This is a genomic window from Enterobacter sp. R4-368 (assembly GCF_000410515.1).
Classification (GTDB): domain Bacteria; phylum Pseudomonadota; class Gammaproteobacteria; order Enterobacterales; family Enterobacteriaceae; genus Kosakonia.
Genome location: NC_021500.1, coordinates 3,387,624 through 3,502,966, shown reverse-complemented (window position 1 = coordinate 3,502,966; position 115,343 = coordinate 3,387,624). Strand labels below are relative to the sequence as shown.

The 115,343-nt window shown below is 54.7% G+C and carries 103 protein-coding genes and 4 tRNA genes (2 of these 107 cut by a window edge); 52 read left to right on the top strand and 55 right to left on the bottom strand.

Annotated elements, in window-relative coordinates:
• The 11 genes from purA to nnr all read right to left on the bottom strand — a co-directional run.
• A protein-coding gene (purA, locus tag H650_RS16420; protein ID WP_017459166.1) for an adenylosuccinate synthase crosses the window boundary here: on the bottom strand, positions 1–1,144 show its 5' portion. 155 nt of this gene lie to the left of the window's left edge; 1,144 of the gene's 1,299 nt are visible here — the first part of the coding sequence; the start codon lies at positions 1,142–1,144; its stop codon lies beyond the left edge, outside the window.
• A 103-nt stretch (positions 1,145–1,247) separates the two neighbouring features.
• Positions 1,248–1,445: a DUF2065 domain-containing protein gene (locus tag H650_RS16415; protein ID WP_017459167.1), complete on the bottom strand. Its 198-nt coding sequence runs from the start codon at positions 1,443–1,445 to the stop codon at positions 1,248–1,250.
• A 72-nt stretch (positions 1,446–1,517) separates the two neighbouring features.
• Positions 1,518–2,522, bottom strand: coding sequence for a protease modulator HflC (gene hflC / locus H650_RS16410; RefSeq protein ID WP_020456232.1), 1,005 nt, complete (start codon positions 2,520–2,522; stop codon positions 1,518–1,520).
• A 2-nt stretch (positions 2,523–2,524) separates the two neighbouring features.
• The gene (hflK, locus tag H650_RS16405) at positions 2,525–3,784 is read right to left on the bottom strand and encodes an FtsH protease activity modulator HflK (protein ID WP_020456231.1); all 1,260 of its coding nucleotides are present in this window, start codon (positions 3,782–3,784) and stop codon (positions 2,525–2,527) included.
• Positions 3,785–3,865: 81 nt separating this feature from the next.
• A complete protein-coding gene (hflX, locus tag H650_RS16400) occupies positions 3,866–5,146 on the bottom strand; it encodes a ribosome rescue GTPase HflX (protein ID WP_020456230.1) in 1,281 nt (426 codons plus the stop codon).
• Between the two features lie 75 nt (positions 5,147–5,221).
• On the bottom strand, positions 5,222–5,527 hold the full coding sequence (gene hfq / locus H650_RS16395; protein ID WP_017459171.1) for an RNA chaperone Hfq: 306 nt from the start codon (positions 5,525–5,527) through the stop codon (positions 5,222–5,224).
• A 96-nt stretch (positions 5,528–5,623) separates the two neighbouring features.
• Positions 5,624–6,574, bottom strand: coding sequence for a tRNA (adenosine(37)-N6)-dimethylallyltransferase MiaA (gene miaA / locus H650_RS16390; RefSeq protein ID WP_020456229.1), 951 nt, complete (start codon positions 6,572–6,574; stop codon positions 5,624–5,626).
• Positions 6,567–8,423 carry a DNA mismatch repair endonuclease MutL gene (gene mutL, locus H650_RS16385; RefSeq protein ID WP_020456228.1) on the bottom strand — a complete coding sequence of 619 codons (1,857 nt, stop codon included), beginning with the start codon at positions 8,421–8,423 and terminating at the stop codon, positions 6,567–6,569. The genes miaA and mutL overlap by 8 nt, the downstream gene beginning before the upstream one ends.
• 11 nt (positions 8,424–8,434) lie before the next feature.
• The gene (amiB, locus tag H650_RS16380; RefSeq protein ID WP_020456227.1) at positions 8,435–9,763 is read right to left on the bottom strand and encodes an N-acetylmuramoyl-L-alanine amidase AmiB; all 1,329 of its coding nucleotides are present in this window, start codon (positions 9,761–9,763) and stop codon (positions 8,435–8,437) included.
• Positions 9,764–9,779: 16 nt separating this feature from the next.
• A complete protein-coding gene (gene tsaE, locus H650_RS16375; protein ID WP_017459175.1) occupies positions 9,780–10,241 on the bottom strand; it encodes a tRNA (adenosine(37)-N6)-threonylcarbamoyltransferase complex ATPase subunit type 1 TsaE in 462 nt (153 codons plus the stop codon).
• Entirely contained in the window at positions 10,234–11,760 is a 1,527-nt protein-coding gene (gene nnr / locus H650_RS16370; RefSeq protein WP_020456226.1) for a bifunctional ADP-dependent NAD(P)H-hydrate dehydratase/NAD(P)H-hydrate epimerase, read from the bottom strand. Before nnr ends, tsaE begins: the two co-directional genes overlap by 8 nt.
• On the opposite strand from nnr, the gene queG reads away from it, so the two are divergent.
• Positions 11,759–12,898: a tRNA epoxyqueuosine(34) reductase QueG gene (queG, locus tag H650_RS16365; protein WP_020456225.1), complete on the top strand. Its 1,140-nt coding sequence runs from the start codon at positions 11,759–11,761 to the stop codon at positions 12,896–12,898. The two genes, nnr and queG, sit on opposite strands and share 2 nt — an antisense overlap.
• Positions 12,899–13,167: 269 nt before the next feature.
• Here queG and H650_RS16360 read toward each other — a convergent pair.
• From H650_RS16360 to orn, 4 genes are all read right to left on the bottom strand, one after another.
• A tRNA-Gly gene (locus H650_RS16360) sits at positions 13,168–13,243 on the bottom strand.
• Between the two features lie 73 nt (positions 13,244–13,316).
• Positions 13,317–13,392, bottom strand: a tRNA-Gly gene (locus H650_RS16355).
• A 63-nt stretch (positions 13,393–13,455) separates the two neighbouring features.
• A tRNA-Gly gene (locus H650_RS16350) sits at positions 13,456–13,531 on the bottom strand.
• 255 nt (positions 13,532–13,786) lie between these two features.
• Positions 13,787–14,332 (bottom strand): oligoribonuclease, encoded by a 546-nt coding sequence (gene orn / locus H650_RS16345; RefSeq protein ID WP_020456224.1) that lies wholly within the window; start codon positions 14,330–14,332, stop codon positions 13,787–13,789.
• 94 nt (positions 14,333–14,426) lie between these two features.
• Here orn and rsgA point away from each other — a divergent pair, with 94 nt between their 5' ends.
• From rsgA to mscM, 3 genes are all read left to right on the top strand, one after another.
• Positions 14,427–15,482, top strand: coding sequence for a small ribosomal subunit biogenesis GTPase RsgA (gene rsgA, locus H650_RS16340; RefSeq protein WP_020456223.1), 1,056 nt, complete (start codon positions 14,427–14,429; stop codon positions 15,480–15,482).
• Positions 15,483–15,580: 98 nt separating this feature from the next.
• On the top strand, positions 15,581–16,549 hold the full coding sequence (gene asd / locus H650_RS16335) for an archaetidylserine decarboxylase (RefSeq protein WP_020456222.1): 969 nt from the start codon (positions 15,581–15,583) through the stop codon (positions 16,547–16,549).
• Positions 16,550–16,573: 24 nt separating this feature from the next.
• Positions 16,574–19,906, top strand: a complete 3,333-nt coding sequence (gene mscM, locus H650_RS16330; protein WP_020456221.1) for a miniconductance mechanosensitive channel MscM — start codon at positions 16,574–16,576, stop codon at positions 19,904–19,906.
• A 52-nt stretch (positions 19,907–19,958) separates the two neighbouring features.
• Here mscM and epmA read toward each other — a convergent pair whose 3' ends face one another.
• Positions 19,959–20,936, bottom strand: a complete 978-nt coding sequence (epmA, locus tag H650_RS16325) for an elongation factor P--(R)-beta-lysine ligase (protein WP_020456220.1) — start codon at positions 20,934–20,936, stop codon at positions 19,959–19,961.
• Between the two features lie 307 nt (positions 20,937–21,243).
• On the opposite strand from epmA, the gene frdA reads away from it, so the two are divergent.
• The 5 genes from frdA to blc all read left to right on the top strand — a co-directional run bounded on the left by frdA (position 21,244) and on the right by blc (position 25,153).
• Positions 21,244–23,034, top strand: a complete 1,791-nt coding sequence (gene frdA / locus H650_RS16320; RefSeq protein WP_020456219.1) for a fumarate reductase (quinol) flavoprotein subunit — start codon at positions 21,244–21,246, stop codon at positions 23,032–23,034.
• Positions 23,027–23,761 carry a succinate dehydrogenase/fumarate reductase iron-sulfur subunit gene (locus H650_RS16315; protein ID WP_020456218.1) on the top strand — a complete coding sequence of 245 codons (735 nt, stop codon included), beginning with the start codon at positions 23,027–23,029 and terminating at the stop codon, positions 23,759–23,761. Before frdA ends, H650_RS16315 begins: the two co-directional genes overlap by 8 nt.
• Positions 23,762–23,771: 10 nt before the next feature.
• Complete coding sequence (frdC, locus tag H650_RS16310) at positions 23,772–24,167, top strand: fumarate reductase subunit FrdC (protein ID WP_020456217.1); 396 nt, start codon at positions 23,772–23,774, stop codon at positions 24,165–24,167.
• A gap of 10 nt (positions 24,168–24,177) precedes the next feature.
• Complete coding sequence (gene frdD / locus H650_RS16305) at positions 24,178–24,537, top strand: fumarate reductase subunit FrdD (protein ID WP_017459187.1); 360 nt, start codon at positions 24,178–24,180, stop codon at positions 24,535–24,537.
• Positions 24,538–24,622: 85 nt separating this feature from the next.
• Positions 24,623–25,153 (top strand): outer membrane lipoprotein Blc, encoded by a 531-nt coding sequence (gene blc, locus H650_RS16300; RefSeq protein ID WP_020456216.1) that lies wholly within the window; start codon positions 24,623–24,625, stop codon positions 25,151–25,153.
• On the opposite strand, the gene sugE is transcribed toward blc, so the two are convergent.
• Positions 25,150–25,467, bottom strand: coding sequence for a quaternary ammonium compound efflux SMR transporter SugE (gene sugE, locus H650_RS16295; protein WP_020456215.1), 318 nt, complete (start codon positions 25,465–25,467; stop codon positions 25,150–25,152). The genes blc and sugE overlap by 4 nt on opposite strands.
• A gap of 265 nt (positions 25,468–25,732) precedes the next feature.
• Here sugE and H650_RS16290 point away from each other — a divergent pair, with 265 nt between their 5' ends.
• Positions 25,733–26,335: a helix-turn-helix transcriptional regulator gene (locus H650_RS16290; RefSeq protein ID WP_020456214.1), complete on the top strand. Its 603-nt coding sequence runs from the start codon at positions 25,733–25,735 to the stop codon at positions 26,333–26,335.
• A 29-nt stretch (positions 26,336–26,364) separates the two neighbouring features.
• Here H650_RS16290 and ecnB read toward each other — a convergent pair whose 3' ends face one another.
• From ecnB to efp, 3 genes are all read right to left on the bottom strand, one after another.
• Positions 26,365–26,511, bottom strand: coding sequence for a lipoprotein toxin entericidin B (gene ecnB, locus H650_RS16285; protein WP_020456213.1), 147 nt, complete (start codon positions 26,509–26,511; stop codon positions 26,365–26,367).
• 106 nt (positions 26,512–26,617) lie between these two features.
• A complete protein-coding gene (locus H650_RS24770) occupies positions 26,618–26,749 on the bottom strand; it encodes an entericidin A/B family lipoprotein (RefSeq protein ID WP_071925253.1) in 132 nt (43 codons plus the stop codon).
• Positions 26,750–26,808: 59 nt separating this feature from the next.
• Positions 26,809–27,375, bottom strand: coding sequence for an elongation factor P (gene efp / locus H650_RS16280; protein ID WP_017459193.1), 567 nt, complete (start codon positions 27,373–27,375; stop codon positions 26,809–26,811).
• A 40-nt stretch (positions 27,376–27,415) separates the two neighbouring features.
• Between efp and epmB the strand changes: the two genes are divergently transcribed.
• A complete protein-coding gene (gene epmB / locus H650_RS16275) occupies positions 27,416–28,444 on the top strand; it encodes an EF-P beta-lysylation protein EpmB (RefSeq protein ID WP_020456212.1) in 1,029 nt (342 codons plus the stop codon).
• Positions 28,445–28,517: 73 nt separating this feature from the next.
• Here the strand turns inward: epmB and H650_RS16270 are convergent, their stop codons facing one another.
• The 4 genes from H650_RS16270 to H650_RS16255 form a co-directional block, all read right to left on the bottom strand.
• The gene (locus H650_RS16270; RefSeq protein ID WP_020456211.1) at positions 28,518–30,155 is read right to left on the bottom strand and encodes a methyl-accepting chemotaxis protein; all 1,638 of its coding nucleotides are present in this window, start codon (positions 30,153–30,155) and stop codon (positions 28,518–28,520) included.
• 332 nt (positions 30,156–30,487) lie between these two features.
• Positions 30,488–30,841 (bottom strand): DUF4156 domain-containing protein, encoded by a 354-nt coding sequence (locus H650_RS16265; protein ID WP_020456210.1) that lies wholly within the window; start codon positions 30,839–30,841, stop codon positions 30,488–30,490.
• Between the two features lie 377 nt (positions 30,842–31,218).
• Positions 31,219–32,865: a chaperonin GroEL gene (gene groL / locus H650_RS16260; RefSeq protein ID WP_020456209.1), complete on the bottom strand. Its 1,647-nt coding sequence runs from the start codon at positions 32,863–32,865 to the stop codon at positions 31,219–31,221.
• Between the two features lie 44 nt (positions 32,866–32,909).
• Entirely contained in the window at positions 32,910–33,203 is a 294-nt protein-coding gene (locus tag H650_RS16255; protein ID WP_007372708.1) for a co-chaperone GroES, read from the bottom strand.
• A 241-nt stretch (positions 33,204–33,444) separates the two neighbouring features.
• Here H650_RS16255 and yjeH point away from each other — a divergent pair, with 241 nt between their 5' ends.
• Positions 33,445–34,701, top strand: coding sequence for an L-methionine/branched-chain amino acid transporter (gene yjeH / locus H650_RS16250; RefSeq protein WP_020456208.1), 1,257 nt, complete (start codon positions 33,445–33,447; stop codon positions 34,699–34,701).
• Positions 34,702–34,732: 31 nt separating this feature from the next.
• Here yjeH and H650_RS16245 read toward each other — a convergent pair whose 3' ends face one another.
• The gene (locus tag H650_RS16245) at positions 34,733–35,203 is read right to left on the bottom strand and encodes an FxsA family protein (RefSeq protein WP_020456207.1); all 471 of its coding nucleotides are present in this window, start codon (positions 35,201–35,203) and stop codon (positions 34,733–34,735) included.
• A 337-nt stretch (positions 35,204–35,540) separates the two neighbouring features.
• Between H650_RS16245 and aspA the strand changes: the two genes are divergently transcribed.
• The 5 genes from aspA (at position 35,541) to H650_RS16220 (ending at position 41,104) form a co-directional block, all read left to right on the top strand.
• A complete protein-coding gene (aspA, locus tag H650_RS16240; RefSeq protein ID WP_020456206.1) occupies positions 35,541–36,977 on the top strand; it encodes an aspartate ammonia-lyase in 1,437 nt (478 codons plus the stop codon).
• Between the two features lie 112 nt (positions 36,978–37,089).
• On the top strand, positions 37,090–38,391 hold the full coding sequence (locus H650_RS16235) for an anaerobic C4-dicarboxylate transporter (protein WP_020456205.1): 1,302 nt from the start codon (positions 37,090–37,092) through the stop codon (positions 38,389–38,391).
• A gap of 84 nt (positions 38,392–38,475) precedes the next feature.
• The gene (gene cutA, locus H650_RS16230; RefSeq protein WP_017459202.1) at positions 38,476–38,799 is read left to right on the top strand and encodes a divalent cation tolerance protein CutA; all 324 of its coding nucleotides are present in this window, start codon (positions 38,476–38,478) and stop codon (positions 38,797–38,799) included.
• Positions 38,775–40,481 carry a protein-disulfide reductase DsbD gene (locus tag H650_RS16225; RefSeq protein ID WP_020456204.1) on the top strand — a complete coding sequence of 569 codons (1,707 nt, stop codon included), beginning with the start codon at positions 38,775–38,777 and terminating at the stop codon, positions 40,479–40,481. Before cutA ends, H650_RS16225 begins: the two co-directional genes overlap by 25 nt.
• Before the next feature lie 47 nt (positions 40,482–40,528).
• A complete protein-coding gene (locus H650_RS16220; RefSeq protein ID WP_017459204.1) occupies positions 40,529–41,104 on the top strand; it encodes a transcriptional regulator in 576 nt (191 codons plus the stop codon).
• Here the strand turns inward: H650_RS16220 and H650_RS16215 are convergent.
• Both H650_RS16215 and H650_RS16210 read right to left on the bottom strand, forming a co-directional pair.
• Positions 41,101–41,706 (bottom strand): LysE family translocator, encoded by a 606-nt coding sequence (locus H650_RS16215; protein ID WP_020456202.1) that lies wholly within the window; start codon positions 41,704–41,706, stop codon positions 41,101–41,103. The two genes, H650_RS16220 and H650_RS16215, sit on opposite strands and share 4 nt — an antisense overlap.
• Before the next feature lie 37 nt (positions 41,707–41,743).
• A complete protein-coding gene (locus H650_RS16210) occupies positions 41,744–42,589 on the bottom strand; it encodes an AraC family transcriptional regulator (RefSeq protein ID WP_020456201.1) in 846 nt (281 codons plus the stop codon).
• Between the two features lie 183 nt (positions 42,590–42,772).
• Here H650_RS16210 and H650_RS16205 point away from each other — a divergent pair.
• From H650_RS16205 to H650_RS16195, 3 genes are all read left to right on the top strand, one after another.
• A tRNA-Phe gene (locus H650_RS16205) sits at positions 42,773–42,848 on the top strand.
• 428 nt (positions 42,849–43,276) lie between these two features.
• Entirely contained in the window at positions 43,277–43,888 is a 612-nt protein-coding gene (locus tag H650_RS16200; RefSeq protein ID WP_020456199.1) for a DUF2238 domain-containing protein, read from the top strand.
• 78 nt (positions 43,889–43,966) lie between these two features.
• Positions 43,967–44,920, top strand: a complete 954-nt coding sequence (locus tag H650_RS16195; RefSeq protein ID WP_020456198.1) for a nickel/cobalt transporter — start codon at positions 43,967–43,969, stop codon at positions 44,918–44,920.
• 34 nt (positions 44,921–44,954) lie between these two features.
• Here the strand turns inward: H650_RS16195 and proP are convergent, their stop codons facing one another.
• Positions 44,955–46,457, bottom strand: a complete 1,503-nt coding sequence (gene proP, locus H650_RS16190; RefSeq protein WP_020456197.1) for a glycine betaine/L-proline transporter ProP — start codon at positions 46,455–46,457, stop codon at positions 44,955–44,957.
• Between the two features lie 653 nt (positions 46,458–47,110).
• On the opposite strand from proP, the gene kdgT reads away from it, so the two are divergent.
• Entirely contained in the window at positions 47,111–48,109 is a 999-nt protein-coding gene (gene kdgT / locus H650_RS16185; RefSeq protein WP_020456196.1) for a 2-keto-3-deoxygluconate transporter, read from the top strand.
• A gap of 204 nt (positions 48,110–48,313) precedes the next feature.
• Here the strand turns inward: kdgT and H650_RS16180 are convergent, their stop codons facing one another.
• Both H650_RS16180 and crfC read right to left on the bottom strand, forming a co-directional pair.
• Positions 48,314–49,192 (bottom strand): diguanylate cyclase regulator RdcB family protein, encoded by an 879-nt coding sequence (locus H650_RS16180; protein WP_020456195.1) that lies wholly within the window; start codon positions 49,190–49,192, stop codon positions 48,314–48,316.
• A complete protein-coding gene (gene crfC / locus H650_RS16175) occupies positions 49,189–51,543 on the bottom strand; it encodes a clamp-binding protein CrfC (RefSeq protein WP_020456194.1) in 2,355 nt (784 codons plus the stop codon). The genes H650_RS16180 and crfC overlap by 4 nt, the downstream gene beginning before the upstream one ends.
• 601 nt (positions 51,544–52,144) lie before the next feature.
• Between crfC and H650_RS16170 the strand changes: the two genes are divergently transcribed.
• The 13 genes from H650_RS16170 to H650_RS16110 all read left to right on the top strand — a co-directional run bounded on the left by H650_RS16170 (position 52,145) and on the right by H650_RS16110 (position 61,368).
• Positions 52,145–52,480: a zinc ribbon domain-containing protein YjdM gene (locus tag H650_RS16170; protein WP_020456193.1), complete on the top strand. Its 336-nt coding sequence runs from the start codon at positions 52,145–52,147 to the stop codon at positions 52,478–52,480.
• Between the two features lie 93 nt (positions 52,481–52,573).
• Positions 52,574–53,020, top strand: coding sequence for a VOC family metalloprotein YjdN (gene yjdN / locus H650_RS16165; RefSeq protein WP_020456192.1), 447 nt, complete (start codon positions 52,574–52,576; stop codon positions 53,018–53,020).
• Positions 53,021–53,208: 188 nt separating this feature from the next.
• Positions 53,209–53,934: a phosphonate metabolism transcriptional regulator PhnF gene (phnF, locus tag H650_RS16160; protein WP_044489777.1), complete on the top strand. Its 726-nt coding sequence runs from the start codon at positions 53,209–53,211 to the stop codon at positions 53,932–53,934.
• Positions 53,935–54,387, top strand: coding sequence for a phosphonate C-P lyase system protein PhnG (phnG, locus tag H650_RS16155; protein ID WP_020456190.1), 453 nt, complete (start codon positions 53,935–53,937; stop codon positions 54,385–54,387).
• On the top strand, positions 54,384–54,968 hold the full coding sequence (phnH, locus tag H650_RS16150; protein WP_020456189.1) for a phosphonate C-P lyase system protein PhnH: 585 nt from the start codon (positions 54,384–54,386) through the stop codon (positions 54,966–54,968). Before phnG ends, phnH begins: the two co-directional genes overlap by 4 nt.
• Positions 54,968–56,032, top strand: a complete 1,065-nt coding sequence (locus tag H650_RS16145) for a carbon-phosphorus lyase complex subunit (RefSeq protein ID WP_020456188.1) — start codon at positions 54,968–54,970, stop codon at positions 56,030–56,032. Before phnH ends, H650_RS16145 begins: the two co-directional genes overlap by 1 nt.
• A complete protein-coding gene (locus H650_RS16140) occupies positions 56,025–56,873 on the top strand; it encodes an alpha-D-ribose 1-methylphosphonate 5-phosphate C-P-lyase PhnJ (RefSeq protein WP_020456187.1) in 849 nt (282 codons plus the stop codon). The genes H650_RS16145 and H650_RS16140 overlap by 8 nt, the downstream gene beginning before the upstream one ends.
• On the top strand, positions 56,870–57,628 hold the full coding sequence (phnK, locus tag H650_RS16135) for a phosphonate C-P lyase system protein PhnK (protein ID WP_020456186.1): 759 nt from the start codon (positions 56,870–56,872) through the stop codon (positions 57,626–57,628). The genes H650_RS16140 and phnK overlap by 4 nt, the downstream gene beginning before the upstream one ends.
• Positions 57,629–57,638: 10 nt before the next feature.
• On the top strand, positions 57,639–58,325 hold the full coding sequence (gene phnL / locus H650_RS16130) for a phosphonate C-P lyase system protein PhnL (protein WP_020456185.1): 687 nt from the start codon (positions 57,639–57,641) through the stop codon (positions 58,323–58,325).
• Positions 58,322–59,458, top strand: coding sequence for an alpha-D-ribose 1-methylphosphonate 5-triphosphate diphosphatase (gene phnM / locus H650_RS16125; protein ID WP_020456184.1), 1,137 nt, complete (start codon positions 58,322–58,324; stop codon positions 59,456–59,458). Before phnL ends, phnM begins: the two co-directional genes overlap by 4 nt.
• On the top strand, positions 59,455–60,006 hold the full coding sequence (gene phnN / locus H650_RS16120; protein ID WP_189660119.1) for a ribose 1,5-bisphosphokinase: 552 nt from the start codon (positions 59,455–59,457) through the stop codon (positions 60,004–60,006). Before phnM ends, phnN begins: the two co-directional genes overlap by 4 nt.
• Before the next feature lie 60 nt (positions 60,007–60,066).
• Positions 60,067–60,825 carry a phosphonate metabolism protein PhnP gene (gene phnP, locus H650_RS16115; protein ID WP_020456182.1) on the top strand — a complete coding sequence of 253 codons (759 nt, stop codon included), beginning with the start codon at positions 60,067–60,069 and terminating at the stop codon, positions 60,823–60,825.
• 207 nt (positions 60,826–61,032) lie between these two features.
• Positions 61,033–61,368, top strand: coding sequence for a low molecular weight protein tyrosine phosphatase family protein (locus H650_RS16110; RefSeq protein ID WP_020456181.1), 336 nt, complete (start codon positions 61,033–61,035; stop codon positions 61,366–61,368).
• A gap of 5 nt (positions 61,369–61,373) precedes the next feature.
• Here the strand turns inward: H650_RS16110 and yjdP are convergent, their stop codons facing one another.
• On the bottom strand, positions 61,374–61,685 hold the full coding sequence (gene yjdP, locus H650_RS16105) for a DDRRRQL repeat protein YjdP (RefSeq protein WP_020456180.1): 312 nt from the start codon (positions 61,683–61,685) through the stop codon (positions 61,374–61,376).
• Between the two features lie 80 nt (positions 61,686–61,765).
• The gene (locus tag H650_RS16100) at positions 61,766–64,330 is read right to left on the bottom strand and encodes an ATP-binding protein (protein WP_020456179.1); all 2,565 of its coding nucleotides are present in this window, start codon (positions 64,328–64,330) and stop codon (positions 61,766–61,768) included.
• 124 nt (positions 64,331–64,454) lie between these two features.
• On the opposite strand from H650_RS16100, the gene H650_RS16095 reads away from it, so the two are divergent.
• The 6 genes from H650_RS16095 to H650_RS16070 are packed head-to-tail and all read left to right on the top strand — an operon-like array spanning position 64,455 to position 70,556.
• Positions 64,455–65,978 carry a sugar ABC transporter ATP-binding protein gene (locus H650_RS16095; RefSeq protein WP_020456178.1) on the top strand — a complete coding sequence of 508 codons (1,524 nt, stop codon included), beginning with the start codon at positions 64,455–64,457 and terminating at the stop codon, positions 65,976–65,978.
• Complete coding sequence (locus H650_RS16090; RefSeq protein ID WP_020456177.1) at positions 65,971–66,972, top strand: ABC transporter permease subunit; 1,002 nt, start codon at positions 65,971–65,973, stop codon at positions 66,970–66,972. The genes H650_RS16095 and H650_RS16090 overlap by 8 nt, the downstream gene beginning before the upstream one ends.
• A 40-nt stretch (positions 66,973–67,012) precedes the next feature.
• Complete coding sequence (locus H650_RS16085; RefSeq protein ID WP_017459503.1) at positions 67,013–67,954, top strand: ABC transporter substrate-binding protein; 942 nt, start codon at positions 67,013–67,015, stop codon at positions 67,952–67,954.
• A gap of 51 nt (positions 67,955–68,005) precedes the next feature.
• Positions 68,006–68,692: a D-lyxose/D-mannose isomerase gene (locus H650_RS16080; RefSeq protein WP_020456176.1), complete on the top strand. Its 687-nt coding sequence runs from the start codon at positions 68,006–68,008 to the stop codon at positions 68,690–68,692.
• A gap of 11 nt (positions 68,693–68,703) precedes the next feature.
• Positions 68,704–69,564, top strand: coding sequence for a ketose 1,6-bisphosphate aldolase (locus H650_RS16075; protein WP_020456175.1), 861 nt, complete (start codon positions 68,704–68,706; stop codon positions 69,562–69,564).
• Positions 69,564–70,556, top strand: coding sequence for a carbohydrate kinase family protein (locus H650_RS16070; protein ID WP_020456174.1), 993 nt, complete (start codon positions 69,564–69,566; stop codon positions 70,554–70,556). Before H650_RS16075 ends, H650_RS16070 begins: the two co-directional genes overlap by 1 nt.
• 3 nt (positions 70,557–70,559) lie before the next feature.
• On the opposite strand, the gene H650_RS16065 is transcribed toward H650_RS16070, so the two are convergent.
• Complete coding sequence (locus tag H650_RS16065; protein WP_020456173.1) at positions 70,560–71,291, bottom strand: response regulator; 732 nt, start codon at positions 71,289–71,291, stop codon at positions 70,560–70,562.
• Positions 71,292–71,548: 257 nt separating this feature from the next.
• Between H650_RS16065 and fdhF the strand changes: the two genes are divergently transcribed.
• Positions 71,549–73,696, top strand: a complete 2,148-nt coding sequence (fdhF, locus tag H650_RS16055) for a formate dehydrogenase subunit alpha (RefSeq protein WP_082071791.1) — start codon at positions 71,549–71,551, stop codon at positions 73,694–73,696.
• 36 nt (positions 73,697–73,732) lie between these two features.
• Here the strand turns inward: fdhF and H650_RS16050 are convergent, their stop codons facing one another.
• From H650_RS16050 to H650_RS16035, 4 genes are read right to left on the bottom strand one after another with little or no spacing between them, the layout of a single operon-like run.
• The gene (locus H650_RS16050) at positions 73,733–74,467 is read right to left on the bottom strand and encodes a class I SAM-dependent methyltransferase (RefSeq protein ID WP_020456170.1); all 735 of its coding nucleotides are present in this window, start codon (positions 74,465–74,467) and stop codon (positions 73,733–73,735) included.
• Entirely contained in the window at positions 74,445–75,155 is a 711-nt protein-coding gene (locus H650_RS16045) for a methyltransferase domain-containing protein (protein ID WP_020456169.1), read from the bottom strand. Before H650_RS16045 ends, H650_RS16050 begins: the two co-directional genes overlap by 23 nt.
• A 1-nt stretch (position 75,156) precedes the next feature.
• Positions 75,157–76,050 carry a DMT family transporter gene (locus H650_RS16040; protein ID WP_233500388.1) on the bottom strand — a complete coding sequence of 298 codons (894 nt, stop codon included), beginning with the start codon at positions 76,048–76,050 and terminating at the stop codon, positions 75,157–75,159.
• Positions 76,047–77,027 (bottom strand): sulfite exporter TauE/SafE family protein, encoded by a 981-nt coding sequence (locus H650_RS16035; RefSeq protein WP_238328354.1) that lies wholly within the window; start codon positions 77,025–77,027, stop codon positions 76,047–76,049. Before H650_RS16035 ends, H650_RS16040 begins: the two co-directional genes overlap by 4 nt.
• Positions 77,028–77,112: 85 nt before the next feature.
• Here H650_RS16035 and H650_RS16030 point away from each other — a divergent pair, with 85 nt between their 5' ends.
• Positions 77,113–77,820, top strand: coding sequence for an ArsR/SmtB family transcription factor (locus tag H650_RS16030; protein ID WP_044489776.1), 708 nt, complete (start codon positions 77,113–77,115; stop codon positions 77,818–77,820).
• 307 nt (positions 77,821–78,127) lie between these two features.
• Here the strand turns inward: H650_RS16030 and gltP are convergent, their stop codons facing one another.
• The gene (gltP, locus tag H650_RS16025) at positions 78,128–79,441 is read right to left on the bottom strand and encodes a glutamate/aspartate:proton symporter GltP (protein WP_020456165.1); all 1,314 of its coding nucleotides are present in this window, start codon (positions 79,439–79,441) and stop codon (positions 78,128–78,130) included.
• 684 nt (positions 79,442–80,125) lie between these two features.
• On the opposite strand from gltP, the gene acs reads away from it, so the two are divergent.
• From acs to H650_RS16005, 4 genes are all read left to right on the top strand, one after another.
• On the top strand, positions 80,126–82,084 hold the full coding sequence (acs, locus tag H650_RS16020) for an acetate--CoA ligase (protein ID WP_020456164.1): 1,959 nt from the start codon (positions 80,126–80,128) through the stop codon (positions 82,082–82,084).
• A gap of 247 nt (positions 82,085–82,331) precedes the next feature.
• Positions 82,332–82,646, top strand: coding sequence for a DUF485 domain-containing protein (locus H650_RS16015; protein WP_170956342.1), 315 nt, complete (start codon positions 82,332–82,334; stop codon positions 82,644–82,646).
• The gene (gene actP / locus H650_RS16010) at positions 82,643–84,289 is read left to right on the top strand and encodes a cation/acetate symporter ActP (protein ID WP_020456161.1); all 1,647 of its coding nucleotides are present in this window, start codon (positions 82,643–82,645) and stop codon (positions 84,287–84,289) included. The genes H650_RS16015 and actP overlap by 4 nt, the downstream gene beginning before the upstream one ends.
• Positions 84,290–84,441: 152 nt before the next feature.
• Positions 84,442–85,737 carry a Gfo/Idh/MocA family protein gene (locus H650_RS16005; protein WP_044489775.1) on the top strand — a complete coding sequence of 432 codons (1,296 nt, stop codon included), beginning with the start codon at positions 84,442–84,444 and terminating at the stop codon, positions 85,735–85,737.
• 30 nt (positions 85,738–85,767) lie between these two features.
• On the opposite strand, the gene H650_RS16000 is transcribed toward H650_RS16005, so the two are convergent.
• Positions 85,768–86,457, bottom strand: coding sequence for an LrgB family protein (locus H650_RS16000; protein ID WP_020456159.1), 690 nt, complete (start codon positions 86,455–86,457; stop codon positions 85,768–85,770).
• Positions 86,454–86,861: a CidA/LrgA family protein gene (locus tag H650_RS15995; RefSeq protein ID WP_020456158.1), complete on the bottom strand. Its 408-nt coding sequence runs from the start codon at positions 86,859–86,861 to the stop codon at positions 86,454–86,456. The genes H650_RS16000 and H650_RS15995 overlap by 4 nt, the downstream gene beginning before the upstream one ends.
• A gap of 100 nt (positions 86,862–86,961) precedes the next feature.
• Between H650_RS15995 and H650_RS15990 the strand changes: the two genes are divergently transcribed.
• On the top strand, positions 86,962–87,855 hold the full coding sequence (locus H650_RS15990) for a LysR family transcriptional regulator (RefSeq protein WP_020456157.1): 894 nt from the start codon (positions 86,962–86,964) through the stop codon (positions 87,853–87,855).
• 48 nt (positions 87,856–87,903) lie between these two features.
• Here the strand turns inward: H650_RS15990 and H650_RS15985 are convergent, their stop codons facing one another.
• The 4 genes from H650_RS15985 to soxR all read right to left on the bottom strand — a co-directional run bounded on the left by H650_RS15985 (position 87,904) and on the right by soxR (position 92,764).
• Positions 87,904–89,550 carry a Na+/H+ antiporter gene (locus H650_RS15985; RefSeq protein WP_020456156.1) on the bottom strand — a complete coding sequence of 549 codons (1,647 nt, stop codon included), beginning with the start codon at positions 89,548–89,550 and terminating at the stop codon, positions 87,904–87,906.
• Between the two features lie 171 nt (positions 89,551–89,721).
• Positions 89,722–91,071, bottom strand: a complete 1,350-nt coding sequence (ghxP, locus tag H650_RS15980) for a guanine/hypoxanthine transporter GhxP (protein WP_017459481.1) — start codon at positions 91,069–91,071, stop codon at positions 89,722–89,724.
• A 299-nt stretch (positions 91,072–91,370) separates the two neighbouring features.
• A complete protein-coding gene (locus H650_RS15975) occupies positions 91,371–92,039 on the bottom strand; it encodes a glutathione S-transferase family protein (RefSeq protein WP_020456155.1) in 669 nt (222 codons plus the stop codon).
• Between the two features lie 266 nt (positions 92,040–92,305).
• Entirely contained in the window at positions 92,306–92,764 is a 459-nt protein-coding gene (soxR, locus tag H650_RS15970; protein WP_017459479.1) for a redox-sensitive transcriptional activator SoxR, read from the bottom strand.
• A gap of 81 nt (positions 92,765–92,845) precedes the next feature.
• Between soxR and soxS the strand changes: the two genes are divergently transcribed.
• Positions 92,846–93,169 carry a superoxide response transcriptional regulator SoxS gene (soxS, locus tag H650_RS15965; RefSeq protein ID WP_017459478.1) on the top strand — a complete coding sequence of 108 codons (324 nt, stop codon included), beginning with the start codon at positions 92,846–92,848 and terminating at the stop codon, positions 93,167–93,169.
• A gap of 7 nt (positions 93,170–93,176) precedes the next feature.
• Here soxS and pdeC read toward each other — a convergent pair whose 3' ends face one another.
• Together pdeC and H650_RS15955 are read right to left on the bottom strand one after the other, a co-directional pair.
• Complete coding sequence (pdeC, locus tag H650_RS15960) at positions 93,177–94,748, bottom strand: cyclic di-3',5'-guanosine monophosphate phosphodiesterase PdeC (RefSeq protein ID WP_020456154.1); 1,572 nt, start codon at positions 94,746–94,748, stop codon at positions 93,177–93,179.
• A 342-nt stretch (positions 94,749–95,090) separates the two neighbouring features.
• Positions 95,091–96,494 (bottom strand): GGDEF domain-containing protein, encoded by a 1,404-nt coding sequence (locus H650_RS15955; RefSeq protein ID WP_020456153.1) that lies wholly within the window; start codon positions 96,492–96,494, stop codon positions 95,091–95,093.
• A gap of 526 nt (positions 96,495–97,020) precedes the next feature.
• Between H650_RS15955 and H650_RS15950 the strand changes: the two genes are divergently transcribed.
• The gene (locus H650_RS15950; RefSeq protein ID WP_020456151.1) at positions 97,021–97,302 is read left to right on the top strand and encodes a YjcB family protein; all 282 of its coding nucleotides are present in this window, start codon (positions 97,021–97,023) and stop codon (positions 97,300–97,302) included.
• A 320-nt stretch (positions 97,303–97,622) separates the two neighbouring features.
• Here the strand turns inward: H650_RS15950 and H650_RS15945 are convergent, their stop codons facing one another.
• The 5 genes from H650_RS15945 to H650_RS15925 all read right to left on the bottom strand — a co-directional run bounded on the left by H650_RS15945 (position 97,623) and on the right by H650_RS15925 (position 102,729).
• Positions 97,623–98,750 carry a hypothetical protein gene (locus tag H650_RS15945; RefSeq protein ID WP_020456150.1) on the bottom strand — a complete coding sequence of 376 codons (1,128 nt, stop codon included), beginning with the start codon at positions 98,748–98,750 and terminating at the stop codon, positions 97,623–97,625.
• A 104-nt stretch (positions 98,751–98,854) separates the two neighbouring features.
• Positions 98,855–99,676 (bottom strand): ABC transporter permease, encoded by an 822-nt coding sequence (locus H650_RS15940; protein WP_020456149.1) that lies wholly within the window; start codon positions 99,674–99,676, stop codon positions 98,855–98,857.
• Positions 99,676–100,506, bottom strand: coding sequence for an ABC transporter permease (locus H650_RS15935; protein WP_020456148.1), 831 nt, complete (start codon positions 100,504–100,506; stop codon positions 99,676–99,678). The genes H650_RS15940 and H650_RS15935 overlap by 1 nt, the downstream gene beginning before the upstream one ends.
• Before the next feature lie 62 nt (positions 100,507–100,568).
• Positions 100,569–101,714, bottom strand: a complete 1,146-nt coding sequence (locus tag H650_RS15930; RefSeq protein WP_020456147.1) for an ABC transporter substrate-binding protein — start codon at positions 101,712–101,714, stop codon at positions 100,569–100,571.
• A gap of 31 nt (positions 101,715–101,745) precedes the next feature.
• On the bottom strand, positions 101,746–102,729 hold the full coding sequence (locus H650_RS15925) for an ABC transporter ATP-binding protein (RefSeq protein ID WP_020456146.1): 984 nt from the start codon (positions 102,727–102,729) through the stop codon (positions 101,746–101,748).
• 152 nt (positions 102,730–102,881) lie between these two features.
• Between H650_RS15925 and H650_RS15920 the strand changes: the two genes are divergently transcribed.
• The 3 genes from H650_RS15920 to H650_RS15910 are packed head-to-tail and all read left to right on the top strand — an operon-like array spanning position 102,882 to position 105,437.
• Positions 102,882–103,640 carry an MBL fold metallo-hydrolase gene (locus H650_RS15920; RefSeq protein ID WP_020456145.1) on the top strand — a complete coding sequence of 253 codons (759 nt, stop codon included), beginning with the start codon at positions 102,882–102,884 and terminating at the stop codon, positions 103,638–103,640.
• A complete protein-coding gene (locus tag H650_RS15915) occupies positions 103,637–104,659 on the top strand; it encodes a LacI family DNA-binding transcriptional regulator (protein ID WP_020456144.1) in 1,023 nt (340 codons plus the stop codon). Before H650_RS15920 ends, H650_RS15915 begins: the two co-directional genes overlap by 4 nt.
• 10 nt (positions 104,660–104,669) lie before the next feature.
• Entirely contained in the window at positions 104,670–105,437 is a 768-nt protein-coding gene (locus H650_RS15910; protein WP_020456143.1) for an inositol monophosphatase family protein, read from the top strand.
• Between the two features lie 23 nt (positions 105,438–105,460).
• Here the strand turns inward: H650_RS15910 and H650_RS15905 are convergent, their stop codons facing one another.
• The 4 genes from H650_RS15905 to H650_RS24255 form a co-directional block, all read right to left on the bottom strand.
• Positions 105,461–105,808 (bottom strand): cupin domain-containing protein, encoded by a 348-nt coding sequence (locus H650_RS15905; RefSeq protein WP_020456142.1) that lies wholly within the window; start codon positions 105,806–105,808, stop codon positions 105,461–105,463.
• Between the two features lie 144 nt (positions 105,809–105,952).
• Positions 105,953–111,418 (bottom strand): SpvB/TcaC N-terminal domain-containing protein, encoded by a 5,466-nt coding sequence (locus H650_RS15900; protein WP_020456141.1) that lies wholly within the window; start codon positions 111,416–111,418, stop codon positions 105,953–105,955.
• A gap of 51 nt (positions 111,419–111,469) precedes the next feature.
• Positions 111,470–112,150 (bottom strand): Tc toxin subunit A-related protein, encoded by a 681-nt coding sequence (locus tag H650_RS26080; protein WP_286141485.1) that lies wholly within the window; start codon positions 112,148–112,150, stop codon positions 111,470–111,472.
• A gap of 32 nt (positions 112,151–112,182) precedes the next feature.
• Positions 112,183–115,343, bottom strand: partial view of a neuraminidase-like domain-containing protein gene (locus H650_RS24255; RefSeq protein ID WP_052332813.1) — the 3' end only. 3,709 nt of this gene lie beyond the right edge of the window; the window shows 3,161 of its 6,870 coding nt (coding positions 3,710–6,870); its start codon lies beyond the right edge, outside the window; its stop codon occupies positions 112,183–112,185.

Below are 115,343 nucleotides of genomic sequence, written 5' to 3'. Positions count from 1 at the left end.
ATTCAGACCAGCCAGGCATGGTTTCGTAAATCGGCTCGATACCTTCCCAGTTGTCAGCCGCCAGCGGCGTAGTGGTGACTTCGCGGCCATCCGGCATGCGGTAAGCGACGCAGATTTTCACCTCTTTCAGACCATCCAGCACGTCCAGCTTGGTCAGGCAGAAGCCAGACAGGGAGTTGATCTGCACTGCGCGACGTACAGCAACCGCGTCCAGCCAGCCGGTACGACGACGGCGACCCGTAGTGGCGCCATATTCGTTACCCTGCTTGCAGAGGAACTCACCGATATCGTCGAACAGCTCGGTCGGGAACGGACCCGCGCCTACACGCGTGGAGTAAGCTTTAATGATGCCGAGCACGTAATCCACGTAACGCGGGCCAAGGCCGGAACCCGTCGCTACACCACCAGCGGTGGTATTGGAGGAGGTCACGTACGGATAGGTGCCGTGATCGATATCCAGCAACGTCCCCTGCGCGCCTTCGAACATCACGAAGTCGCCGCGTTTACGCGCCTGATCCAGCAGATCGGAAACGTCCACCACCATTGCGGTCAGGATGTCGGCAATTGCCATCACATCGTCCAGCACTTTCTGGTAGTCAACCGCTTCCACTTTGTAGAAATTCACCAGCTGGAAGTTGTGATACTCCATCACTTCTTTCAGTTTGTCGGCGAAAGTGGCTTTATCGAACAGATCGCCAACGCGCAGACCGCGACGAGCGACTTTATCTTCGTACGCCGGGCCGATACCGCGACCGGTAGTACCGATAGCTTTCGCGCCGCGCGCTTTTTCACGCGCCACGTCCAGCGCCACATGATAATCAAGGATTAACGGACATGCTTCAGAGAGCAGCAGACGTTCGCGAACCGGGATACCACGGTCTTCCAGTTCTTTCATCTCTTTCATCAGCGCAGCGGGAGACAGCACAACGCCGTTACCGATGATGCTGGTGACGTTTTCGCGAAGAATGCCTGATGGAATAAGATGGAGGACGGTTTTTTCACCGTTGATTACGAGAGTATGGCCTGCGTTGTGACCGCCCTGGTAGCGTACAACATATTTAGCCCGTTCAGTCAGAAGATCAACAATCTTCCCTTTACCTTCGTCACCCCATTGGGTGCCCAGTACGACGACGTTGTTACCCATTTTTTCAAAATCACCGTTTGCTTAAAAATGGATTCTACCACCGCTTTTTTTCAGATTCAGCACTTTTTCTGTGCAAAAATGCCCAAAGAACGCCTCAATTTCGTCAGCCAATCGTTTTCCTCAACATGTAGTAGATAACCACACCCGCGACCACAAGCCCACCGCCAAATCGACGCAAAAGATGGTCCGGCAACAGACTCAGAGAAGCAATCATACGCCGCCATGCTCGCGGATAAAGCATCGGCCCAAGCCCTTCCAGTACCAACACCAGCGCCAGAGCGAGCCAGATTGTCGAATTCATTGCTGATCCTTATAAACACAAAACCACCGCCGGAGAAGGCGGTGGTTTTTACGATGAAAATCGCAGGTTATCTTAACGAGTCGCGGAAGTCGGCGTCTTCATATAACGGAAGAAATCGCTATCCGGGCTAAGCACCATCACATCCTGGTTGCTCTGGAAGCTGCTTTCATAGGCACGCAGGCTACGGATAAAGGCATAGAAGTCCGGATCCTGACTGAACGCATCAGCAAACAGCTTCGCCGCTTCTGCATCACCCTCACCGCGCAGGATACGCCCCTGACGCTCAGATTCTGCCAGCGTTTTGGTCACTTCGTAATCCGCTGCGGCACGCAGTTTTTCCGCTTCTTCCTGACCCTGTGAACGATGACGACGGGCAACCGCTTCACGCTCGGCGCGCATACGGTTGTAAATCGCATCCGACACTTCAGTCGGCAGGTTGATTTGCTTAATACGCACATCAACCACTTCAATACCTAACGCCGCCATACTGTTCGGGTTGATAACCGGTACTTTGCCATTGGTTTCAGCCTGAACGCGCTCAGCCGCTTTCGCGATGGCATCATCGGCAGCAGGCGTCGACACTTCGTCTTCTGTACCGGCAGAACCCGAGTTCAGCGCATCGCGCACTTCGAGCGTCAAACGGCCACGAGAATCGGTAACGATGTCTTTCACGTCCAGACGACCGATTTCAGAACGCAGACGGTCAGAGAACTTACGTTTCAGCAGCACCTCTGCCTGGGAGACGTCACCGCCGCCGGTCGCCAGATAGTAACGGCTGAAATCGCTGATACGCCACTTGATGTAGGAGTCGACGATCAGATCTTTTTTCTCTTTGGTCACAAAGCGATCTGCCTGGTTATCCATGGTCTGGATACGTGCATCAAGCAGCTTAACCGACTCAATAAACGGCAGTTTGAAATGCAGGCCCGGCGCATAAACCAACGGCTTGTTTTCATCATCACGCAGCACTTTACCAAAGCGCAGCGAGATACCACGCTCGCCTTCTTTCACTACAAAGATAGAGGTGTAGAGCACTACCAGCACGATGATGATGATCGCGATAACTGACTTACGCATCGTTATTCCCCCTGACGCTGGTAGTCGTTACGCTGCGCGTTAACGCGGCGTTGGTCCATGATATCTCCCGCAGACGTTGCGGGGGCGCTGTTGGCGCTGCTACTGGAGCTTGACGCTGGCGGCAGACGCAGCAAGTTGTTCGCGCCACTGTTGTCACTCTTTGCTGCAGGAGCGGCGTTACCCCCTTTCAGCATCTGATCCAGCGGCAGCACCATCAGGTTGCCGCCTTTATCGTTAACCAGCACTTTACGGGTATGGCTCAGCACTTTTTCCATGGTTTCGATATACAGACGCTCGCGCGTAATTTCCGGCGCGGCTTTATATTCCGGCAGGATCTTAGCAAAGCGCGCCACTTCACCCTGTGCTTCCAGGATGGTTTGCGTTTTATACGCGCGCGCCTCTTCGAGGATACGCTGCGCCTGACCGTTCGCACGCGGCTGAACTTCGTTGGTGTAAGCTTCGGCTTCACGGATGTACTGCTGCTCGTTTTCACGGGCGGCAATGGCATCATCAAACGCGGCTTTCACCTCTTCCGGCGGACGAGCGGCCTGGAAGTTAACGTCCAGCAGGGTAATCCCCATGTTATACGGGCGAATGGTTTCTTCCAGTTCGCGCTGGGTATCGCTACGAATAACGGTACGGCCTTCGGTCAGAATACGATCCATGGTGTATTTACCGATGACGCCACGCAGCGCGCTGTCCGTTGCCTGACGCAGGCTGTCATCGGCGCTGGTAACGCTAAACAGATAGCGCTCAGGATCGGTAATGCGATACTGCACGTTCATTTCAACGCGCACGACGTTTTCATCAGACGTCAGCATCACGCCAGATGCCGCCAGTTCACGCACGGATTCCACGTTTACTGGCGTCACTTCATCGATAAAGTTCGGTTTCCAGTTCAAACCCGGTTCAACCAAATGGCTGAACTTGCCCAAACGGGTCACAACGCCACGTTCGGCTTCTTTAATGGTGTAGAACCCGGTTGCAGCCCAGATAATAACGACCGCTGCGGCAACGATACCCACAATACGCCCGCTCGCCTGACCGCGTGGGCCAGAAGAACCCGGATTACCGCCGCCGGTGCTTTTACCACCGCCCAGGCCACCGAGTTTTTTACTCAGTTTACGGAAAATATCATCCAGATCAGGTGGTCCCTGATCGCGACCGCCTTTGTTTCCATTTCCCTCAGAGTTGCCGCCTGGTTTGCTGCTTCCCCACGGGTCGCGGTCTTGTCCGTTGTTACCGGGCTGATTCCACGCCATGTATGTGCTCCATATTTATTTGCGGTGTATACCCGGCCTTTGGCGGGCACCCCCAAAGGGGAAAAATCTTCAGGCTGCCGGTCAAACGACGTACTCTTCGAGTGCCGGTTCTTGTTTACAGAGTCGACGCCAGTCGACGATCGGCATACGCACCTGCATACCTACGCTGCCATCGTCTTCCATCCACTCTTTTTCTATTGCCTGAAGCTGGTGAAACCGACTTCTCAGACGCCCTTCCTGCGGCGGTAATCGCAGCGTGTGCTGCGCCACTTCACCCGCAAGACGCTCAGTCAAAGCCTGGAATAACAGTGGTACGCCAACCCCTGTCTGCGCGGAGAGCCAGACACGGATCGGTTTGTTCTCTTCATCCCGGTCAATACGCGGTTCGAAATCGTCCAGCATATCGATTTTGTTCATCACCAGCAGCGTCGGGATATCGTGTGCCTCAATCTCTTCCAGCACGGTGTTCACTGCATCGATGTTTTCCTGTACTCGCACATCGGCGGCGTCAATCACATGCAGTAACAACGTCGCCTGGCGTGTCTCCTGCAAGGTTGCTTTAAACGCGGCAACCAAATCGTGCGGCAAGTGGCGAATAAACCCTACCGTGTCTGCCAGCACCGTTTCACCGACATCCGCGACATCAATACGACGCAACGTCGGATCGAGGGTGGCGAATAGCTGATCGGCCGCATAGACCTGCGCTTCCGTTATCTGATTAAACAGCGTGGATTTACCGGCGTTGGTATACCCCACCAGCGAGACCGTTGGAATATCGGCTTTCGTGCGGGAACGACGCCCCTGTTCACGCTGCTTTTCAACCTTTTCAAGGCGCGAGAGGATCTGAGTAATGCGATTACGCAACAAACGACGGTCGGTTTCGAGCTGGGTTTCACCCGGACCGCGCAAACCAATGCCGCCCTTTTGTCGTTCAAGGTGGGTCCAGCCACGCACAAGGCGTGTCGCCAGATGGCGCAACTGTGCCAGCTCAACTTGCAATTTCCCCTCATGCGTACGCGCACGCTGGGCAAAAATATCTAATATCAGACCGGTGCGATCGATGACTCGACATTCGCACAGTCTCTCCAGGTTACGTTCCTGGGCTGGGGTTAGCGCATGATCAAAGAGCACAACAGAAGCGCCCGCAGATTTTACGGCATCCGCAATTTCAACTGCTTTACCTTCACCAACAAAATATTTTGGATGCGGTGCTTTACGGCTACCGGTAATCACCTGCATTGCTTCGACACCGGCGGAAGAGACCAGAGATTCAAACTCCTGGAGGTCTTCCATATCTTTGTCTTGCGAAAAATAGATGTGTACCAGTACCGCCTGCTCACCGGCGTCATAACGGTCAAACAAGCGTAAACCCTCATAAAATACCAGCGGGGAACACAGCTTTACTGGCTCCCCGATCTGGAAAATCAGCCGTCAACCTTATTCGGTCTCTTCGCCTTCCTGCTGTGCAGAGCCCTGCGCGTTGCTACCGTGATGGTAGTTACTGCTGGTACCGCCGCCGGCATTGTTGCTGTGATGAGAAACCGGACGAGATGGAACAACAGTTGAAATCGCGTGCTTATAGACCATCTGACTGACCGTGTTTTTCAACAGGATCACGAACTGATCGAAAGACTCAATTTGCCCTTGCAGCTTAATACCATTCACCAAATAAATTGAAACTGGAACACGTTCCCGACGCAGTGCGTTCAGGAACGGATCTTGTAAAGATTGCCCCTTAGCCATTCTATCTTTTCCTTATATGCTTGTTTTGTACTTAGAACTCGTAAGTTCTGAAAACTGCGTAAAAATTTGCGCGCCATACGACTTAATTGTACACATTCACCCTGCGATAGCACTAACAACCTGTAGCACGTCACGGTAAGACTTTTCCGGCTTTTCACTCTCTAACCAGTGAACGCCATCCCAGCCCCGCAACCAGGTTATCTGCCGCTTGGCTAACTGCCTCGTCGCGCAAATACCTCGATAAACCATTTCATCGTATGAAATTTCGCCTTCAATGTATGACCACATCTGGCGGTATCCCACACAACGAACGGAAGGCATATCCGTATGCAAATCACCACGAGCAAAAAGCGCCCGCACTTCTGCTTCAAAACCTGAAGCCAACATCTGATGAAAACGCTGCTCGATTCGTTGATGGAGCAGTTCACGGCTCGCCGGGGCGATGGCGAACTGATGCACCTGGTAAGGCAGAGCGTCTCCTGACGTTTGCGTCAGATCCGTTAAAGTTTTACCCGAAATGAAAAAAACTTCCAGTGCCCGGGAAAGCCTTTGCGGATCATTTGGATGAATCCGCGCTGCTGCAACGGGATCGATCTCCCGCAACTGCTGATGCAACGCTTCCCATCCACGCTCTGCCGCCTGTTTTTCTATGTCTGCTCGCACTTGCGCGTCTGCCGACGGAAGAGGCGATAACCCTTCCAGCAACGCCTTAAAGTAGAGCATCGTACCGCCCACCAGCAGAGGAATTCGCCCTGCATCGGTTATCTCTTTCATCTCCGCCAGCGCATCGCGGCGAAAATCAGCGGCGGAATAGGCTACCGCCGGATCGAGAATATCCAACAACCGGTGCGGCGCAGCCTGTAACTCTTCCGCGCTCGGCTTGGCGGTACCAATATCCATTCCCCGATAGATAAGGGCTGAATCTACGCTTATCAACTCTACTGGCAAAACTTTACGAAGCTCAATGGCTAATGCGGTTTTGCCGGAGGCCGTGGGCCCCATCAAAAAAATAGCCTTCGGCAGGCCAGCCTTACTCACTTCACTCATTTTTCAGGGCGTTCATCGCCTTTTCTAAATCAACAGGTTGTAATAAACCATCCGGCGGGGTCTTCACCAGATGCGGACAAAGCCGTTCAACGTCGGCAAGCAGGGTTATCGCCTGCGCCACACTCCATTGTGGATGCTCACTCGCCAGCTGGCGCGCCAGCCAGTGAGCAATATTCACCGCATCAATGCTTGTCTGCTGCGCCAGGTAGCCTATCAGAGCGGGAATCAAGATTTGTAAATTTTGTTGGCGCAAGGGTAAAGGCACTGCGCGAATGGTCACGTGTTGTCCATCGGGAATAAATTCGATGCCCATTTCCGCAAGCACTGCCTGGGCACGCTTCAATACGGCGCTCTCTTGCGCAGAGATTTTTAAACGCACCGGAATCAATAACGGTTGACCGCAGGCAGGCGCGTGGTCTGGCGACAGTTGTGCATGGCGCAGCCAGCGTTCAGCAACCGGCAGCGCCAGTAGTGCCAGTTTTCCGTCCCGCTCAAGTAGCGCAAAATGCGGCGCAATAAGCGTTAATACGCGACCAAAACTCTGGCTGTGCCCGTCAAGTGCCGGAGCGACAGGCGCCGCGTTTTCATTTTTACGTTCGACAACCGGGGTTTCCAGCAATTGCCGATAGAGCGCCCCCTGCTGTTTCTGATAACCCGGCTGAGCGTTAGGCCACGGTTGAGCACCTGCGGTATTGCTACGCGCTCCCCCAGAAGAAGGAGTGGAAACACGCGGTGCTGGCGGCTCGCGAGCGATCAGCGGTTCAGCAAACTGGTTACGCCCTGCCGCGACCCGGTTTTCCGGCAGCGCTCTTGGCGCGGGTTCTTCAGAAAGCGGTAACGGTGTTTCTATCTGCTGTTGCAGCACACTTAACACGCCCTGGTAGATAAAATCATGTACCAGGCGCGACTGATGAAAGCGCACTTCATGTTTTGCCGGATGGACATTCACATCCACTTGATGCGGATCGATTTCCAGATAAAGCACAAACGCAGGCTGCTGATCCGCGCCCAGCTTATCTTCACATGCCTGGCGAATGGCGTGGTTTATCAGCCGGTCGCGCATCATGCGGCCATTTACATAGCAATACTGGATTTCAGCGAAAGCGCTGGAGGTACTTTTGGGATCGGCCACCCAGCCGCGCAGGGCTAGGTCACCATGCTGCCATTCAATGGCCAGCGCCTGCTCTAAAAATGCCGTGCCGCAAATCGCGCCAAGGCGGCGCTCTTTCTGCCCCCCTTCAGCAACCGCGCGGTACTGACGCACCAGTTTACCGTTGTGATTGAGGTTAATGGTGACATCAAAACGCGCCAGTGCGATACGGCGGATCACTTCATCGATATGGCCGAACTCGGTTTTTTCCGTGCGCATAAATTTGCGCCGCGCCGGCGTGTTGTAAAACAGATCCAGCACTTCGAGCGTCGTGCCCACCGGGTGCGCAGCGGGTTTCACCGTCACCGCCATCTCGCGCCCTTCGGCGTAAGCCTGCCAGGCTTCTTGCTGTTCGGCTGTACGGGAAGTCAACGTTAAACGGGAAACCGAGCTGATACTCGCCAGCGCTTCGCCGCGAAAACCAAGACTGATAATCGCTTCCAGGTCATCCAGAGAGGCAATTTTACTGGTGGCATGACGTGCCAGCGCCAGCGCCAGCTCCTCTTTTTTAATGCCGACACCGTTATCACGGATACGAATTAACTTCGCGCCGCCGCGCTCGATATCAATATCAATACGCGTTGCGCCAGCATCAAGGCTGTTTTCCACTAACTCTTTCACCACCGACGCAGGGCGTTCAACCACTTCGCCCGCGGCGATCTGGTTCGCAAGCTGTGGCGGTAGAACCTGTATCGGCATGAAATAAATCCTTAGTTGAGCAGCCCGTTAGCAGATGAGCCCGCACTGGCGGTTTGCCCGCCACTCTGCGGCGAGGATTGCAACGGATGTGCGAGGAAATAGTTACGCAGCCCACCGTAAATCGCTTCGGCAATTTGTTGCTGGTAGGCATCGCTTCCCAGTAGCCGCTCTTCGCTGCTGTTACTGATAAAGCCCGTTTCGACCAGCACCGACGGAATATCCGGTGAGCGCAGAACGCCAAGGCTGGCGTGTTCCGGGCGGCGTTTATGTAATGCACCGATACGCTGAAGCTGGCTGAGCATACTGGTGGCGACATCATAGCCTACGCGCTGCGAATGGCCGAACTGTAAATCCAGCACCGCCTGGCTCAAATAAGGGTCAGACTGGCTATTTGCCAGCACATCGCCCGCGCCGCCAAGCAGCTCGGATTGTTTCTCATGCTGCTCCAGCCAGCCCGCCATTTCACTGTTTGCACGGCGGTTAGACAGCACCCATACCGAAGCGCCGGTTGCATCGCGGTTAGGCGCGGCATCGGCATGGATCGAAACCAGAAAGTTTGCATTCTGTTTACGCGCCACGTCGGAGCGGCCCATCACCGAAATAAAGTAATCGCCATCGCGAGTCATCACCGGTTTGAACATGGGGTCACCATTCAGTAACGTCCGCAGCTTCCGCGCGATAGAGATAGTGACATTTTTCTCCTGCGTTCCCCCTGCGCCAATCGCGCCGGGGTCCTGACCGCCGTGCCCGGCATCGATGGCAATCACTACTTTATCGCCAGAAACCGCGCGCGACTGCATCGCAGGCCGCGTGATGGTATTACTGCTGGTGACGCTGGTGATGCGATCGTTTTCGCCTTTAAACGGGTTGCGTCCCGGTGCCGTTTGTTGCGGCATAACCGCCGGGGTTTCTGCGCGTTTCACTACCACTTTTGGCGGCGGTGGCGGCGGAGGAACATCAGCATCAATGGTAAAGACGACAGTGTAGCCCGCTCCGCTTTGCTGTTTCACCGCGCGGGTTTTGCCGTTCTGCGTCAGATCCACCACCAGCCGAATCGACTGGTTGTCCTGTGCGGTACCGGCACGAATGCTTCTCACCAGATTATTGCCACTGAACTGCAGCGGCAGCCCCTGAATCACGCCGGTCTGCTTGATGTCCAGCGCAACGCTGCGCTTGCCCTGCTGCGAAAACGAATAGTCAGGATCGCCCATAAAACTGAAGGTAATACGCGCCTGGCTATCGCCATTCGACACCTGAATATCCGCTAAACTCGCCGCACTCACCTGCGTACACAGCAGTAACAACGCGAGCGCCAACCAACTTTTCACGCGACAGATCATTCCGTCATCCTTCCGGTTAACCGGCCATACGTGCCAGTAACGAATCGCCAGATGAGGATACAGCGCTAATGCGCGCCTCACGCCCCTGCGCCTGGTAATCTAAATGGATTTCGACATCCGGGTCAGGCAGTACACCCGCACCTTGTTGCGGCCACTCGACCAGACAAATCGCATCGTTGGCAAAATAATCACGGATCCCCATAAATTCCAGCTCCTCCGGGTCCGCAAGGCGGTACAAATCGAAGTGATACACCATTAATTTATCGAGGGTGTAAGGTTCAACCAGTGTGTAAGTCGGGCTTTTGACATTGCCGTTATGGCCTAAAGCCTGCAGAAATCCCCGGCTAAAGGTGGTTTTACCTGCACCAAGATCGCCATATAAATAAATCACTGTCGCGCCGTCGCAGGCCTGCGCCACACGCTTGCCGAGATCCAGTGTTGATTGCTCGTCAGGTAAAGGAATAACTCGATTAATCATCTTCTATTTCAATTACATCCGGGTTAACAACACGCAACAGCGTGCTAAAAAGATCGGTTGCCAGCATGCCTCGCTGGCCGTACTGCACCGCCAGGCGATCCGCCGCCGCGCCGTGCGCGACACAGCCGGCGCAGGCCGCGTCATACAGGCTCAATTTTTGCCCCAGTAGCGAACCGATAATGCCCGACAGCACATCGCCCATTCCGCCACTTGCCATCCCGGCGTTACCGGCATCAATAATGCCCGTTTCGCCATCGTCGCTCGCGATAACCGTCCCCGCACCTTTCAGCACGACAACACCTGCGTAACGTTTTACCAGACGCCGCGCGGAAAGTAAGCGGTCGCTTTCAATTTCTGCCACGCTACAGTTAAGCAAGCGAGCGGCTTCGCCGGGGTGCGGCGTCAGAACGCGATTGTGACGTTTATCGGGATTGATTGCCAGAAGGTTCAGCGCATCCGCATCCCATAACATCGGTTTGCGAAAATTTTCCACTTTCTGGAGCGCCTTTTTACCCCACTCCAGTTGCCCAAGACCGGGGCCAATGACCACCACATCTGCCCATTCAAGGCTCTCATCCAGCGACTCGGCGGTGAGTTCGTGCACCATCAATTCCGGACGCGCGGTAATAATGGGCGCAATATTCTCGCTACGTGTCAGAATCCGCACCAGGCCAGCGCCTGTGCGCAACGCAGCTTCTCCCGCCATGCGCACCGCGCCAGCCGTTCCGTGATCGCCACCGATAATCACCAGCCGCCCGAAATCACCTTTATGCGAAGTGGGTCGCCGTGGCGTAAACCATTGGGTAAGCAGGGTGGCATCAAAACGGGAAAGAGATGTTTGCTGGCCTGAAAGCCAGGCGTCAAGCCCCAACGCATGGTGATGTAATTGACCAACCACATCGCGCGCTTTGCCCGTTAGCAAACCGGGTTTAAGGGCGATAAACGTCACCGTATGACGCGCCTGCATCACCGCACCAGTGGCCGCGCCGGTTTGCGCATTCAGGCCAGAGGGAATATCCAGCGCCAGCACGGGAGCCCGGTGCGCATTGGCATGATCAATCAGCGCCGCCACATCATCGCGCGGCGCACTGGTAAGGCCGGTGCCAAGCAGCCCATCAATTATGAGATCAACCTGTTCCGGCCACAGAACGTCAGCCGCATGGATCTCGCCACCCGCGTTGAGCCACGCCTCGCGCGCCTGCGCGGCCTCTTCCGGCAGCGGTTTGTTGCTTTCCAGCGCCAGCAGCGTCACGGAAAGCCCCGCCGCTGCGGCTAAACGCGCCACCACATAGCCGTCACCACCGTTATTACCGTGGCCGCAAAGCACAAGCCAGCAGCGCGCATCAGGAAAGTGTTCCCGCGCAATGTTGAACGCCGCTTCTCCCGCGCGCTGCATCAGTTCATAAAGCGTAATGCCAAGGCTATCCGCCGCCTCTTTTTCAGCGCGTCTGAGGTCCTCAGCAGGCCAGACAGAGTGTGGTATACTTGCTGCGATTTTCTTCATTGTATGGTCCGTCATGTCAGAACCCCTCGATCTCAATCACTTAGCGCAACAAATCAAACAGTGGGGCACTGAACTGGGTTTTCAGCAGGTCGGTATTACCGATACCGATCTCAGCGCCAGCGAACCTGCGTTACAGGCATGGCTGGATAAACAATATCACGGCGAGATGGAGTGGATGGCGCGTCACGGCATGATGCGCGCCCGTCCCCACGAGCTTCTCCCCGGCACGCTACGCGTAATCAGCGTGCGAATGAACTACCTTCCCGCACAAGCGGCCTTCGCCAGCACGTTGAAAAACCCGACGCTTGGCTATGTCAGCCGTTATGCGCTGGGCCGCGATTACCATAAGCTGCTGCGCAACCGGTTAAAAAAGCTCGGCGAGCTGATCCAGCAGCAATGTGCTTCGCTGAATTTTAGACCTTTTGTCGATTCTGCGCCCATTCTCGAGCGCCCGCTGGCGGAAAAAGCCGGGCTTGGCTGGACAGGTAAGCACTCACTTATCTTAAGCCGTGACGCTGGCTCGTTCTTTTTCCTTGGCGAGTTATTGATCGATTTACCGCTTCCCGTCGACCAACCGGTGGAAGAAGGCTGTGGCCGCTGTGTGGCCTGCATGACCATCTGCCCGACCGGCGCAATTGTCGAACCCTATACGGTCGATGCCCGGCGCTGCATTTCTTACCTCACCATTGAGCTGGAAGGGGCTATCCCAGAAGAATTTCGTCCGCTGATAGGTAACCGTATCTACGGCTGTGATGATTGTCAGTTGATCTGCCCGTGGAACCGTTTCTCTCAGTTAACCGAAGAAGAGGATTTCAGCCCGCGTAAAGCGCTGCACGCTCCAGAGTTGGTTGAACTGTTCGGCTGGACCGAGGCGTATTTTTTGAAAATCACTGAGGGTTCGGCCATACGCCGTATTGGTCATCTGCGCTGGCTGCGGAATATTGCCGTCGCGCTGGGGAATGCGCCGTGGGACGTTGCCAATATTCAGGCACTGGAACAACGTCTGGGTGAGCACCCACTTCTCGACGAACACATACAGTGGGCGATTGCGCAGCAAATTGAGAAGCGTAACGCCTGCGTGGTGGAAGTCCAGACGTCGAAAAAACAACGGCTGGTTCGGGTGGTTGAAAAAGGGTTACCACGCGATGCCTGAGCCATCCACAGCTTGTGAATAAAATTAAAAACACATTACGATTCAACGTTCACAAAATCGTCAAGCGATCGCGTTAACAGTTTGAAATGTTATTTTCTTATTTATTTTCAACGCATTAAAAGAAAATCGTTTGCTTATCGAAGTAATCGTTGTGTTGCGAATGAAAGGCTCGCCTGTGGATAAGTCTGTTCACAAACGTTTAGCGAAGACAATAAAAAACGTCCCCAACGAGGAAACCCGCTGTGGATAATTTATTGGATTTGAAAATTTGGAGCGGGAAACGAGACTCGAACTCGCGACCCCGACCTTGGCAAGGTCGTGCTCTACCAACTGAGCTATTCCCGCATACTTATCTGGTTTGGCTTGCTTGCCGTCACCAGTAAATCTGGATGGTGCGTGCCTTTCGGCATTTCAAATTTGGAGCGGGAAACGAGACTCGAACTCGCGACCCCGACCTTGGCAAGGTCGTGCTCTACCAACTGAGCTATTCCCGCATATTTATCTGGATTCAACGTCAATGCCGAAGCCAGTAAATCTGGATGGTGCATTTCAAATTTTGGAGCGGGAAACGAGACTCGAACTCGCGACCCCGACCTTGGCAAGGTCGTGCTCTACCAACTGAGCTATTCCCGCTTATCATCGATTTTTCAGTAAGTTGCTTACGCTTTTCACTAAAATTTCGTGATGCCGTGTTGCACATTTCTGTGTCTTCACGGGAGGCGCATTATACGAGAAATCCTTCCTGCTGCAAGCCCCCGAAAGCAAATTTTCGCTTTTTTTGTTCAAGTGCCGATTTAATCAACAAAACGCGCATTTTTCCAGCAAAGTCGCGCGGTTAGTGGCTTACAGAGCCGAAGCTAAAATTTCCGGCTCCGCGCCGCTTTTGTATTACAGCTTAATAAAATGCTCGCGATAGTAAGCAAGTTCCGCCACCGATTCGCGAATATCATCCAGCGCCTGATGCGTGTTCTGCTTTTTCAGCCCTTCAAGCACTTCCGGTTTCCAGCGGCGCGCCAGCTCTTTCAACGTGCTGACATCCAGGTAGCGATAGTGGAAATAGGCTTCGAGCTCCGGCATGTACTTAAACAGAAAGCGGCGATCCTGGCCAATACTGTTACCGCAAATCGGCGATTTCCCCGCAGGTACCCACTCTTTCAGGAACGCTATAGTCGCCAGTTCTGCCGCACGGTCATCCAGTTGGCTGGCCTTGACGCGATCCACCAGGCCGCTACCGGTGTGCGTACGTACGTTCCAGTCATCCATCAGCGCTAATTGCGCGTCGGATTGGTGAACGGCAATTACCGGACCTTCCGCCAGAATGTTGAGGTTTGCATCGGTCACCAGCGTCGCGATTTCAATAATGCGATCGCGCTCGGGATCTAATCCCGTCATTTCAAGATCGATCCAAATGAGGTTGTTTTCATTTGCGCTCATGCTATTTTCCACCCTTCTCGCGTAACTATATTCATCTAAAATTGCGTGTATCATAGTCGTTTTGCCCATCCGGGGCGACCAGGAGCCAGCACGATTGAGTAAAAATAAACTCTCCAAAGGGCAGCAGCGCCGCGTCAATGCGAACCATCAGCGCCGACTAAAAACGTCTGCGGAGAAAGCTGACTACGATGACAACCTGTTCGGCGATCCGTCCGAAGGGGTGGTGATCAGCCGCTTTGGCATGCACGCCGATGTGGAATCCGCCGATGGCGAAGTGCATCGCTGCAACATACGTCGCACTATCCGCTCGCTGGTGACCGGCGATCGCGTGGTGTGGCGTCCGGGTAAAGAGGCGGCAGAAGGCGTTAGCGTGAAAGGCATCGTAGAAGCGGTCCATGAACGCACCTCGGTGCTGACGCGCCCTGACTTTTACGATGGCGTCAAACCGATCGCGGCAAACATCGACCAGATCGTCGTGGTTTCCGCCATCTTGCCGGAGTTATCGCTCAATATCATCGACCGCTATCTGGTGGCGTGTGAAACCCTGCAGGTTGAGCCGTTAATTGTGCTGAACAAAATTGATCTGCTGGATGACGACAGCTTGCGCTTCGTTAACGAGCAGATGGATATCTATCGTGGGATTGGCTACAAGGTGCTGATGGTTTCAAGCCATACGCAAGACGGGCTGGCACCGCTTGTTGAAGCCTTGACCGACCGCATAAGCATTTTTGCGGGTCAGTCCGGGGTGGGGAAATCGAGCCTGCTCAATGCGTTGCTCGATTTTCAGGAAGATCAAATCCTCACCAACGACGTTTCCGACGTCTCTGGTCTTGGCCAGCACACCACGACTGCGGCGCGGCTGTATCATTTCCCACATGGCGGCGATGTGATTGATTCGCCGGGCGTTCGCGAGTTTGGTCTCTGGCATCTCGAACCGGAACAAATCACCAACGGCTTTGTCGAATTCCATGACTATCTTGGTCATTGCAAATACCGCGACTGCAAGCACGATACCGACCCAGGTTGCGCCATCCGCGAAGCGGTAGAGAAAGGCGAAATCGCCGAAAGTCGGTTTGAAAACTACCACCGCATTCTTGAGAGCATGTCGCAAGTAAAAACGCGTAAAAGCTTTTCTGAATCTGATGACTGACAACTACGCTTAGCGTCGCTAAAATCGTCCCCTTTTTAAAGGCTTCGGCGCTTACGCGCCGGGTCAGGAACGACAAAAACAATAGCCTGGAGGCTACCTTGTTAAACTCATTTAAACTTTCGCTTCAATATATTCTGCCTAAACTGTGGCTCACTCGCCTGGCGGGCTGGGGCGCGAGCAAACGTGCAGGCTGGCTGACCAAACTGGTTATCGATCTGTTCGTGAAATACTACAAGGTCGATATGAAAGAAGCGCAGAAGCCGGACACCGCCAGCTACCGCACTTTTAACGACTTTTTCGTCCGCCCACTGCGTGACGAAGTGCGCCCGCTCGATACTGACCCGAACGTGCTGGTGATGCCTGCGGACGGTGTGATTAGCCAACTTGGCGCTATCGATAACGACAAAATTCTGCAGGCCAAAGGGCACAACTACACCCTGGAAGCGCTGCTGGCGGGCAACTACCTGATGGCGGATCTGTTCCGTAACGGTAGCTTTGTCACCACCTATCTCTCGCCGCGCGACTATCACCGCGTGCACATGCCGTGCAACGGCATCCTGCGCGAGATGATTTACGTGCCGGGCGATCTTTTCTCCGTGAACCATTTGACGGCGCAGAACGTGCCGAACCTGTTTGCCCGTAACGAACGCGTGATCTGCCTGTTTGATACCGAGTTTGGTCCGATGGCGCAAATCCTTGTCGGTGCGACGATTGTCGGCAGCATCGAAACCGTATGGGCGGGCACCATCACTCCACCGCGCGAAGGCATCATCAAACGCTGGACCTGGCCTGCCGGTGAAAGCGAAGGCGCAGTTGCCCTGCTGAAAGGCCAGGAGATGGGCCGTTTCAAACTCGGTTCTACCGTAATTAACCTGTTTGCGCCGGGCAAAGTGAATTTAGTCGAGCAGTTACAGAGCCTGTCAGTGACCAAAATTGGCCAGCCGCTGGCGATTTCCGCCGAAACCTTCGCGCCTGTTGATGCACAACCGGCACCGCTTCCGGAAGCGGAAATCAAAGCAGAGCATGACGCCAGCCCGCTGGTAGACGACAAGCAAGACGAAAGCTAAGCCTTAACCATTCTGGAGACTGATGTGCGCCTGATTATCGTTTTTCTGATGGCCTGGTGCCTCAGCCTGGGGGCTATCGCCGCAACGGCCCCCGATGCCCGGCAAATCGCCCAGGAGCTGGAGCAAGCCAAAGCGGCGAAAAATACGCCGGATCAGGCCGAAACCGTCGAGGTGCTCCAGGCCGCGCTAAACGCGCTCGAAGAACGTAAAGGTTCACTCGAGCGCGCCAAACAATATCAAGAAGTCATTGATAACTTCCCCAAACTCTCCAGAACGTTGCGCGCGCAGCTCGATAACCTGCGTGATGAACCGAAACCCGTTCCGGCGGGCATGAGCAGCGACGCGCTGAATCAGGAGATCCTGCAAGTCAGCAGCCAGTTGCTGGAGAAAACCCGTTTAGCGCAGCAGGAGCAGGAGCGCGCGCGGGAAATTAGCGATTCGCTAAGTCAGCTACCGCAGCAGCAAACCGACGCACGCCGCCAGGTCACCGAAGTTGAACGCCGCCTCGGCGCGCAAAACAGCAATACCCCGCTGGCACAAGCACAAAACTTTGGCGCGCAGGCGGAATCCGCGAAGCTGAAAGCACTGGTTGACGAACTGGAGCTGGCACAGCTATCAGCAAATAACCGCCAGGAGCTGGCGCGCATGCGCTCCGAGCTGGCACAAAAACAGAGCCAGCAATTAGACGCGTATTTACAAGCGTTGCGTAATCAACTCAACAGTCAGCGCCAGCGCGAAGCGGAACAGGCGCTGGAAAGCACCGAATTACTGGCCGAAAACAGCGCCAACTTACCGGCGGGAATTGTCGAGCAGTTCCGCATTAACCGCGAGTTGTCACAGGCGCTGAACCAGCAGGCGCAGCGTATGGATCTGGTGGCCTCACAGCAGCGCCAGGCCACCGGGCAGACATTGCAGGTTCGTCAGGCGCTGAATACCCTGCGTGAACAATCGCAATGGCTTGGCGCGTCCAATATGCTCGGTGAAGCGCTACGCGCACAGGTCGCTCGTCTGCCAGAGATGCCAAAACCGCAGCAGCTTGATACCGAAATGGCGCAGTTGCGTGTGCATCGCATGCGCTATGAAGATCTGCTGAACAAGCAGCCGCAACTGCGACAAATCCGCCAGGCGGATGGTCAGGCGCTGACGGCTGAGCAAAACCGCATTCTGGAAGCACAACTGCGCACCCAGCGCGAACTGCTGAATTCGCTATTGCAGGGCGGCGATACGCTAATCCTTGAACTCACCAAGCTCAAAGTTTCCAATAGCCAGTTGGAAGACGCGCTAAAAGAAGTGAATGAAGCTACGCACCGCTATCTGTTCTGGACGGCGGATGTCAGCCCTATCTCCTTCGCCTGGCCGATTGAGATCGTACAGGATCTGCGTCGCTTGCTTTCGCTCGATACCATCAACCAGTTGGGCAAAGCCAGCGCCATGATGCTCACCAGCAAAGAGACGTTATTTCCGCTGTTTGGCGCGTTGCTGCTGGTGGGCTTTAGCATTTACTCCCGTCGTCACTTTACGCGCTTTCTGGAGCGTTCCAGCGCGCGCGTGGGCAAAGTGACGCAGGATCACTTCTGGCTCACCATGCGTACGGTGTTCTGGTCGATTCTGGTTGCATCGCCGCTGCCAGTATTGTGGAAAACGCTCGGCTACGGTTTGCAGGAAGCGTGGCCCTACCCGCTGGCAGTGGCGATTGGCGACGGCGTAACCGCCACCGTGCCGCTGCTGTGGGTGGTGATGATCTGCGCCACATTCGCCCGCCCGACCGGCTTATTTGTCGCCCACTTCGGCTGGCCGCGTAACCGTGTGGCAAGAGGGATGCGTTATTACCTGATGAGCATCGGTTTTATTGTGCCGCTGATCATGGCGCTGATCATGTTTGATAACCTTAACGATCGTGAGTTTTCGGCGTCGCTGGGGCGGCTCTGTTTTATTCTGATTTGCGGGGCGCTGGCGATTGTGACGCTAAGCCTGAAGCGTGCCGGGATCCCGTTGTATGTTGATAAAGCTGGCAGCAGTGAAAATATGCCCAACCACCTGCTGTGGAACCTGTTGCTCAGCGCGCCTCTGGCGGCGATTCTGGCTGCCTGCGTGGGTTATCTGGCTACGGCGCAGGCGCTGCTGGCGCGTCTGGAAACCTCGGTCGCCATCTGGTTCCTGTTGCTGGTGGTCTATCACATCATCCGCCGCTGGATGCTGATCCAGCGTCGCCGTCTGGCCTTTGAACGCGCCCGCCACCGCCGCGCGGAGATCCTCGCCCAACGCGCCCGTGGTGAAGAAGATGTTCCCCATCACACCAGTACCGAAGGCACTGCCGAGGTGGATGAGCCGGAAGTCGATCTTGATGCCATCAGCGTACAGTCATTGCGCCTGGTGCGTTCGATCCTGATGCTGATCGCCCTGCTGTCGGTGATTGTGCTGTGGTCCGAAATCCATTCCGCCTTTGGCTTTCTGGAAAATATCCCGCTATGGGATGTCACCTCAACGGTACAAGGCGTGGAAAGCCTGGAGCCCATCACCCTCGGCGCGGTGCTGATCGCCATCCTGGTGTTTATTATCACCACCCAACTGGTGCGCAACCTCCCCGCCTTGCTGGAGCTGGCGCTACTGCAACATCTGGATCTGGCACCGGGCACGGGTTATGCCATCACCACGATCACCAAATATCTGTTAATGCTGTTTGGCGGATTGGTAGGCTTCTCGATGATCGGTATTGAGTGGGCCAAATTACAGTGGCTGGTCGCGGCACTCGGCGTTGGGCTGGGTTTTGGCTTGCAGGAGATTTTCGCCAACTTTATCTCTGGCCTGATTATCCTGTTTGAAAAACCAATCCGCATTGGCGATACGGTGACGATCCGCGATCTGACCGGTAGCGTCACCAAGATCAATACGCGCGCGACGACTATCAGCGACTGGGATCGCAAAGAGATCATCGTGCCGAACAAGGCGTTTATCACCGAACAGTTTATTAACTGGTCGTTGTCGGATTCGGTCACGCGCGTGGTGCTGACGGTGCCGGCACCCGCCGATGCCAATAGCGAAGAGGTGACGCAAATTCTTTACACTGCGGCCGAACGCTGTTCGCTGGTGATTGATAACCCGGCGCCGGAAGTGTTCCTCGTCGATTTGCAGCAAGGTTTGCAACTGTTTGAGCTACGCATTTATGCGGCGGAAATGGGGCATCGCATGCCGCTGCGCCACGAAATCCACCAGCTGATTCTGGCGGGCTTCCGCGAACACGGTATCGATTTGCCGTTCCCGCCGTTCCAGATGCGTCTGGAGAGTCTCGACGGCAAACGCACGGCAAGAACGCTGACGTCCTCCGGCAAAAGCAGCCGCCCGGCGGGCAGTTTGTAAGCCAACAAAAAAGGCGCCTCAGGCGCCTTTTTACTGTTCATTCATCGGGTCATCAGGCCCGGTCGACGGTAAATGCAATCACATCCGCCAGGCTTTCAGCCTGCAGCGCCAGCATCACCAGACGGTCCACGCCCAGCGCAACACCGGAGCAATCCGGCAGACCGGCTTTGAGTGCTTCCAGCAGGTTTACATCCACCGGTTGCTGCGGCAAACCGCGCGCGGCACGTTTGCGATTATCCTGCTCGAAACGCTGCTGCTGTTCGCGGGCATCGGTCAGCTCATGGAAACCGTTCGCCAGCTCAATGCCTTTGAAATAAACCTCAAAACGTTCAGCAACGCGGTGATCTTCGGTACTGATCTGCGCCAGCGCCGCCTGGCTTGCCGGAAAGTGATACACAAAAGCCGGACGATCTTTACCGATCTGCGGTTCCACGCCCATGGAGAACAGCAGTTGCAGCAACGTGTCCCGATCTTCTTCTGTATCGGCGATATTACTCAGATCAAGTTTCGCCGCCGCTTCACGCAGCTGGGTTTTATCAGCGGAGAGTGGGTCGATTTCCAGATAACGCTGGAAAGCCTGCTGGTAAGAGAGCGACTCCGCCGCCGGGCACTCCAGCACCTGTTGCAGCAAATCATCCACTTCATTCATCAGACGATACATGTCGTAGTGCGGGCGATACCACTCGAGCATGGTGAATTCAGGGTTGTGATGACGGCCCATCTCTTCGTTACGAAAACTTCTGCACAGCTGGAATACCGGGCCACATCCCGCAGCCAGCAGGCGTTTCATGTGATATTCCGGGCTGGTCATCAGATAAAGATTGAGCCCCTGAGAGTGGCCTGGGCCAACAAAACGGGTTTCGAACGGGAACAGGTGAATATCTGTCACCGTCGCCTGGCTCATACAGGGCGTTTCCACCTCAAGCACGCCGCGATCGGCAAAGAAACGGCGAATTTCCGCCATAATTGCCGCGCGTTTCAACAGGTTGGGGATGGATGCGCTCGGCTGCCAGGTTGCCGTCTCGCTCATGGTACTTTCTCCGATTTCAGACAAGGGCACGAAGTCTACCCGCATCGATCCGCAGAGACAAATTTTGCGCAAAATAATTTCATTAATGTCGTCTATAACTAGATGGATAAACATTTAATGGTGATATCAATCAAGATCGATGACATATCACCGCATAGAACAGCAAAAAAATCGAACGCATCAAATTTCCCCCGAATCTCTACGGTTATACTGCCCTTACCCAAAAAGGAGCAGTGGAACATATCCGCAACTACCTTGAGCGCTTCAGGCTTATCGTTGCGGAACAACAATAATCTGGAGGAATGTCGTGCATACCTTTCAAGCCGATATCGCTGTGATTGGCGCAGGCGGAGCGGGATTACGCACCGCGATCGCTGCGGCGCAAGCCCACCCCAACGCCAAAATCGCACTGATTTCAAAAGTCTATCCCATGCGCAGCCACACCGTTGCTGCGGAAGGCGGCTCTGCCGCCGTCGCCCAGGATCATGACAGCTTCGAGTACCATTTCCACGATACCGTTGCTGGCGGTGACTGGCTCTGCGAACAGGATGTCGTTGACTATTTTGTGCATCATTGCCCGACAGAGATGACCCAGCTTGAACAGTGGGGCTGTCCGTGGAGCCGCCGTCCTGATGGAACGGTCAATGTGCGCCGCTTCGGCGGGATGAAAATCGAACGTACCTGGTTCGCCGCCGATAAAACCGGCTTCCACATGCTGCATACCCTGTTCCAGACATCCCTTCAGTTCCCACAAATCCAACGTTTCGACGAGCATTTCGTACTGGATATCCTGGTCGATGACAACCATGCCCGCGGGCTGGTGGCCATGAATATGATGGAAGGTACGCTGGTGCAGATCCGCGCCAATGCGGTGGTGATGGCAACGGGCGGCGCGGGTCGCGTTTACCGTTACAACACCAACGGCGGCATTGTCACCGGCGACGGTATGGGCATGGCGCTGGCACACGGCGTGCCGCTGCGCGACATGGAGTTTGTGCAGTACCACCCGACCGGCCTGCCCGGCTCCGGCATTCTGATGACTGAAGGTTGCCGCGGTGAAGGTGGGATCCTCGTCAACAAGAACGGCTACCGCTATTTGCAGGATTACGGCATGGGCCCGGAAACCCCGCTCGGCGAGCCGAAAAACAAATATATGGAGCTTGGCCCGCGCGACAAAGTGTCGCAGGCGTTCTGGCACGAGTGGCGCAAAGGCAACACCATCTCCACACCGCGTGGCGATGTGGTACACCTCGATTTACGCCATCTCGGCGCGAAGAAAATCAACGAACGTTTGCCGTTTATCTGCGAGCTGGCGAAAGCCTATGTTGGCGTCGATCCGGTCAAAGAGCCGATTCCGGTACGTCCAACCGCGCACTACACCATGGGCGGTATCGAAACCGATCAAAACTGCGAATCCCGAATCAAGGGTCTGTTTGCCGTGGGTGAGTGCTCGTCTGTCGGCCTGCATGGCGCAAACCGTCTTGGCTCGAACTCGCTGGCGGAGCTGGTGGTGTTTGGTCGCCTTGCCGGTGAACGCGCTATGGAACGCGCCGCAACCGCAACCGAGGCCAATGACAGTGCGCTGAACGCACAAGCCGCCGACGTGGAAAAACGCCTGAAAGCGCTGGTGAACCAGGACGGCACTGAAAGCTGGGCGAAAATCCGCGATGAAATGGGTGAATCCATGGAAGAAGGTTGCGGCATCTACCGTACGCCGGAACTGATGCAGAAAACCGTGGATAAGCTGGCGGAGTTGCAGGAACGCTTTAAACGCGTGCGCATCACCGACACGTCCAGCGTCTTTAATACCGATGTCCTTTACACCATTGAACTTGGCCACGGCCTGAATGTCGCCGAATGTATGGCGCACTCCGCGCTGGCACGTAAAGAGTCTCGCGGTGCGCATCAGCGTCTGGATGAAGGCTGTACCGAGCGCGATGACGTTAACTTCCTCAAGCACACGCTGGCTTTCCGTGATGCCGATGGCGCAACCCGTCTGGAGTACAGCGACGTGAAGATCACCACGCTGCCGCCAGCAAAACGCGTCTACGGTGCTGAAGCTGAAGCGACCGAGAAGAAGGAGACGAACAATGGCTGAGATGAAGAATCTGAAAATCGAGATTGTCCGTTACAACCCGGAAGTAGACAACGCGCCGCACAGCGCTTTTTACGATGTGCCCTACGATGAAGCCACTTCGCTGCTCGATGCGCTGAACTATATCAAAGATAACCTCGCGCCGGACCTGAGCTATCGCTGGTCGTGCCGTATGGCGATTTGCGGCTCCTGCGGCATGATGGTTAACAAAGTGCCGAAACTCGCCTGCAAAACCTTTCTGCGCGATTACGAGAAAGGGCTGAAAGTCGAAGCGCTGGCTAACTTCCCGATCGAGCGCGATTTGGTGGTCGATATGACCCACTTTATCGAAAGCCTTGAAGCGATTAAGCCCTACATTATTGGTAACGCGCGCACGCCGGATCAGGGGCCTAACAAGCAAACCCCGGCGCAGATGGCGAAGTATCACCAGTTCTCCGGCTGTATCAACTGTGGTTTGTGTTATGCCGCTTGCCCGCAATTCGGTCTGAATCCGGAATTTATCGGCCCGGCAGCGATCACGCTGGCGCATCGCTATAACCTCGATAGCCGCGACAACGGTAAGAAAGAGCGCATGGGGCAACTCAACAGCCAGAACGGCGTGTGGAGCTGTACGTTTGTCGGTTACTGCTCGGAAGTCTGTCCGAAGCATGTCGATCCGGCCGCCGCTATTCAGCAGGGCAAGGTAGAAAGCTCGAAAGACTTTCTTATCGCCACCCTGAAACCACGCTAAGGAGTGCATTATGACGACTAAACGCAAAGCCTGGGTTCGTCCCATGCCATCAACCTGGTGGAAAACCCTGCCGTTTTATCGCTTCTATATGCTGCGTGAAGGAACGGCGGTCGCGGCGGTCTGGTTCAGCCTCGAACTGATCTTCGGTCTTTTTTCGCTGAAACATGGGCCGGAAAGCTGGGCAGGGTTTGTACATTTTCTTCAAAACCCGATTGTGCTGATCCTCAACCTGATCGCGCTGGCGGCGGCACTGCTGCACACCAAAACCTGGTTTGATCTGGCACCGAAAGCCCAGCTCATTATTGTTAAGGGCGAAAAAATGGGTCCAGAGCCGGTTATTAAAGGGCTTTGGGTGGTAACGGCAGTGGTCACCGTGGTGATCCTGTTTGTCGCACTGTTCTGGTAAGGAGGCCAACGTGATTAACCCGAATCCAAAACGTTCTGACGAACCCGTTTTCTGGGGATTATTTGGCGCTGGCGGTATGTGGGGCGCGATTGTCACACCGGTTATCGTGCTGTTGATTGGCGTGCTGTTGCCGCTGGGGTTCTACCCCGGCGACGCGCTCGGTTACGATCGCGTGCTGGCGTTTGCGCAAAGCTTTATTGGCCGCGTCTTTATCTTTTTGATGATTGTATTGCCGGTGTGGTGCGGTCTGCATCGTATCCACCACATGATGCATGATTTAAAAATCCATGTTCCCAGCGGTAAATGGGTGTTTTATGGTCTTGCGGCCATCCTCACCGTCGTTACCCTGATCGGTGTTTTATTTCTTTGATAGCAGTCGCTCTCCTGCGTAAGCAGGAGAGCAAATTTCCCGCCAGCGTCTATACCCTAAAGAAAAGATCTGGAAGGAAAATCTCATGCGCCTGATGCTTCTCATCATGACTGTTATCGCTGCGCTGTTCATCTCCGGCTGTAGTTCTCCCACTCCTCCTGACGGCGTGACCGTCGTGCAAGATTTCAATACGCAACGCTATCTGGGTAAATGGTACGAAATTGCCCGCTTTGACCACGCATTTGAACGCGGGCTGGAAAGGGTCACCGCCACGTATAGCCTGCGCGACGATGGCGGTTTGACGGTAGTGAATCGCGGTTACAACACGGAACGCGCCATGTGGCAGCAAGCCACCGGCACCGCGTATTTTACCGGTGACCCACGCACCGCTGCGCTGAAAGTCTCCTTTTTCGGCCCCTTCTATGGCGGCTATAACATCCTTGCACTGGACAAAGATTACCGCTACGCGCTGGTTTGCGGGCCGGACCGCGACTATCTCTGGATATTGTCCCGCACGCCCACCCTGCCGGCAGACGTAAAACAGCAGATGCTGGACATCGCGGCCCGACAGGGGTTTGCCGTGGACAAACTGCTATGGATTAACCAGCCCCATTAATGGGCGCTCAGTTTCAATCCGATAATCCCGGCGACAATCAGACAGAGGCTGAGGATCCGCGCCACGCTTGCCGATTCGCCGAGCAGCACAATGCCGGCGACGGCGGCGCCGACTGCACCAATACCGGTCCAGATGGCGTATGCCGTTCCCACCGGCAATGTTTTCATTGCCCATGACAGCAGCACGACGCTTGCGACCATCGCCGTCACGGTAATCAGGCTTGGCATTAACCGGGTAAAACCGTGGGTATATTTCAGGCCGATAGCCCAAACCACTTCAAGAAGACCGGCAATAAGAAGAATTAACCAGGACATTTTTGGCTCCAGTGTGGGGCCGTCCCCATTGTGAATGAGCGCAAACGGGTCGTCCCGTTTGGCGTGTTAGAGAGGGAAATTTTGACGTTTTAGGCTCGTTATTTCAATATTTTTGTTCTTGCTCAATTTTAGGCGTTTTAAAGCGAGAAATAGCCACTGTTCGCAGCGGAATTCCGGCATTTATTCACCATATCTACCCCCTATGATAAATCCGCTCTCCTGAATTCAGGACGTTGTGCGACATTCTCTGACTGCGAAGAAAAATATGTTCAAGATTCTCGTGATTGACCGCTGTTACTTCACCCGCACAGGGATGGAATCCTGGCTCAATCAACCCGATTTGTTCCCCGCCTCCTTCCTGGTAACCGCGTTGCATAACTTGATGCTCGCCAAAGAACATATTGTGCAGTGGCAACCTGACCTGGTGATTGCCGACCTTCACGGATTCAAGAATGAAATACATCATATTCAACAGCTTGCGTCGTTTTTCTCTGTTTGTAGCGACCCCACGCAGGTGATGTTGTTAGAGTCTGGTGAAGATGCGCAACTGTCAGAATTTTGCGCGCAGTTTGCTATTCAGGCGACGCTGTTGAAAACAGAACCGCTGGAAAAACTGGCGAAAATTATCGACGCAATGGTGCTGGCGCGCCCGATCCGTGCGATACCGAAAATCGCCACTCCGCTGCTGACAAAGCAGGAAGAGAAAGTGCTGACGCTGTGGATGGAAGGGAATAATAACCAGGCGATTGCCAGTAATCTCAGCATTAACGGTAAGACCGTTTACACCTACAAGCGCAATATCAGAATGAAGCTGGGGATGGGAAACCGTTTTACACCGTTCTTATCACTGCCGGAAAACTCAAACTAACGGTACGGCAAGCGCCGTACCGACAGTGATTACTGTTGCGCTTTTGACGCCGCGCCAGAAATCGCGTTACCGCCATCGGAGATATCCTCTCCCACACCACGCGTGGTGTTACAGGCCGTCAGGACTGAGGAAAGAACCAGAACAGAAAAGATCGCAGCAATTGTCTTCTTAACCATAATATCTTCCTTTTGTAGCCAATATTGTTTGTGTATAGCCACTTAAGCATAGACAAAATCCGGGAAGGTTAGCGGAACGGAAGCATTTTTAGGAAGAGAGGAAGTTTTAGTTCGCTGCACGGGAAATGACATGGCCCAGACTTTGGATGTCTTCGCCAACGCCACGGGCGGTATTGCAACCGGAAAGCAGTGCGCAACTGATAAGAAGTAGAGAGAAGAATTTCGTCAGACGTTTCATATCATCCCTGCCTGCAAAGTTCGACGGCGTAGCACGGCGCTACGCCGACGTCGTGAGGATTATTTCACGCGAGATACGTATTCGCCAGAGCGAGTATCTACTTTAATCACTTCACCAATCTGCACGAACAGCGGAACTTTAACCACTGCGCCAGTGCTCAGGGTAGCCGGTTTGCCGCCGGTACCTGCGGTGTCACCTTTCAGACCTGGATCGGTTTCAATAACTTCCAGCTCAACGAAGTTCGGCGGGGTAACGGCGATCGGTTGGCCGTTCCACAGCGTTACAATGCACTCAGCCTGATCCAGCAGCCATTTTTCGCTGTCGCCAATCGCTTTTGCGTCAGCGGAAAGCTGTTCGAAGGTTTCGTTGTTCATGAAGTGCCAGAACTCACCGTCGTTGTACAGGTAAGTCAGGTTCATATCGACAACGTCCGCGCCTTCTGCGGAATCAGTAGATTTGAAAGTTTTTTCTACACGCGTACCGGTCAGCAGACGACGCAGTTTAACGCGTGCGAAAGCCTGGCCTTTGCCTGGTTTAACGAATTCGCTGGCTTCAACCGCATAAGGTTCGCCGTCCATCATGATTTTAAGACCGGCACGAAAATCGTTGCTATAGTAAGTCGCCATAAGGCCCTCTGAAATTGTTAACTGGTAGCTAAGCCACAAAATGGCGCATATTGTAACCCTAAAAACCCCATCCAGAGAAGATTGGTTAATACAACTTGCCGATGTAATCACCGATCCGGATGAACTGTTACGTCTTCTAAAGATAGACACTGATGAAAATTTAATCGCTGGCGGGGCGGCAAAGCGCTTGTTCCCGCTACGCGTTCCCCGCGCATTCGCAGCGCGCATGCAGCCGGGAAATCCGCATGATCCTCTTCTGCGTCAGGTACTTACTTCACAGGAAGAGTTTATTGCCGCGCCAGGTTTCAGCACCGATCCGCTGGACGAACAGAGCAGTGTGGTACCCGGTTTATTGCACAAATATCGCAACCGAGCGCTGCTGCTGGTTAAAGGCGGCTGCGCGGTAAATTGTCGTTATTGCTTCCGTCGCCACTTTCCTTATGCCGATAACCAGGGCAACAAACGCAACTGGCAAGGCGCGCTGGACTATATCGCGGTGCACCCGGAACTGGATGAGATCATTTTTTCCGGCGGCGATCCGCTAATGGCAAAAGATCATGAGCTGGACTGGCTGCTTGCCCAACTGGAAGCAATCCCGCATATCAAACGCCTGCGCATTCACAGCCGTCTGCCGATTGTGATTCCGGCGCGGATCACCGATACGCTAAGCGCGCGTTTTGCCCGCTCATCGCTGCAAATTTTGCTGGTGAACCACATCAACCACGCCCAGGAAATCGGTGATGATTTTCGCCATGCCATGGCGCAACTGCGTCAGGCCAATGTCACGCTGCTGAACCAGAGCGTGTTGCTGCGCGGCGTGAATGATAATGCGCAAACGCTGGCGGATTTAAGTAATGCGTTATTCGATGCGGGTGTAATGCCTTATTACCTGCATGTGCTGGATAAAGTGCAGGGTGCGGCGCACTTTATGGTCAGTGATGACGAGGCGCGCACGATTATGCGCGAACTGCTGACGCTGGTATCGGGTTATATGGTGCCGAAACTGGCGCGTGAGATTGGTGGGGAACCCAGTAAAACGCCGCTGGATTTGCAGCTTCGTCAGAGTTAAAAAAAAACGGCTACGCGATGAGAGCAAACGTAGCCGCGAAACAGACGAGCCTACAGCGGCTCGTCGCTAAAACTTAAAAGGTTTCCCATCCATCATCTCCGCCACCCACCACTGCCGGGCGCGGCTGTCTGACTGGCAACACGGAAGACCTCACGACAGCCGGTTGTTGACCAGGCAAACGGAAGACATCAACCAGCTGTTGCAGTTTGGTGGCTTGATCTTCGAGGCTACCGGCCGCCGCAGACGATTCCTGAACTAGCGCGGCGTTCTGCTGAGTGGTGGTATCCATCTCGGACATCGCCTGGGCAATCTGCGAAATGCCGCGGTTTTGTTCGTCGGACGCAGCGGCAATTTCCTGCATCAAATCTTTCACCTGCAGCACCGAGTTGACGATACCGCTCATGGTTTCACCCGCCAGGTCAACCTGCCGTGAACCCTCTTCAACAAACGTGACCGATTCGCTGATCAACGCTTCAATCTCTTTTGCCGCCTGAGCACTACGCTGAGCTAATGAGCGCACCTCACCGGCCACCACGGCGAAACCTCGCCCTTGATCCCCGGCTCTTGCGGCTTCAACGGCCGCATTGAGCGCCAGAATGTTAGTCTGAAAAGCGATGCCGTTGATAACCGACGTAATTTCCGAAATACGTTTGGAACTATCCATAATATCTTTCATGCGGCTGACCGCAGCTCCGACGACGCTCCCGCCCTGAGAAGCGGTATCAGAGGCGGTAAGGGCTAGCTGGCTGGCCTGATGCGCGTTCTCTGCGTTCTGTTTTACCGTGGAGCTTAGCTCTTCCATACTGGCGGCGGTTTCAACCACAGCGGCGGATTGCTGCTCAGTACGGGCAGAGAGTTCGTTGTTGCCCAGCGCTATCTCATTCGCGGCAGTGTTCACCGAACCGGAAGCGGCACGCACCATGGCCAGCGATTCAGCCACTCGCTCAACAAGATTATTAAAGGCACTTACTGCCTGGCCGATTTCGTCCAGACGTCCGGTCGGTAACGCATGGCTGAGATCCAGTTTTTCGCTAATTGTGACCATGCCGTCTTTCATGCCGTTCAGGCGACGTTTGATATTCAGCACGGTGAACAATCCGAACAAACCCAGAATGAGGGTTGCGGCAATCGTCGCCGTTAAGGAGAGAATCATTGCCCGGGAAATTAAATTGTCGCTGTCCTGAACAGCCTTGGTCACTAATGATGAGTTGTACGCCACTTGCTCAGCAAAATCATTAATTAACAGCGCAATATTATCGGCGACAAACCCACCTTTCTGCATTGACTTAATAATGGCAACGCGGTCATTACTTTCTGAGACTTTAAAATACTGATCCATTACAGAACGGAATTTTTCTAAATCACTTAATGTTTTATTAGATAAATCCTGATCATGTTGGTCAGAAACAAGATCTTTAAGGTAACCCTGGTGCATGGCGTAGAGTTCGTCATACAATTTTGTTGCATTCTGTTTTATTTCGGCCATCCCGGCGGGATCGTCCGTCAGACCATGTAAAAAGAGCTGCCCGCGAACTTTTAAGATCTGCAGTGTCTCTTTATTCATTGCATCCAGGCTGGGTAAGGTGTTTTCCTGAAAGTAATTTTGTGACTCACCAATTTTAGACAGTGAAATTATAGCGATAACATTAGTGCCGATGAGGCTTAAGATCAATAATGAGAAAGCAAGTAACAATCTCTTTGTAATATTCATTCGTAACTCCCGACACCATCATGCATAAAATATATTGTTAGATTATACAGTCCCTCGTTTTTTGTCCTGAGGTAGGTATCGGCAAGTCGTAATATTACTTTAGTCGCCAACGCATTTCTTAGAGAAAAATTTATCCAAAGCTGTGAATATAATCACACTAGATAAATCTTAAGAAAACTTAATATTCAGGAAGATAGCAAGGTTAATTAGCAGAGGAATTATATTCACGCTTATTCATACTTAAATAATTAGAAGCAACCTGTTAAAAATAAAAGAGAGGTTATTTTAAATAGTTGCGCCCCGCCATTACTGGCGGGGCGCTATTAAATATCTCAGTTCGGGCATTTATACACTTGCGCATTCATTTCGCTGGCGGTCGGCACGAAGCTGGATAAGAAGCCTTGCGTCGGGCTTGAGACGCTGTACAACACGTTACCGCCCATGGCTGCAGCCTGGTTACGCAATGCATTCGCTGCGCCGCGCAGCGAGCCGCCTTCCTCACCATGCTGACCTGAGAGCCAGTTGCTCTGCGAACCCGTGGCGGTACCGAGGTACTGGCAGGTTGCCGCCGGTTTCTCCTCGACAAAGCGAACGTTCTGCCCGCCGGCGGTCAATTCATTATTGCTGCTACACCCTGCCAGCAACAGCGAGGCGCCAATAATCCCTGCTAAATGTTTTACGTACATGTTATTCCCCATAATCAATGAGCTGGACGCATGTCGCCCGTGTGTAAACCTTATACTAAAAAGATGACCAAAAGAAAAATGCCGCCATCTCAGGCCGCACAAATTGGGGAAAATAATGAAAAAAGATACGGTGCGAAGTATAAAAATCCGACGTCATAGAAAGCGGCAGTGATTACGCTGCGAAAAGGCGTACCAACGTCTTAAAAAGATGCCGCCGCCAGTCGCGTTTAACGCCAAAACAATAAGACAGAGCCACGACCTGATAATGAGCGCCCCCGCAGAACATGGTGTTCAGTTAACAAAAAAAGAGCGGGCCGAAGCCCGCTCTTTTTCGTTGAACTCGCGCCAGGTCGCCCTGAACGCGCGTCCGGCAGCGATTACATCATGCCGCCCATACCGCCCATGCCGCCCATACCACCAGCAGCACCTAAGTCCGGCGCATCGCCTTTCGGCAGGTCAGTTACCATGCACTCGGTGGTGATCATCAGGCCAGCTACAGAGGCCGCGTACTGCAGAGCAGAACGGGTCACTTTAGTCGGATCCAGGATACCCATGTCGATCATGTTGCCGTACTCTTCGGTAGCCGCGTTGTAACCGTAGTTACCGTCGCCTGCTTTCACAGAGTTAGCCACAACAGACGGCTCTTCACCGCAGTTCAGCACGATCTGACGCAGCGGAGCTTCCATTGCGCGCAGCGCAACTTTGATACCCACGTTCTGGTCTTCGTTCTGGCCTTTCAGCTCGGCAAGTTTGCTTGCTACGCGGATCAGCGCAACGCCGCCGCCAGCCACAACGCCTTCTTCAACGGCAGCACGGGTCGCGTGCAGCGCATCTTCAACGCGGGCTTTTTTCTCTTTCATTTCAACTTCAGTTGCTGCGCCAACTTTGATAACGGCAACGCCGCCAGCCAGTTTCGCTACGCGCTCCTGCAGTTTTTCACGGTCGTAATCGGAAGTGGCTTCTTCGATCTGCTGACGAATCTGAGTCACACGACCCTGAATTGCCGCTTCTTCGCCCACGCCATCGATGATGGTAGTGGTGTCTTTGTTGATCACAACACGTTTAGCCTGGCCCAGATCTTCCAGGGTCGCTTTTTCCAGTTCCATACCGATTTCTTCAGAAATCACGGTACCCCCGGTCAGGGTAGCGATGTCCTGCAGCATGGCTTTACGACGGTCGCCGAAGCCAGGTGCTTTAACCGCAGCCACTTTCACGATGCCGCGCATGGTGTTCACCACCAGCGTTGCCAGCGCTTCGCCTTCAACGTCTTCAGCGATGATCAGCAGCGGTTTGCCTGCTTTCGCAACGGCTTCCAGAACCGGCAGCATTTCGCGGATGTTGGAAACTTTTTTATCAGCCAGCAGGATGAACGGGCTTTCCAGTTCTACTGCACCAGTTTCCGGCTTGTTGATGAAATAAGGAGAGAGGTAGCCGCGGTCAAACTGCATACCTTCAACCACGTCCAGTTCGTCCTGCAGACCGGTACCGTCTTCAACGGTGATCACGCCTTCTTTACCGACTTTATCCATCGCTTCAGCGATCAGTTTACCTACGGTTTCGTCGGAGTTAGCGGAGATAGTACCAACCTGCGCAATCGCTTTAGAGTCAGAACACGGTACAGACAGGGCTTTCAGCTCTTCGACCGCAGCAGAGACAGCTTTGTCGATACCACGTTTCAGATCCATCGGGTTCATGCCCGCAGCAACAGCTTTCAGGCCTTCAGTGATGATGGACTGCGCCAGTACGGTTGCAGTGGTGGTACCGTCGCCCGCAGCGTCGTTCGCTTTGGAAGCCACTTCTTTCACCATCTGCGCGCCCATGTTTTCGAACTTATCTTCCAGTTCGATTTCACGTGCTACGGAAACACCATCTTTGGTGATGGTCGGTGCACCGAAAGATTTATCCAGAACCACATTACGGCCTTTCGGACCGAGGGTAACTTTCACTGCATCTGCCAGAACATTCACGCCGCGCAGCATTTTTACACGAGCGTCATTACCGAATTTTACGTCTTTAGCTGCCATTTTCTTTATTCCTTAAATTCGTTCAGGTTCGTTCGCGCGCGCTGTTACGCTTCCACAATTGCCAGAATGTCGCTTTCGGACATGATCAACACTTCTTCGTTGTCGATCTTCTCAGCTTTCACACCGTAACCATCGTTGAAAATCACGATATCACCCACTTTCACGTCCAGCGGTTGCACAGTACCGTTTTCCAGGATGCGGCCCTTACCGACAGCGATGATTTCGCCACGAGTTGATTTGCCTGCCGCAGAACCGGTCAGAACGATACCGCCAGCAGATTTAGACTCAACTTCTTTACGTTTGACGATCACACGATCATGTAACGGACGAATACTCATTGATAGCTCTCCTTTGAGAAAGTCTTTATCAGTTATGGATGACGCCGGGCCACAAACGGTTATCCGGCTGGTGACCTGAGAGATGGGGTTGGCTTTTTCCCCCTTCAAGGGGGAACAGCAAAAAAAATTTGCGAAAATTTATCCGTAGATAAACCACCATTGCTGGCAGGGGCTGCGGCAGCCATCAGCAAAACTGATTGTGATAACATCGACGCTCCTGACGATAAGCAGACAAAAGACAATGAGCGGATTAAAACAAGAGCTGGGGTTGGCTCAGGGCATTGGGTTACTTTCCACCTCTTTACTGGGCACCGGCGTGTTCGCCGTTCCGGCGCTGGCCGCACTGGCGGCGGGTAACAGCAGCCTGTGGGCATGGCCATTACTGATCGTGCTCGTCTTCCCGGTCGCCATTGTTTTTGCCGCGCTGGGCCGCCACTTTCCCAGCGCGGGCGGCGTAGCGTATTTCGTCGGTATGGCCTTCGGCCCGCGTCTTGAACGCGTAACGGGCTGGTTGTTTCTCTCTGTTATCCCGGTTGGATTGCCCGCCGCGCTGCACATTGCTGCGGGTTTCTGGCAAGGCATGTTTGGCTGGCAGGGGCCGCAATTGTTGATGACTGAGTTGGGTACGCTGGCGCTGATTTGGCTGCTGGGTACTCGAGGCGCGGGTTCCAGCGCGAACCTGCAATCGATTATCGCCGGGCTGATTGTGGCGTTAATTGTGGCGATCTGGTGGCGCGGCGGCATAAGTTTCAGCGACATCCCTTTTCCGCCAATCTCAGAAGTGCACGTTTCGGCGATGTCGGCTTCGCTGGCGGTGATGTTCTGGTGTTTCGTCGGGCTTGAAGCCTTCGCCCATCTGGCCTCTGAATTCAAAAACCCCGAGCGGGATTTCCCGCGCGCGCTGATGATTGGCCTGCTGCTGGCGGGCTCGGTTTACTGGGCCTGTACCGTTGTGGTACTGCACTTCGATGTCTGGCGAACTCAGGGCGCTGCGGCGTCGCTGCCGGTGATTGTCGTTGAGCTGTTTGGTAAACACGCGCTGTGGATTGCCTGCATTATTGGTTATCTGGCCTGTTTCGCCAGCCTGAATATCTATATCCAGAGTTTTGCCCGGCTGGTATGGTCGCAGGCGGCATACAAGCCGGATAGCGCACTGGCGAAGCTCTCCAGACGCCAGTTGCCCTTAAATGCGCTGAACGCGGTAATTATCTGCTGCATGTTCTGCACCCTCGCGATTTACGCCTTCAGCGTGAATCTTGATACGCTGATCATCTACGCGAACGGCATTTTCATCATGATTTATCTACTGTGCATGCTGGCGGGCTGTCGCTTGTTGAAAGGACGCTTTAAGGCGCTGGCGGTACTCGGCAGCGCGCTATGTTTGCTGCTGTTGGTGATCCCCGGCTGGAAGAGTCTTTACGCGGTGTTCATGCTGTTCGCATTGTGGTTGCTGCTGCCAAAGCGCCGCACAACCTCCATTCATTCCACTCAGTCATAAAAAGAAGCCCGGCATTGCCGGGCGTCAAAAATTAGCGATCGTCTTTGTTATCGAGACGATCGCGCGGATTGTCTTTGCGCTGATATTCGCCCTCAAATGTCTGCCCGTCAGCACCGCCCGCGCCAAACCCGCCGCCCGGCATCCGCGAAAAACGTAAATGCGGCATCAGTTTCAGCGTCAGGTGTTTTTGCACCGGCGGCAACAGCAACAGCAGGCCAAGGAAGTCGGTAAAGAATCCCGGCAGTACCAGCAACAAGCCAGCGATAATCAGCGAAACGCTTTTGATCATCTCCGCCGCCGGGCTTTCGCCCGCCGCCATCTTCTGCTGCATCAGCAAAAAGTTCTTAAATCCCTGGTTGCGCACCAGCGACATGCCAATCACCGAAGTGAAGATCACCAGAATCAGTGTCATCAGCACGCCAAAAACATGCGCGACCTGAATAAAGATCGAGATCTCGATGTAAACGTATAAAAAGACTGCAATAAACGGTATCCAGCGCACTGGCTTCTCCTGTCAATGAACAGCCGCGTCAGAGCGTCTGTCGAAATGGGTTTGCAAATCGCATCCTGATCAAATGGTGGCAAATGCGGAAAATTCAATTTCGCGGCGGTTGTAAATTTTTGTCTGTTACGAAGCGGTGACTTATTTCACATATTATTAATTATGATGCATTGACGGGGATAATAAGTGATCCCGATTACGGCATTTCCTTTCCTTCAGCATATAATTTCAGTCATCCGGCCGATTAAGGGGATAATCGTCGGTCGAAAAAGACACATAACCACATTAATTTTGTGTGTTTGGTGTATTCATTCGTAGCTTGAAAAAGAAGGTTCACATGTTAAACAACATTCGTATCGAAGAAGACTTGTTAGGTACCAGGGAAGTGCCAGCGGATGCCTACTACGGCGTGCATACTCTGAGAGCGATTGAAAACTTTTATATCAGCAACAGCAAAATCAGCGACATTCCTGAGTTTGTCCGTGGCATGGTGATGGTGAAAAAGGCGGCAGCGCTGGCGAACAAAGAGCTGCAAACCATCCCGAAAAGTATCGCCAACGCTATCGTTGCCGCATGTGATGAGGTCCTCAACAATGGCAAATGCATGGACCAGTTCCCGGTAGACGTCTATCAGGGCGGTGCGGGCACCTCCGTGAACATGAACACCAACGAAGTGCTGGCGAACATCGGTCTTGAGCTGATGGGCCATCAGAAAGGTGAATACCAGTTCCTCAACCCGAACGATCATGTTAACAAATGCCAGTCCACCAACGACGCCTACCCGACCGGGTTCCGCATCGCGGTGTACGCCTCCATCGTCAAACTGGTTGATGCCATCAAACAGCTCGGCGAAGGCTTCGAAAACAAAGCCGTGGAGTTCAAGGATATCCTGAAAATGGGCCGCACCCAGTTGCAGGACGCGGTGCCGATGACCCTCGGTCAGGAGTTCCACGCTTTCAACGTGCTGCTGAATGAAGAAACCAAAAACCTGCTGCGTACCGCCGAACTGCTGCTGGAAGTGAACCTTGGTGCAACGGCAATCGGTACGCGCCTCAACACCCCGGACGGCTATCAACAACTGGCCGTGCAAAAACTGGCGGAAGTGAGCAATCTGCCGGTGGTTCCGGCGGAAGACCTGATTGAAGCGACCTCCGACTGCGGCGCCTACGTGATGGTGCACAGCTCGCTGAAACGCCTGGCGGTAAAACTCTCTAAAATCTGTAACGACTTGCGCCTGCTCTCCTCCGGGCCGCGCGCCGGGCTGAATGAGATCAACCTGCCGGAGTTGCAGGCGGGCTCATCCATCATGCCAGCAAAAGTGAACCCGGTTGTGCCGGAAGTGGTGAACCAGGTGTGCTTTAAAGTGATCGGCAACGACACCACCGTCACCATGGCTTCCGAAGCGGGCCAGTTGCAGTTGAACGTGATGGAACCGGTGATTGGCCAGGCCATGTTTGAGTCGGTGCATATTCTGACCAACGCCTGCTACAACCTGCTGGAAAAATGCATCAACGGCATTACCGCCAACAAAGCAGTGTGCGAAGGCTATGTCTATAACTCCATCGGCATCGTCACTTACCTCAACCCTTTCATTGGCCACCACAACGGCGACATCGTTGGCAAGATTTGCGCCGAAACCGGTAAGAGCGTGCGTGAAGTGGTGCTGGAGCGCGGCCTGCTGACGGAAGCGGAGCTGGACGACATCTTCTCGGCGCAAAACCTGATGCACCCGGCTTATAAAGCGAAGCGTTATACCGATGAAAGCGAACAGTAATTCCGACGGTTAGAAAGACAAAAGGCACGTCCTGAGCGACGTGCCTTTTTCTTTTGGATGGTTACTAAACTATAACAATTCGATATCACTTAGTTAAACAAGGAAGCCAACTATGTTTGCTGCAGAGCTTGTCCTCGTCCTGATTGCTATCTACCTTGGCGCCAGATTAGGCAGCATCGGCATTGGTTTTGCCGGTGGCCTTGGTGTACTGGTTCTCACCCTGTTCTTTCAAATCAAACCCGGGGCAATTCCCTTTGATGTCATAGAAATTATTATGGCGGTCATCGCCGCTATCGCCGCCATGCAGGTAGCGGGCGGGATGGATTATCTGGTGAGCCTGGCGGAAAAAATGCTGCGCCGCCATCCGAAGTACATCACCTTTCTCGCGCCGCTGGTCACCTGGTTTATGACCATTCTCGCCGGTACCGGGCACACCGCGTTTTCCACGCTGCCGGTAATTACCGAAGTGGCGAAAGAGCAAGGTATTCGCCCGTCGCGTCCGCTGTCGATTGCTGTCGTCGCCTCGCAAATTGCGATTACCGCGTCGCCCATCTCTGCGGCAGTAGTCTTTTTTGCTGGCATCCTTGAACCACTTGGCGTGAGCTATCTAACGCTGTTGGCAATTTGTATTCCGGTGACGCTGATTGCGGTCATGTTGACGGCGGTGGTCTGTAACTTCCTCGGTTGCGAGCTGAAAGATGATCCGGTCTATCAGGAACGTCTGGCGAAAGGCGAAGTGAAGCTGCGCGGCAGCCAGGTTTTTGCCATGAAGCCGCATGCCAAACGCTCGGTATTGCTGTTCCTGATTGGTATTGTCGCCGTGATGCTCTACGCCACCGCCATCAGCCCGACCGTTGGCTTAATCACCAACCCGGTGCTGCCGCGTAACGAAGCGATCGTGGTGTTTATGCTGACCATCGCCACGCTGATTTGCCTGACCTGCGAAATCGACACCGGCGAAATCCTGAATGCCAGCACTTTTAAATCTGGTATGAGCGCCTGTATTTGTGTGCTCGGCGTGGCGTGGCTCGGCGATACCTTCGTGAAACACCATATTGAAGATATCCAGACGGTGGCGGGCGATCTGCTGCACAGCTACCCGTGGCTGCTGGCGGTGGTACTGTTCTTCGCCGCAACGCTGCTCTATTCGCAAGCCGCGACCACCAAAGCGCTGATGCCTGCTGCGCTGCTGCTCGGTGTCACCCCGCTGACGGCAATTGCGTCGTTTGCCGCCGTTTCCGCGCTGTTTGTGCTGCCAACGTACCCAACTCTGCTGGCGGCGGTCGAAATGGATGACACCGGCTCAACGCGCATCGGCAAGTTTGTTTTTAACCACGCGTTCCTCGTTCCCGGCGTGATCGCCATTGCCCTGTGCGTCATGCTGGGCTTTATCTTCGGCGGTATCTTGTTGTAAAGGTCTTAAAATCGGGTCGCCCGGCGGCCCGATCCTCTCACTTCGCGTGGTATAGTCGTGGCTTTCGCGCTTACGAGGTTGACGATGAACACGCCTGACGCCGTTGTTGTACTCTGCACCGCCCCGGATGAAGCCACCGCCCAGGATCTGGCGGCCAAAGTGCTGGCAGATAAGCTCGCTGCCTGTGTCACCATTTTGCCGGGCGCGACCTCGCTCTATTACTGGGAAGGCAAACTCGAACAAGAGTATGAAGTGCAACTGCTGCTCAAAACCGATGTCGCACATCTGGAAGACCTCTTCGCCAGCATCAAAGCGCACCATCCATACCAAACCCCGGAATTACTGGCTTTACCCGTCACCCACGGAGATTACGATTACCTCTCATGGCTCAACGCATCTTTACGCTGATCCTGCTGCTGTGCAGCACAACCGCTTTTGCGGGCTTATTCGACGCGCCCGGTCGCTCCAGTTTTGTGCCCGCCGACCAGGCGTTTATCTTTGATTTTCAGCAGCATCAGCATGACTTAACGCTCAACTGGCAGGTTAAAGAGGGTTACTACCTTTATCGCCAGCAAATTCACGTCACCCCGGCGCAAGCAACTATTGGCAAATTAACGCTGCCAAAAGGGGAGATGCATGAAGATGAGTTCTACGGCAAAACGGAAATCTACCGCCAGCGCCTGAACCTGCCGCTCGATATCAACGCGGCGGCAAAAGGCGCAACGCTGACCGTCACTTACCAGGGCTGCGCCGATGCCGGCTTCTGTTACCCGCCGGAAACCAAAGTGGTGCCGTTGATGGAAGTCGCGGCGGCAACGACACCGGCACCGGCACCGGTAAATGCACCGCCAGCCGCAACGCAGGACACCACGGAAAATCAGCTTCCCTTCTCTGCACTGTGGGCGCTGTTGATCGGTATTGGTATCGCCTTTACGCCCTGTGTGCTGCCAATGTACCCGCTGATTTCCGGCATTGTACTTGGCGGGAGACAGCGCCTTGCCACGCCGCGCGCGCTGCTGCTGGCGTTTATCTACGTGCAAGGAATGGCGCTCACCTATACGGCGCTGGGGCTGGTAGTCGCAGCGGCAGGGTTATCATTCCAGGCGGCGCTGCAACACCCATATGTGCTGATTGGCTTGTCGGTGCTGTTCACGCTGCTGGCGCTGTCGATGTTCGGCCTGTTTACCTTACAGCTTCCTTCTGCACTGCAGACCCGCTTAACCCTGTGGAGCAACCGCCAGCAGGGCGGCTCCGTGGGCGGGGTGTTTGCCATGGGCGCGATAGCCGGGCTGATTTGTTCGCCCTGCACTACCGCGCCGTTAAGCGCCATCCTGCTCTATATTGCGCAAAGCGGTAACCTGTGGCTCGGCGGCGGTACGCTCTATCTTTACGCGCTGGGCATGGGCCTGCCGCTGATCCTCGTGACGGTGTTCGGTAACCGGCTGCTGCCCAAAAGCGGGCCGTGGATGGAGCAGGTCAAAACCGCTTTTGGCTTTGTGATCCTCGCCCTGCCGATCTTTCTGCTGGAGCGCGTGCTCGGTGAAACCTGGGGGCTGCGGCTGTGGTCGCTGCTCGGCGTGGCGTTTTTCGGCTGGGCATTTATCACCAGTCTGGGTGCGAAGCGTGCGTTTGTCCGCGTGCTGCAAATCGCCCTGCTCGGCGCGGCGCTGGTCTGTGCGCGTCCGTTACAGGATTGGGCGTTTGGCACCCCCGCCGCGCAGACACACTCGCCGCTGGCCTTCACGCCCATTTCCACCGTCGACGATCTGAACCAGGCGCTGGCGCAGGCCAACGGCCGCCCGGTGATGCTGGATCTCTATGCCGACTGGTGCGTGGCGTGCAAAGAGTTTGAGAAGTACACCTTTAGCGACGCCCGCGTACAGGCGGCGCTGAAGGATACCGTGTTATTGCAGGCCAACGTAACGGCCAACAACGCGCAGGACGCTGCGCTGCTGCGCCAGCTCAATGTGCTGGGTCTGCCGACGATCCTGTTTTTCGACGCGCAAGGCCGTGAGCAACCGGCAGCCCGGGTGACCGGGTTTATGGACGCCGCCGCGTTCGCCGCGCATTTGCGCAATCGCGCCCCGTAAACAACACTGTGTGGGGGAACTCGCTTCAGATAACGGAGGATATCACCGTGCAACGCGAAGACGTTTTGAGTCAAACTTTGCAATTACTTGAATTAAGAGGGATTGCGGACACCACTCTTGAAATGGTTGCCGAGCGCATCGACTATCCCATCGATGAGTTCCGCCGTTTCTGGCCCGACAAAGAGGCGCTGCTGTATGACGCACTGCGTTATCTCAGCCAGCAGGTAGATGTCTGGCGCAGGCAACTGCTGCTGGACGAAACGCTCAGCAATGAGCAAAAACTGCTGGCGCGCTACGGCGCGCTCACCGAATGTGTGAGCAATAACCGCTATCCGGGTTGCTTGTTTATTGCCGCCTGCACCTTCTTCCCTGATCCGGCGCACCCGATCCACCAGCTTGCGGACCAGCAAAAGCGCGACGCGCATGATTTCACCCATCAGCTGCTGACGCAGTTAGAAGTGGACGATCCGGCGATGGTGGCGAAGCAGATGGAGCTGGTGCTGGAGGGCTGTCTGAGCCGGATGCTGGTTAACCGCAGCCAGGCCGATGTCGATACGGCCCAGCGGCTGGCGGAAGATATTCTGCGTTTTGCCCGCTGCCGCCAGGGCGGCGCGCTGACCTAAGCGCCCAGAAATCCCGCCCAGGCGGAAAGCAACAGGCACAGTGCCATCACACGCTGAAACCAAAGTAGCGATGTGGTGGTGCGAAACAGCCGGTTGACCGCCTTGCCGAGCAGCGTCCACGCGCTCAGGCACAGCAGAGAGATCAACAAAAACCACAGTGACAGTAACGACACCTCGCGCAAAGGATGCGCGCCGTGCGGGGCAAACAGGCTTACCACCGCCAGCGCCATCATCCAGGTTTTCGGGTTAATCAGTTGCAGCATCGCCGCCGCACGGCCGCTAAACGGTCGCTGCGCTTCGCCCTGCAAATCGGTCGCGGGCGCGGTAAATAATTGCCAGCTCAGCCAGCTTAACCACAACGCCCCCGCCCAGCTCATCACCTCACGTACCAGCGGATAGCTGCGTAGCACTTCACCCGCGCCAGCGCCGGAGATAAAGACAATCAGGCTGGCCGCCACGCAGGCGCTCACCACCGCAGGCAACGTCGCTTTGATGCCAAAGCGCTGGCTGCTGGTCAGGATCAAAATGTTGGTTGGGCCAGGAGTAATCGATGCCACAAACGCGAAAAGTAAAAACGGCAGATAGCTATAAATCAGGTTCACAGGCAGGCTCCTTATTAATGAGCCTTAGACTGTCGCGTTATTTGCTGTCGTCGTCTGGAAGATTTGTGCACAGCCTGCGGTAGTGCGCGGGCGAGAGGCGATATGCGCGCTGAAACCAGCGCCCAAGATGGCTTTGATCGGCAAATCCCAGCGCGGCAGCAACGCTTGCTGGCGTCTCCCCTTTCGCCAGCTGCGAACGTGCGGTGGCGAGCCGCAGTTGGATCAGCCAGGCGTGCGGGCTTAAATGGAACTCGCGTTTAAAACAGCGCGTCAGTGTAAAGCGATCGGTTCCCGTTTCGCGCGCCAGATCCGAAAGGCCAACGTTATCGCCAATGTGCGCATGCAGATAATCACGCGCACGGTGGGCAATGGCTGTGCTTTGCAATTGCGACGGCAGCCGTTTGCGCCACTGGCAATGGTGCGTAAGCTGGCTGAGCAGCCCATCCATGGCGCTTTGCTGGATGATGCGCATCTCTTCGCTGTGCAGTGCGTAAAAGGTCCTGGCAATCGCGCGGATCAATTGCGGTTCCCTGGCAATAGTGTGGGAAAAATGCAGTGAATAGCTGGACGGCACCGATTCATACAGGCCGCGTAATGTGTCGCTGAGCCAGCGATCATCAAGGTAAAAGGTCAGATAGGTAAACCCGCCTTCTACCGGGGCATCCCCATCGTGGATCTCACCCGGCTCCAGTAGAAAGGCATCGCCCGGCGTGCTGCGGTGGCGCTCCCGCCGACAGTGAAACTGCTGCGTACCGGAAAGCGTAATGCCCACCAGGTAGCTATCGTGCCAGTGCGGATCGTAAGCGTGCCCTTCAAAATGCGCGCGGATGGTTTCAATTCCCGTGTCCGCATGTTGCCGCAGTTCCAGCCAGTCTTTCGCCATATCGCCTCCAACGTGCCACCGGAAGTTAGCATTCATATCTTTAAGGTAAAAGTCTGGAAGATTTGTGCAATGGTCGATTTGTGCCGCGCAATTGCTCAGATTGCCGCAAAGTTGAGCAACTGGATAGAATTGAAGGAAATAAAGTTGACGCCTTAAGACGATTAAGGTTTAATGCGCCCCGTTGCCCGGATAGCTCAGTCGGTAGAGCAGGGGATTGAAAATCCCCGTGTCCTTGGTTCGATTCCGAGTCCGGGCACCACTTATTCAGAGAACCCAGCCTATGGCTGGGTTTTTGCTTTTGGAGATACGGACTTATCATCGAACTGCGTTCGATTATTCGCCGCAAGCGGCTCCCCCCTTCGGGGCCAGCGCGACAAGCGCGCTGTTCAACGCCTGACGGCGTTAGTCCGGGTCCAGGCACCATTATTTTAAAGAACTCGCCCAAAAGGCGGGTTTTTGTTTCGGAAATGCAGACCCTTCATCAAACTGCGTTCGATTATTCGCCGTGCATGTTCGTTAACCGACCCTGCACCATGCGGCTCTTCGCCACGCTGGAATGATTTTCAGCGCACCCGATCTTCCATTGCTCTCTCCTTTCCCGCCACATTGTTCTACTGAAAATCGCAGCACCTTGTTTTTCCATGCGATCGCGTCAATAGTGTCGTTTTTCCTGAAACGGATATTCCTATGGTTAAGAGCGTGAATCGCGCCTCGCTGTCTGCGGCGGCGCTGGTGCTGTTAGTGATCCTTATCTATACCGGCTGGTTTGCCAAAGACCGTGTGACCTGGCTGATGGAAGTGGTTCCGGTAATGGTTGTCGTGCCATTGTTGCTCGTCACCTGGCGCCGTTATCCGCTGACATCGCTGCTGTATGTGCTGATCTTTTTCCACGCCATTATTCTGATGGTCGGCGGCATGTATACCTACGCGAAAGTCCCGGTTGGTTTTGATGTGCAACATCTTTTGGGGCTGAGCCGTAACCCGTATGATAAACTCGGCCACTTCTTTCAGGGGCTGGTGCCGGCGCTTGCTGCCAGAGAAATACTGCTTCGCGGGCAATATGTGCGGGGCGGGAAGATGCTCGACTTTATCGTTTGCTGCATTGCGCTGGCGATTAGCGCCACCTATGAATTAATTGAATGGTGGGCGGCGCTGGCTATGGGCCAGGGCGCGGATGAGTTTCTCGGCACCCAGGGCGATCCGTGGGATACCCAGTCGGATATGTTCTGCGCCCTGCTTGGCGCGCTGACTACGGTGCTGGTTCTGGGGCGCTGGCACAAACGCCAGCTCAACGTGTAAGACAAAGCGCGGCGAAGACTGGAGCCAATGGTATTCGCCGCCTATACTCCGGAGATTCCCCCCAACGCCCGCACACCTATGACCACGCAACTTCTCACCCGTGACTGGCGCTTACCCGCCGCTGTTGCCCTGCTGGCGGTGGTGCTGGCAGCGGCCTTCGTTTTACATGCACACTGGGCGGCCTTTTTGCAATGGTGTCTGGCAACGCAAATCACCCTGCACCGCTATCTGGTGATGTATTTACTGCAACTGAACAACCACCAGTACAGCGGCGGCTTATGGCTGCTGACCGGCGCGTTCTTTTATGGCGTGCTGCACGCGATTGGCCCAGGCCACGGCAAATTTATCGTTACCACCTGGCTTAGCACCAACAACGAAAGCCAGATTGCGGCGCGCGTCGTTCCCGTGCTGGGCAGCCTGATGCAAGGCGTCAGCGCCATTCTGTTCGTCTTTATTCTGGCGGTCGGTTTCAACCTTGCCGCAGGCGATCTCAGTGAAAGCCGCTGGTACGTTGAGAAAATAAGCGCGGTGATGGTTGGCGGTTTCGGTGCGTATGTCGTCTGGAATGCACTCAAAACCCTGCAGCCACGAAAACTGGTAATCCGCTCACTGGCTCCCGCACATCAGCACGACGATCATTGCGGCTGCGGTCATCACGGCGTTGGCATGAGCACGCAAGGCGACTGGAAAACGCGTCTTGGTGTGATCCTCGCTATTGGCGCACGCCCGTGCAGCGGTGCGATCATGATTTTGCTTTTCGCCAATGCGCTCGGCATCGTGAGTTGGGGCATTGCGGCGGTGATGACCATGGCGGTCGGCACGGCACTGTCGATCGCCGGATTGTCGCTGGCGGTGCGCTATGCGCGTAACAGCACGGCGGCGTTTTTTGGCGGTGAGGCAAGCACATTACACAAGTTCGTTCCGGTGCTGAAAATCGCCGGTGGCGTGGCGCTGATCCTGTTCGCGCTGGTGCTGTTTTTAACGGTTATTCCGGTGAGTGCAAACGGAGATTATATTGCGGCGGGATGCTAAAAATCCCGGATGACCGCGCCATCCGGGATTGGCATTACTCGTTGATTTTTGGATGTTGCTGCACCAGGCGCGCACGTTTTTCCTGCAACTGAGCGATCTCCTCATCGATATCTTCGATTTTCTGCTCAATATTATCGTGATGTTCCTGCAAGATTTCCCGCGCTTCCTGCAGATCCGACGCCGCCGGGGTCGCTCCTTTGAGCGGTAGATTCGCTGTCTCTTTCATCGTCAGGCCGGTAATCAGGCCAATCACCGCAACCACCATCAGGTAATAGGCAGGCATCAGCAGATTGGCTGAACTTTCCACCAGCCAGGCCGTCAGCGTCGGCGTCAGACCGGCAATCAGGATAGAGATGTTGAACGCGCTCGCCAGCGCGCTGTAGCGAATGTGCGTCGGGAACATCGCTGGCAACGTTGACGCCATCACGCCGGTAAAGCAGTTCAGCACCACCGCCAGCATCAGCAGACCCGCGAAGATCAGGCCAATAATGTTGCTGTTAATCATGATGAAGGCCGGGATCGCCAGCACAAACAGCGCAATGCTGCCCAGAATAACAAACGGACGGCGGCCAAAGCGGTCGCTCAACAGCCCCATTACCGGCTGCACAAACAGCATACCAATCATGATAGCAATGATGATCAGCACGCCGTGGTCTTCGGAATAGTGCAGGTTATGCGACAGGTAACTTGGCATATACGTCAGCAGCATGTAGTAGGTCACGTTGGTGGAAATCACCAGACCAATACAGGCCAGCAGGCTGCGCCAGTGTTTGGTCGCAATCTCTTTAAATGAGACTTTCGGCCCATCCTGCAACCCCTGGCGATCGCCCTGCTCCAGTTTGTCGACGTGCTGCTGGAAGGCAGGCGTCTCTTCCAGTGCGTGGCGCAGATAGAGACCGATTAACCCCAGCGGGAGCGCCAGGAAGAACGGGATACGCCAGCCCCAGTCGAGGAAGTTCTCCTCACCGACAATGGTAGAGAGCAGAACGACTACGCCCGCGCCGAGCACAAAACCGGCGATGGAACCAAAATCCAGCCAGCTGCCCATAAAGCCGCGTTTTCGGTCCGGCGAGTATTCGGCGACAAAGATGGATGCCCCGGTATATTCGCCGCCCACCGAAAAGCCCTGCGCCATCTTACACAGCAGCAGTAAAATCGGCGCCCAGATACCAATGGTGGCATACGACGGGATCAGACCAATACAGAAGGTACTGACGGACATGATCACTATCGTTATTGCGAGGATTTTTTGTCGACCATATTTATCGCCCAACATGCCGAAGAACAGGCCGCCTAACGGACGAATCAAAAACGGAACGGAGAAGGTCCCAAGCGCAGCAATCATCTGCACGCTGGGGTTTGCATCGGGGAAGAACACCTTACCAAGGGCGTAGGCGACAAAGCCGTAAACGCCGAAATCAAACCACTCCATGGCGTTACCCAACGATGCGGCGGTAATCGCTTTACGCAATTTGCCATCATCGATAATGGTTACATCACGCAAGGTGATGGGTTTAATTTTTTTCCTTTTTAGCATGCATCTATTCCTCTTTAGACTTTCGCCCTGAACCGCCCGGCGTACTCTCCCTGCCGGGCGTTTTAAATGGCTTTTCAGCCTTCCTGTTCAAGCGTAGCAGGTTTACTTACACGGACTGTTTAAAGCCTGTACAACCGAACCTGTTGACGCCTGCCGGGCAGTGAATGACCTTTTTACCCTAACAGGGTTTAAAAATGTGATCAAATTCACATAGTTTTACCACGCAATAATCCTCCTCACAGTTTTAACGCTTTTTCTTTCATCGGGAATAAGAAACATCTAATGCGCAGCAGGCTAAAAACATGCCGGTAATCACCTTCGTGATTATTATCTTCCTTGTCATCTCCCCCATATATTTCTTCACAACTCATTTACAGCAAAAATAAATAAACAAATATCAGATTATCTTTACGCAAAATATGTGATCGGCGTAACTAAAACATTGTTTCATTCTTATTGAATAGATATTCCATTGATCGGATGATAACGACATAACCCCGCAGAGTGGCGCAACACAGCGTTTTTAAATGCGGCGACCAGCGGCAATCGATAGCGAGTGCCCTGCCTGAGAAATTCTTTAATGAATTGAAAATATTCACTATTAACTTTTAGCTTTCCTCGTTCATGGCAATGACGAGCAGTGAGGATTTATTATGAAAATCAAGGCCACGATAGAACGCATTCCTGGTGGGATGATGCTGGTTCCGCTGCTGTTAGGCGCAATGTTGAATACGCTGGCACCGGATACCGGTGCTTATTTTGGCTCATTCACTAAAGGGATGATTACCGGCACAGTACCCATTCTTGCGGTGTGGTTTTTCTGTATTGGCGCATCCATTGATTTACGCGCTACCGGCACCGTTTTACGTAAATCCGGCACGCTGGTGCTGACAAAAATTGCCGTCGCCTGGGTAGTGGCGATGATCGCCGCATCGTTTATTCCGGACACCGGCATCCAGACCGGGTTCTTCGCCGGGCTTTCCGTGCTGGCACTGGTTTCAGCCATGGATATGACCAACGGCGGTCTGTACGCGAGCCTGATGAACCAGTACGGCAGCAAAGAGGAGTCTGGCGCGTTTGTGTTGATGTCGTTGGAATCCGGCCCGTTGATGACCATGGTGATCCTCGGCTCCGCCGGTCTGGCTTCGTTTGAACCGCACCATTTTGTCGGCGCCGTGCTGCCGTTCCTGATTGGTTTCGCGCTCGGTAACCTCGATCATGATTTGCGCGCTTTCTTCAGTAAAGCAACGCCGGTGCTGATCCCGTTCTTCGGCTTCGCGCTGGGTAACACCATCAACCTGAGCGTTATCATGCAAACCGGCCTGCTGGGCATCTTCCTCGGCGTTGCGGTGATTATCATCACCGGTATTCCGCTGATTATCGCCGACCGTGTAATCGGTGGCGGCAACGGAACGGCAGGTGTGGCAGCCTCTTCTGCGGCAGGCGCGGCGGTGGCGAACCCGGTGATTATCGCGCAGATTAACCCGGCATTTGAACCGGTTGCCGCATCCGCAACCGCGCTGGTCGCCGCAAGTGTGATAGTGACGGCCATTCTGGTGCCGATTATCACCGCGCTGTATGCGAAACGCTTCGGTCATGTGCCGCACGCGAAAGAGGAAGCAGAGAACCCGATCGAGTCGACAGGACACTAAAGATGCTCGATCAAAAAAGCCCCTGATGGGGCTTTTTTAATGCCAGTTGAAAAGCGCATCCGGCGGGCGTGGTCAGCAAGAGTTGGCTTTGCCATGCTCGCGCGCATGACCGGGAGAAAATGCCCGTTGCGGGTTTTGATTACCCCTCTCACCGTTACTCACCGCTGTCTTTATATGAGGGATGTTTACGGGTATGAAAGCGGGTTACTCACCAAACACTTCGTCGACCATCGCCGTCGCGATGCGTGTCGCGGAACAGAGCCGCGGCATGCCGAGCGCCACCGTTTGCCAACTCTGGGTGACAGACCAGCAGATCGGATGGCGTTCAGCATCACACCAGTCGCCAAGCCAGCCGAGTAAATCTTTATAGTCCATCAATCCTGGCGTCGAAGGTGTCGCCAGCCATTGGTGGTAGAAATGTCGGGTTGCCGGCGAAGCATTAATCCCCTGCGCCAGAAAATCGGCAGCCATCGCGCGCAGATTATCTTTCAGCATCGTCGCCACACCTTCATTCGCCAGGCGGCAGGCATCTCCAAACGCCCCCCAGCGCAACTCTTCCAGCGCGATGTAGCAGCGTCCGGCCATCGACCAGCCGTTGTAATTCCCGGCGCGCCAGTGGGCAAAAACTTGCTCGCTATGGTTGCCCGCCTGTACGGCCAGTCCGCGCTGGGTCAGCGCTTTCTCTTTCCACGCCGCACGTTGACTGAAATGCTCAACCAGCTCGTCATATTGCTGCTGCACGCCAGGCGTCGCGTTGGCAGGACGGCGCTCCGCTTGTTGCAATGCCGCCAGCCGCTCGGTAATGCGGGTTAATGCCAGATATCCCGGATCAAGCATGCTGGCCAGTTTTTCCGCCAGCCCCAGACGCAGCGCGTCGTTCTCATTTAATACGCCAGACATTGCCCACGGGCGCAGCTGCGTTTGCGCCATGATCTCCTGCGTCAGCCGCTCACGAAACAACTGCTGTTGAGGCACAATCGGCGTCTGGCGCGGCGCATCAACGCCCTGCACCAAATCCACGATAAATTTCGGGTGAATACACTCAAGTACGCGCCCCGGGCCGTCCAGTAGTCGATTTTTCATGGTAGATCTGCCGCGAAGAGGGTTTGTATATCATCGCGTAACAGGCGTGCGTCCTCATGGATCCAATTGGCCGTCCTGATGCTCTGCTGCAACTGCTGGCGCAACGCCAACACTGACGACTCGTTCTGCTGTCGTATCGCCAGGCTGTCACGCAAACTTTCCTGTAGTCCCGCGAGACTTAACGAGAACTCGGCAAAAAATGTCGCCATTCCCGCCGTAACAGAAACATCGACCTGCGCGCTTAAAGCTTTACGAATTTGTTCACAAAAATGAGCAACATGGTCGATGAGTTTCTTATTTAACGCCGTAAGGTCGATCACGTAGCGGGTACGCGTGGCGACATAATCGTCCCAGCCCCAGCTGGGGTTGTTGAGCCAGCGCGACACAGTTTCCCGCATGCTGCCAGCGCGCGGCGCCTGCCCGGCAGGCAAATCTTGCGGCGCGATCACATTGGTAAACAACGAACGGGCGTTAAAGTTGAGCGCGCTCGCCTGGAACGCCGGGAAACTGATACGTGCGCGAAAACCAGCGTGCGTGAGTTCCTCTTTAATACGGGTTTCGATGGGGCGCATCGCATCGTTCAACGAGCGCGCCAGCGTATTTTCCAGTTCGTCGAAACGCTGTGCCAGCTCACGGCTGATGCGCTCCTGCGCCGCGACTAAAATCGTCTCGCACACCGAGCGGATTTTACTGAGCGCGACCTGCGCCTGGCCTTCATTTTCCAGCACCAGTTGCCCCGGCGCGAAATGTTCATCGAAACGCAGGTCGGCATGGCTGTCTCTGACCATTGTCATTAACTGACCATCATGGAACCAGGCATCAATGGCTTCGACAATTTCAAATTGCTGGCCATGAATATAAATTTCGGCTGCGGCGAGCGCCTCTTCCACTTCATGTTCAATTTCATCGCTAACGCCTTCCTGGCAGCTACGCAGCAGCGCCATGTCCTCTTCCAGCCGGGAGATGTTTTGCTCCAGCTTTTCATAGGCCACGGTTAATCCCTGATAGCGAAAATCAAGGTACTCGCGGGCGCTTTGGGTGTAGTTCAGCAGCTTATGCGACGCCGAACGCAGCGCATAAAGCGAGGCGTTCGCGTGTGCGGCATGCAGCAGCGTGCGAATCGGTTTTTCAAACAGCGAATCTTCCCACAGCAGATCGGCGGCATGGCGGATATGCTCAATATCCTCTAAATCGGCGTTGCGCCAGCGGCGTCCGAGCGCGGCTTCGGCAAAGTCCTGCACCCAGCGCTGCTCTTGCGGATCCGGCAAACGCCCCTGGTGCTGCAACTCATGGCGGGCGCGGTTCGCCAGATAGCCCCACATTGAAGAGACCGGGAAAATCTGGGTCGGGTTAATGTTTCCTTTCATTAACGTACCGGAAATCAGCGCCTTCACCTGATCTTCATCGTCGCTGTTGCGATCTTTTTGATCGAATTTATTCACCAGTGCGTACAGCGGCACCGAGCGGCCGACCGAGGAGATCGCGCGGCGCACTTCCTCATCAGAGATGGATTTAAGCTGTGTGTAGTCCATCACCGCCAGCACCGCCGAAGCGCGCGCCAGTTGCTCGCTGAGCATTTTTTGCAGATGTGGCTGCCCGGCTTCATTCGGCCCGGGGGTATCCAGCAGTGTCAGTTGGCCCAGTTGATTATCGAGCCCGGCCAGATGCACAAACTCCACCTCAATCACCGGAATGTGTTCAATCGCCGCATACGCGGAAAAGGGGAAGTCCACATCCAGCGCTTTGGAGAGCCGCACCAGATCATTGAGGCTTTTCAGGCAGTGGAAGATCGGCTGTGCGCCCAGATAGTGCTTATCAAAAGCATCGCCTTGCGCAATACGATCCAGCAGCGCGGCCATGTCTTTATCGATTTCAATTTTTTGCGCCAGCTTTTCACGGTTGTAATTAAAAAGCCGCGTCTGAAGCTGTTGTGCAAGCGCGTCGATAGGCCCGACGTGAGAAAAATGCAGCACCGGCTCTTTTTGACCAGGCGTGTGGCGAATAAGGGTGGGCAGCGCGGTCATCGGCCGGTTGCGGTTGGGCAGCACTTCCGTGCCGACAATCGCGTTGATGGTGGTCGACTTTCCTGCCTTCATGGTACCGACAATCGCCAGCACCATTTCCAGCCGGGTAATTTTCCGTAATTCGTTATGCAGCGTCGCCTGCTGCGCTTCAACGCCGCGCGCGCTGAAATGCAACGGCAAAACATTGGCGTTTTCCGCCTTACCGGTGGCGTTCGTCTCATCAAACGTCGCCGTCGGTATTTTTTTTAAAGCCTGGAGATTGTGCAAGGAAAGTTGCAACAATCTTTCTGCTTCCTGGCTTAATTCAAAAATTGTTTGTGTGTGCATGTCAAAAGTCTTTCCTTAACGCAAATTTTCTTACTTTTATTTAGCCGGAATGTTTTATTAGTGAAGTTTCGGCTTTTATAATTACGTGTGGAAAATATCTTCGAAAAGATAAACGCCTGATGATACTCAGGAAAATATATATTTTTTTTCTCAAAAAATGACAGCGGCGCAACTCCGGTGATAAAAACCAGAGAGTTTGAGCTTAGCTCATTTTCAGGAACAACCAGGATATATCATCATTTATTTACCCACCCAATTTGAGAGGTAATAACCACCATTGCTGGCAGCGTAGCAGGCATGACAGTTCGGGTTCGAATTACACCAGATACTACACGCCACCTTATATGAATTAGTAAATGCTGGCAATTTCCACCAGAAAATAATCTAAATAACTGGTGTAAGAATTTACTCATCATGTTTCTGGGATAAGCATCGCTTAACCGAATGACAGGTTGTGTCACTACTTTCATCTTTTTATGTTTTTTCTGAAAAAAATAATAACAACGGCAACTGTACGGTTTTGCTGTATAATCGCAGCCTTTCTGGCGCTGAGCCTTTGTGCGGTTTACCCCGCTCTGTATGTACTTTTGAGGAACTCCCTATGCAACTCCCCCACTGCCCAAAATGTAATTCCGAATACACCTATGAAGATAATGGCATGTTCATTTGCCCGGAATGCGCCCACGAGTGGAACGATGCGGAACCTGCTCACGATGCAGATGAATTAATCGTCAAAGATGCTAACGGCAATCTTTTAGCCGATGGTGATACCGTCACCATAATTAAAGACTTGAAAGTAAAAGGCAGTTCTTCAATGCTGAAGATTGGCACCAGGGTAAAAAATATTCGTCTGGTGGAAGGCGATCATAATATCGATTGTAAAATCGACGGTTTTGGTCCAATGAAACTCAAATCTGAATTTGTTAAAAAGAATTGATGTTTTGACGGGAAGCATTCGCTTCCCGTCTGGTTTACTTTTTCCCGCAGCGACTACACTTTATGGCAGATTTCGTTACCCGAGGTAATGATTATGCCGCTCAGTCCCTACATCTCTTTTTCTGGCCAGTGCCAGCAGGCCATCGAGTTTTACCAACAGGCACTCCATGCCGAATTAACCTACAAGATAACATTTGGTGAAATGCCTAAATCTCCGCAAGAGAGCAATAGCGATGAAAGCTGCGCTGCGGGTCAGGCTTTTGCCGATAACGATATTGCCCATGCGAATTTACGCATTGCCGGTAGCGAAATCATGATGAGCGACGGCAGGCAAAACAGCGGGGATTACAGCGGTTTTACCTTAAGTCTCGCCACACAGGATGTCGATCAAGGCAAAGCCTGGTTCGACGCGCTTGCCGCCGACGGGCGCGTCACCATGCCGTGGCAGGAGACATTCTGGGCGCACGGTTTTGGCATGGTGACTGATAAATTCGGCATTCCCTGGATGGTGAATGTCGCCAAAGCACCGCCCGCCGCTTAATCTCTTCATGTAACTTGATATCTTTATTGAAAAAGGAGCCAGCGGCTCCTTTTTCATTTTCATACCGCCATACGGCTTCTCCCCGTTTGCCAAGATTCATCCCCGCGCAATCACCGCATAACCAAAATGCAACATTTGCACTTCACGATAAGACCACTTTTTACCTGGCCCGCGGAGCTACTATGAGCATGCACTTGTCCAGACATCCGACCAGCTACCCCACGCGCTATCAGGAAATCGCCGCAAGGTTAGAGCAGGAACTGCGCAGCAACTATCGCTGCGGTGACTGGCTGCCTGCAGAACAACAACTGGCCACGCGCTTTGAGGTTAACCGCCACACACTGCGCCGCGCGATCGATCAACTGGTGGAAAAAGGCTGGGTACAGCGCCGCCAGGGCGTTGGCGTGATGGTGCTAATGCGCCCGTTCGACTACCCCCTCAATGCACAGGCGCGCTTTAGCCAAAACCTGCTCGATCAAGGCAGCCATCCCACCAGCGAACGCCTGCTGGCGGTGCTGCGTCCGGCGTCGCAACACGTCGCCGATGCATTAGGCATCCAGGAGGGCGACAACGTGATTCACCTGCGCACTCGCCGTCGGGTGAATGGCGTGGCGCTGTGCCTTATCGATCACTATTTCTCCGATCTGCAGTTATGGCCGCTGCTGCAACAGTTTGACAGCGGTTCGCTGCATGACTTTTTACGTGAACAGGCCGGGGTCAGCCTGAAACGCACCCAGACGCGCATCAGCGCCCGTCGCGCACAAGTTAAAGAGAGCCGCTGGCTGGAGATCCCCAATATGGCGCCGCTGCTCTGCGTGCGCACCCTCAACCATCGTGAAGGCGAGGTCAACGCCACGGAATACTCCGTCAGCCTGACGCGCGCCGACATGATCGAATTCACCATGGAGCACTGAATGCATTTTGATACGCCAACCCGACAGCGCTGGATGGCCGCACTCGCGCACGCCACGCCGGAGATGCTGCGCGGCCGAATGCGCACGCTCGGACTCACCCCGGAATATGAACAGGTGCGCGCCCCGCAGACAGGCCTGGTGCAGATCCAGGCACGCATGGGCGCGACCGGCGATCGTTTCTTTCCCGGCGATGCAACATTAACGCGCGCGGTTATTCGCCTGGAATGCGGCACGCTCGGTTTCAGCTGGGTGCTCGGGCGCGATAAAGGCCACGCCGAACGTTGCGCCGTGTGTGATGCGCTGTTGCAGGACCCTTCCTATTTCCAGACGTTGATGGAAACCCTTATTACCCCGCTGGAAACGGACCGCGCCGCGCGACTTACTGCGCGTCAGGCCGAAATCAACGCCAGCCGGGTCGACTTCTTTACGCTGGTTCGCGGAGATAACGCATGACCTTACAACCCGCTTTCGCGTCGGCGGTTCACGATGCCCAACACTGTTTTCGCCGTCTGTTAAAAGCCATGAGCGAGCCGGGTGTGATTGTCTCGCTGCCGCAGTTAAAACATGGCTGGCCGCCGCTCAACCCGGCCACCACCAGCGTATTGCTGACGCTTGCCGATAACGACACACCGATTTGGCTTTCCGCCGCCGTGGATAACGACCTCGTGCGTCAGAACCTGCGCTTTCACACCAACGCGCCGCTGGTCGATCAACCGCAACACTCGCTGTTCGCCATTGCCGATCACACCCTCAGCGCCGAGCAACTGAGCGCCCTGCCAGGCGGCACGTATATCAGCCCGGAAAGCAGCGCGACCCTGATTTTACAGCTCCCGGCACTGAGCGGCGGGCGCATGCTGCGCCTGACCGGGCCTGGCATTCTGGAAGAACGCATGGTTGCCCCGCAGTTGCCGGAGTGCATTACCGATGAGTTTACCGACCGCCCGCACTCGTTTCCGACAGGCATCGACGTGATCCTGACCTGCGGCGAACGCGCGCTGGCGATACCGAGAACCACGCTGGTGGAGGTGTACTGATGTACGTTGCTGTCAAGGGGGGCGAAAAGGCCATCGCCGCAGCCCACGCACTGCAGGAGCATAAACGCCGTGGCGACGCGGAGCTTTCGGAGCTGAGCGTTGCACAAATCGCCGACCAGTTGCACCTCGCGGTCGACCGCGTGATGACCGAAGGCGGCATTGCCGATCGGGAACTGGCGGCGCTGGCGTTAAAACAGGCGAGCGGCGATAACGTCGAAGCCATTTTTCTGCTGCGCGCTTACCGCACCACGCTGCCGCGCCTGGCGGTGAGCGAACCCATCGACAGCGCGAAAATGCGTTTAGAACGCCGTATCTCGGCGGTTTACAAAGATATTCCCGGCGGCCAGTTGCTTGGCCCCACGCACGATTACACCCACCGCCTGCTCGATTTCACCCTGCTCGCCGAAGGCGAAACGCCGACGCTCACCACGCGCGAAGCGCAGCAGGACGCCGCACCGCACGTTTTCAGTTTGCTGGTCAACGAAGGGCTGGCAAAAGCCGAAGAAGATAGCGGCGCAACCCCGGACGACATTACCCGCAATCCCCCGGTTTACCCCTGTTCGCGCGCTTCACGTTTGCAGCAACTGGCGCGCGGCGATGAGGGTTACTTGCTGGCGCTCGCCTATTCCACTCAGCGCGGTTACGGGCGCAATCACCCGTTCGCCGGTGAGATCCGCAGCGGGTATATCGATGTGGAAATTGTGCCGGAAGAGCTGGGTTTTGCGGTCAACATCGGCGAACTGCTGATAACCGAATGCGAAATAGTCAATGGCTTTGTCGCACCGCATGATGAGCCGCCACACTTTACCCGCGGCTACGGGCTGGTGTTCGGCATGAGCGAACGCAAAGCGATGGCGATGGCGCTGGTCGACCGCGCCCTGCAAGCCGCCGACTACGGCGAGCCGATTAAAAGCCCGGCGCAGGACGAAGAGTTTGTGCTGGCGCACGCGGATAACGTCGAAGCCGCAGGTTTTGTCTCGCATCTGAAACTCCCCCACTACGTTGATTTCCAGGCCGAACTGGATTTGCTCAGACAGCTGCAAAAGGAGAAACATCGTGGCTAACGCGCTAACCGGTTACAACTTTGCTTTCCTTGATGAGCAAACCAAACGCATGATCCGCCGCGCGCTGCTGAAAGCAGTGGCGATCCCCGGTTATCAGGTGCCGTTTGGCGGGCGCGAAATGCCGATGCCCTATGGCTGGGGCACCGGCGGCATCCAGATCACCGCCAGCGTGATCGGCGAAGATGACGTGCTGAAAGTGATCGACCAGGGCGCGGACGATACCACCAACGCCGTCTCCATCCGCCAGTTCTTTACCCGCGTTACCGGCGTGGAAACCACCGAACGCACCGCCGACGCCACGCTGATTCAGACGCGTCATCGCATTCCCGAAACGCCGCTCAAAGAAGATCAAATTCTGATTTACCAGGTGCCGATCCCGGAACCGCTGCGCTTTATCGAGCCACGCGAGACGGAAACCCGCACCATGCACGCACTGGAAGAGTACGGCGTGATGCAGGTGAAGTTGTACGAAGATATTGCCCGTTTTGGCAACTTCACTACCCGCTACGCATGGCCGGTAAAAGTGAACGCCCGCTACGTGATGGACCCGTCGCCAATCCCGGCGTTCGATAACCCGAAAATGCACATGATGCCCGCCCTGCAACTGTTTGGCGCCGGGCGTGAAAAACGCATCTACGCCGTGCCGCCCTATACGCAGGTGGTGAGCCTCGATTTTGAGGATTACCCCTTCGCGCCGCAAAAGTGGGATCAGCCGTGTGCCATTTGTGGTTCCACCCATAGTTACCTGGATGAAGTGGTGCTGGATGATACCGGCACGCGCATGTTCGTTTGCTCCGACACCGATTTCTGCCGCCAACAGAGCGAGGCTTTACGCAAATGACCCAACCGCTGCTTTCGGTGACTCACCTTTCCCATCTTTATGCGCCAGGCAAGGGCTTTCAGGACGTCTCTTTCGATTTGTGGCCGGGCGAAGTGCTGGGCATTGTCGGTGAATCTGGCTCTGGCAAAACCACGCTGCTGAATGCCATTTCGGCGCGCCTGGTGCCTCAGCACGGCACCATTACGTACCAGGCGCGCGACCTCTACGCAATGAGCGAAGCCGAACGCCGTCGCCTGCTGCGCACCGAGTGGGGCGTGGTCCATCAGCATCCGCTCGATGGCCTGCGCCGCCAGGTTTCCGCTGGCGGCAATATCGGCGAACGTCTGATGGCAACCGGGGCGCGGCATTACGGCGATATCCGTGCCCGCGCTGAGCAGTGGCTCAGCGATGTCGAGATCCCGCCGTCACGCATCGACGATTTGCCTACCACTTTTTCCGGCGGCATGCAGCAGCGGCTGCAAATTGCCCGTAACCTAGTCACCCGCCCGAAACTGGTGTTTATGGATGAGCCTACCGGCGGGCTGGATGTTTCCGTACAGGCGCGTTTGCTCGACCTGCTGCGCGGCCTGGTGGTGGAGATGAACCTTGCCGTGGTGATGGTGACCCATGATTTGGGCGTTGCGCGGCTGCTGGCGAACCGCTTGCTGGTGATGAAACAAGGTCAGGTGGTGGAAAGTGGGTTAACCGATCGGGTGCTCGACGATCCGCACCACCCTTACACCCAATTGCTGGTCTCCTCGGTATTGCAAAATTAAGGAGTGGATGATGACTGTTTTGCGTGTGGAAAATGTCAGCAAGACCTTCGTTCTGCATCACCAAAACGGCGTGCGCCTGCCGGTGCTGCGCGAAACATCGCTCAGTGTCGGGGCCGGTGAATGTGTGGTGCTGCATGGCCATTCCGGCAGCGGGAAATCGACCCTGCTGCGTTCGCTGTACGCCAACTACCTGCCCGACGCCGGACATATTCATGTCAAACACGGCGATGAATGGGTGGATCTGGTGCAGGCTCCGGCGCGTAAAGTGCTGGAAGTGCGCCGCCACACCATTGGCTGGGTGAGCCAGTTTTTACGCGTTATTCCCCGCGTTAGCGCGCTGGATGTGGTAATGCAACCGCTGCTGGAACAGGGCATTGCCCGCGAACAGTGCGCGCAAAAAGCGGGTGAACTGCTCACCCGGCTGAATGTACCGGAACGCTTGTGGCATCTCGCTCCCGCCACCTTTTCCGGCGGTGAACAGCAGCGCGTTAATATCGCGCGCGGGTTTATTGTCGACTACCCGATTTTGCTGCTCGATGAACCTACCGCTTCGCTGGATGAGAAAAACAGCGCCGCTGTCGTTGAACTGATCGCGCAGGCGAAAGCGCGCGGCGCAGCGATTGTCGGCATCTTTCACGATGGCGCCGTGCGCGAACATGTCGCCGACCGCCTCTACCCGATGGGGATCTCCGCATGATAATCAACAATGTAAAACTGATCCTCGAAGATGAGGTGATCAGCGGCTCGCTGGAAGTTCGTGACGGCGTAATTCGTGCTTTTGCCGAAACCCAAAGCCGCCAGCCCGGCGCGCATGATGGCGACGGCGGCTGGCTGATGCCTGGGCTTATTGAACTGCATACGGATAACCTGGATAAGTTCTTCACCCCGCGGCCGAAAGTGGACTGGCCCGCCCATTCCGCGATGAGCAGCCACGACGCGCTGATGGTCGCCAGCGGGATAACAACGGTGCTGGACGCGGTAGCGATTGGCGATGTGCGCGATGGCGGCGACCGGCTGGAGAATCTGGAAAAGATGATCAACGCCGTGGAAGATTCGCAAAAGCGCGGGTTGAACCGCGCCGAGCACCGCCTGCATCTACGCTGCGAACTGCCGCATCACACCACTCTGCCGCTGTTTGAAAAACTGGTTAGCCGCGAGCCGGTCGCGCTGGTGTCGCTGATGGATCATTCGCCAGGACAGCGCCAGTACGCCAGCTATGAGAAGTATCGTGAATATTATCAGGGTAAATATCACCTCACCGATGAGCAGATGGATCAGTTCGAGCAGGAGCAACTGGCACTCGCCGCACAATGGTCGCAGCCCAACCGGTTAGCCATCGCCGCGATATGCAATGCGCGTAATCTGCCGCTAGCCAGCCACGATGACGCAACGCACGAGCATGTTGTCGAATCGCACCAGCTAGGCAGCGTGATTGCTGAATTCCCGACCACTTTCGCGGCGGCGGAAGCCTCACGAGACCATGGATTAAGCGTGCTGATGGGCGCGCCCAATATCGTGCGCGGCGGTTCCCACTCCGGCAACGTGGCGGCACATAAGCTGGCGCAACTTGGCATGCTGGATATTTTGTCGTCCGACTACTACCCCGCCAGCCTGCTGGATGCGGTGTTTCGCGTAGCCAGCGATGAAGAGAATGATTTCAGCCTGGAGAAAGCGGTTCACCTGGTAACCAAAAACCCGGCACAGGCGCTGAATCTTAACGATCGCGGCGTGATCGCCGAAGGGAAGCGGGCGGATCTGGTGCTGGCGCACCACAAAGGCGACCACGTACGCATTGATCATGTCTGGCGCGAGGGGAAAAGGGTGTTCTGATGGGCAGACTGATCTGGTTAATGGGGCCGTCCGGAGCGGGCAAAGACTCGCTACTGGCGGCGCTGCGCCAGCGAGAGCATCCGCAATTACTGGTCGCGCACCGTTACATTACCCGCCCGGCCAGCGCCGGGAGCGAAAACCATATCGCGTTGAGTGAAAAAGAGTTTTTCACCCGTGCTGAGCAGCATCTGTTTACGCTGAGCTGGCATGCCAACGACTTTTATTACGGCATTGGCGCAGAGATAGACCTCTGGCTACAGGCCGGGTTTGATGTGGTGGTAAACGGTTCGCGCGGGCATCTGCAACAGGCGCAAGCGCAATATGGCGACACGCTGATGCCGGTGTACGTGCAGGTATCGCCCGACATTTTGCGCCAACGCCTGGAAAAACGCGGGCGGGAGAGCCCCGCAGAGATTGAAGCGCGGCTGGAGCGCGCGGCGCGTTACCAGCCAGGCAATTGCCTGACACTGAATAACGATGGCAGTTTGCTACAGTCAGTAGAAGGACTGGTCATGCTGATTCGTGCGCAACAAGGGAAAAGCGCGTAATGATGTCGGCGTAGCGTTGCTGCGCCGGTTACGTTGACTCAACCGTTAAAGCGAGGCGCTATGAGCCTGACAATCACCCTCACCGGCACCGGCGGCGCACAACTGGTGCCGGTTTTTGGTTGCGACTGTGCAGCCTGCCGCCGTGCCCGTCAGAATGAAACCCATCGCCGTAAACCCTGTAGCGCCGTGGTGAAGTTTAACGACGCAGTGACCTTACTCGACGCCGGTATCCCCGATCTGATGGATACCTTTCCCGCCGGTCACTTTCAGCAGTTCCTGCTTACTCACTATCACATGGATCATGTACAAGGGCTGTTTCCGTTGCGCTGGGGCGTGGGCGAGAAAATCCCGGTCTATGGCCCACCGGATGAACAGGGTTGCGACGATCTGTTTAAGCACCCCGGCCTGCTTGATTTCAGCCATACCGTTGAACCGTTTGTGGTGTTTGACCTGCAAGGTTTACAGGTGACGCCACTGCCGCTTAACCATTCGAAACTCACCTTTGGCTATTTGTTCGAATCGGCGCACAGCCGGGTGGCATGGCTGTCTGATACCGCCGGGTTACCGGACAAGACGTTAAAGTTTCTGCTCAATAATCATCCACAAGTGGTGGTGATAGATTGTTCTTATGAACCGCGTGCGCAAACGCCGAAAAATCACAGCGATTTGAACACGGTTATCGCCCTGAATGAGGTGATTGGCTGTCCAAGAGTTATCCTAACGCATATCAGTCATGTCTTTGATCAATGGATGATGAAAAACCCGCTGCCGACGGGGGTTGAAGCAGGGTATGATGGCATGCGGATTGTGCTGGATTAGACCGCATAATACCGATATATTCGTCGCATCTTTTCCGGTGGAAGCGGAATAAGCAGACGCAGCCTGTAAAGAGGTCGTTTGAGGGATTAAGCGTACAGACTCGAAGCAAAAAAAGTTGTTGCGCATAACGCAACGGGGTCTTACTTACCCGCGTGTGACCTGGCAGTTATTAGCACATCGCGGCTTTGACAGAGTATTGAGCTTGCCATGAATGTGCTTTTTATTTGTAGCCGAAACCAGTGGCGCAGCCCCACGGCTGAGCAGGTTTTTCGCCGCTACCCGGGGCTAAATGCCCGTTCCGCTGGCACGCAGCGCCAGGCGAGAAAAACCGTCTCCCCCGCCATTCTCTCCTGGGCGGATGTTATCTGCGTCATGGAAGAACATCACAAGAGCCGGATTCTGGAAGACTTCAGCCGCCTGGTGCAGCATAAACCGGTTTACGTGCTGGATATTCCTGACCATTACCACTTTATGGATCCGCAACTGATCGCGTTGCTGGAAGATGTTGTTCCGGCGCGTTTAGGTTTGCGCATCCCTGCGTAGCCGCGTTAGCGATAATCATCGTCTTCCAGCCTGCGCTGTTCATCTTCCAGCTGGCGCCGCTCGCGATCGAGCTGGCGCTGGCGGTCATCCAGTTGACGACGCCGATCCTCAAGCTGCTGATAACGGTCGTCGTACTGCCTGCGCTGATCGCGGCTTTGGTAGTCGTCATCGCGCCTGTCATCGCGGCTATCTGTGTTATACGCCTCGCCAATCGCCCGCTGGATATTACCAATCGCATCATCAATCACATCCGCGTGGGCAACCTGACCACTGAGTAAGAGAGCGCCGAGCACCAGCGCGTTCGCGTAACGTTTCATAAAGGCCAGCCTCAAATAGGGACGAGGCTTACGTTAATTCAGCCACGCGCGCGCCGGGTAGCGGAGGAATCTCAAATCCACTACGCCGCAATGCGGCGCAGCGCCTGGGCGAGTTGTACGCGGGTAAACGGTTTGCGCAACAGCTCGACATCCGGCAGCGCAGGGTTATGCGCCGGACGCAGATCCTGGCCGCTTATCAGCAACAGCGGCAGTTGCGGATAGTGCTGACGCGCAAGGTTAATCACTTCCGCCCCGCTTAACGTACCGGGCAACATCAGGTCACTAATCAGCGCGCCAATCTCCGGCGATGCGCTCAGTAGTTGCAACGCCTGCTCGCCGCTTTCGGCCTCCAGCGTTAGATACCCCAGCTCATGCAGCTGTTCACACAGCGTCTGGCGCACATCCGCTTCATCTTCCAGCACCAGAATCAGCGTGTCGCGGGTATCACGCGTTTGCGCCAAATCGGGTTCGGGATGATTGACCACCTGCACCGCCGCGCGTGGCAGTTGCAAACGCACCGTGGTGCCCTGCCCTGGCGCGCTTTCGATCTCTACCCGCCCGCCGGACTGACGGACAAAACCGTAAACCATCGACAGCCCTAACCCGCTGCCGCTGCCGGTCTGCTTGGTAGTGAAGAACGGTTCAAATACCTGTGCTTTGACCTCTTGCGACATCCCGCAGCCGTGATCCACCACTTCCAGCGCCACCATATCCTGCTTGCGCCCGTCGCTGCGGGTCACGCGCTGGTTCCAGGTGCGCACTTTGATAACGCCGCTCTCTCCTTCCATGGCATCGCGGGCGTTCATCACCAGGTTGATGATGGCGTTTTCCAGTTGTCCGACATCGATCCACGCGGGCCACGCCGGGTTCTGCGCCTCAATCTCCAGCGTCAATGTCGCCGGCAGGGAATGGCGCATCAGCTCGCCGAGGTTTTCCAGCAGCGGCTGCATCTCTACCGCGTGCGGATGCAGCGACTGCTTACGTGAAAACGCCAGCAGGCGCTGCGTGAGTAACGCCCCGCGCTCGGCGGCTTTCAGCGCCCGCGAAATACGTGGCGCATCCGGCGAACCGGGCGCGACCAGTTCGAGGCTGCCGATGATCACCGCCAGCAGGTTGTTAAAGTCGTGCGCCAGCCCACCGGTCAGTTGCCCGACCGCTTTCATCTTCTGGCTGTGCAGCAATGCGGCTTCCAGCCCTTTACGTTCGGTTCGGTCCAGCACTACGTTAACCATTCCGCGCCCAGGCACCGGGCTGAAGCGCAGCTCAATGGTACGGTCATCCGCCAGCCGCAATTCTTGCGGTTTTGGCAGCGCCCGGGCGAGATTCTCCTGCACATGGTTGGGTAAATCACTCACCTGGTGCAGCAAACGCTGGTAATGCTGGCCGCGCTGAAGCGCATCGGCAGTTAACCCCAGCAGCAGCGGATATTGCGGGTTCCACACGACCAGACAGCCCTGGTTATCAAACAGGGCAAAGCCGTCGCGCATGGCGTGAAACGTGGTTTCCAGTTGCGTACTTTTCTCTTTCAGTAGCTTTGAGGTGTGCTCAAGCGAAGCAGTATTACGGGCGAAGACGTTAAACGCCCGAGCCAGTTCGCCCAGCTCATCACGCCGCTGCAAACCCGGTACGGAAACGTCCTTTTCACCGTGCGCCAGCCGTGACATCGCGCGCGAAATCGCGGTCAAATTAGACCCCAGGTTACGGTAGATATACCAACCGGCAAAGCCAGTGATCACCAGCGCCAGCAGGGCGAAAACGCTGATAAACGCAATGATGGATCGCATCTCCTGATGGCTCTGGGTGGTGCGCAGCTCAGAGGCGTTCGCCACTTCCGAGACATACTGGTTAATGTCGCTGTTGAGCAGCGCCACCAGCGCTTTGATGTGAAACATCGACCAGCTAATCGCCAGATCGCTCTCTTCCAGTTGCAGCGACAGCGGCTCCAGTTTGCGCAACTCGGCGCTGAAATCGGGCAGGATAAACGCCACCGTTGGGCTGGCGCTTTGCAGCGGTAATGTCTCCATCACTTCAGACAGTTGCTTGATGGTCGGGCGCGGGGAAGGCGTTTGAATAGCGGCGATGATGAGCCGGTCCATCTCTTCCAGCAGGCGGCTGTCGGGGATATTTCCCCCTTCCCGCATATTTATCTCCTGTAAATGACGCAAATAACTTTGGCTCTGGTAGAGCGAGCTGAGCAGCGCATTACGCTCCAGGTGGCGGCGCTGTCCGCGTTGCAGCATCTCGGTGACGCTTTGCTGCAACTCATGACTGCGCCGTGTGATCTGCGCCACCAGTTGCGGCTCCAGTTGCGCAAGCGGCGCGTTCGCCAGCTGGTTTAGCGAGTGTTGTAGCGCACTTTGCGTTGCTTTCAGCCGCTCGGCTTCACCTTTGTACTCCAGCGCGCCGACCACCTGCGATAAACGCACCGCCGCCGTGGCAACGTTGGCGGTATCGCGCGCCAGGTTCATGCTGCCGGTCATATCGTCCAGCGTCTGCTGTTGCACCTGTTCCTGGATCTGGCTGGCATGGCGAAAGCCAAGTACCGCCACGCCACACACCATTAAGGTCACGGCCACCACTAACACATTGAAAAACAGCAACCGCCCACGGGCGCTGGAAAAGAACGGGTTCGCGCGATACGGCATAGTGGCTCCATAAGAGGCTCAACGCGGGTATGGGCGTCACTATGACAAATATGAACAGCTTCTGACATTGTGCATTTACGAACGTGTGATGAAGTGCGGATATCGTCCTTCCGGGGAGCCTGACATGAGCACAACGCCCGTTCTGGAGATGCGCAACATTGCCAAAGCGTTTGGCAAGTTTTACGCGCTCAAAGGGGTGGACCTGACGGTCTGGCCCGGCGAGATCCACGCGCTAATGGGGGAAAACGGCGCGGGGAAAAGCACGTTAATGAAAATTCTTGCCGGGGCGTACAGCGCCACCAGCGGCGAGATCCTGATTGATGGACAGCCTTACAGTATCAAAGGCCCGAAAGACGCGCTGGCGGCGGGCATCACCTTGATTTACCAGGAGATGCAGCTCGCGCCCAATCTTACCGTCGCTGAAAACATCTTTCTCGGCAGCGAAATCGCCCGTGGCGGACTGGTGCAGCGCAAAGAGATGGCCGCGCAAGCCCAGGCGGTGATCGATCGCCTTGGCGCCAATTTCAAAGCCACCGACCGGGTGATGACGTTAACCATCGCCGAACAACAGCAGGTGGAGATCGCCCGCGCATTGCACCGCAACAGCCGCATTCTGGTAATGGACGAACCCACCGCCGCCCTCTCTTCGCGTGAAACTCACCGCCTGTTCGAACTGATCCTGCGTCTGCGCGATCAAGGCATGGCGATTATCTACATCAGCCACCGCATGGCGGAAGTGTATGAGCTTTCCGATCGCGTCAGCGTGCTGCGCGACGGGCAATACGTCGGCAGCCTGACCCGCGACAAACTGAACGCCTCCGAGCTGGTGCGCATGATGGTCGGGCGACCACTCAGCGATCTGTTTAACAAAGAGCGCGATATTCCGCTCGGCAGCCCACGTCTGAGCATTCACCACCTGACGGATAACGAAAAGATCCAGCCGGTTAGCTTGCATGTCCGCGCCGGGGAGATCGTCGGTCTCGCCGGGCTGGTTGGTGCGGGGCGATCGGAACTGGCGCAGTTGATCTTCGGCGTGCGTAAAGCCACCGGCGGCATGATCGAAGTGGATGGCGAACCGGTGGTGATCCACTCCCCGCGCGCCGCCATTGATTTGGGCATCGGTTTTTTGACCGAAAACCGCAAAGAGCAAGGGCTGTTTCTCGAACTGGCGGCGCAGGAGAACATCACCATGGCGACGCTTGAGCGCGACGCCGCCTGGGGAATGCTCGATCGCAAAAAAGCGCAGTCGATCTCCGATGATGCCATCAAGTTGCTCAACATCCGCGTGCCGCACGCGCAAGTACGGGCGGGCGGGCTTTCCGGCGGCAACCAACAGAAACTGCTGATCTCGCGCTGGGTGGCGATTGGCCCCCGCATTTTGATCCTCGACGAGCCAACGCGCGGCGTCGATGTCGGCGCGAAAAGCGAGATCTACCGGATCATGAACCAGATGGCGCGCAAAGGCGTGGCGATCCTGATGATCTCCAGTGAGTTACCGGAAGTGGTCGGCATGAGCGATCGCGTGTATGTGATGCGCGAAGGCGAGATTGCCGGTGAGTTACTCAACGGCGACATCACCCAGGAAAACATCATGACGCTGGCGACCGGCGTTAACGAATCCCTACATCCGGCGGTACACCATGACTGATTACAAAGAAAATACAGCCACCGAGGTCGCCAAATCGGCCTCCGCCAAAAAAATGTTAATGGGCGATCTGATGCAAACGGTCGGCATTCTGCCGATTTTGATCCTCATCGTCGCCGTGTTTGGCTTTATCGCGCCGAACTTCTTTACCGAAAGCAATTTGCTGAATATCACCCGCCAGGCGTCGATCAACATCGTGCTGGCGGCAGGGATGACCTTCATCATTCTGACTGGCGGCATTGACCTGTCTGTCGGGTCGATCCTTGGTACTACAGCAGTGGCAGCAATGGTGGTGTCGTTGACACCGGAGCTCGCCATGCTGTCGGTGCCGGCGGCGCTGATGCTTGGCCTGGTGCTGGGGCTGTTTAACGGTGCGCTGGTGGCGTTCGCCGGGTTGCCGCCGTTTATCGTCACGCTCGGCACTTACACCGCGCTGCGCGGTGCGGCCTATCTGCTGGCTGACGGCACCACAGTGATTAACTCCGACATCAGTTTTGAGTGGATCGGCAATAACTATCTTGGCCCGGTGCCGTGGCTGGTGGTGATCGCGCTGGCGGTGATTGTGGTGTGCTGGTTTATCCTGCGCCGCACCACGCTTGGCGTACATATTTACGCGGTGGGCGGCAATATGCAGGCCGCACGCCTGACCGGCATCAAAGTGTGGCTGGTGTTGCTGTTCGTCTATGGCATGAGCGGGTTGCTTTCCGGTCTTGGCGGGGTGATGAGCGCCTCGCGCTTATACAGCGCCAACGGCAACCTCGGCATGGGCTATGAGCTGGACGCCATCGCGGCGGTGATCCTCGGCGGTACCAGCTTTGTCGGCGGCATTGGCACCATCACCGGTACGCTGGTGGGGGCGCTGATTATCGCCACCTTAAACAATGGGATGACGCTGATGGGCGTCTCCTACTTCTGGCAATTGGTGATCAAAGGGGCGGTGATCATCATAGCGGTGCTGATCGACAAATACCGTACCCGGCATCATCAGGCAGCATAACAATACCCTACAAAACAGCAACATAAGCGAGGATTACAGCATGCGTCTTAAACCTCTTGTCACTGCGCTCTGCGCGGGTGCTCTGCTGGCCAGCGCCCCGTTCGCGCAGGCCAAAGAACTGAAGTCCATCGGCGTGACGGTGGGCGATCTGGCCAACCCCTTCTTCGTGCAAATCACCAAGGGGGCGGAGCTGGAAGCGCGCAAACTGGCGGGCGATAAGGTCAAAGTGACGCTGGTTTCCAGCGGCTACGATCTCGGTCAGCAAGTGGCGCAGATTGACAACTTTATCGCCGCCAAAGTCGACATGATCATCCTCAACGCCGCAGACTCCAAAGGCATCGGCCCGGCGGTGAAACGGGCGAAAGACGCCGGGATCGTCGTCGTGGCGGTTGACGTAGCGGCGGAAGGCGCTGACGCCACCATTACCTCCGATAACACCCAGGCGGGTGAAATGGCGTGTAAATACATCACCGATCGTCTGAAAGGCAAAGGCAATGTGGTGATCATCAACGGGCCGCCGGTTTCCGCCGTACAGAACCGTGTCGAGGGTTGCCAGACCGAGTTTAAACGCCACCCGGACATCAAGGTGCTTTCCGATAACCAGAACGCCAAAGGCAGCCGTGAAGGCGGGCTGGAAGTGATGACCTCACTGCTTGCCGCTAACCCGAAAATCGACGGCGTATTTGCGATTAACGATCCGACGGCGATCGGTGCCGATCTGGCTGCTAAACAGGCGCAACGCAACGAGTTCTTTATCGTTGGCGTCGACGGCAGCCCGGACGGTGAAGAGGCGCTGAAACGTAAGAACTCGCTGTTTGTCGCCACCCCGGCTCAGGATCCCCAAGTGATGGCCGCCCGCGCGGTGGAAATTGGTTATGACATCCTGCAAGGCAAACCCGCGCCGAAAGCGCCGGTGCTGATCCCGGTGACCATGATCGATAAACAGAATGTCGGCAGTTACAAAGGCTGGACGGTGAAATAACGGTTTATCCCTCTCCCGCCAGGGAGAGGGAGTGCCAACACAGGGGATACCATGAAACGCTCCGCCATTAATGAGATTCTCGGCCATACACGACAGTTCTTCTCGATGCACGATGTGCATCTGCCTCCTTTTGCCAGTTTTCCACCAACCAAATGGCAACAGCTGGACAGAGAGGCCTGGCGCGAAGTGTTCGATCTGAAGTTAGGCTGGGATGTCACCGCCTTCGGCAATTCGAATTTCTACGCCCAGGGGCTGACGCTGTTTACGCTGCGCAACGGCTCGCCCAACGGCGCGCCCTATGAAAAATGTTATGCGGAAAAGATCATGCATGTGCGCGACGCACAGGTGACACCGATGCATTTTCACTGGCGCAAGCGCGAGGACATCATTAATCGCGGCGGCGGTAATTTAATTATTGAACTGTGGAACGCCGGAGCGAATGACGAGACGCTCAACACCGACGTTACCGTGGTCATTGATGGCTGCATTCAGACACACGCGGCGGGCAGCCAGCTGCGCCTCTCACCAGGGGAAAGTATTTGCCTGCCACCGGGGCTGTATCACAGCTTCTGGGGCGAACCCGGCTTCGGCGATGTGCTGGTCGGGGAAGTGTCGTCGGTAAACGATGACGAGCATGACAACCACTTCCTGAATGCCATGGATCGCTACAACAACATTCTGGAAGACGAACCGGCGCTGCTGGTGCTGTGCAACGAGTATCATCTGTTTCTGAGCTAAAGGAGTTTGCTATGCCGCTGATTTCTCTTGCCGAAGGCCTGACCCACGCCCGCGAACATCACTACGCCCTGGGCGCGTTCAACGTGCTCGACTCCCACTTTCTACGCGCCCTGTTCGCCGCCGCGAAACAGGAGCGCTCGCCGTTTATCATCAACATCGCCGAAGTGCATTTTAAGTACATCTCGCTGGACTCGCTGGTCGAAGCGGTGAAATTCGAGGCCGCCTGCAGTGACATTCCGGTGGTCTTAAATCTCGACCACGGGCTGCACTTTGAATCCGTGGTGCGCGCGCTGCGGCTCGGCTTTAGTTCGGTGATGTTCGATGGCTCCACGCTGGAGTACGAAGAGAATATTCGCCAGACGCGGGAAGTGGTGAAGATGTGCCACGCGGTGGGCGTTTCCGTTGAAGCCGAGCTGGGCGCGGTGGGCGGCGATGAAGGCGGTGCGTTGTACGGTCACGCCGATGAAGCCTGTTTCACCGATCCGGCGCTGGCGCGGGATTTTGTGGATCGTACCGGCATCGATACGCTGGCGGTCGCCATTGGTAACGCGCACGGCAAGTACAAAGGCGAGCCGAAACTCGATTTCGAACGTCTGGACGCCATTCGCCAGCAAACCGGCCTGCCGCTGGTGCTGCACGGCGGTTCCGGCATCAGCGATGACGATTTCCGCCGCGCCATCTCGCTCGGCATTCATAAGATCAACTTCTACACCGGCATGTCGCAAGCCGCACTGGGCGCCATTGAGCAGCGCATGGGCAACCGCCAGCCGCTGTATGATGAGTTCGCGCAGTTATTGCTCAGTGTTGAAGAAGCCATTACCGATACCGTCGCCGGGCAGATGCGCATCTTTGGCAGCGCGGGGCAACTGTGATGGAACGTAAAGGGGTTATCGCCGCCGGAAATATGCTGGTCGATCATGTCCACCAGATTGTGCAGTGGCCGGAGCGCGGCTGGCTGGCGGAAATCACCCACAGCGAGCGCTCCACCGGCGGTGCGCCGCTGAATGTCCTGCTGACGCTGGCGAAAATGCACGTTGGCCTGCCGCTACAGGCGGTCGGGCTGGTGGGCGAAGACAGCGACGGCGATTATATTCTGGCGATGCTGGAGCAGTACCACGTCAACCGCCAGCATGTACAGCGCACCACGTCGGCACCGACGTCCATGTCGCAGGTGATGACCGATCCTTCCGGGCAGCGCACCTTTTTCCACTCGCCGGGAGCCAATCGTCTGCTGGATCTGCCCGCCTTTGACGGGCTGGATGGCAGCATGAAGATTTTCCATCTCGGTTATTTACTGCTGCTCGACAGCCTGGATAAACCCGATGAGGAATTTGGCACCCGCAGCGCACGCCTGCTGGCGCAAATGCGCGAACAGGGTTTTGAAACCTCGCTCGATTTAGTGTCGCGCAAAGGCGATCCGCGCTATCAACCGCTGGTGCTGCCCTGCTTGCCGCATCTCGATTATCTGGTGATCAACGAACTGGAAGCGGGCGAGTTCAGCGGACTGGCAATGCGCACAGCCGACGACGGGCCGCATATCGACAATATCGCTCTCGCCGCAGCAAAACTGCTGGCGGCGGGCGTAAAACAGCGGGTAGTGATCCACTGCCCGGAAGGTGCCTGGGGTGAAGCACCCGGCGAAGCGGGCAGCTGGGTACCTTCGCGGATGCTGAGCCAGGCCGAAATTATTGGCAGCGTGGGGGCGGGAGACGCCTTTTGCGCCGGTTTTTTATATGGTTGCCATGAAAGCTGGCCGCTGCAAAAAAGCATTTTGCTGGCGCATGCCTGCGCCCGCGCCAGCCTGCTGTGCGCCAACGCCATTGACGGCGCGAAAACGCTGGACGCGTTATTACAAGAGTGCTGAGGCTCAGGCGGCTTTATCACCGTGAGAAACGTCTGCGGCAAACACGTAACCAAGCCCGCGCAAGGTTTTGATCAACGCGGGTTGGTGAGGATTGGTTTCGATTTTGCGGCGCAGGCGCATAATCAACACGTCAATGGTGCGATCAAACACATCGACGCTTTCGCTGTGCGTTAGCTCCAGCAACTGTTCGCGATTCAGTACCCGACGCGCGTTTTGCACCAGCGCCAGCAATAAGCTGTACTCCCCTTGCGTCAACGCCACGCTCTGCTGCTGCGGGTTAAACAGCTCACAGCGCTCAGGATCGAGATGCCAGCCGTTAAAGACAAACCCCGGCGTTTTTATCGCGGTGGCTTCCGCCGCCAGCACGCCGGTACGCCGTAATACCGCTTTGACGCGCGCGACCAGCACACGCGCGTTAAAAGGTTTGCCAATGTAGTCATCGGCGCCCATTTCCAGCCCGACCACCACATCCGATTCGCTGCCCAGCCCGGTCAGCATCACCACCGGCAGCGACGGGCGCAGTTTTTGCAATTGCTGTAATACCTGCAAGCCGTTGATATCCGGCAACATCATATCCAGCAGCACCAGCGCGATATCCGCATGCTGCGCACAAAGGTTTACCGCATCACGCCCGTTATGGCAGGCGTAGACCGTAAAGACGTGCTCGTTGAGCACATCTTCCAGCAGTGAACACACCGCCGTATCGTCATCCACAACCAGAATCGCAGGTTTCATTATCCGCTTCCGCCAGGCTTTATTTGCTCATTCTGGCTCATTCTGTTGGCTGCGATTGATAAATGCAGCGACTAAATGCCGGATTTTTAACCGGGGTCACATCCCCCTCGCCTTTCGACACGTCACTTTTGACGATGACCTGCGTTTCGTCAGTATTTTGACCAAATATCCGCCGTAATATCAGTGAATACCCCCAGCAACACTGTGGCATAGAAGATGCATAATCGGGGGCGATATTCTTAACTGGAGCGAAAGTGATGAAAAAAGTCGTCACGGTTTGCCCGTATTGCGCCTCAGGTTGCAAGATTCACCTGGTGGTCGATAACGGCAAAATCGTTCGGGCGGAGGCTGCGCAGGGCAAGACCAATCAGGGCACGCTCTGCCTGAAGGGTTATTACGGCTGGGATTTTATTAACGATACCCAGATTCTGACACCTCGCCTGAAAACCCCGATGATCCGTCGCCAGCGCGGCGGCAAACTGGAGTCGGTATCCTGGGATGAAGCGCTCGATTATGTCGCCGGTCGTCTGAGCGCCATCAAAGAGAAGTACGGTCCGGATGCAATCCAGACCACCGGCTCTTCCCGCGGTACGGGTAATGAAACCAACTACATAATGCAAAAATTCGCGCGCGCCGTTATTGGTACCAATAACGTCGACTGCTGCGCTCGCGTCTGACACGGCCCATCGGTTGCAGGTCTGCACCAGTCGGTCGGTAATGGCGCGATGAGTAATGCCATTAATGAAATTGATAACACAGATTTAGTGTTTATCTTTGGTTACAACCCGGCGGATTCTCACCCGATCGTCGCTAATCATGTGATTCGCGCGAAACAAAACGGGGCGAAAATCATCGTCTGCGATCCGCGCAAAATCGAAACCGCGCGCATTGCTGATATGCACGTTGCATTGAAAAACGGGTCGAACATCGCCCTGCTCAACGCAATGGGGCATGTCATTATTGAGGAAAAGCTGTACGACGAAGCGTTTGTCGCCAATCGTACCGAAGGGTTTGAAGAGTACCGGAAAATCGTTGAAGGCTATACGCCGGAATCGGTCGAGGAGATCACCGGCGTCACTGCGCAGGAGATCCGCCAGGCCGCCCGTATGTATGCCGGTGCGAAAACCGCTGCCATTCTGTGGGGCATGGGCGTGACCCAGTTCTACCAGGGGGTGGAAACCGTGCGTTCGCTGACCAGCCTCGCGATGCTGACGGGCAACCTCGGCAAAGCGCACGTTGGGGTGAACCCGGTGCGTGGTCAGAACAACGTGCAGGGTGCCTGCGATATGGGCGCGTTACCGGATACCTACCCTGGTTACCAGTACGTGAAAGAGGAGGCGCACCGCGAGAAATTCGCCAAAGCCTGGGGCGTGGAAAGCCTGCCTGCGCATACCGGTTATCGCATCAGCGAACTGCCGCACCGCGTTGAGCATGGCGAAGTCCGCGCCGCCTACATCATGGGCGAAGATCCGCTTCAGACCGATGCCGAGCTTTCAGCGGTACGTAAGGCGTTTGAAGGGCTGGAACTGGTCATTGTGCAGGACATTTTCATGACCAAAACCGCAGCCGCGGCGGACGTCATCCTGCCGTCGACATCCTGGGGTGAGCACGAAGGTGTGTATACCGCAGCGGATCGCGGCTTCCAGCGATTCTTTAAAGCGGTGGAACCGAAGTGGGATCTGAAAACGGACTGGCAAATCATCAGCGAGATTGCCACCCGGATGGGCTATCCGATGCATTACAACAACACGCAGGAAATCTGGGATGAATTGCGTCATCTCTGCCCGGACTTCTACGGCGCCACCTACGAAAAAATGGGTGAGCTGGGCTACATTCAGTGGCCGTGTCGTGACACGTCGGATGCCGATCAAGGCACGTCGTATCTGTTCAAAGAAAAATTCGACACGCCGAATGGGCTGGCGAAGTTCTTCACCTGCGACTGGGTCGCGCCAATGGATAAACTCAACGAGGAGTATCCGATGGTGCTTTCCACCGTGCGTGAAGTGGGTCACTACTCCTGCCGTTCAATGACCGGTAACTGCGCCGCGCTCGCCGCGCTGGCGGATGAACCCGGTTATGCGCAAATCAACACGGCCGACGCTGCAAGGCTGGGCATTGAAGATGAAGCGCTGGTGTGGGTGAACTCGCGCAAAGGCAAAATCATCACGCGTGCGCAGGTCAGCGAGCGTCCTAATAAAGGCGCGGTATATATGACCTACCAGTGGTGGATTGGTGCCTGTAACGAGCTGGTGACGGAAAACCTCAGCCCGATTACCAAAACGCCGGAGTACAAATACTGCGCCGTGCGCGTGGAGCCGATCGCCGATCAGCGCGCCGCCGAGCAGTATGTAATAGATGAGTACAACAAACTGAAGACTCGCCTGCGCGAAAGCGCAATGGGTTAAGCGGTTAATGCGGGGTGTTCATCACCCCGCATTTTTTCAGATCTCTTTGGTAAAACAGCCAAACCAGAAGCCATTTTCGCGTTCGAACTTTTCATCGCCGAAAGCGCGAGTATGCTCGGAAACCACATCCAGACAGCAAACAGACAACCCCGCCAGATAGCGTTTCAGCTCAGCCGCCGAATAGGCTTTTTCAATCATGTTGTCGAACTTACGTTTAAACAAGCCCGGCTCATCCAGCGTTACATCGACGACTTTATCGTTAACTACCGCCTGGTTACTGACTGCGAGGAAAAAATAAGCACCGCCCGGTTTCAGCAACCTGACTACGTTGCTGAAATAAGCGACTCGTACCGCTTCATCGGGAATAAAGGTGATGGCGGACATAATATCGAAAATGCAATCAAAATGAGCATTCGGAAAGGGTAAATCCCCCGCCGCGTTGGCCTTGATAAGTTGTATAATACCTTTTTGTTGATAATCGCTTAGCAGCTCGGCTGTTTTATTAATTGCGACATCGGTCTGATCAATACCGACATAATTATCAGAGAAACCATGTGTAATCAGGTAATGAAGATTGCGGCCAAATCCACAACCAATTTCAAGCGTATTGACGGTAGTCGAGTCAGTTTGTATATATTCCAGACTTTCGTAAATTCGTCTTATTGCGTAACTGGGTGTGGTGCGCACACTTTGATTCGCCGATTTTTTATGTAACTCTTCCCATTTACTTTTATTTTGCTGGCTGCGCTTATTTGATGCAAAGGTATCCATGGAATTCACCGTATTTCATGATCGTGGCAATTTGTTTAAACCCGACTTCCGCAAGGATTTTTCTATTTTCCCGCTCGGTGCAAGGCCGCATCACTCCTTCGAGGCTAAATTTCTTAGCGATAATTTCATCAATCGAAAAGCCTCGTGATAGCTTAAATTTCAGATAGCAAGACTCTATCATTTCATTTATTTTAGAGTCGTCAATAACCTCTTTTTCAAAAATAATCAGCGCGCCTCCAGGAATTAATGCGTCGTATAATTTTTCATACGCGATTATGCGCTTAGTCAGGGGGATAAATTGCAAGCAGTAATAAGAGGCGATAAAGTCGCACGCTTCCATATCGATATTTTCAATGGTGTCATGCACATATTCAATGGGTAAACTACCGGTTCTTTTTTTTGCCTGCGCGATCATATTCTGCACCGGCTCAACGCCAATAAACCGTGTCGCTGTTTTTTGACTATGACGGGTATAGATTTTATGAATCAGTGCGCCGGTGGAGCAGCCGATTTCATAAAACACGGAACCTTCTTTAATAAAGAAATCGCTTAAAAAACCAATAAGCTCATGCCCCTCCTGATAAACTGGCACCGACATTTGCACATGTTCATCAAAATGGCTGGCGACATCGTTATCAAAAGACCATTGTTTCCCGGTTGATATCGAAATACTGTTACCCACTTCCATGTTAATACTCCCGATTAAGAAGAAAGAGTGAAAGGACAATCAGGCATCCGCCGATAATAAGTTGGATGGAGAGACCATCATGCAAGGTGAAAATAGAAAAGATCGTTGAAAAGAGAGGAACCAGAAACAGAAAACCGCTGGCAAGGGTTGCGCCGCCCTGCCGTAGTGCTGAAAACCATAAACCGAACGAGCCAACGCTGGCCGGTAAAATAAGCCAAATAAACCACACCCAGCCCCAGGTTTGTAAATCGCCGATATCATATTTTTCATGTCTTATCCAGGCGATGATCAACATAAACAGCGCGCCGAGAAAAAGCTGCCAGCCGGTAAATACCCAGCTATCTTTATCAAAAACAAATCGCTTACTCACGACCGTGCATACCGCCCAGCATATCGATCCTAAAAACGCATAAAATAAACCGGTTCCGCCTTTAACGCTCTCAAGCCCCAGGCAAACAATGACACCCGCAACACCGATGACCAGTGAGATAATTTTTCGCTTGTTTAATTTATCGTGCAGTAAATAATGCGCCAATATCGCGAGCCACAGAGGATTGGTAAAAAGAATAATAGAAGACATGGATGAGGTAACGCTCTCCAGCGCCAGATTGAGAAAACCCATTGTCCCTGTCGTTTGCAACGCACCGACGACCGCAGTTAAAAGCAGCCCCTTCGCGACAGAACCTTCACTGGTCGGGATGATAGCCTGAATGCCACGGGTAAATATGGGAATTAATAGCATAAAAAGCCCGGCCGCCATAAACCGCCAACCGCCCATTAAAAATGGCGGCATGTTTTCATAAGAGATTAAGTATTTCCCGGTTGGAAAAGAAGACCCCATACAGAGGGTCGCAATAACGACTTTTATCAGAAAGTTCATATTTCTCGTGGTCACACCGCTTTCCTTTTATCAATATAGCCAATGGCAAACAATAAAACGGATGAAAGAGCAATAACGAGCATGGAGAGAAAGACATAATCCAGCTGCCTGAAAAAAGCAGCAGCGGTAAACAGATACTGAATAATAACCAGCGCCAGCAGAAGTTTTCGGATAAATGCATCCCCATGCCGAACAGAAAAAAGAATACCTAAAGGTGCAAAAATAATGACCACCGGAATCGTTGCACTAAGATATTTTAACGTCTGCATATTCACATTACCGGCACTGATATTTAACGCTGTCGCAAAGATGGATATCAATGCCATCACAATAACCGCAGAAGGTGTTGCCACAGATTCGGTGCGGGAGAACATTAAAATCAAAACACAAAAAAAGACCACATCGATGCCATTACCAATCCATGACGTTACAATCCCCCCCGCAAAGCAAATAGCGATAAATAGCAGTAATCGCCAGCCTCTCGCGTGGGTAATTCCAACAGTCTGCGAAATGGTTTTTTTCCTTCGGACGACAAAAATCGCTGCGCCAAAAGCAAGCCAGAATGAGGAGAAGAAAACTTTTAAACCTGCGGATGAAAAGGGATTGGGAATATAAAATAACGCCAGCAGATAGCCTAAAAAGCTGGTTATTACACACCAGGTTATCAGAAATTTATCCACCGGTATCTTGCGGGTAAATATCGCTAAAGAGGACGCCGTCATGCCAAACGATTGCATAGCAAGGCAAAAAACAGCGGCCTCTTTCGCGGGGATCTGCTTGATAAATGTCAGTACCGGAAACGCCACCACACCACCGCCGACCGGTGTGGCACTGCCGACAAATGCGCCGACCATCATGGCGAGACTTAAAATATAATTCTCCGCAATACTAACAAAGCCAGTAATATAAACCGTCAATAAAAGCCATAAAATTAAAGCAAAAAATCTGAAAAAGAGGAGGGATTCCTTATATAGAGGTCGTTGTAAGAACATTATGACTGCCTTGTCTGTTCTGAATTGCGGTATTCTTTACGAACAAACACATAAATGTTTAATTCTTTAATGAACTATGAACGTAATGACAGAACAACTTCCCAATTTTAGTCGATTGGCTTGTTTATTAGCAGATGCGAGCCGGGCAAGAATGCTCTGCGCGTTAATGGATAATAACCGGCTCACCGCATCGCAATTAGCTATCACCGCCGGGCTTTCCCCTCAATCGACGAGTAATCATCTGGCGAAACTCATCCATTGCCGCGTCGTTGCCTTTGATAAAATTGGCCGCAACCGTTATTACCGGCTTTATAACTCGCTGATTGCCCAGGCGATAGAATCAATGATGGTCGCCACCTATGCTGATAGCAATTTTCAGGAACGCATCAAACCCAGCGGGTTCAAGAAAATGTGTTATGCCAGAACCTGCTACGACCATATTGCCGGACATGTCGGCGTGACCATCTACGAGCACCTTTGCCAACAAAAAGTGCTCGAGGCCGCGGAGGGAAACCTTGCCATTAGCGCCGCTGGCGATACGTGGTTCAGCACACACTTAGGCATTGATACTCACGCCCTTAGCCATTCACGCCGGGCGCTGGTGATCCCCTGCATGGACTGGAGCGAACAGAGTTACCATCTTTCGGGAGAGCTCGGCGCGCATCTCTTTAACGCACTACTCAGGAAGCGTTTTATCATTAAAACCAATGAGGCACGTATTTTGACCGTCACCCCTGCCGGGAAAGCGTTTTTGCAACGCAGCCTGGGTATTCATAACATTGATGACGAGTGATGTGCCGTTTGTCGGCCCTCACCGCCTGCGCCAGCCCGTCGCGAAATACCTTCACCGCCGGGCGCACAGGAGAAGCTGCATATGACCGATCACGTTTTGTCCCTGCGCATAACGCACAATGACCCCGCCCTGCCCGCCCGTTACCATCAATGTTGAAACCCTGCTGAGCATCCGGCCGGATACATATAGAGGTAGCGTGATGGGATGTTCGATCAGAGCGTTAATGAGCGAGCGGCGTCGTTTGACAGGCAAGGCGGGTAAGCCCGCCTGATGTAAAAATCCCTCCATGAAGGAGGGATTGAGAAGGTTACTGGTCGGCGGTCTTATCAAATTTGCCCAACATTTCGCGCTCGTAAGCGCGCGCTTTTTTGCGGTCAAACTTGTGCTCCCACTTGGCGATCACCAGCACCGCCAGCGCATTCCCCACCACATTCAGCGCGGTACGCGCCATATCGAGGATACGGTCAACACCAGCGATAAACGCCAGGCCTTCCAGCGGAATACCGACGCTACCCAGCGTTGCCAGCAGTACCACGAAGGAGACACCCGGCACACCCGCAATACCTTTCGAGGTGACCATCAGCGTCAGCACGAGGATGATTTCCTGCCACAGCGACAGGTCAATGCCATAGAGCTGAGCAATAAAGATTGCCGCAATACTCTGGTACAGCGTCGAACCATCGAGGTTAAAGGAGTAACCGGTCGGCACCACGAAACTGGTGATCGACGCCGGCGCGCCATAGGCTTCCATTTTCTCGATAATACGCGGCAGCACGCTTTCCGAGCTGGCGGTGGAGTACGCCAGGATCAGCTCATCTTTCAGGATGCGGATCAAAATCCAGATGCTCAGACCGCACACGCGCGCCACAATGCCCAGCACCACCAGCGCAAAGAACAGAATGGCGAAATAGACCAGGATAACCAGCTTTGCCAGCGGCCACAGCGAAGCGAAACCAAAGTTCGCCACCGTTACAGAGATCAGCGCAAACACGCCGACCGGCGCATAACGCATCACCATATGGGTGACTTTAAACATGGTTTCGGAAATAGAACGGAACACGGTGACCAGCGGCTCGCGGTGCGAAGCTGGCAGGGAAGAGAGCCCCAGACCAAACAGCACTGAGAAGAAGATGATCGGCAGCATATCGCCCTTCGCCATCGACGCGATGATATTGGTCGGCACCAACGATAAAATCGTCCCCATCAGGCCGTGGGCGTGGCTTTGCACATCCGCGGTGGTGCTTTGGTATTTCGAAATATCCACCGTCGCCAGCTGCGACATATCAATTCCCGCGCCTGGCTGGAACACATTCGCCATCGTGATGCCGAGAATAATCGCCACCGTAGTGATCACTTCGAAATAGATGATGGTCTTCGCGCCGATACGGCCAAGCTGTTTCGCGTCGCCAACGCCTGCAATGCCGACAATCAGCGTCGAGATAACAATCGGCACGACAATCATTTTGATCAAATGGATAAAGATATCGCCCGCCGGAGACAGGAGATTCGCAATCAGCCATTCGCGGCTGTCGCTGTGGTAGTGCAGATAACTACCCAGAAGAATACCCAGCACAAGGGCTAGCAGAATCTGCCAGGCCAGGCTGATTTTCATGTTTTTCATAACTACAGACATCCTCAATGAAGCGCCATTCCAGGCAAGGAACGACACATACTGAAAGGGTATGATTAGCGTCGCACAGTATTGCGGGGTTTTTTAACGCGCATTATCAGTATCATTTGCAGGGTGTAACGCGCAACCCTATACCGGGAGGGGGTTTGACTGAATTTTTACTCAAAAACCGTCTTTTATTTCAGTTATGACAAATAACTCTTTGTTATGAAAAACTTTTCACTATCGGCAAATCCAATATTTGCCATCGGAAATTATTGTGGGTAATTCGTTTATTTGCGCATTTTTTAATCACGAAAAATGTCTCATAAGCCAATTTCTAACGTTATTTCGTCTGCGATTCCTTGTTAATGCAGTGAATAATTCATCATCGTAACCATTACCACCCTACTGATTACATAATGGATTTTCATAGGCTTGCAACAGCCTGCTTTTTTACGCCGGTAGTAAGCGTAATCGAATTGTCACCTTCCATAACTTGCTGTTATGAAGCGTCTTTCTTGCCGTTCCACCTTTTTGCGTTCTTTCGCGCGCCAGCACATTTATTTTGCTCGCTTTTTGCACAATTCATTTAATGCGTGATCTATCGCGCAAATAGTAAACAAAGCTGGCAAAGGCCCTACAATTAACGTTCTTGCGACATATTATTAACATCTTACAAGGAGAGCAATCGCCATGAGCCAAATACATAAACACGATATTCCCGCCAATATTGCGGAACGTTGCCTGATAAATCCGGAGCAGTATGAGGCCAAATACCAGCAATCGGTAACTGACCCTGACACATTCTGGGGTGAGCAAGGCAAAATCCTCGACTGGATCAAGCCTTATAAGAAGGTGAAAAACACCTCCTTCGCGCCAGGCAATATTTCCATTAAATGGTATGAAGACGGCACGCTGAACCTGGCGGCCAACTGCCTCGACCGCCACCTCGCCGAACGCGGCGATCAAACGGCCATTATCTGGGAAGGTGATGACGCCAGCCAGAGCAAACTCATCACCTACCGTGAACTGCACCGCGATGTCTGCCGCTTCGCCAATGTGCTGGTGTCGCTCGGTATTAAGAAAGGCGATGTCGTCGCCATCTATATGCCGATGGTGCCGGAAGCCGCTGTGGCAATGCTCGCCTGTGCGCGTATTGGCGCGGTGCATTCGGTCATTTTCGGTGGCTTCTCGCCGGAAGCGGTCGCCGGACGCATTATTGACTCCAGCTCACGGCTGGTGATCACCGCCGATGAAGGCGTGCGTGCCGGGCGCAACATTCCGCTGAAGAAAAACGTTGATGACGCGCTGAAAAACCCGAACGTCAGCAGCGTCGAGCATGTCGTGGTGTTCAAACGCACCGGCGGTAACATCGACTGGCATGAAGGGCGCGACCTGTGGTGGAACGAGCTGACCGACAAGGCCAGCGACCAGCACCAGCCGGTAGAAGTGAATGCAGAAGACCCGCTGTTTATCCTTTATACCTCCGGCTCCACCGGGAAACCGAAAGGCGTGCTGCACACCACCGGCGGCTACCTGGTCTATGCCGCATCAACCTTTAAATATGTCTTCGATTATCACCAGGGCGATGTCTACTGGTGTACTGCCGACGTCGGTTGGGTAACCGGGCACAGCTACCTGCTGTACGGGCCGCTGGCCTGCGGCGCCATCACGCTGATGTTTGAGGGCGTGCCGAACTGGCCGACCCCGGCGCGTATGAGCCAGGTAGTGGACAAACATAACGTGAATATCCTCTATACCGCGCCAACCGCCATTCGCGCGCTGATGGCGGAAGGGGATAAAGCGATTGACGGCACCAGCCGGTCTTCGCTGCGGATCCTCGGTTCCGTCGGCGAGCCGATTAACCCGGAAGCCTGGGAGTGGTACTGGTCAAAAATCGGTAACGGTAAATGCCCGGTCATGGATACCTGGTGGCAGACGGAAACCGGCGGCTTTATGATCACCCCGCTTCCCGGCGCAACCCAGTTGAAAGCCGGTTCCGCCACGCGCCCGTTCTTCGGCGTGCAGCCTGCGCTGGTGGATAACGAAGGTAACGCGCTCGATGGCGCGACCGAGGGCAACCTGGTGATCACCGACTCCTGGCCGGGCCAGGCGCGGACGCTGTTTGGCGATCACGAACGCTTTGAGCAGACCTATTTTTCTACCTTCAAAAATATGTACTTCAGCGGTGACGGCGCGCGTCGTGACGAAGATGGCTACTACTGGATCACCGGTCGCGTGGATGACGTGCTGAACGTCTCCGGCCACCGTCTGGGAACGGCAGAGATTGAATCGGCGCTGGTATCACACCCGAAAATCGCCGAAGCGGCGGTCGTCGGCATTCCACACAACATTAAAGGCCAGGCTATTTACGCTTACGTCACGCTCAACCACGGTGAGGAACCGTCGCCGGAGCTGTACACCGAAGTGCGAAATTGGGTGCGTAAAGAGATTGGCCCGCTGGCGACGCCGGACGTGCTGCACTGGACAGACTCACTGCCAAAAACCCGCTCCGGCAAAATTATGCGCCGTATTCTGCGCAAAATCGCCGCTGGCGATACCAGCAATCTCGGCGATACCTCAACGCTCGCCGATCCTGGCGTAGTGGAAAAACTGCTCGAAGAGAAGCAGGCCATTACCATGCCATCGTAATAATCGTAAAACCCTGCCGGATAGCGGCGCGAAAGCGTGTTATCCGGCGGCAAACGCAACCATAACGCTCTCCTTCCAAGGAGAGGAAACAACCACCTCACCCTACAATTCCTAATGGATTTCGTGTTGCAGGAAAGCGGCAAACGCGCATATCCCAGGCGCAACGATAACGATGTGACTGGGGCGGGCGCGTGCGGCCAACTGACCGGCAGCGCGCAAGACAACGGGGAGACCTCTGGAGAATTCTGTGATGAATAACATTTATCAACAGATAGAAAACAGTGCGCATTTCAGGGAGTTAGTCGAAAGACGGCAACGGTTTGCCTTTATGCTTTCCATCATCATGCTGATTATCTACGTCGGCTTTATTTTGCTGATCGCGTTTGCCCCGCACTGGCTCGGTACGCCCTTGCATGAAGGCACCAGCGTCACGCGCGGTATTCCGATTGGTATCGGTGTGATTGTGATTTCGTTTGTGCTGACCGGCGTGTACGTCTGGCGGGCAAACGGCGAGTTTGATCGTCTGACCAAAGCGGTTCTGAGCGAGGTAAAAGCATCATGAAGAGAGTCCTGACGGCGCTGGCCGCCACACTTCCTTTTACGGCTCACGCCGCCGATGCCATCACCGGCGAGGTACAACGCCAGCCGACCAACTGGCAGGCGATCATTATGTTCGTCATTTTTGTGGCGCTGACTTTGTACATCACCTACTGGGCATCCAAACGGGTGCGTTCGCGCAGCGATTACTACACCGCTGGCGGTAATATCACCGGATTTCAGAACGGCCTGGCAATAGCGGGGGACTTTATGTCAGCAGCCTCGTTCCTGGGGATTTCCGCGCTGGTGTACACCTCCGGCTACGACGGCCTGATCTACTCGCTCGGCTTCCTCGTCGGCTGGCCGATCATTTTGTTCTTAATCGAACGCTTGCGCAACCTGGGGCGTTACACCTTTGCTGATGTGGCCTCTTATCGCCTGAAACAAGGCCCAATCCGCACCCTTTCCGCCTGCGGTTCGCTGGTGGTTGTCGCGCTGTATTTGATTGCGCAAATGGTCGGCGCGGGCAAATTAATTGAGCTGCTGTTTGGCCTGAATTACCACGTCGCCGTGGTGCTGGTTGGCGTGCTGATGGTGCTGTATGTGCTGTTCGGCGGCATGCTCGCCACCACCTGGGTACAGATCATCAAAGCGGTGCTGTTACTGTTCGGCGCGAGTTTTATGGCCTTTATGGTAATGAAACACGTCGGTTTCAGCTTCAATAACCTGTTCACGGAAGCGATGGCTGTCCACCCGAAAGGTGTGGCCATTATGAGCCCTGGCGGGCTGGTGAAAGATCCGATCTCCGCCCTGTCGCTCGGGCTTGGGTTGATGTTCGGCACCGCCGGTTTACCGCATATTCTGATGCGTTTCTTCACCGTCAGCGACGCGCGCGAAGCGCGTAAAAGCGTGTTCTACGCCACCGGGTTTATGGGTTACTTCTACATTCTGACCTTTATCATCGGTTTCGGCGCCATCATGCTGGTGGGCGCAAACCCGGCGTTTAAAGACGCGGCGGGCGCGCTGATTGGCGGCAACAATATGGCGGCAGTGCATCTGGCAGATGCGGTTGGTGGCAACCTGTTCTTAGGCTTTATCTCCGCCGTGGCGTTCGCCACCATTCTGGCGGTGGTCGCCGGGTTAACGCTGGCGGGTGCCTCTGCGGTTTCCCACGATCTCTACGCCAACGTGTTCCGCAAAGGCGCGACCGAACGCCAGGAGCTGAAAGTGTCGAAAATCACCGTGTTGATACTGGGGATTGTCGCCATTCTGCTCGGCATCCTGTTCGAAAAACAGAACATCGCGTTCATGGTTGGGCTGGCCTTCTCGATCGCCGCCAGCTGTAACTTCCCCATCATTTTGCTCTCGATGTACTGGTCGAAGCTGACCACGCGCGGTGCGATGATTGGCGGCTGGCTGGGCCTGTTGACGGCAGTTGTCCTGATGATCCTCGGCCCGACAATTTGGGTGCAGATCCTCGGTCACGCCGCACCGGTGTTCCCGTATGAGTATCCGGCGCTGTTCTCCATTGCCGTGGCGTTTATCGGTATCTGGATCTTCTCCGCCACCGACAACACCGAAGCCGGTAAACTGGAGCGCGAACAGTTCCGTGCGCAGTTTATCCGTTCGCAAACCGGGATCGGTATCGAGCAGGGCCGCGCCCATTAATCTTTCTACCCCGGTCAGTAATGGCCGGGGATCATACTTTCCCGCCTTTTCGCTACCCCTCTGCCACCAGCGCGCTACAGTACCCTCAGATTATTGAAACAATGTTTTTAATACATCAGCACGTTAATTCATTTATGACTGAAGAGGGTGTGATGAAAAAATATGCTTTAGTGGGAACCGGTGGGCGCGCCGGGCTGTATATTTCTGCCATTGGCGGGCAGTGGAAAGAGAATGCCCGCATGGTGGCGTTTTGCGACAGCAACCAGACGCGCATGGATTACGCCAACCAGCTGTTACAAAACGAAGACGCGCAGCCCGTTTCCACGTGGAAAGCGGCGCAGTTTGAGGCGATGATCCACGAAACCCGGCCAGACATTGTTATTGTCACCACCATGGACAGAACCCATGACGACTACATTGTGCGGGCGTTACACGCAGGCTGCGATGTGATCACCGAAAAGCCCATGACCATCGACGAGCAGCGGGCGCTGCGTATTCTCGATGCCATTGAGCAGACCGGCAAAACCGTGCGCGTGGCGTTTAATTATCGCTATGCGCCGCACCACAGTAAGGTGCGCGAGTTACTGATGAACAACACCATCGGTGACGTTTATTCGGTACATTTCGAATGGTTGTTGAACACCGAACACGGCGCCGATTATTTCCGTCGCTGGCACCGGGAAAAACGCAACAGCGGCGGGCTGCTGGTGCATAAATCGACCCACCATTTTGATCTGATGAACTTCTGGCTCAACAGCTACCCGCAGCGGGTGTATGCCGAAGGCGGGCTGCGTTTTTATGGCAAAGAGAACGCCGAAAAACGCGGCGTTAGCCAATTTTACCCGCGCACGCACGGCTATGCCGCCGCTCACGATGATCCTTTCGCGCTGCATATGGCGGACAATCCGCAGTTAAAAGCGCTTTATCTCGACGCCGAACATGAAGATAACTACTGGCGCGATCAGAGCGTGTTCAGCGACGGCATTACCATTGAAGACACGCTTTCAGTGCTGGTGAAATACCAGAACCAGTGTCAGCTCACTTATTCGCTAAATACTTATCTACCGTGGGAAGGGCTAAACGTGGTATTTAACGGCAGCCAGGGGCGGCTGGAGATGAAAATCGTCGAGAAATCCTACGTTAACGCTGGCGGCGAACGCGCCAATGAAGGCAGCCTTGAATCCTGTGAGATCACCGTGTTTCCGATGTTTGCCGCACCGTGGAAAGCGGATTTTATTCTTGGCGAAGGCGGCCACGGCGGCGGCGATAACGCCATGCTGGCGGACTTGTTTGGCACGCCGGGCAATGACCCGCTGAAACGCGCCGCCGATCACCGCGCAGGTGCGATGTCGATTCTGACCGGCATTGCCGGGAACATTTCCATGCAGCAGCAACGCCCGGTTAACTTTAACGAGTTCGAACTGATCGCAAGGCTGAAAAAGCACTGACCTTCCGGCTCCCCGTTGCCAGGCGGGGAGCTAAAACATCACGCTGGCGATCAGCGGCGCTGCCAGCACCATCAATACGCCAGAAAGCATCATCACCAGGCTTGCGACCACGCCCTCCTGCTGCCCCAGTTCATAAGAACGTGCGGTGCCCGCGCCGTGCGAGGCCGCGCCAAAACCGGCCCCTTTCGCCACGCCTTCGCGAATTGATAAGCGCAGAAACAGCACATCGCCAACCGCCATGCCAAATACGCCAGTGACCACTACAAACAGCGCCACCAGATCCGGCTGGCCACCAATCGGCCCGGCGGCCGCCAGCGCAAAAGGCGTAGTGATTGAACGCACTGCGAGGCTGCGCTGGATCTCATCCGGCAACGTAAACAGCCGCGCCAGCCAGACCGAACTGGTCACCGCCACCACCGAAGCGGTGATCACACCCGCTGATAGCGACATCCAGTGACGGCGAATAATCGCCAGGTTGTCATACACCGGCACGGCGAAGGCGATGGTCGCGGGCCCCAACAGCCACATTAGCCAGTGGGATTCACCAATGTAGTCCTGCCAGGAGATATGGCCGAACACCAGCATTAACACCAACAGCAGCGGCGTGAATACCAGTGGCATCAGCGGTAATTTACGAAAACGGCGGTAGAGCCGTTTATTGAGGAAATAGCACACCAGCGTCATCGCCAGGCACAGCAGGCTTAAAGCGAAATCACTCATTTTTTCAGCCTGCTGAGTTCAAAGCGGTAGACTTTATCCACCACCCAGGCGGTAGCACCGAGCACCAACAGCGTGCTCAAACCGATCACCATAAAAATGCGCCAGCCTTCCACCATCAACAGTTGCGCGTAATTAACCACGGCGACCACCGCAGGCACGAAGAACAGCAACATTTCCGCCAGCAGCCAATGCGCGCCGGCACGCACCCAATTGAGCGGGATCACCCGACAAAGTATTAACCCCAGCAGCAGTATCATGCCCACCAGATTGGCAGGAAGCGGCAGATGCAGCCATTGAACCAGGTATTGCGCAAAGATAAACAGCCCGGCATAAAGCAATACCTGAAGCGGAACCTGTAAACGACGCACAAGGGCAGGCGTAACACGGCTTAACGCCACGTCCATAACGATTTTCCATCAAATAAGCAGGCGGCCAGTATAGAGAGCCCCAATGCGCTACTGAAATGAATTAAACTCATCGCATACATAGTTCTAAGGAATAATTATGGACATCAGAACGCTGCGCTATTTTGTGGAGGTGGTACGCCAGCAAAGTTTCACCCGCGCGGCGGAGCGCCTGTTTGTGACGCAACCGACCATCAGTAAGATGTTGAAAAATCTCGAAGACGAGCTGAACTGCACGCTGCTTATTCGTGACGGGCGCAAACTTTTACTCACCGATACCGGCCGCGTGGTGTATGAGCGCGGCATCGCCATCCTCGCGGAGTTTCGCCAGTTAGAAACCGAACTTGGCGACATCAATCACCTGAACAAAGGGATTTTGCGCCTCGGCATTCCGCCGATGGTCGGCATGCTGATGGCCGGGCCAATCAACCTCTTCAGCCAGCGCTACCCCGGCGTGGAACTGAAAATTGCCGAGTTTGGCGGTCTGACCGTACAGCAAGCCGTGAGCAACGGTGAACTGGATGTGGCGATGACGGCACTGCCGGCCGAAGAAGAGAGTGGCCTGGCTACCCTGCCGCTGTTCAGCCATGCAATGTGCGTGCTGGTGCCGCGCTCCGGCAGTTGGCTTGCGCGTGAAGTCGTGACGCCGGAAGAACTCGCCGGGCATCCGCTGCTGATCTACAACGAAGATTTCGCCTTAAGCCGCCAGCTCATGCTGCTGTTTCAACAACACGGCGTGAAGCCGCGTATCGCCGTGCGCAGCGGTCAGTGGGATTTTCTCGCTGCGATGGTACAAGCGGGCGTGGGTATTGCCATTCTGCCGGAGCCGGTTTGCCAGCGGCTGGATAAAACCACGCTGCGCTGGATCCCGCTGCAGAGCGACCTGCGCTGGGAGTTAGGAATGATTTGGCGCGAAGGGGTTTATCTTTCCCGCAGTGCGCAGGCGTGGCTGCAATGTTGTAAAGGGTTCTGGCTTGATGAGAAAAGCGAGTAGCGGGGTTAACTGGCCGGGCAGCGCATAAACGGCGGCCCGGCGCAGGGTTTACTTATGCTCTAACAGCAGTGCTTCCAGCAGGTCGAGATCGTGCAGCAGTTTTTGCAGCGTCTCGTTACTGATCTGCCGGGTTGCGCGCAGATGGTAAAGCTCGGCGCGCTCTGAGCGCAGTGCCGCCAGGCGGAAACGGCGCTCCAGATTCTCTTCCTGCAGGGAACTCTCAACGTTATTGCGTCCGTCTGCACGGCGGCGCAGATTTCCGATCACCCGCGAACTCACCTCCGTGAGTAACTGGTTATCAATGTTCTCTTCGGTGTCTGCCGCCAGCCGCTCTTCCATCTTCTGAATCGCGACAATCGCCACGTCTGCCGTTGCTGCGCGCGCCATCCGCTCCTCTTTGTACTGCTGCGCGTGGTCGCGTACTTCAACATGCTGCAACAATGCAGGCAGCGCGATTACGCCAACAAACAGCGAGAACAGGATCACCCCGGCGGCGAGGAACACCAGTTCATAGCGCGCCGGAAATACATCGCCACTCGGCAACAACAGCGGAATGGAGAGCACACCGGCAAGCGTTATCGCCCCGCGCACCCCGGCAAAAGTGGCGATCAGCAGCTCGCGGTCGCTCCACGAGGCGAACTCCATCGGTTTTTTCACCAGGAAACGCTGGCTGAATCTCTTCATCGTCCACAGCCAGCCAAAACGTACCAGCATCAGCGCGGCGTAAATCAGCACAATATCGGTAAACAACATCCAGGTTTCGACATTTGGATCGGCTTCTGCCGCCACCAGCGAAGACTCCAGAATGCCTGGCAACTGCAAGCCTAACAGCAAGAACACCATGCCGTTAAAGACGAACTCCAGCATCGCCCAGGTGCTGTTGGCGCGCAGACGCATAGCCAGCGGCGCGGTGCGCATCACGCCGGAACGGGTGATGGTCATCCCCGCCGCGACTGCCGCAAGAATGCCGGAAAAGCCGATGTGTTCCGCAATCAAATAGGAGGCGAACGGCAGCAGAAACAGCAGCACGATTTGCGTTGCCGGTTCATCGCCGCCCCAGCGGCTGAGAAAACGCAGCGAGCGGCCATACAACCAGCTGACCACAAACCCGGCCAGCAGACCGCCAATCGCCACTTTGAAAAATTCGAACGTCGCGCCGCCCACGGTGAACACCATGGTGCCCATCACTACCGCCACGGCGAATTTCAGCGACACCAGGCCCGAAGCGTCGTTCATCAGCGCCTCGCCCTGCAAAATACCCATGATTTTCTTCGGAATGCGCCCTTCCCCGACAATGCCGGAAAGCGCTACGGCATCGGTTGGCGACAGCACCGCCGCCAGCGCAAAGGCGGGCACCAGCGGAATGCCCGGCACCATCCAGTAGATTAAGAAACCGATCCCGACCACGGTGACCACCACCAGCGCCAGCGCCAGGCCAAAGATTTCGCGGCCATGCTCGAGAAACTCGCGCGTGGGCGTTTTCCAGCCGTCGGCGAAGAGCAGCGGCGGAATAAACAAAACCAGGAACAGTTCCGGGTCGAACTCCACATGCAGGCCAAAGGTAGGAAAGGCCAGCAGTGCGCCGATGGCGATCTGCATCAGCGGAAGCGGGATTTGAAATGGAAGAACACGAGTCACGACGCCAGAAAGCGAGACGACAAGGGTCATGATGAGAATGGTAAAAAATATTTCCATGCGTTCCCTGTTTGCGATGTGTTGTTATAAAGGCCTCAGACCTTGATGCCAGAGCCTTCAGCTTAACGCAAAGAAACCGGGCTGTGGGCAAAAAAATGGGCAACCGAAGTTGCCCATTGTGTAAAGGTTTATGCTCAACGCCCTCTGCCCACAGGAAGAGGAAAAGCGGTGTCAGATCGCCCAGCCGCCCGCATAGAAAGCCACCAGCGCGATGGCAATCACCACGGTGCCGATATTCAATTTGCGCCACTCACCGGATACCACGCGGCCAATTACCAGCGAAGCAAAACCGATCATGATGCCGGTTACGATGTTGCAGGTCAGCACGATAAACACGGCTGTAATCAGACCCGCCATCGCGTCGACGAAGTCGGCAAAATCGATTTTCGCCACGTTACTCAGCATCAGCAGACCAACGTACATCAGCGCCGGTGCCGTGGCATAAGCCGGGACCAGGTAAGAGAGCGGAGAGAGGAACAGGATCAGCAGGAACAACACGCCCACGGTGATCGCCGTCAGGCCGGTTTTACCGCCTGCCGCCGTACCCGCCGCAGATTCGATATACACTGCTGCCGGTGCCGCCCCCACCAGGCCTGAGAAGACGCTGCTCAGGGAGTCGGTGGTCAGCGCTTTGCCGCCATCGATAATCTGGCCGTCTTTGCCCAGCAAGTTTGCCTGGCCCGCTACCGCACGGATAGTGCCGGTGGCGTCAAATACCGCTGTCATCACCAGCGCCAGCACGCTTGGCAGCACCACCGGGTTCAGCGCGCCGACGATATCCAGGCTGCCGATCAGCGAGTTGCCTTTGTCATCGCTGAGCGACGGCATGGCGAAAATGCCAGAAAAATGTACGTTCGGGTCGAAAATCAGACCCACAATCGACACGCCGATAATGGTCAGCAGAATGCCGCCTGGCACTTTCAGTTTTTCCAGACCGATAATCACCGCCAGACCAATCAGCGACATGATCACCGGGAAGCTGGCAAAGTGGCCGAGAGTCACCGGCAGGCCGTCCAGCGGGTTCTTGATAACCAAACCCACGCCGTTGGCGGCGATCAGCAGCAGAAACAGGCCAATACCGATACCGGTGCCATGCGCAACGCCCTGCGGCAGGTTGCGCAGGATCCAGCTACGGATGCCGGTGGCAGAGATAACGGTAAACAGCACACCCATCAGGAACACCGCGCCAAGGGCGACCGGTACGCTGATATGCTGGCCCAGCACCAGGCTGAACGCGGTAAAGGCGGTCAGAGAGATAGCGCAACCGATAGCCAGTGGCAGATTCGCCCACAGGCCCATCACGATGGAGCCGACACCGGCTACCAGGCAGGTGGCGACAAACACAGCCGCCGGTGGGAAACCGGCTTTACCCAGCATGCCAGGTACGACGATGACCGAATAGACCATCGCCAGGAAGGTGGTTAAACCGGCAACGATTTCCTGACGAACCGTGCTGCCACGGGCAGAAATTTTAAACAGTGCGTCAAGCGAACCGCCGGTACGCGCAGAAGGCGTAGACATAGAAACATCCCCTGAGAATTTTATTGTGCGTTGGCATGCGTGGTGGACAGTCCACTGCCGGTTAAACGTCATCTCCCTGGGCTGCGTTGTGACAAAGGGTCACAAAAAAGCAAACGTTTAACTCCGCGCATACAACGGTTGGTCAAAAAAAGGCAAACGATTATCCAGCGTTTATATGGCGCTTTTCAACTGAACTTTGCCGCTTTTCGCTAAATTTCGCGCGAAGCGGCGAAGAAGTGGGCGTCAGATGCGCAAACGTTATCGTCGGTGCGCAACTTTGCAACATTTGCCGATCATTTTTAGCTGCCAGGCAGATCAAATGGCCCACCCTGCACAATGGCGCGCTGCCATGCCGGACGCATCTCGACCCGTTTTTGCCACGCACGTAAGTTGGGCAAATCCTCCACGCCGCCGCGAGCCAGCAGCGCAAACACCGGGAAACTCATCTGAATATCGGCCATGCTCAGCTGATCTCCTGCAAACCAGCTTTTCTGCGCCAGTTCGCCTTCAATAAAGCGCGCATGGTTTTCAATTTGCTGTTTCAGGAACGCTTTATCGACACCCTTAGCGAGGAGTTTGCCCACACTGCGTATCCCGAACGGCACCGGGGGTTTACCCAGGCTGTTCATCACCAGTTTCATTAATAGCACTGGCATTAGCGAACCTTCGGCGTAGTGCAGCCAGAAACGGTAATCCAGCTTCTGTTTTGTCTCCTGCGGTTTAAAGCGTTGCTCAGGGTCGTAAGTTTCCTGCAAATATTCGAGGATCGCCCCGGATTCGGCGAGGATCAGCCCTTCATCCTCCACCACCGGTGACTTGCCGAGCGGGTGCACTTTTTTCAGGGATGCCGGTGCCAGCATTGTTTTTTCTCGCTGGTAGCGGACAATTTGATACGGCACGCCCAATTCTTCCAAAGCCCAGAGCACGCGCTGGGAGCGAGACTGATTAAGGTGATGCACCGTAAGCATATTTTTCTCCAGAGAATTCATACACATTAACTATAGAAAACCCGCACTTGCAGCGGTGAAAAAAAGACAAAAATAATTGCTCAAAAAAGTAGCAATTATGCCGCTGTGGCCTACACTAAAAGTGTCAGCACAACCCGGAACCTCCAACATACTGAGGGGTGCTGGTGTCGGGGGAAACCCTCCCGTAACTGAGCGGGATAGAGAGAAAGACAAAGACCGGAAAACGACTAAAGCGCCCCAACGGGCGCTTTAGTTTTTTGTACGTTTCAGTCGTCTTCCAGCAAGCGCGCGCCGGTGCCCTGCTGCCCAAGTTGGTCGCCGGGGTTACGCAGCGGGCAATCGCTGCGCGACAAACAGCCACAGCCGATGCAACCATCCAGCTCATCACGTAAGGCCACCAGCGTATGGATGCGCCTGTCCAGCTCTTCACGCCACTGTGACGACAGCTGTTTCCACTCTTTCTTGCTTAATGTATGCCCTTCCGGCAACACACCAAACGCGTCACCAATGGTCGCCAGCGGAATACCAATGCGCTGGGCAATCTTGATGATCGCCACATAGCGCAGCACATCACGCGTATAGCGCCGTTGATTGCCGGTATTACGGGTACTTTTGATTAAGCCTTTGCTCTCATAAAAGTGCAGCGCAGAGACGGCAACCCCGCTGCGCTTCGCCACTTCACCGGGGCTGAGTAAGGCTTTAATACGCGGCGTTTTCTTTTCCATAAAACCTCTTTACCTCAAGTTAACTTGAGGAATTATACTCGCTTCCAGACAAAACGACGAATCGGGAAATGAGGAAGCCATATGTCCCATCAGCAAATTATTCAGACACTTATTGAATGGATTGATGAACATATCGACCAACCAATGAACATTGATGTAGTCGCCAGAAAGTCAGGTTATTCGAAATGGTATTTACAGAGGATGTTCCGCACCGTGATGCATCAAACGCTGGGTGACTACATTCGCCAGCGCCGTTTACTGCTGGCAGCGGAAGCGCTGCGAACCACGCAGCGGCCTATTTTTGATATCGCGATGGATTTGGGATATGTCTCGCAACAAACATTTTCCCGCGTCTTTCGCCGGGAGTTTGATCGCACACCCAGCGATTACCGACACCAGGCCTGATGAGTTATCACTTTAACGAAGGCGGCTGCTGTACCCAGCGTTTAAATTCCTGTGACGGCAGCGCCTTTGCAAAGTGCCACCCCTGACAGAACTGCACACCGCGTTTTAACAACCACGTGACTTGCTCCGCCGTCTCGACCCCTTCCGCAATAATCTTCAGACGCAGACTCTGCGCCATCTCAATAATGTGTTCAGCAATCAAATGGCTGGTGCTGTTCGTCGTTAGCGTATCAATAAACGATTTGTCGATTTTCAGGATATCGACATTCAGCGAGTACAGGTTGTGCAAATTAGAATAACCGGTACCGAAATCATCAATCGCCACTTCGTAACCCGCCTGGCGAAACGCCTGAATAACCGGCGTGGTTTTCGGCACATCAATAAACCCGCGCTCGGTCACTTCAATCTTAATCTGCTCGGCGCGTACTGCATGCATCTTGGCTTTATTGGCAATCAATGAAATCAGGCGCGAGGAGTGAAAATCGGAGGCGGAGAGGTTAATTGAAATATAAAGTTGCGGCACCATTGCCAGAAAATCGCCCAGATCGCTGAACAATTCGTCGACGACATAATCGGTAATACGCTCAATCATGCCCTCTTTTTCTGCCAGCGGAATAAACTCCGCCGGGCTCATGACCGGTCCATTAAACCCCGGCCAGCGCAACAACGCTTCCGCACCAACGCAGGTGCCATTTTTGATATCGATAATAGGTTGGTAATGAAGGCGAAGCTGGCGTCGGGTTAACGCCCGGTGGAGCATACGGCGTGGAGAGTTAAACTCCTGCCGTGTTCGCGACCATATTAATAGCAGAATAACGCTACCAATCACGCCCAGCGGCAGTGTTAAAGTAGCCTGGTGATAAAGCGCCTGAAAATAGTGGTCACTCGATGTCGAAACAATAATCGCGATCGGACGATTCTCCGAACGCGCAATGGTATAAAAGCGCTGATCCTGCTGGAATGTTAAATCGTCGGTGCGTAACAGCGTAGCTAACTTACTAAGGTGGGCATTCTGGCTGACGGAAAAAAACTGGTGCGTAACGGTGTCGTAAATACCGTAAGCCAGATCAGGATTGTCTGATGCCACATCGCTGTAAGTGAGCGGATTAATCACCGCGACATAATTTCCGCGCTGCATGTACACCATCTTGTAGCCTGCGTAAAAAGGCGTATCACGATAGTAATAAATAGCGATATCGGGCGCGCGTTTATAATCCGCTGGTGAAATAGCATACGATTGCGTGGGCGTTATTACGCTCGAACATAAAAAGTGGTCGCCACGGGCATAAATTAAATCCGAAACATACATACTGCTGCGGACGATATTGAGCATGGCCGCGCGATGTTCCGGCGCACAAATTTGTCCGTGGTATTTTTCCGCGGCGCTGCGAACCGTATCCACTTGTTGGATAACGCGCTCCGTTTTATTTAGCGCTAATTGGGCAAACGATTGAAGCTGGGCACTCGTTTCTTTCACCGCACGAATATGCGCAAACCATAGCGACAACATCAGCGGCAGAAGAACTACCGTGATGAGCACGACGACGCTGAGCATCTTGCGACGCACGCTATGATTCATGTCCGCCTATATCCATGCATTTAAAGCGCCTTTTTAATGTTTGGCAGGATGCTTTGATAAACAGGTGATTACGTTGCATGAATCAAACGACATTAGCAACTGACTTTTCTCATTAAAAACCTAATATTTGGTTATGACCGAAACAGGCGACCATAAAGCAAACTCAGAGTGTGCCCAATGTTTATATTAAGGAAAATATTAATCCATTCGCATGGGGGTGTTTTAACTTAATACAACAGAGTATCGCTGATTAAGCTAAACTGGCCGCAGGATAAAAAAAAGGCACGCCATTCGCGTATTTTTTCATCTGTCGTTGCGAAGTCTTCATAATTTCTTCTTTATTTATAAAAAAGCGCCAACCACCACGGTTTGACTGCGGCCTGCGCGTTTCGCATCGTACAGGGCGTTATCCGCAAGCGTAAGTAAAACTGAAGTATCGGACTCTTCACCGGTGACGAATACTAAACCAGCGCTAAAGGATAAGGCTATCTTTTCACCATTGCTAAACAATGGATTTCGCGCCAGTGACGCGCGGATTTTTTGGCTAAAACGCAGCGCCATTTTACTGTGGGTATGCGGCATTAAAATCAGAAATTCCTCACCGCCTAAACGACCAAAAATATATGACGGATCGCAATGTTCACGGATCTGATCGCAAAAATGAATCAGTGCGGCGTCGCCTGTTAAATGCCCCCAGCGATCATTGATATTTTTAAAATAATCAAGATCCAGCATCAGCATGCTGAAGTGGCTGCGCGGCTCGTCCGGGCGACAGGCCACCAGCGCCTCTTTTAACTTCCGCAACATAGAAAAACGATTATAACAGCCGGTCAGATCGTCAATGGTGGCTTTCATTTCCAGCTGCCGCTCCGCCTTTTTACGCTCGGTAATATCGAGCCCAATACTCAGCACAGAGTGATCCGGCAGTTGAATATTTGACCAGAGTACCGTCAGCACCTGGCCATCACGTCGTACCGGGTGCCATTCATGCATGTCGACGGCCGGCGATGTATTAACCGAAGCGCGAACTTTTTGCCGTACCTCGGGATCGGGGAAAAATAACGCTAATGGATCGGCCTGCTGATTGAGCTCATTCATGCTCCAGCCAAATACGCGTTCGCACTCACCATTCCATAATATGCAGCGATTGCTTTTATCAAACGAGTTCATTAAAACCGGAGCGCGTTCAAATAACGCTTTATATTGCGTCACAATACGCTGCATCTCTTTCGCCGTGCGTTCCCGGGCGACAATTTCAGCAAGATAATTTTTTAGTTTTTCGACCAAAACAATAACGACATTTTTCACGATGGATAAAGAGTGCAAGGACTGCGAAAATGCCAAAAAGAAATAACCTTCGACTCCTGACTCTTTATAATTTAACTTACACAAAATACCGCTACGTAATTTTCTGGCCGCTATTTCATGATGCGGAAATAATAAATCACCGGCATGTCGCCGCCAGCAAATGACTCGCCAGGCGCGCTGATGTCGTTGCAGTTGAGACTGCTCAAGAAAGATTTGTACATCCTGCAACGTGCAGCCCGGCGACCCTGAACTGACGAGCTGCCACGCGTCGTCCTGCCGGATAACCACCCACGCAAGCGTGGATCCAAGTGCTGCATTGATCGCGCGTAATATCTCTTCCATTGAGCGTTGCGCAGTGAGCCAGGGCATCAGCCTGGCCAGAACCGACAACGCCGCATCAGCGTCCCCAGGCGGCACGGCGGAATTTTCTATTTTCATATTTTTTCATTCGCAGGTTATAAGACGCGAAACCAGCTTAAAATGATGTCATCAGGAAAAAAGAAGAGGCGGTCATCAATTCAGTTAGCGCAACTGCGCGCACAAATATCTTCCTCACGCATACAGGACGTGATGAAAAAGAATATATCGATAAAGATCAAAACCCTGAATCATCATTCACAGGCTAATAAGATTATCCTCAAAAGCATAATATATGCGACACAACCTGTAAACGTTGTGGCAATTAGGATGCTAAATATCACTCAAATGTATTAGATAAAAAAAACATTCATTCCCGTGCACACATAAATACATTGGCGATATATTTTCGGATAAAACACAACCAACACGATGCAAAAAGCACGCTTTTTGTACTGGCGAATAAATCAACAAATGTGATATAGTTCACACATTCCTGAAACGGGGAACGCCGTTTCAATTCGTTGTGTTATTCGCGGATCTTCAGCATTGCCACTCGCGCAACGTGCTTGTCCGCCCGGTATTCGGTCTTTCTGAGGATGGTTTGATGGCTACCTTTACCGCCAGCGTCGTGCTTCTCCGCTGGCAGTTACTGAGTGCAGTGTTGATGTTTATGGCCAGTACGCTGAACATTCGCTTCCGTCGTGCTGATTATATTGGCCTGGCAGTGATCAGCAGCGGCATGGGCTTAGCGGCGGCATGCTGGTTCGCTACCGGTTTGTTGGGCATTACGGCGATAGATCTCTCCACGAGCTGGCACAACCTGCTCGTCGTGATGGAAGAGATCGCGCAAAAAGCGCCACCCGAGTGGCCGATGATCGTAACGTGATTGCTTAAAGCGCCTGCGGGCGCTTTTTTATTTCCTCTGGGGGGTCATTTTTCTACGCGACGCCCTTTCGCATAAATATAAACATCGGATCTGCGCCAGCGGCCGATCTTTACTGGCATTGGCATAATCGCTCACCGGTGCGTAAATCGGTACACATCTATTTGATTTAATAGAGGGATCGGGCGGATAAGCCGTCTTATTGCCAGCCAGGGGTGGTAAAAGGGAATGCACACTCGCCGAAGCAGGACGTAAAAATACAGATGCCCACCAGGACTCAACTTCGCGGGCATCTGCGCTTTCACTTCAGCACAACGATTGTTTTATTCAAGAATACGGGTTTCCCACGGTCGCCAGAGCGGGTGGAATTTCTGCGGTTGGTAATGCGTCGTTTCGCGCTTGCCAAAATAGAACAGCGCGTCCATCTCATTTTTTATCACGACCATATTTGAACCGTCCGCATGCCCGCCAACGGTGACCGAACCGTGATAACCTTTTACCGGCACGCCGGTGTAATTCGCCAGTTTTTGTGCGAAGGAATCAATGCCGCCTTCCGCCCCGTGACAACTTAAGCAACGGATGTTTTTAAACCTCACATCGCCCGCCAGTTCCAGTGTATCCAGCGCCACATCAAACGGCCCTTTGATACCACCAGCGACCTGCAGGCCGGTCGTGCTGTCACCGTTTGGTGTAAAAATGCCATGACCAATGATATTCAGCCGCGGCTCGCCCTTGTAGCTGTCGGTGAAAAACATATACATATTCGGATCATTTAAGGGGCCATCGCGACGCACGATATTGATTTCACCGGATAATGTCACCCTCCCCATCTCTTTCTCACCCACATCCGCGCCAACTTTAGCAATATCAGCGAATTGTTTGATGTTGAGTTTTGACGACGCCATGGCCTCGGAAAAATTTTTTCCTCCCGCTTGCGGTAATGAAACATGTAATACGTCCGGGCCAGAGGCGTCAGGTATGGCGTGGCTTAACGGCTTACTGGCGGAAACGTTCGCTTCCGTAGCTGGATTTAATGGCCTTGCCACCGCCATTTTCGACTCCGCAATAGCGACGTTGATTTCACCGTGCGGGCCTTTAGCAGTGCCAGAAGGTCGTTCAGCAAGCCGCGCCGCGCCGGCACCGGGAAGCGCTCGCACTCCGCCCGGGAATTCCGGCAGCGGCCCGCCCAATACCGCGCCCAGGAACATCTCCTGCAAGCTTTCGCCCAGCGTGGGCAACGGTATCTTGCCTTCATCTTTGGGGACATGGGAAATATCGGCCTGTTTGTCACCGGTTCGCCACGCATAATGCCGCTGCTGAAACGCCTGAAAAGACTCCTTTGCGGGCGTATAGGCAGGCTCCAGCTGAACCGCTCTGAGTGTTTTGTCTTCGTAAGGGGAAATATCATAAGGTTTAAATACATCAATCGCTGCCGGGCCTTTGATATCCATACTTTCTCCTCCGACTGTTGCCGTCTTGTTTTGGCTGGTAGCGTCGCGCCACAGCTACCTATTAAGTGGCCCGGCACACGCCTTTTTGTGACGTCGTCAGATAATTATTTCCCCAGTTTCGACAGCATCTCCGGGCGCATAAATTTATGGATAACCAGCATAAACAGCACCGATGGCACCAGCAGGATCAGCGCGGTAATGGATGACACCTGGTAGTTGCCCGACATACTGGCGGTATAGAGCAAAATGGGCAGCGTGGTGATATCCGGTGCGCCAACAAAAAAGGTGGCGGTAAACTCATCCAGCGATTCCAGGAAGACAAAAATGCTGGCGGCAATCAGCCCGGGCGCGGCCTGCGGCAAAATAATATGGAAGAAGGTGTATACCGGCCCGGCACCCAGGTTGCGCGAGGCGCGCGCCAGCAGCGGATCGAGTGAAGAGAACGCCGCCACGCTTATCCAGATCGAATACATCAAGCCGTGCACGCTGTGCACCAGCACCACGCCCGCCACCGTACCGTTCAGTCCCCACTGATAAAACAGCCGCGCCACGTTCATATACACCGTCAGGTTAGGAAACGCCTGCGGGATGAGAAACAGCAGCATAAAGAAGGCGCGACACGGCATGGTTCGGTGCGACAATGCGTAACCCGCCGGAACAGAAATCAGCAGGCAAACCAGCACCGACAGCACGGCGATCAGCACGCTAATGGAGAGCGATCCCGAGACATCGCTGTAAGGGCTAAACACCTGGCTCCAGTATTTCAATCCCCACTGGCTCGGCAAGGTGTGCGGGAAAAACCAGCTTTCCGCCACCGTCCAGATAAGCAGATTCAGCAGCGGGCCAAACAGCGCCAGTACCAGAAAAGTGAGCAACAGAGTTTGCAGCAGAAAACTGCCGCGGAGTTTTTGTCGAAACGTGGTCATTACAGCGCTCCTTTCGCATGCAGGCTGTGGCGTAAATAGAACCAGGAGAGCGCCGCGCAAATCAGATAGGAGATCACGCCCATTGCATTCGCCACCGGGTAATCGCCGTACGAGTTAACGCGAAACGCCATATCGACGGTCATCATGGTTGGCGTGCCGGTGCCAATCATCAGCGGCACGGAAAGCACCGACATCATCGTCACCGTGGAGAGCACCATCGCCACGCCAATCGTCGGCAGCACCTGCGGCAAAATGATGTCAAAGAGGATGCGTAAACGCGACGCGCCGAGGTTTTTCGCCGCCAGAATATGCGACGGCTCCACCGCCGACATCGCGCCGCAAATCAGTAACGTCGAGAACGCCATCTGCTTCCAGACAAAGGTAATAATGATCCCGCTCCAGCCCAGCAGCGAGGTGGTGTCCATTGGCGTTAACAGCCCGCTCGCCACCAGCACATTGTTCATCAGCCCGTTTTTGGCGAGGAAGGTGCGCATCATCTGCGCGGTAACAATAAAGGGAATAAACAGCGGCAGGCGGTACAAAAATGCCAGCGCTTTCACGATGCCGCGAAACGGCGACAGCACGATAATGGCGGAAATTGTTATCGACAGTAGCGCCAGAATCACCAGGGAAACCAGCACGATAAGTACGGTAAAGAGAATATCGTTCGAGTAAAGCGCAAAAACTTTATCAAAGTGCGCCAGCGTGAAAGGCTGCGTATCGCTGGTAAACGCGGAAATCAGCGAAAAACCCAGCGGCCAGAGGAAAAAGACGGCGATCAGCAGCGTGGCCGGGCCTACCAGTAAGCAGTATTTAAAGGCGTGTCGCATGGTGAACCTGAATAATCACAGCAAAAAAATGCCCGGGCGAAATGCCCAGGCATATCCGTCAGTCAGTTAGAAACCTGGCTCTCGTAGCCCTCTTTGATATCGTCAAAGTACGGCGTGATCGGGAAACTTTTGCCGTATTTCGCTAAATCATCCGGCGAGATTTCCGCAAACAGTTTCTGCCAGGTAGCTGCATCCAGTTTCTCTTTCACGTATTTCGCGTCAATTCCTGGATACCAGTTGAACTGCTTCACAATGCCCTGCGCCTGCACGTCCGGGCTGGTCGCCAGCGCAATAAACTCCTGCGCCAGTTTGGCCTGCGCTGCATGTGCCGGAACAACGTAATACATTGGCTGGCCCGGCATCCCCGGCGCGATTAACGCCAGTTTGATCGACGGCGGCACTTTGCCCTGATCTTTCCAGCTATAGAACATATCGACCCACACCGGCCCCATGGTGATTTCGCCCCGGCTGAGCATATCCAGCGTTCCGGCGTTACCCGGCGTGAAAGTGACGTTTTTATTGAACTCTTTCAGCCTGGCGAACGCCTGACTCCAGGTTTTTTCCACGCTTTTGTCATACGGCAGCGCGGAAAGACGCGCCGCATCAGTGCCGTAAGCGTAAATCCAGCCGACCACAAAGCTGACGCCGGACATGCCGTTTTTAATGCCGTTATAGCCAAAGGCTTTCGGGTTTTTCGCCGACCACTGCACCAGCTCGTCGTAGGATTTCGGTGGGGTTTTAATCAGCTCGCTGTTATACGCGATGGCCGTCTGGCTCAAAAACATCGGCATTACATAGCCATCAACGTTAACACCCAGCGCGTTTTTGGCGTTCTCTGCCGTCACCATCGAACCGGTGTTGATGGACGAGCGGTATTTCTCCAGCAGCCCTTTTTCCACCAGTTGCCCTCCCGCCGCCTGGTGCACAACCGCGACGTCGATATCCCAGCTTTTCGCGCCACTCTGCTGTTGCGCCGTCAGTTTTTCGACAATCTTGTTTGAGCCCGCATCGCCCGGCCCGGTGCCGACCACCTGCACTTTCACGCCCGGATGCGCGGCTTCAAACTTTGGCCCCAGCCAGGTTTTAACGTAGTCGACCATGTTTTGATCGCCCGCCGTCGCCACATTGAGAACCGTTTCGGCGCTGGCGGTGTGAACTGCACCCAAACAGAGTGCGGCGATGACAGCAAGTTTCGGTTTTACTGACATGATAATCCCCAGGAAAAGTGTGTTGGTTGGCTTAAGAAGTTGCAAAAACATGCAGCGCCGTTTCCGGCACATGCAAAATCACCGGCGTTCGGGCAGGCCAGAACTGTGTGGAATCCGCGAGAAAAATCTGCCCCTCGCAGCGCACACTATGACGATACTGGTGGCCGAGAAACGCGCTCTCTTCCACCACGCCATTCAGTACCAGGCCCGGCTGCTCCGGCGTCGTTAACGGGCGGTGCATGTTGACGTCCGAACTGCGAAAATAGAGCGTTTCCCCGCCCGCATCAGCCCGCGTCATGCAGTTATCCGCGCCCATAAAATCCGCGACAAACGGCGTTGCCGGGCGGTGATAAATATCTTCCGGCGTCCCCATTTGTTCGATGCGCCCGTTATTCAGCACCGCAATTCTGTCGGCCATCACCAGCGCCTCTTGTTGGTCATGCGTGACGATTAACGAGGTGAAACCGAGCTTTTTCTGGAGCGCTTTGATCTCGTGGCGCACATTGAGGCGCACTTTGGCGTCCAGGTTCGACAGCGGCTCATCGAGCACCAGCACATCCGGCTCAATGGCTAATGCGCGCGCCAGCGCCACGCGCTGACGCTGGCCGCCGGAAAGCGCCGTCACTTTTGTATCCGCATAATTTTCAAGGTTGACGATTTTTAATAATTCCTGCACGCGTTGCGCAATCGCCTCTTTTTTAACGCGGCGGACTTTTAAGCCATAACCAATATTTTGCGCGACGGTAAAATGCGGCCACAAGGCATAACTCTGAAACACCATGGTAATATTTCGCTGCTCTGGCGTGCTGTAAGTAATATCCCGACCATTAACGGCAATAACGCCGGATCGCACCGGGATAAAACCACATAACGCGTTGAGCAACGTGGTTTTTCCGCAACCAGACGGCCCAAGCAGCGCAACCATTTCGCCCTTTTCCACAGCGAGATGAATATCGTGAAGAACGATATTTTCGCCATAGCCAATTTTCAGTTTTTCAATCTGTAAATAACTCACGGGCGTTCCTTTCTTCAGCTTTTCTTTCACCGATGAACACGTGTTCATTTATTTGCAAAAAAAATGCAACGTTGCACCGACATTATGTGAGCCTACTTTGTCGTCTATTTGTGACAGTTTGATTAAGTGCGCAATAAATTTGGTGGGGCGAAATGAAAATAGATGTTCTGGGCTGCGGTAGCGCCTTCTCATTGCAGCAAAACACCTCGGCAATCCGCGTTATCGATAACGAAAATCGCCAGTTGCTGATCGATTGTGGCCCGACAATCCCGCGCGCGCTGTGGCAGCGCGGCGGCGACGTAAACGACATCGACGCCATTTACTTCACCCACGTTCACCCGGATCACTGCACCGGGCTAACTGCGCTGCTGAATTACTGGAAAAGTTTTCAGCGTCGTAAACCGCTGATCATCTGGTCGCAGCGCGAACAGCGCCCGGTACTGATAAAACTGGCGAGCCTCGCTAACTGGCCGGAAAACGATCTCTGTTTCGACATTGACTGGCGCGACAGCGAGGCCGAATGGCAGTGGCAAGGCTGGCACATGCGCACCGCGTTTACGCACCATGAACTGCCCAATCTCGCCCTGCGGATCGAAGCGGATGGTCACACGCTGTTCTACAGCGGCGATGGACGCCCAACGCCGGAAAGCATCGCGCTGATGCACAACGCGACGCTGGCGTTTCAGGAGTGCGCTTCGGCAACGGCGCTGCCCAATGACGCCTCGCACGGCGATTTTCCCGGCTGCCTGGCGCTGTTCGGCCAACTGCGTTTACCGCGCCTGGGGTTGTACCACTGCAACGACGCCGCCTTGCCCGCGATTGAGCAAGCCTGCACGGCGTATCCGGGTTTGTTTCTCAGCCACGATGGTTTCGCCACCGATCTCAGCCGCCGCGCGGAGGGGAAAGTGTGAGCCAGCGTTTACGCAAACAAGCAGTAACCGCCGAAGACGTGGCGAAGCGCGCGGGCGTGTCCCGCGCCGTGGTATCGCGCGCGCTGAGCAGCAACGGCAGTATTTCGCCCGCCACCAAAGAGAAAGTGCTGCGCGCCGCGCAGGAGCTTGGCTATCAGGTCAATTTCCTCGCCCAGGGGCTTAACCGCCAGCGCAGCCACTTGATTGGCGTGATTGTCGCGCGCATTGGCGACCCGTTTCGCAGCAGCCTGCTGGAAGGCTTGCTGCATGAAATTCAGCGCCGTGGTTACCAGGCGCTGGTCACCGAGATCACCGGCGAGCAGGATCTGGTCACCACGCTGCGCCGTTTTACCCAGTTTCGCGTCTCCGGCGTGATCGTCACCTCCGGCCAACCGCCAGAAGCGATAGTGAACGAGTGCGTCAGCCAGCGCATTCCGGTGGTCGGCATCAACCGCCACCCGGATATTCCGTTAGTCGATTTCGTCTGTTCCGACAATGTATCCGGCGCACGTCAGGCCGCTGAACAGCTTTATCACTCCGGCTGTCGCCGTTTTGGCTGGCTCAACAATTGTGGATCGACCTGGGCGGGTATTCAGCGCGGTGAAGCCTTTTTCCAGGCATTGCAGCAACTCGGCGTGGATACCCAGCAGCAAGTGCGTTGGTATGACGCGCGCCAAGAGGGCTACGACGGCGGTTTTCAGGCCGCGCAACAGAGTGATGAAGATCTGCCGGAGGGCATATTTTGCGCCAACGCGCAGTTGGCCTGCGGTTTTCTCGACGGCATGCGCCAGCGCGGGAAATTCGCACCAGACGATTTTCACCTGATAGGTTTTGATAACACGCCGCAGAGCGGCCAGTTCAGCTACCAGTTAACCACGCTGCATCAGGACGTGGCGGAGATAGCCAACCGGGCGCTGACGCGCCTGCTGGAGCGGGCGAAAAATCCTTTACAGCCTTCCCGCGTTGAGTGGGTTAAGGTGACACTGATTCACCGACAAACATCGCCACAGATTGGCTAAGAGTTCAGATATGAGAGAAGAGTTTACCCAGGCGCTGTGCGCACTGATTCGTCGTCTCGGTCAGCAGGCGAAACAGCTTCGTGATAACGGGCTGACCATTGAACAGAAAGGTCGTCAGGATTTTGTCTCCCAGGCGGATGTGTATGTCGAAACCGAGCTGCGCGCCTGGCTGAAAGCTGAACGCCCGCAGGATGGTCTGCTCGGCGAGGAGCGCGGGCTGGAACCAGGCAGCGACGGCGTATGGGTTATCGACCCGATTGATGGCACCACCAACTTTATTCTCGGCATGGATTACTGGTGCATTTCGGTTGCTTACGTGCGCAATGATGCCATCCAACTTGGGATAATTTACGCCCCGGATCGCGACGAGTTTTTCTTCGCTGAAAGCGGCAAAGGCGCGTTCTTAAACGGTAAACGCCTGAGCCTGAGCGAACCAGACGCCGACGCGGTAGTGCTCGGCATTGGCCGCTCCAGCCGCAGGCCGCCGCGCGAATATACGCAAACCATCGAAACCCTGTTTGAACACGGCGTGGAGCATCGTCGCTTTGGTGCGGGCGCGTTAATGCTGGCGCACGTAGCCGCCGGCCAGGTGCATGGTTATTTCGAAGCGCACCTGCACAGCTGGGATGCGCTGGCGGGGCTGGTGATTATTAAAGAAGCGGGCGGCATGCATAACGATTTTCTTGCCAATAATGGTCTGACGCAGGGCAATAACGCCTGGGCGGCAACGCCGCACGTGTGGCAGCGCCTGCAACCGATTTTACTGCCAAATGGTTAAACCCGCTTTCCAGGGAAAACGGCTCATTCGGGCCGTTCTTCTTCTGGGTATTCGTAGTGAACCGCCAGCCAGATGGTCGGCGGTTCAGCCTGTGTCCAGTTCACCCGATGGCGGCATTGCGCGGGGATATTGACGAAATCTCCCACCTGCAATACCCGCTCTTGCACTTCGTCTTCAAGTTGCAAACCGGCGGCGCCCTGAAGAATCAATACCCACTCGCTTTGCGGCTGGCAGTACCAGAAATCAGGCGGGCTGGCCTGACCGGTAGAGACGATGCGCTCAATTTTCAGATCTTTTCGCGAAAGCAGATTGTCAAACGTCTCCGCGTCATTCGTGCTCGCGGGGAGATCATGTAACAGGTTGGTCAGCATCGCTTTCCGCGTACACACAGGGTGTCCTTATTGTTAGTGAATACCATGGCGCGTTTTATATGGACTGTTTATGACTCGCACTAACGGGGAGATGCTTAAAAGCGCAAACGGCTCCACAGAGCCGTTTGCTAAAGGTGTTTAAAACTAAAGCGTTTTTTTACCGACAACATACATTTCAAATTCATCAGTCCGCCCACTGGTCGTATCAACCAACTCACCTCCAACCGTTAGCGAAACATTGCGATGAACACCATCATCCCCCACATCCGTTACCCAGCAATTATAACCAGAAGTCACGCCTGCATTCGCAAACACAGAGCAGTCTCCCCATTCTGACCACAAATATGGTCCCCAATATCGTCTCTGTGAAGCATAAATAACATCGGCCATGGAAGGCATCTCCAGACCATTTTCCTTACACCAGGCGTCAGCACCCGCCCAGTTTTTTTTCTCCCCGCCTGCCGTAACAAACCATTTACTTACGGTAAAGGTATGGTAATACCTCGGCGTCCCTGTATCGATGGGGATTGCTATGATGGTCACCGTATTATTGGTGCTGTCCGGCGTATCAATAAACGTGACATTAGCTTCACTGTCTATGCTCACCCACGGTTGATCGACTGACCATTGGTAAGCGCTGTTGTTTGATGCATCTCCGTTGAACCAAACCTGAAATTTCGCACCAAGGATACCTGTGTGTGGGAATTGAGTGCCCCTATAGAACTCGTATCCGTTCACCGAGAGCTTGGTGTCAGCCGGCACCAATTCAGGGATAGCTAAAACGTGGAAAATTGTCGAAAGCCCCTCAAGGTCATTACCGTTAACCTTCACCGTGAGAGTGACATCACCCCGGGTTTGGCTACCTATCATCGCGTCATATGAACCATCTTTTCTGTCAGAAAAAGCGGAACGAATAAGCTCTGCCATGCTACTGACAAGCTCAACGTGTTGCCCTGCAATCCGGTTGCCATAAATATCTTTTAGTACAAGTGTGAGGGTTGACATGCTCGCCCCCGTGTCAACGACAGACGGGGGATTTGCCGCCAGTGTCGACAAGGTTGGACTCAGGTGATTAACATCGGCTATGAAAGTAACACTGGCAGAAGCGCGATGACCATCGCTTGTCGCGTCCACCGTAAATTGCCCGGCAATAGTAGTGGTCAATATAGCCGTTACGCTACCATCAGCCCCGGTGCTCTGCGTAAGCTGTTCAATGTTGACGTCGCCATCACAGCTCAACGTCACAGCTTTACCGGCCAAAGGATCGCCATACGGATCATAGGCTGTAACTTTGATGGTGTTGCCTGCCGTTTCACCTACTACACCATTGTTGGCAACGACGGTTATTTCAATCCACCAGTCTGACTTAACGCCGAAAAGATCATTTTCATCTTCGCTGACCACAAACCACGGCGTGTAAAGCGTGCGTCGCTGGTAGCCCTTGGCAGTTAGCGCCTCTCTTTCACGTCCGAGAGGATCAAAATAGTGCGTGTCGGCATACAGATCAGTGCGCGCGCTGTCGTCTTTCACCCACTGCCAGCTATTCAGAAAATAGGGTTGATAGGTGCGAATGGCCTGGCCTTTGTTGTCATACTCCGTGCGGCCACTTACCGCCCAGCGGTTGCTGGTCTGCGCCATTTCAGTAATCAGCGTTCCATCGCCCGCGCGCTGCCAGGCCTCGCCCGCTTCAAAGCGAACCGAGGTTTGCAATTCACGACCGAAGCCATCGCTGAAGACCACCGTCTGGCGGATCTGTTGTTCCTCGCTGCCTTCCCCTCGATCATAACGATCGGTTGTCAGCACCAGCACATGGGAGGGTTGTTGTTGGAGGCTACTGCTCCCTGGGCTTGAATAAACCAGACACTGCGCCACCGGTAACGGTGGTTGCAGCGCCAGGGCTTCATCAATATCGTTCGGTGGGGAGAAGTCGGTATCGCTGTAACCCGCCTCCACACCGTTCTCGGTGCCGCTAAAGCGCTGGCTGTTCACGCGTCCCAGCCCATCCAGCGTGACTTGATGGATGTTATTGTTCACATCGGTAAGTTTGACCGGCGTTAAAAACCGCCAGTCATATTCGGCCTGCGTCGTAAGCCCCGCGGCATCCACCACTTTGGTCACCACACAGTCGTAAGCATCGCGGGTCAGGGTAATCGCGCCGGTCAGCGCCGAATCCCGCACCGTCTGCGGCAACCAGAAATGCTCTGCCGGGCCGTAGGTGGTGAGGTTACGCCGCACCACCCACGCGTTGAGAAACGAAAGCCAAATGTACCCTGCGTCGCTAAGCACGCTGTCGGTCAGATCCTCTCTCAGCGTCGCCACCATTTCGGCGTCCAGCACCGCCGTTTCGATCAATCCGACACGCGGAGGGAAGGCTGGCAGCTCGGAAGTGGGATTGTTATTGCCGTCCAGATACCAGGGTTGATGCCAGCCGGCAAAAGCCTGTCTGGCTGGCGCCCCCAGCGGCGCGCCGGAAATACTCAGATCTTCGAGCGTTAACCCCGTTTCCGGGGCGGTGGAGTAGAGATAAACATCGCTCCTTATCGCATCCTCCAGGCCGTTAACCCATCTCCCGGCGGCCATATCATCAATGCTGTACCAGTGGTTTTCCTGGCGGGTCACCACCAACTGCTGCTGTTGGTCGTCGTAGCTGGAATCAAACAACGTATCCGGTAGCGTATACGGGTAGGGGCTGGTTGCCGGTTTGGCGCGGCGCGGATAATTGAGCGTCATGACATAAAGCGGCTGACCATACTGATCGCTGCAGAGGGTGACCTGCTGGCTACACTGCGGATCGTTGCTTACCCGTTCATAGACATAGGATCGCGTTTCGGCGTTTATCGGCAAGACCACCGGATAACGGGCCTCGCCCGCTGCCACCACCAGGCGAACCTGCGGGCGCGATTCACTCACCTGATACGGAATGGGTTGCGAAGCACTGTCATCAAGGCCATACAACTCGCTGCGCAACAGCATGCCTTTCGTGGCGCGGCGTAACCAGAAAGCCTCGTTCTCATCCGGGGTATAAACCTGCTCATTATTGCCAAAACCCCGGGTATAACGGGTGGAATAGTGCTCAAACGCGCCACTATCGCCGGACCACCACGCTTGCGGCATACGTTCATCAATGGCCGCCAGACCGGTGGCAAACCAGTTACGCGTCAAAGACGGCTGGCTAATTTCCGTCGTGGTGCCCTGGCTGGTCCGCGTATCGGTGTCCTGTATTTCGACATAGCCAAACCCCCGGAACTCACGCTCTTTACCATCCCACGCGCCGGAACGATAACGCGCCGTGCTGACCAGTTTATTTCCGGTGAAGAGGTCTGTTACGTCAGTGCGGGCAAGCAGATGAAGTGGAAACGGCAAATAGCTGGCCGGAACGGGTTCTCCTGCCGCCGCTGCCTCGTGTTTCTCATCCAGCCAGAACTGGGTTGAACTGCGGTAGGTGAAATCATGCTGCGCCCCAATAATGTTTTTCATTTTGTTCAACAACCAGGGTTTTACCGAGGTGATATTACACACATAGTGCCGCGGTTTCGGGTGAGGAACGGTCAGTATCAGGCTGGCGATACCCATGCCCTGAATATCCGCGACGTGCAATTCACAGGTGTTATCGAAATGCACCCCATCCGGCAGTTTGAACTGAAAAGGCATTGCAAAGCTGTTCCCGGACTGATTGATTAAGATGATGAGATATTCTTGAACGGCAATGATTACATCTGTCGTGCCGGAGCCATCAACATCGGCCAGAAAAATATTTGAGGGAATAAACTGTACCCCCATCCACCATCCCGCCATCTTCACCGGCGCGCCAAACTGCCCATTTCCTAAATTGGGCCAGTAACGCAAGCTGTCTTGTTTTATCTCGACCAGATGCTGCTGCCCGCTGCCGGCCATATCGCTGAACGCCACCAGAACCCGTTCATTAGTCCCGGGAACTGGCAGTTGGACGCCGGTTGGTTGCAACACATCCTGCGCTTTTTCCCAGCCATCGCCGGTTCCGGCATAAAGCCGCACGCTTTTCGGGCCGATAAGCGCCAAATCCGCCAGCCCCGCGCCGGTGATATCCGCCAGCAGACTGCGCGGGTGAAGGTACTCCACCGGGTAGGCCGAAAGCGGGGTGAAATTGAGCCATCCCCGTTCCGGTGTGCGTCCGTAGTAACCGTTGACGCCCGCCGAAGTGACGACCCACTCCATATAGCCATCGCCATTCAGATCCGCCAGAACACCGCCATCGCGGAGCGCGGGAATGGTCGATAACCGCTCAGGCTTATCCCAGGTGACAGCATTGGCATCACTGCCTTGCTGGCGAATGGGCGCGCGGTACCACCACGCCCCGCTATCCTGATACAAAATGCCGGCAATCCCCTCGCCATTGAGATCAACCATCTGATAGGGCTGGCGGCTATTCAAATTTCCCAGGTCTTCACGTTCTTGCCATGTGATGTCCCACTCCATGGAATACCCGTCATTCACAAATTTACTCCAGCCAAACTGCACCTCAGGCAAGAAGCTGAACGTACCATTGGCATTCAAACCTGACTGCAAGACGCTCACGAGCGTCGTGACTATCAGTGATTCTTCATAGCGCAACAGGAGGCGGGAAACCAGTTGTGGCACGCTTTCGGCGGTGCTGCCGCCTAATGTGTCGGTAAAGTGATAACTCAATACCTGGCGGCAGAGACGGCGAGTACGGATTTCAAAACCATACTCCCAACTGGAGAAGCAATCCTGGCGGCAAGCCCAGTCGCCAGTACCTGGCGTGACCCAATCCGGCACCATATACATATCCACGTTACGCTCGCCATAATCGAACACCACCATAAACAACCAGTCCGTAAGCGCGGGTTCGGCCGTCAATCCGGGTAATACGCGCCCGGCAACACGGTTGCCATAGTAGACGGCCGCGAGATAGCGTTGCGCAGTGGCATTCGGATGCGCGGTGATTTCAGGTCCGGTACACCCCGTATTATCTTCACTGCGATACAGCCAGTAGATCTGTTCCCCGGTTGCCGAAACGGATGACTCCAGCAGCCAGATACCCGCCTTCTCTGCGGCTTCGGGGTGACTAACGCGAGCCTGCGCGGTATTGCCATAGAGATACACCTGGCCATCTGGCGTGTAGAGGAGCCAAAAATCACGCGCGGCAGATCCGCTTTCGACCCAATATTCAAACCGACTAAAATCGCTCTCCACGCGGTAACGATAACGGTGAACGGTAAAGCCGCTGCCGAGATCGACGCCAAGCAGTGAACTGGCGGTGCGGGTGCTCGCCGTACCGTCATCAGCGAGAAACGGCACAATGACTTCGCCATTTGGCCCCAGAAACTCATCTGTATCGTTATAATTTGGCACCCCTTTTTTCGTGCGACGACGAATGGCGGGTGCATCAACGCTCCATCCCATACCGAAGGGACCATTGCCAGAGCGGCTGTAATAGCTCAGCGCCAGCGAAGGCGCATACCCTCTCCCGGCATTAATGGGTAGCGGTAGCGTCAGAGAATTTGCGCCATCCGGACCGGCTCCCGCCACATCACCTTTTACACCAGAAATCGCGCCGCCACCTTTTGGCAACGACAGGGTTTCAGGCCTGACAATATCTGTGTTTTGCATGGCTGCGCTCCCACAGGCTCCCCGCAGGGAGCCTGAAATAAAAACATCGATTTAGCCGGTAATGGTGTAACGGATATGCAGAACGATATCCGCCAGGCCAAGCAGAAGTTCCTTTTGTTCCCCGCTGATATCCGGGAAGCTGAGGGTCAGCGTGCCGCTGTCATCCACCGGGATCCCTTCAAACGGCAGCCAGCGACCATCATTAAAATCAAGCTGGAACTGACCGCTGTCGTTCATGCCGTGCGAGACCACTACAGCCTTGCACCCCTGCGGTAACACCACGCTGCCGCCATAACTCAGCACGGCCTGAACATCCTCATAGGGTCCCACGGGCAGTGCCAGCGTGACGCTTATCTGTTTGATACGCCGCCGCGCGCCAAGCCCGGCGGGGTAATCATCGAGAATGCTCAGATCGGCGAGCTTGACGCTGGCTTTCAACTGCCCGTCGGCTATCGACAGTGTGTTACCCCCGCTACCTACACTGCCCGACCCGTTGATGATCAGGGATGGGGCCTGATCGGTGAGGATGAACGACCCGCCAGCCCCCCCGCGGTAAAAATCTGCCAGCGAGACGGTTTTGTTCACCTCCAGCATCCGCGCATCCTGCTCGATCCACGCCTGCGACATCCGCTCCAGCTCCAGCATCAGCGTCTCCCCGGCCATAAAGCCCATCCAGCTTCCCTGCCACGCCCCCGGTTTGATAAAGGTCGTCGCCTCATCGGCAAAGTGCAGTTGCCACGCCCGCTGTGCCAGCAGGCAGCGCGTCAGCGCGTCAGCGCCGCATCATAGAACTGGTAGTAAATCGATGACAGCGTACCGCGCAGCCAGCTGTACAGCGCCTGCCCGGTGAACTTGCCCTGCAGGTAATCAAGCTGCGCCTGCGTCTGCGCCAGCTGCGTTTCCACCTGCGCTTTCTGCAGCGCCAGCCCCTCGCGCCGGACACTCAGCGACGCCAGCTGCGTGTCCGCCAGTTTGATCTCCGACTCCGCGTTATTGCGCTGGATCTCCCACTCCTGGCGGCGGCGGCGGTAGTACTCCGACTGGCTGACTTTATCGCTGGCAATGCGTTGAACATCGGAAGCGATCTGGATCCCGATCCCCACCGCCGACAGTATCGCCCCATAACGACCACCGCCATTAGCCAGGCCATAGATATTGGGCACCATACTCAGCGCCGCGGCCCCCATATGCAGGGCGTTGGCCCCTTGCGCCGTGACAGAGGAGGAGAGCTGCAGACTCATGGCCTGAATCTCCCCGGCATTAATGTTTTCGTCATACAGTTGCCGGTAGCTGTTGCGCCGCTGCTCGGCGGCAGCGCGGCTCACCAGCAGCGCTTCCCTGTCGGCATCCAGCTCCGTCAGCGCATGCTCCTGCACCTGAATGCTCTGGCTCAGCAGCGCCAGCCCCTGGTTCTGCAGCAGCACGGAGAGCGCTTCCGCGTCCTGGCGTTCGGTGATGACCTGCATCGCGTTGCCGAACTGGATAAGCTGGCTCACCACCCCGCGCGCACTCTCCAGCAGCGTCGGGAAGCGCAGCAGCGGCAACGGAACCGTCGGCAGCGAATCGCCCCCGCTGGCTGACATCACCGCCGCGCTCAGCAGCGCCGACGGGCTGGCCGGTGCCGCGTATACCGGCAGGTACAGCGCCTGGCCGTCAATTGACAGGTTATGCCGCAGGTTGTAGAGCCGCTGGCGCAGCGTCTGCCAGTAGCCGCTCAGCTTGCTGTTAAACTGCGGGTAGAACAGCCCCAGCAGCGAGTTCGCCGTCCGCGTTTCCACAGCCGGTACTGTTTCAGCACGGGCCCTGAGCAGCTGCAACTGGTAAGCCTGCTGTAGCGTCTGGCTCGCCGCCGCGCCCAGCACCGGGCTGGACCAGCTTCCCTGGCCGTAGACCAGCGAGTCATACGGTTCTTGTCCCAGCAGGTTCAGCGCCTGCACGTACCACATTTTGGCTTCGTTCAGCGTGTCGCGCTCCAGCAGCCGGAAGGCGGCGTCGCCGCGCGCGATGAGCAGATCCAGCACGCGCATAAAGGTGGCGACCTTGTAGTGCATCGGGTCGGACTGGGCCACCGCGTCCGGATCAACAGAATCGAGCGGATTGGGGTTCCACGAGGTGTCCTCTTCCAGCGGGCGCACGTTCCACGACCACGGCGCTGGCGCACCATTGCTGCCGTAATAGCCAGCCGGGTTCCAGATATACTTCATCCAGGTGGTGGCCTCCTCGAACTTGCTCTCCTGCAACAGGCGCTGGAACACCATCGACGGCACGTAGAAGAACATCTCCCAGAAATAGAGCGCATTGGCACCGGTGAAATCCATCGGTTCGGTTTCATCCGCCAGAATAGTCACACTCTGGTACATGCTGATATCTGAAGTGGTGTTAATCACTATCTCATCGCCGCTATAAATAAAGTGCGCGCCGCGCCATCCATTATTCGCATTAAGCAGTGGCATATTGGCGTAAACCATAAATATCTGGGCGATAGCACTGGTATTAAGCGGCGTGTCATCAAGTGGGACAAACAACCTGATAGTGATAGGCGTATCGGCGAATGTGCCTGAGTAAACAGGATATTTTCCAGTATTATCATAGACAAACATCATATAGAGCGAAAACGCGCGGCTGTTGCCATGCTTGCTGGCATCGTAGGGGGGGATGACGAAATTGCAGTAGAACCCTTTTCCCAGCTTCGGTTCCTGCAGCAACTGGGTTTCCATGGAAAGCACGGCGTCCAGCCCCAGATTCGCACGAGCCACCAGTTGGCGGGCAAACAGTGTGTTAATTCGCGTACGGTAAGGTCCGCGCTGCAGATATTGGGCACCGGTATCAGTGTAATGAAGAGACATTACTCGGGCCGCGCCATTCTCCGGCTGATAGAGGTTTAACTTGCCGTTTTGCGAACCTAGCTCTTGTCCCAGAGTATTCCTTGCAATCAGATTCACTGAAATTTCAAGTTTCCCTTGTTTAAAATCAGCAAGTGGAACGCTTAATACCGCATTTACGATGTTATAAGTAGTATCCCAGCCCTGGGTTGTAGGATAATCTTTCCCTGTAAAAGCTTGAGCTAATGTTTGTCCATCATAAAATTCGATCTTCACATCCACAGGGTCAACTGCTGTGGTATAGGTTATTGGCTTCGAAAATTCCTGGACGGTATGGTACTGATAACCAGGAACATAAATAATGCCTGAATCATCAAGATCGCTCTCCACACAATCAAATGTCCAGCTATTAGCTTGGTCTAAGTAATAGAGTGCTGATGTTCTCGGCAAAAAATAACATTCTTTGGCAAAGCCGTTTTTAAAATCAACAGTAGGCGTTGGCTCCAGTACGTTTACCTCAGCCATGCCACATGGACCTCTGATGCCATCGTTTTCAAGCGCAATAATTACAAAAGTAGAACGTACCACTCCAGCTGTAGGCATTGTAAAAAGATAAGGTTGTGTGTAAATCCTATACTTATGCCCGGGATTCTGTGTTTCCCTTATTAATTTCATCCAGGCATTTCTGTTCGTCCCCTTCGCATCCCCATTATTCAAGCCATCGAAAATATATCTGATAGTAGCATTAAAGTTAATATCACAATGCAATCCATCTTCATTGAGAGAAATACTATTTATTTTATAACCACCAGATTTCATTATTGATAAATTTTCATAACCCCAGGAATAACTTAGTTCTCCTATCGAATAAGTAATAGCAGCAGTAACCACTAAGAAATTAATCCGTTTTTCTTTTTGCGTATCATATTCCCGCCAGATATAACCATGGTAATAATTAGAATTCGCCAGAAGGGAAATTTCATGCTCTTTGGATATGGTTACCCCTGACACCGTCTGATTTTTATTCTCCGATTCGCTGCTGGCGGGAGTATAAAAAAGCACAAGTATTCGTGAGTTATCATCATTGCTATTTGAACAGTAAA

Excerpts from the sequence above, each read along its gene's own strand:
- H650_RS16415 (WP_017459167.1), bottom strand. The coding sequence starts at position 1,445 with ATGAATTCGACAATCTGGCTCGCTCTGGCGCTGGTGTTGGTACTGGAA.
- hflC (WP_020456232.1), bottom strand. The coding sequence starts at position 2,522 with ATGCGTAAGTCAGTTATCGCGATCATCATCATCGTGCTGGTAGTGCTC.
- hflK (WP_020456231.1), bottom strand. The coding sequence starts at position 3,784 with ATGGCGTGGAATCAGCCCGGTAACAACGGACAAGACCGCGACCCGTGG.
- hfq (WP_017459171.1), bottom strand. The coding sequence starts at position 5,527 with ATGGCTAAGGGGCAATCTTTACAAGATCCGTTCCTGAACGCACTGCGT.
- miaA (WP_020456229.1), bottom strand. The coding sequence starts at position 6,574 with ATGAGTGAAGTGAGTAAGGCTGGCCTGCCGAAGGCTATTTTTTTGATG.
- mutL (WP_020456228.1), bottom strand. The coding sequence starts at position 8,423 with ATGCCGATACAGGTTCTACCGCCACAGCTTGCGAACCAGATCGCCGCG.
- amiB (WP_020456227.1), bottom strand. The coding sequence starts at position 9,763 with ATGATCTGTCGCGTGAAAAGTTGGTTGGCGCTCGCGTTGTTACTGCTG.
- tsaE (WP_017459175.1), bottom strand. The coding sequence starts at position 10,241 with ATGATTAATCGAGTTATTCCTTTACCTGACGAGCAATCAACACTGGAT.
- queG (WP_020456225.1), top strand. The coding sequence starts at position 11,759 with ATGTCAGAACCCCTCGATCTCAATCACTTAGCGCAACAAATCAAACAG.
- nnr (WP_020456226.1), bottom strand. The coding sequence starts at position 11,760 with ATGACGGACCATACAATGAAGAAAATCGCAGCAAGTATACCACACTCT.
- orn (WP_020456224.1), bottom strand. The coding sequence starts at position 14,332 with ATGAGCGCAAATGAAAACAACCTCATTTGGATCGATCTTGAAATGACG.
- epmA (WP_020456220.1), bottom strand. The coding sequence starts at position 20,936 with ATGAGCGAGACGGCAACCTGGCAGCCGAGCGCATCCATCCCCAACCTG.
- H650_RS16315 (WP_020456218.1), top strand. The coding sequence starts at position 23,027 with ATGGCTGAGATGAAGAATCTGAAAATCGAGATTGTCCGTTACAACCCG.
- frdC (WP_020456217.1), top strand. The coding sequence starts at position 23,772 with ATGACGACTAAACGCAAAGCCTGGGTTCGTCCCATGCCATCAACCTGG.
- blc (WP_020456216.1), top strand. The coding sequence starts at position 24,623 with ATGCGCCTGATGCTTCTCATCATGACTGTTATCGCTGCGCTGTTCATC.
- sugE (WP_020456215.1), bottom strand. The coding sequence starts at position 25,467 with ATGTCCTGGTTAATTCTTCTTATTGCCGGTCTTCTTGAAGTGGTTTGG.
- H650_RS16290 (WP_020456214.1), top strand. The coding sequence starts at position 25,733 with ATGTTCAAGATTCTCGTGATTGACCGCTGTTACTTCACCCGCACAGGG.
- ecnB (WP_020456213.1), bottom strand. The coding sequence starts at position 26,511 with ATGGTTAAGAAGACAATTGCTGCGATCTTTTCTGTTCTGGTTCTTTCC.
- H650_RS24770 (WP_071925253.1), bottom strand. The coding sequence starts at position 26,749 with ATGAAACGTCTGACGAAATTCTTCTCTCTACTTCTTATCAGTTGCGCA.
- efp (WP_017459193.1), bottom strand. The coding sequence starts at position 27,375 with ATGGCGACTTACTATAGCAACGATTTTCGTGCCGGTCTTAAAATCATG.
- epmB (WP_020456212.1), top strand. The coding sequence starts at position 27,416 with ATGGCGCATATTGTAACCCTAAAAACCCCATCCAGAGAAGATTGGTTA.
- H650_RS16270 (WP_020456211.1), bottom strand. The coding sequence starts at position 30,155 with ATGAATATTACAAAGAGATTGTTACTTGCTTTCTCATTATTGATCTTA.
- H650_RS16265 (WP_020456210.1), bottom strand. The coding sequence starts at position 30,841 with ATGTACGTAAAACATTTAGCAGGGATTATTGGCGCCTCGCTGTTGCTG.
- groL (WP_020456209.1), bottom strand. The coding sequence starts at position 32,865 with ATGGCAGCTAAAGACGTAAAATTCGGTAATGACGCTCGTGTAAAAATG.
- H650_RS16255 (WP_007372708.1), bottom strand. The coding sequence starts at position 33,203 with ATGAGTATTCGTCCGTTACATGATCGTGTGATCGTCAAACGTAAAGAA.
- yjeH (WP_020456208.1), top strand. The coding sequence starts at position 33,445 with ATGAGCGGATTAAAACAAGAGCTGGGGTTGGCTCAGGGCATTGGGTTA.
- aspA (WP_020456206.1), top strand. The coding sequence starts at position 35,541 with ATGTTAAACAACATTCGTATCGAAGAAGACTTGTTAGGTACCAGGGAA.
- H650_RS16235 (WP_020456205.1), top strand. The coding sequence starts at position 37,090 with ATGTTTGCTGCAGAGCTTGTCCTCGTCCTGATTGCTATCTACCTTGGC.
- cutA (WP_017459202.1), top strand. The coding sequence starts at position 38,476 with ATGAACACGCCTGACGCCGTTGTTGTACTCTGCACCGCCCCGGATGAA.
- H650_RS16225 (WP_020456204.1), top strand. The coding sequence starts at position 38,775 with ATGGCTCAACGCATCTTTACGCTGATCCTGCTGCTGTGCAGCACAACC.
- H650_RS16210 (WP_020456201.1), bottom strand. The coding sequence starts at position 42,589 with ATGGCGAAAGACTGGCTGGAACTGCGGCAACATGCGGACACGGGAATT.
- H650_RS16200 (WP_020456199.1), top strand. The coding sequence starts at position 43,277 with ATGGTTAAGAGCGTGAATCGCGCCTCGCTGTCTGCGGCGGCGCTGGTG.
- H650_RS16195 (WP_020456198.1), top strand. The coding sequence starts at position 43,967 with ATGACCACGCAACTTCTCACCCGTGACTGGCGCTTACCCGCCGCTGTT.
- proP (WP_020456197.1), bottom strand. The coding sequence starts at position 46,457 with ATGCTAAAAAGGAAAAAAATTAAACCCATCACCTTGCGTGATGTAACC.
- kdgT (WP_020456196.1), top strand. The coding sequence starts at position 47,111 with ATGAAAATCAAGGCCACGATAGAACGCATTCCTGGTGGGATGATGCTG.
- H650_RS16180 (WP_020456195.1), bottom strand. The coding sequence starts at position 49,192 with ATGAAAAATCGACTACTGGACGGCCCGGGGCGCGTACTTGAGTGTATT.
- crfC (WP_020456194.1), bottom strand. The coding sequence starts at position 51,543 with ATGCACACACAAACAATTTTTGAATTAAGCCAGGAAGCAGAAAGATTG.
- H650_RS16170 (WP_020456193.1), top strand. The coding sequence starts at position 52,145 with ATGCAACTCCCCCACTGCCCAAAATGTAATTCCGAATACACCTATGAA.
- yjdN (WP_020456192.1), top strand. The coding sequence starts at position 52,574 with ATGCCGCTCAGTCCCTACATCTCTTTTTCTGGCCAGTGCCAGCAGGCC.
- phnF (WP_044489777.1), top strand. The coding sequence starts at position 53,209 with ATGCACTTGTCCAGACATCCGACCAGCTACCCCACGCGCTATCAGGAA.
- phnG (WP_020456190.1), top strand. The coding sequence starts at position 53,935 with ATGCATTTTGATACGCCAACCCGACAGCGCTGGATGGCCGCACTCGCG.
- phnH (WP_020456189.1), top strand. The coding sequence starts at position 54,384 with ATGACCTTACAACCCGCTTTCGCGTCGGCGGTTCACGATGCCCAACAC.
- H650_RS16145 (WP_020456188.1), top strand. The coding sequence starts at position 54,968 with ATGTACGTTGCTGTCAAGGGGGGCGAAAAGGCCATCGCCGCAGCCCAC.
- phnK (WP_020456186.1), top strand. The coding sequence starts at position 56,870 with ATGACCCAACCGCTGCTTTCGGTGACTCACCTTTCCCATCTTTATGCG.
- phnL (WP_020456185.1), top strand. The coding sequence starts at position 57,639 with ATGACTGTTTTGCGTGTGGAAAATGTCAGCAAGACCTTCGTTCTGCAT.
- phnM (WP_020456184.1), top strand. The coding sequence starts at position 58,322 with ATGATAATCAACAATGTAAAACTGATCCTCGAAGATGAGGTGATCAGC.
- phnP (WP_020456182.1), top strand. The coding sequence starts at position 60,067 with ATGAGCCTGACAATCACCCTCACCGGCACCGGCGGCGCACAACTGGTG.
- H650_RS16110 (WP_020456181.1), top strand. The coding sequence starts at position 61,033 with ATGAATGTGCTTTTTATTTGTAGCCGAAACCAGTGGCGCAGCCCCACG.
- yjdP (WP_020456180.1), bottom strand. The coding sequence starts at position 61,685 with ATGAAACGTTACGCGAACGCGCTGGTGCTCGGCGCTCTCTTACTCAGT.
- H650_RS16100 (WP_020456179.1), bottom strand. The coding sequence starts at position 64,330 with ATGCCGTATCGCGCGAACCCGTTCTTTTCCAGCGCCCGTGGGCGGTTG.
- H650_RS16095 (WP_020456178.1), top strand. The coding sequence starts at position 64,455 with ATGAGCACAACGCCCGTTCTGGAGATGCGCAACATTGCCAAAGCGTTT.
- H650_RS16090 (WP_020456177.1), top strand. The coding sequence starts at position 65,971 with ATGACTGATTACAAAGAAAATACAGCCACCGAGGTCGCCAAATCGGCC.
- H650_RS16085 (WP_017459503.1), top strand. The coding sequence starts at position 67,013 with ATGCGTCTTAAACCTCTTGTCACTGCGCTCTGCGCGGGTGCTCTGCTG.
- H650_RS16080 (WP_020456176.1), top strand. The coding sequence starts at position 68,006 with ATGAAACGCTCCGCCATTAATGAGATTCTCGGCCATACACGACAGTTC.
- H650_RS16075 (WP_020456175.1), top strand. The coding sequence starts at position 68,704 with ATGCCGCTGATTTCTCTTGCCGAAGGCCTGACCCACGCCCGCGAACAT.
- H650_RS16070 (WP_020456174.1), top strand. The coding sequence starts at position 69,564 with ATGGAACGTAAAGGGGTTATCGCCGCCGGAAATATGCTGGTCGATCAT.
- H650_RS16065 (WP_020456173.1), bottom strand. The coding sequence starts at position 71,291 with ATGAAACCTGCGATTCTGGTTGTGGATGACGATACGGCGGTGTGTTCA.
- H650_RS16050 (WP_020456170.1), bottom strand. The coding sequence starts at position 74,467 with ATGGATACCTTTGCATCAAATAAGCGCAGCCAGCAAAATAAAAGTAAA.
- H650_RS16045 (WP_020456169.1), bottom strand. The coding sequence starts at position 75,155 with ATGGAAGTGGGTAACAGTATTTCGATATCAACCGGGAAACAATGGTCT.
- H650_RS16035 (WP_238328354.1), bottom strand. The coding sequence starts at position 77,027 with ATGTTCTTACAACGACCTCTATATAAGGAATCCCTCCTCTTTTTCAGA.
- H650_RS16030 (WP_044489776.1), top strand. The coding sequence starts at position 77,113 with ATGACAGAACAACTTCCCAATTTTAGTCGATTGGCTTGTTTATTAGCA.
- gltP (WP_020456165.1), bottom strand. The coding sequence starts at position 79,441 with ATGAAAAACATGAAAATCAGCCTGGCCTGGCAGATTCTGCTAGCCCTT.
- acs (WP_020456164.1), top strand. The coding sequence starts at position 80,126 with ATGAGCCAAATACATAAACACGATATTCCCGCCAATATTGCGGAACGT.
- actP (WP_020456161.1), top strand. The coding sequence starts at position 82,643 with ATGAAGAGAGTCCTGACGGCGCTGGCCGCCACACTTCCTTTTACGGCT.
- H650_RS16005 (WP_044489775.1), top strand. The coding sequence starts at position 84,442 with ATGAAAAAATATGCTTTAGTGGGAACCGGTGGGCGCGCCGGGCTGTAT.
- H650_RS16000 (WP_020456159.1), bottom strand. The coding sequence starts at position 86,457 with ATGAGTGATTTCGCTTTAAGCCTGCTGTGCCTGGCGATGACGCTGGTG.
- H650_RS15995 (WP_020456158.1), bottom strand. The coding sequence starts at position 86,861 with ATGGACGTGGCGTTAAGCCGTGTTACGCCTGCCCTTGTGCGTCGTTTA.
- H650_RS15990 (WP_020456157.1), top strand. The coding sequence starts at position 86,962 with ATGGACATCAGAACGCTGCGCTATTTTGTGGAGGTGGTACGCCAGCAA.
- H650_RS15985 (WP_020456156.1), bottom strand. The coding sequence starts at position 89,550 with ATGGAAATATTTTTTACCATTCTCATCATGACCCTTGTCGTCTCGCTT.
- ghxP (WP_017459481.1), bottom strand. The coding sequence starts at position 91,071 with ATGTCTACGCCTTCTGCGCGTACCGGCGGTTCGCTTGACGCACTGTTT.
- H650_RS15975 (WP_020456155.1), bottom strand. The coding sequence starts at position 92,039 with ATGCTTACGGTGCATCACCTTAATCAGTCTCGCTCCCAGCGCGTGCTC.
- soxR (WP_017459479.1), bottom strand. The coding sequence starts at position 92,764 with ATGGAAAAGAAAACGCCGCGTATTAAAGCCTTACTCAGCCCCGGTGAA.
- soxS (WP_017459478.1), top strand. The coding sequence starts at position 92,846 with ATGTCCCATCAGCAAATTATTCAGACACTTATTGAATGGATTGATGAA.
- pdeC (WP_020456154.1), bottom strand. The coding sequence starts at position 94,748 with ATGAATCATAGCGTGCGTCGCAAGATGCTCAGCGTCGTCGTGCTCATC.
- H650_RS15955 (WP_020456153.1), bottom strand. The coding sequence starts at position 96,494 with ATGAAAATAGAAAATTCCGCCGTGCCGCCTGGGGACGCTGATGCGGCG.
- H650_RS15950 (WP_020456151.1), top strand. The coding sequence starts at position 97,021 with ATGGCTACCTTTACCGCCAGCGTCGTGCTTCTCCGCTGGCAGTTACTG.
- H650_RS15945 (WP_020456150.1), bottom strand. The coding sequence starts at position 98,750 with ATGGATATCAAAGGCCCGGCAGCGATTGATGTATTTAAACCTTATGAT.
- H650_RS15940 (WP_020456149.1), bottom strand. The coding sequence starts at position 99,676 with ATGACCACGTTTCGACAAAAACTCCGCGGCAGTTTTCTGCTGCAAACT.
- H650_RS15935 (WP_020456148.1), bottom strand. The coding sequence starts at position 100,506 with ATGCGACACGCCTTTAAATACTGCTTACTGGTAGGCCCGGCCACGCTG.
- H650_RS15930 (WP_020456147.1), bottom strand. The coding sequence starts at position 101,714 with ATGTCAGTAAAACCGAAACTTGCTGTCATCGCCGCACTCTGTTTGGGT.
- H650_RS15920 (WP_020456145.1), top strand. The coding sequence starts at position 102,882 with ATGAAAATAGATGTTCTGGGCTGCGGTAGCGCCTTCTCATTGCAGCAA.
- H650_RS15910 (WP_020456143.1), top strand. The coding sequence starts at position 104,670 with ATGAGAGAAGAGTTTACCCAGGCGCTGTGCGCACTGATTCGTCGTCTC.
- H650_RS15905 (WP_020456142.1), bottom strand. The coding sequence starts at position 105,808 with ATGCTGACCAACCTGTTACATGATCTCCCCGCGAGCACGAATGACGCG.
- H650_RS15900 (WP_020456141.1), bottom strand. The coding sequence starts at position 111,418 with ATGCAAAACACAGATATTGTCAGGCCTGAAACCCTGTCGTTGCCAAAA.